80 protein-coding genes and 1 other RNA gene are annotated in these 107,060 nt (G+C 40.6%); 33 read left to right on the top strand and 48 right to left on the bottom strand.

The features are described 5' to 3' along the window. Nucleotides 1-100 precede the first annotated feature (100 nt). From B4N43_RS17730 to B4N43_RS17700, 7 genes are all read right to left on the bottom strand, one after another. Nucleotides 101-676: a non-canonical purine NTP diphosphatase gene (locus B4N43_RS17730; protein ID WP_286735796.1), complete on the bottom strand. Its 576-nt coding sequence runs from the start codon at nt 674-676 to the stop codon at nt 101-103. A 316-nt stretch (nt 677-992) separates the two neighbouring features. Next, nucleotides 993-1,655: a hypothetical protein gene (locus B4N43_RS17725; RefSeq protein ID WP_286735795.1), complete on the bottom strand. Its 663-nt coding sequence runs from the start codon at nt 1,653-1,655 to the stop codon at nt 993-995. A 91-nt stretch (nt 1,656-1,746) separates the two neighbouring features. Continuing rightward, entirely contained in the window at nt 1,747-2,727 is a 981-nt protein-coding gene (locus B4N43_RS17720; protein WP_046674101.1) for a deoxyhypusine synthase family protein, read from the bottom strand. A gap of 141 nt (nt 2,728-2,868) precedes the next feature. Then, complete coding sequence (locus B4N43_RS17715; RefSeq protein ID WP_286735794.1) at nt 2,869-5,091, bottom strand: outer membrane beta-barrel protein; 2,223 nt, start codon at nt 5,089-5,091, stop codon at nt 2,869-2,871. A gap of 21 nt (nt 5,092-5,112) precedes the next feature. Continuing rightward, nucleotides 5,113-6,588 carry a M56/M15 family metallopeptidase gene (locus B4N43_RS17710; protein WP_286735793.1) on the bottom strand — a complete coding sequence of 492 codons (1,476 nt, stop codon included), beginning with the start codon at nt 6,586-6,588 and terminating at the stop codon, nt 5,113-5,115. Next, complete coding sequence (locus tag B4N43_RS17705) at nt 6,581-6,952, bottom strand: BlaI/MecI/CopY family transcriptional regulator (RefSeq protein ID WP_286735792.1); 372 nt, start codon at nt 6,950-6,952, stop codon at nt 6,581-6,583. The genes B4N43_RS17710 and B4N43_RS17705 overlap by 8 nt, the downstream gene beginning before the upstream one ends. Nucleotides 6,953-7,206: 254 nt before the next feature. Continuing rightward, nucleotides 7,207-8,304: a mandelate racemase/muconate lactonizing enzyme family protein gene (locus B4N43_RS17700; RefSeq protein WP_286735791.1), complete on the bottom strand. Its 1,098-nt coding sequence runs from the start codon at nt 8,302-8,304 to the stop codon at nt 7,207-7,209. A gap of 307 nt (nt 8,305-8,611) precedes the next feature. Between B4N43_RS17700 and gltB the strand changes: the two genes are divergently transcribed. Both gltB and B4N43_RS17690 read left to right on the top strand, forming a co-directional pair. After that, nucleotides 8,612-13,126 carry a glutamate synthase large subunit gene (gltB, locus tag B4N43_RS17695; RefSeq protein WP_120333508.1) on the top strand — a complete coding sequence of 1,505 codons (4,515 nt, stop codon included), beginning with the start codon at nt 8,612-8,614 and terminating at the stop codon, nt 13,124-13,126. 15 nt (nt 13,127-13,141) lie between these two features. Beyond that, nucleotides 13,142-14,602, top strand: coding sequence for a glutamate synthase subunit beta (locus B4N43_RS17690; protein WP_201666302.1), 1,461 nt, complete (start codon nt 13,142-13,144; stop codon nt 14,600-14,602). Between the two features lie 153 nt (nt 14,603-14,755). Here B4N43_RS17690 and B4N43_RS17685 read toward each other — a convergent pair whose 3' ends face one another. Then, nucleotides 14,756-16,045: an esterase-like activity of phytase family protein gene (locus B4N43_RS17685; protein WP_286735790.1), complete on the bottom strand. Its 1,290-nt coding sequence runs from the start codon at nt 16,043-16,045 to the stop codon at nt 14,756-14,758. Nucleotides 16,046-16,385: 340 nt separating this feature from the next. On the opposite strand from B4N43_RS17685, the gene B4N43_RS17680 reads away from it, so the two are divergent. After that, complete coding sequence (locus B4N43_RS17680; RefSeq protein WP_286735789.1) at nt 16,386-19,427, top strand: VIT domain-containing protein; 3,042 nt, start codon at nt 16,386-16,388, stop codon at nt 19,425-19,427. A 45-nt stretch (nt 19,428-19,472) separates the two neighbouring features. On the opposite strand, the gene B4N43_RS17675 is transcribed toward B4N43_RS17680, so the two are convergent. From B4N43_RS17675 to tgt, 3 genes are all read right to left on the bottom strand, one after another. Beyond that, a complete protein-coding gene (locus B4N43_RS17675; RefSeq protein ID WP_286735788.1) occupies nt 19,473-20,384 on the bottom strand; it encodes a DMT family transporter in 912 nt (303 codons plus the stop codon). A gap of 97 nt (nt 20,385-20,481) precedes the next feature. After that, nucleotides 20,482-21,558, bottom strand: a complete 1,077-nt coding sequence (locus B4N43_RS17670; RefSeq protein ID WP_088163445.1) for an LptF/LptG family permease — start codon at nt 21,556-21,558, stop codon at nt 20,482-20,484. Nucleotides 21,559-21,584: 26 nt separating this feature from the next. Beyond that, the gene (tgt, locus tag B4N43_RS17665) at nt 21,585-22,715 is read right to left on the bottom strand and encodes a tRNA guanosine(34) transglycosylase Tgt (protein WP_075991063.1); all 1,131 of its coding nucleotides are present in this window, start codon (nt 22,713-22,715) and stop codon (nt 21,585-21,587) included. A gap of 275 nt (nt 22,716-22,990) precedes the next feature. Between tgt and B4N43_RS17660 the strand changes: the two genes are divergently transcribed. Both B4N43_RS17660 and rsmG read left to right on the top strand, forming a co-directional pair. Beyond that, nucleotides 22,991-24,133, top strand: a complete 1,143-nt coding sequence (locus B4N43_RS17660; protein ID WP_088160249.1) for a glycosyltransferase — start codon at nt 22,991-22,993, stop codon at nt 24,131-24,133. Nucleotides 24,134-24,155: 22 nt separating this feature from the next. Continuing rightward, nucleotides 24,156-24,791, top strand: a complete 636-nt coding sequence (gene rsmG / locus B4N43_RS17655) for a 16S rRNA (guanine(527)-N(7))-methyltransferase RsmG (RefSeq protein ID WP_088160248.1) — start codon at nt 24,156-24,158, stop codon at nt 24,789-24,791. Here rsmG and B4N43_RS17650 read toward each other — a convergent pair whose 3' ends face one another. From B4N43_RS17650 to B4N43_RS17640, 3 genes are all read right to left on the bottom strand, one after another. After that, nucleotides 24,792-25,382, bottom strand: a complete 591-nt coding sequence (locus B4N43_RS17650) for a hypothetical protein (protein ID WP_075991060.1) — start codon at nt 25,380-25,382, stop codon at nt 24,792-24,794. Between the two features lie 75 nt (nt 25,383-25,457). Then, the gene (locus tag B4N43_RS17645; RefSeq protein WP_075991059.1) at nt 25,458-25,691 is read right to left on the bottom strand and encodes a hypothetical protein; all 234 of its coding nucleotides are present in this window, start codon (nt 25,689-25,691) and stop codon (nt 25,458-25,460) included. Nucleotides 25,692-25,704: 13 nt separating this feature from the next. Continuing rightward, entirely contained in the window at nt 25,705-25,866 is a 162-nt protein-coding gene (locus B4N43_RS17640; RefSeq protein WP_157625892.1) for a hypothetical protein, read from the bottom strand. 87 nt (nt 25,867-25,953) lie between these two features. Here B4N43_RS17640 and dprA point away from each other — a divergent pair, with 87 nt between their 5' ends. The 5 genes from dprA to accD all read left to right on the top strand — a co-directional run bounded on the left by dprA (nt 25,954) and on the right by accD (nt 30,356). Continuing rightward, complete coding sequence (dprA, locus tag B4N43_RS17635) at nt 25,954-27,072, top strand: DNA-processing protein DprA (protein ID WP_286735787.1); 1,119 nt, start codon at nt 25,954-25,956, stop codon at nt 27,070-27,072. A gap of 87 nt (nt 27,073-27,159) precedes the next feature. Beyond that, complete coding sequence (locus tag B4N43_RS17630; RefSeq protein WP_286735786.1) at nt 27,160-28,665, top strand: MFS transporter; 1,506 nt, start codon at nt 27,160-27,162, stop codon at nt 28,663-28,665. After that, entirely contained in the window at nt 28,658-28,885 is a 228-nt protein-coding gene (locus tag B4N43_RS17625; RefSeq protein WP_075991056.1) for a DUF6814 family protein, read from the top strand. Before B4N43_RS17630 ends, B4N43_RS17625 begins: the two co-directional genes overlap by 8 nt. 306 nt (nt 28,886-29,191) lie before the next feature. Continuing rightward, nucleotides 29,192-29,289: signal recognition particle sRNA small type (ffs, locus tag B4N43_RS17620), an RNA gene on the top strand. Between the two features lie 224 nt (nt 29,290-29,513). After that, complete coding sequence (accD, locus tag B4N43_RS17615) at nt 29,514-30,356, top strand: acetyl-CoA carboxylase, carboxyltransferase subunit beta (RefSeq protein ID WP_088160245.1); 843 nt, start codon at nt 29,514-29,516, stop codon at nt 30,354-30,356. A gap of 166 nt (nt 30,357-30,522) precedes the next feature. Here the strand turns inward: accD and B4N43_RS17610 are convergent, their stop codons facing one another. Then, nucleotides 30,523-30,858 (bottom strand): hypothetical protein, encoded by a 336-nt coding sequence (locus B4N43_RS17610; RefSeq protein WP_088160244.1) that lies wholly within the window; start codon nt 30,856-30,858, stop codon nt 30,523-30,525. Between the two features lie 188 nt (nt 30,859-31,046). On the opposite strand from B4N43_RS17610, the gene B4N43_RS17605 reads away from it, so the two are divergent. The 3 genes from B4N43_RS17605 (at nt 31,047) to B4N43_RS17595 (ending at nt 32,272) form a co-directional block, all read left to right on the top strand. Then, entirely contained in the window at nt 31,047-31,382 is a 336-nt protein-coding gene (locus B4N43_RS17605; protein ID WP_046674120.1) for a MerR family transcriptional regulator, read from the top strand. 193 nt (nt 31,383-31,575) lie between these two features. Beyond that, nucleotides 31,576-31,950 carry a DUF488 domain-containing protein gene (locus B4N43_RS17600; RefSeq protein ID WP_286735785.1) on the top strand — a complete coding sequence of 125 codons (375 nt, stop codon included), beginning with the start codon at nt 31,576-31,578 and terminating at the stop codon, nt 31,948-31,950. 13 nt (nt 31,951-31,963) lie between these two features. Further along, nucleotides 31,964-32,272, top strand: a complete 309-nt coding sequence (locus tag B4N43_RS17595; protein WP_088160242.1) for an AraC family ligand binding domain-containing protein — start codon at nt 31,964-31,966, stop codon at nt 32,270-32,272. A 17-nt stretch (nt 32,273-32,289) separates the two neighbouring features. On the opposite strand, the gene B4N43_RS17590 is transcribed toward B4N43_RS17595, so the two are convergent. Continuing rightward, entirely contained in the window at nt 32,290-32,784 is a 495-nt protein-coding gene (locus B4N43_RS17590) for a metallophosphoesterase family protein (RefSeq protein ID WP_286735784.1), read from the bottom strand. Nucleotides 32,785-32,787: 3 nt separating this feature from the next. Next, nucleotides 32,788-33,495 carry a tRNA1(Val) (adenine(37)-N6)-methyltransferase gene (locus tag B4N43_RS17585; protein WP_088160240.1) on the bottom strand — a complete coding sequence of 236 codons (708 nt, stop codon included), beginning with the start codon at nt 33,493-33,495 and terminating at the stop codon, nt 32,788-32,790. A gap of 97 nt (nt 33,496-33,592) precedes the next feature. Here B4N43_RS17585 and B4N43_RS17580 point away from each other — a divergent pair, with 97 nt between their 5' ends. Further along, nucleotides 33,593-34,750 carry a hypothetical protein gene (locus B4N43_RS17580; protein WP_286735783.1) on the top strand — a complete coding sequence of 386 codons (1,158 nt, stop codon included), beginning with the start codon at nt 33,593-33,595 and terminating at the stop codon, nt 34,748-34,750. 201 nt (nt 34,751-34,951) lie between these two features. On the opposite strand, the gene mutS is transcribed toward B4N43_RS17580, so the two are convergent. Next, nucleotides 34,952-37,558 carry a DNA mismatch repair protein MutS gene (mutS, locus tag B4N43_RS17575; RefSeq protein WP_286735782.1) on the bottom strand — a complete coding sequence of 869 codons (2,607 nt, stop codon included), beginning with the start codon at nt 37,556-37,558 and terminating at the stop codon, nt 34,952-34,954. A gap of 137 nt (nt 37,559-37,695) precedes the next feature. On the opposite strand from mutS, the gene mtgA reads away from it, so the two are divergent. Then, nucleotides 37,696-38,460, top strand: coding sequence for a monofunctional biosynthetic peptidoglycan transglycosylase (gene mtgA / locus B4N43_RS17570; RefSeq protein ID WP_070560704.1), 765 nt, complete (start codon nt 37,696-37,698; stop codon nt 38,458-38,460). Nucleotides 38,461-38,574: 114 nt separating this feature from the next. On the opposite strand, the gene B4N43_RS17565 is transcribed toward mtgA, so the two are convergent. From B4N43_RS17565 to B4N43_RS17490, 16 genes are all read right to left on the bottom strand, one after another. Then, entirely contained in the window at nt 38,575-39,030 is a 456-nt protein-coding gene (locus tag B4N43_RS17565; RefSeq protein WP_286735781.1) for an ABC transporter ATPase, read from the bottom strand. 194 nt (nt 39,031-39,224) lie between these two features. After that, a complete protein-coding gene (locus B4N43_RS17560; protein ID WP_286735780.1) occupies nt 39,225-39,770 on the bottom strand; it encodes a DUF420 domain-containing protein in 546 nt (181 codons plus the stop codon). Between the two features lie 7 nt (nt 39,771-39,777). Then, a complete protein-coding gene (locus B4N43_RS17555; protein WP_088160235.1) occupies nt 39,778-40,506 on the bottom strand; it encodes an SCO family protein in 729 nt (242 codons plus the stop codon). Between the two features lie 9 nt (nt 40,507-40,515). Next, nucleotides 40,516-40,893, bottom strand: coding sequence for a cytochrome C oxidase subunit IV family protein (locus tag B4N43_RS17550; RefSeq protein WP_088160234.1), 378 nt, complete (start codon nt 40,891-40,893; stop codon nt 40,516-40,518). A gap of 26 nt (nt 40,894-40,919) precedes the next feature. Further along, entirely contained in the window at nt 40,920-41,654 is a 735-nt protein-coding gene (locus B4N43_RS17545; RefSeq protein ID WP_046674128.1) for a cytochrome c oxidase subunit 3, read from the bottom strand. Nucleotides 41,655-41,663: 9 nt separating this feature from the next. Continuing rightward, on the bottom strand, nt 41,664-42,245 hold the full coding sequence (locus tag B4N43_RS17540) for a cytochrome c oxidase subunit 3 (RefSeq protein WP_075991043.1): 582 nt from the start codon (nt 42,243-42,245) through the stop codon (nt 41,664-41,666). Next, nucleotides 42,245-43,150: a heme o synthase gene (cyoE, locus tag B4N43_RS17535; protein ID WP_070563553.1), complete on the bottom strand. Its 906-nt coding sequence runs from the start codon at nt 43,148-43,150 to the stop codon at nt 42,245-42,247. The genes B4N43_RS17540 and cyoE overlap by 1 nt, the downstream gene beginning before the upstream one ends. A 73-nt stretch (nt 43,151-43,223) precedes the next feature. Next, nucleotides 43,224-44,267 carry a COX15/CtaA family protein gene (locus tag B4N43_RS17530; protein WP_286735779.1) on the bottom strand — a complete coding sequence of 348 codons (1,044 nt, stop codon included), beginning with the start codon at nt 44,265-44,267 and terminating at the stop codon, nt 43,224-43,226. Between the two features lie 77 nt (nt 44,268-44,344). Continuing rightward, a complete protein-coding gene (locus tag B4N43_RS17525; RefSeq protein ID WP_172462307.1) occupies nt 44,345-46,216 on the bottom strand; it encodes a cytochrome c oxidase subunit I in 1,872 nt (623 codons plus the stop codon). Between the two features lie 28 nt (nt 46,217-46,244). Beyond that, nucleotides 46,245-47,582: a cytochrome c oxidase subunit II gene (locus B4N43_RS17520; RefSeq protein ID WP_286735778.1), complete on the bottom strand. Its 1,338-nt coding sequence runs from the start codon at nt 47,580-47,582 to the stop codon at nt 46,245-46,247. Between the two features lie 43 nt (nt 47,583-47,625). After that, complete coding sequence (locus B4N43_RS17515; RefSeq protein WP_145327840.1) at nt 47,626-48,861, bottom strand: quinol:cytochrome C oxidoreductase; 1,236 nt, start codon at nt 48,859-48,861, stop codon at nt 47,626-47,628. 19 nt (nt 48,862-48,880) lie between these two features. Continuing rightward, complete coding sequence (locus B4N43_RS17510) at nt 48,881-49,519, bottom strand: c-type cytochrome (protein ID WP_376747594.1); 639 nt, start codon at nt 49,517-49,519, stop codon at nt 48,881-48,883. Further along, entirely contained in the window at nt 49,503-50,039 is a 537-nt protein-coding gene (locus B4N43_RS17505; RefSeq protein WP_088160227.1) for a DUF3341 domain-containing protein, read from the bottom strand. Before B4N43_RS17505 ends, B4N43_RS17510 begins: the two co-directional genes overlap by 17 nt. Before the next feature lie 6 nt (nt 50,040-50,045). Next, nucleotides 50,046-51,530 (bottom strand): NrfD/PsrC family molybdoenzyme membrane anchor subunit, encoded by a 1,485-nt coding sequence (nrfD, locus tag B4N43_RS17500; protein ID WP_046674137.1) that lies wholly within the window; start codon nt 51,528-51,530, stop codon nt 50,046-50,048. A gap of 29 nt (nt 51,531-51,559) precedes the next feature. Beyond that, on the bottom strand, nt 51,560-54,574 hold the full coding sequence (locus tag B4N43_RS17495; RefSeq protein ID WP_286735776.1) for a TAT-variant-translocated molybdopterin oxidoreductase: 3,015 nt from the start codon (nt 54,572-54,574) through the stop codon (nt 51,560-51,562). A 37-nt stretch (nt 54,575-54,611) separates the two neighbouring features. Continuing rightward, on the bottom strand, nt 54,612-55,874 hold the full coding sequence (locus tag B4N43_RS17490; protein WP_070563536.1) for a cytochrome c3 family protein: 1,263 nt from the start codon (nt 55,872-55,874) through the stop codon (nt 54,612-54,614). A 499-nt stretch (nt 55,875-56,373) separates the two neighbouring features. Between B4N43_RS17490 and B4N43_RS17485 the strand changes: the two genes are divergently transcribed. Next, nucleotides 56,374-56,754 (top strand): methionine-R-sulfoxide reductase, encoded by a 381-nt coding sequence (locus B4N43_RS17485; protein WP_376749019.1) that lies wholly within the window; start codon nt 56,374-56,376, stop codon nt 56,752-56,754. On the opposite strand, the gene B4N43_RS17480 is transcribed toward B4N43_RS17485, so the two are convergent. Then, on the bottom strand, nt 56,744-57,754 hold the full coding sequence (locus B4N43_RS17480; RefSeq protein WP_075991038.1) for a LacI family DNA-binding transcriptional regulator: 1,011 nt from the start codon (nt 57,752-57,754) through the stop codon (nt 56,744-56,746). The two genes, B4N43_RS17485 and B4N43_RS17480, sit on opposite strands and share 11 nt — an antisense overlap. Before the next feature lie 147 nt (nt 57,755-57,901). Between B4N43_RS17480 and B4N43_RS17475 the strand changes: the two genes are divergently transcribed. Beyond that, nucleotides 57,902-60,184: a GH92 family glycosyl hydrolase gene (locus B4N43_RS17475; protein ID WP_120333529.1), complete on the top strand. Its 2,283-nt coding sequence runs from the start codon at nt 57,902-57,904 to the stop codon at nt 60,182-60,184. Nucleotides 60,185-60,261: 77 nt separating this feature from the next. Then, the gene (locus B4N43_RS17470) at nt 60,262-60,588 is read left to right on the top strand and encodes a DUF493 domain-containing protein (RefSeq protein WP_070563528.1); all 327 of its coding nucleotides are present in this window, start codon (nt 60,262-60,264) and stop codon (nt 60,586-60,588) included. Nucleotides 60,589-60,675: 87 nt separating this feature from the next. Here the strand turns inward: B4N43_RS17470 and B4N43_RS17465 are convergent, their stop codons facing one another. Together B4N43_RS17465 and pnp are read right to left on the bottom strand one after the other, a co-directional pair. Continuing rightward, on the bottom strand, nt 60,676-61,623 hold the full coding sequence (locus B4N43_RS17465) for a hypothetical protein (RefSeq protein WP_286735775.1): 948 nt from the start codon (nt 61,621-61,623) through the stop codon (nt 60,676-60,678). A gap of 84 nt (nt 61,624-61,707) precedes the next feature. Further along, nucleotides 61,708-63,894, bottom strand: coding sequence for a polyribonucleotide nucleotidyltransferase (pnp, locus tag B4N43_RS17460; protein ID WP_075991035.1), 2,187 nt, complete (start codon nt 63,892-63,894; stop codon nt 61,708-61,710). 170 nt (nt 63,895-64,064) lie between these two features. Here pnp and B4N43_RS17455 point away from each other — a divergent pair, with 170 nt between their 5' ends. After that, nucleotides 64,065-64,307 carry a hypothetical protein gene (locus tag B4N43_RS17455; RefSeq protein ID WP_286735774.1) on the top strand — a complete coding sequence of 81 codons (243 nt, stop codon included), beginning with the start codon at nt 64,065-64,067 and terminating at the stop codon, nt 64,305-64,307. Between the two features lie 211 nt (nt 64,308-64,518). Here the strand turns inward: B4N43_RS17455 and rpsO are convergent, their stop codons facing one another. Next, nucleotides 64,519-64,797, bottom strand: a complete 279-nt coding sequence (gene rpsO / locus B4N43_RS17450; protein WP_046674145.1) for a 30S ribosomal protein S15 — start codon at nt 64,795-64,797, stop codon at nt 64,519-64,521. A gap of 104 nt (nt 64,798-64,901) precedes the next feature. After that, entirely contained in the window at nt 64,902-66,113 is a 1,212-nt protein-coding gene (locus B4N43_RS17445; RefSeq protein ID WP_286735773.1) for an acyltransferase family protein, read from the bottom strand. A 228-nt stretch (nt 66,114-66,341) separates the two neighbouring features. Between B4N43_RS17445 and B4N43_RS17440 the strand changes: the two genes are divergently transcribed. The 9 genes from B4N43_RS17440 to B4N43_RS17400 all read left to right on the top strand — a co-directional run bounded on the left by B4N43_RS17440 (nt 66,342) and on the right by B4N43_RS17400 (nt 82,103). After that, nucleotides 66,342-67,508, top strand: coding sequence for an ROK family protein (locus B4N43_RS17440; RefSeq protein WP_286735772.1), 1,167 nt, complete (start codon nt 66,342-66,344; stop codon nt 67,506-67,508). 50 nt (nt 67,509-67,558) lie between these two features. Further along, on the top strand, nt 67,559-70,783 hold the full coding sequence (locus tag B4N43_RS17435; protein ID WP_075991032.1) for a SusC/RagA family TonB-linked outer membrane protein: 3,225 nt from the start codon (nt 67,559-67,561) through the stop codon (nt 70,781-70,783). 19 nt (nt 70,784-70,802) lie between these two features. Next, nucleotides 70,803-72,383 (top strand): SusD/RagB family nutrient-binding outer membrane lipoprotein, encoded by a 1,581-nt coding sequence (locus B4N43_RS17430; RefSeq protein WP_088160218.1) that lies wholly within the window; start codon nt 70,803-70,805, stop codon nt 72,381-72,383. Nucleotides 72,384-72,820: 437 nt separating this feature from the next. Continuing rightward, nucleotides 72,821-73,984 carry an ROK family protein gene (locus B4N43_RS17425; RefSeq protein ID WP_286735771.1) on the top strand — a complete coding sequence of 388 codons (1,164 nt, stop codon included), beginning with the start codon at nt 72,821-72,823 and terminating at the stop codon, nt 73,982-73,984. A gap of 23 nt (nt 73,985-74,007) precedes the next feature. Continuing rightward, nucleotides 74,008-77,334 carry a SusC/RagA family TonB-linked outer membrane protein gene (locus B4N43_RS17420; protein WP_286735770.1) on the top strand — a complete coding sequence of 1,109 codons (3,327 nt, stop codon included), beginning with the start codon at nt 74,008-74,010 and terminating at the stop codon, nt 77,332-77,334. A gap of 11 nt (nt 77,335-77,345) precedes the next feature. Further along, on the top strand, nt 77,346-78,929 hold the full coding sequence (locus B4N43_RS17415; RefSeq protein WP_075991029.1) for a SusD/RagB family nutrient-binding outer membrane lipoprotein: 1,584 nt from the start codon (nt 77,346-77,348) through the stop codon (nt 78,927-78,929). 74 nt (nt 78,930-79,003) lie between these two features. Further along, nucleotides 79,004-80,440, top strand: a complete 1,437-nt coding sequence (locus B4N43_RS17410) for an alpha-L-fucosidase (protein WP_286735769.1) — start codon at nt 79,004-79,006, stop codon at nt 80,438-80,440. A gap of 161 nt (nt 80,441-80,601) precedes the next feature. Beyond that, the gene (locus B4N43_RS17405) at nt 80,602-81,636 is read left to right on the top strand and encodes a sialidase family protein (RefSeq protein WP_286735768.1); all 1,035 of its coding nucleotides are present in this window, start codon (nt 80,602-80,604) and stop codon (nt 81,634-81,636) included. Between the two features lie 56 nt (nt 81,637-81,692). After that, the gene (locus B4N43_RS17400; protein WP_145328865.1) at nt 81,693-82,103 is read left to right on the top strand and encodes a hypothetical protein; all 411 of its coding nucleotides are present in this window, start codon (nt 81,693-81,695) and stop codon (nt 82,101-82,103) included. Here the strand turns inward: B4N43_RS17400 and B4N43_RS17395 are convergent, their stop codons facing one another. The 8 genes from B4N43_RS17395 to B4N43_RS17360 all read right to left on the bottom strand — a co-directional run bounded on the left by B4N43_RS17395 (nt 82,104) and on the right by B4N43_RS17360 (nt 94,833). Further along, the gene (locus tag B4N43_RS17395) at nt 82,104-84,467 is read right to left on the bottom strand and encodes a glycoside hydrolase family 3 N-terminal domain-containing protein (RefSeq protein ID WP_286735767.1); all 2,364 of its coding nucleotides are present in this window, start codon (nt 84,465-84,467) and stop codon (nt 82,104-82,106) included. A gap of 411 nt (nt 84,468-84,878) precedes the next feature. Next, on the bottom strand, nt 84,879-85,373 hold the full coding sequence (locus B4N43_RS17390; protein WP_145328867.1) for a hypothetical protein: 495 nt from the start codon (nt 85,371-85,373) through the stop codon (nt 84,879-84,881). A gap of 93 nt (nt 85,374-85,466) precedes the next feature. Further along, a complete protein-coding gene (locus tag B4N43_RS17385; RefSeq protein ID WP_286709395.1) occupies nt 85,467-86,315 on the bottom strand; it encodes a glycerophosphodiester phosphodiesterase family protein in 849 nt (282 codons plus the stop codon). Between the two features lie 157 nt (nt 86,316-86,472). After that, nucleotides 86,473-87,666, bottom strand: coding sequence for a purple acid phosphatase family protein (locus B4N43_RS17380; protein ID WP_286709394.1), 1,194 nt, complete (start codon nt 87,664-87,666; stop codon nt 86,473-86,475). A gap of 58 nt (nt 87,667-87,724) precedes the next feature. Further along, nucleotides 87,725-89,377, bottom strand: coding sequence for a SusD/RagB family nutrient-binding outer membrane lipoprotein (locus B4N43_RS17375; RefSeq protein WP_286735766.1), 1,653 nt, complete (start codon nt 89,375-89,377; stop codon nt 87,725-87,727). A 12-nt stretch (nt 89,378-89,389) separates the two neighbouring features. After that, nucleotides 89,390-93,043, bottom strand: a complete 3,654-nt coding sequence (locus tag B4N43_RS17370) for a SusC/RagA family TonB-linked outer membrane protein (protein ID WP_286735765.1) — start codon at nt 93,041-93,043, stop codon at nt 89,390-89,392. Nucleotides 93,044-93,159: 116 nt separating this feature from the next. Further along, a complete protein-coding gene (locus B4N43_RS17365) occupies nt 93,160-94,149 on the bottom strand; it encodes a FecR family protein (RefSeq protein WP_158638904.1) in 990 nt (329 codons plus the stop codon). 63 nt (nt 94,150-94,212) lie between these two features. Further along, nucleotides 94,213-94,833, bottom strand: a complete 621-nt coding sequence (locus B4N43_RS17360; protein ID WP_070563451.1) for an RNA polymerase sigma factor — start codon at nt 94,831-94,833, stop codon at nt 94,213-94,215. A 468-nt stretch (nt 94,834-95,301) separates the two neighbouring features. Here B4N43_RS17360 and B4N43_RS17355 point away from each other — a divergent pair, with 468 nt between their 5' ends. Beyond that, nucleotides 95,302-97,692 (top strand): TonB-dependent receptor, encoded by a 2,391-nt coding sequence (locus B4N43_RS17355; protein WP_286735764.1) that lies wholly within the window; start codon nt 95,302-95,304, stop codon nt 97,690-97,692. 143 nt (nt 97,693-97,835) lie between these two features. Here B4N43_RS17355 and B4N43_RS17350 read toward each other — a convergent pair whose 3' ends face one another. Then, on the bottom strand, nt 97,836-98,528 hold the full coding sequence (locus B4N43_RS17350; RefSeq protein WP_158638906.1) for an outer membrane beta-barrel protein: 693 nt from the start codon (nt 98,526-98,528) through the stop codon (nt 97,836-97,838). Between the two features lie 256 nt (nt 98,529-98,784). On the opposite strand from B4N43_RS17350, the gene B4N43_RS17345 reads away from it, so the two are divergent. The 4 genes from B4N43_RS17345 (at nt 98,785) to B4N43_RS17330 (ending at nt 107,043) form a co-directional block, all read left to right on the top strand. Next, nucleotides 98,785-101,985: a SusC/RagA family TonB-linked outer membrane protein gene (locus B4N43_RS17345; RefSeq protein WP_286735763.1), complete on the top strand. Its 3,201-nt coding sequence runs from the start codon at nt 98,785-98,787 to the stop codon at nt 101,983-101,985. A 121-nt stretch (nt 101,986-102,106) separates the two neighbouring features. Then, on the top strand, nt 102,107-103,810 hold the full coding sequence (locus B4N43_RS17340; protein ID WP_075991017.1) for a RagB/SusD family nutrient uptake outer membrane protein: 1,704 nt from the start codon (nt 102,107-102,109) through the stop codon (nt 103,808-103,810). A 2-nt stretch (nt 103,811-103,812) separates the two neighbouring features. Further along, entirely contained in the window at nt 103,813-105,741 is a 1,929-nt protein-coding gene (locus B4N43_RS17335; protein ID WP_286735762.1) for a heparinase II/III domain-containing protein, read from the top strand. 45 nt (nt 105,742-105,786) lie between these two features. Then, nucleotides 105,787-107,043, top strand: coding sequence for a glycoside hydrolase family 88 protein (locus B4N43_RS17330; protein WP_088160206.1), 1,257 nt, complete (start codon nt 105,787-105,789; stop codon nt 107,041-107,043). The last annotated feature ends 17 nt before the right edge of the window (nt 107,044-107,060 follow it).

Raw genomic sequence — 107,060 nt, 5'->3', positions numbered from 1 at the left:
TTTGCGCTTCCTTTTTTTATTCAAGGCTTCAACCAATCAGATTACGATCCCCTCCTGGTAAATTGGAAGCTCCTACTTCTAATCTAACTGAAATATTCACCTATTTTGTTTTTAGGTATTCAGCAAGTTTACCGACAGCAATCGCGCGATGGCTTATGCTGTTTTTTTCTGCAGCTGTCATTTCGGCAAACGTTCTATCATAGCCATTCGGAATAAAAATGGGATCATAACCAAAACCATCAATACCCTTACGCTCTTCAATAATTCTCCCTTCGATACTTCCTTCAAAAAAATGCTGCTGCTCATTCAAATATAAGGAAATAACTGTTTTGAATCTCGCTGTACGATTGGGGTTATCGCCTAAATTTTTCAGGACAAGATCAATATTCTTTTCCATATCCCTCGATCCGGAATAACGTGCTGAATAAACTCCCGGTTCGCCATTTAATGCGTCTATCTCCAATCCCGAATCATCACCAAAGCAATAAAGGCCATATTTATTAACCAAATAATCTGTTTTCTGCTGTGCATTTTCCTCAAATGTTATACCTGTTTCTGGAATATCATCCTGACAGTCAATATCATTTAAGCTCTTAATGATAAAAGCACTACCCACGATCGCTTGGACTTCCTCTAATTTATGGGCATTATTGGTTGCAAATACAAGTTCTAGCATCTTCTTCAAATTTAGTTTTTGTTTGTTCTTTCGCTTTATCGACCGTGCTCCTCACTTTGCAGTGGGCTACGATTTTTCCATGAAGTTACACCTCCAAAAATAAGCATTACGATATATATATTCTGTAATAAAACTTATAATAATTGGCAACTATTAACCCAATAAAAATAATGAAAAAGTTTAATTTAGCAGTTCTTCTACTGCTGACCTTAGTGATGGTGTCGCATGCGGTTCAATTAAATAATAGATGGGGTTTAAGAGCTCACATTCCCTCTTAAATCCCAATTTTATTCATAACAAGTTTCTGATAAAAAAATCAAGAAACAATAAAGGTCTTAAATTCGTTCCAGAACAGCTTCTTTTTATTCACATCGACAAACATCTCTTCAAAACTGAACGTATTAAAAACCGTTGCAATACGGCCTTTCATATAGGAATTATGTTCAATAAATGGAAGTTTCAACGATGCAGGTTCCACACCCAACAATATAATCTTAGTCGGTTGGAAAAACTGCATAATGCGCTTAAAATCATTCGGGTTATGGGAATTTGCCAAATTGAGAACCGCAACGGTCTCTTTGGTCAATTTCAAGGCACCAATTGTTTTTTCAAAAGCGTCCAATGCAGCTGGAGAAAAGTAGGGATATTGCTCGTAGCGTAAAATAAAAAGTACTCCCTGATCTTTATTTCCTTGATATATAAATTCACCACCCAATACCTCCAGATGATTAACAGTATCGCCGTCCCTGCCGGACGCCATAGCTACAGCGGCTTTCTCTGCACCTAAACCCACCGCCACATACGAGGTATCCTTCATTTCCGATGATGCTTGTACAATAGCTGCTTGCGCATGAGCACTATTCTTCTCCTGTAAAGGATGTGTAGACAGATCGGCTTGAAAATCAAAACCATTTCCAAAGATTGTTTCATCCATTAAGGTCTGAAGTGCAACGGGATTATCTGTTGTAAGATTGCTCATCGGGAAAAGAAATATTAGACAGTAAAGATAACGAAGAAAAAGGGAAAAGAAAAAGGAGCGAAGAATCGCTCCTTTCTGTATGTCAAAAAGATTAATGACCTAAGATATACGAGAAGATTAATGGCGCAACGATCGTCGCATCAGATTCTACGATAAATTTAGGTGTATCAATATCTAATTTGCCCCAAGTGATTTTCTCGTTTGGAACAGCACCAGAGTAAGAACCATACGAAGTTGTTGAATCTGAAATTTGACAGAAATAAGCCCAGAAAGGTACTTCTTCCCATTCAAGATCTTGATACATCATCGGAACTACACAGATTGGGAAGTCACCAGAAATACCACCTGCGATTTGGAAAAATCCAACACCTTTACCTGCTGAGTTGTTACGGTACCACTCTGTCAAGTAAATCATGTACTCAATACCAGATTTAACAGTACTCGCTTTCAATTTACCTTTGATCACATTGGAAGCGAAGATATTACCTGTCGTTGAATCTTCCCATCCTGGACATACAATTGGTAAATTTTTCTCAGCAGCAGCAACAATCCAAGAATCTTTTGGGTCGATTTCATAATATTGCTCCAACACACCAGAGTTAACAACTTGATAAAGAAACTCATGTGGTAAGTAACGCTCACCTTTAGCCTCAGCAGCATGCCAAACATCTTCAAGATGTTTCTGTAAACGACGGAAAGCTTCCTCTTCCGGAATACAAGTATCTGTAACACGATTATAGTGATTATCCAATAGCTCTCTTTCTTGCTCAGCTGTCAAATCTCTATAATTCGGGATTCTTTTGTAGTGTGAGTGCGCCACAAGGTTCATCACATCCTCTTCCAAATTAGCACCAGTACAAGAAATAAAGTGTACTTTATCTTGACGGATCATTTCTGCCAAAGAAACACCCAATTCAGCGGTAGACATTGCACCTCCCAAAGAGATCAACATTTTTCCACCATCCAATAGATGTTCCTCGTAACCTTTTGCAGCATCTACTAATGCAGCTGCGTTAAAGTGACGGTAATTATGCTCAATAAATTGAGAAATAGGTCCTTTTTGAGTACTCATGATATTTTCTAACTTTTATAAAATAATAAGTATCGCAAAGGTACTGAATATAATCTATTTTCGTCCCAACAGAGATTCAAAACGCGTATAGACCACATTTTTTTTAACAAATGTAAAAAGAATGGTATTCCTCGTCTGCGATTATAAACGTGACGCTTCTCCTTCGATCGAAGTCTGTTTGATCTTTTGCTTTTTATAAAGGCCAAATGTATAGTTAAAATTTAGTCCAATAATTCTTGAATCGACCACTGTTTTAGAATAAATGTTGAATCCCTGTCCCAAAATCTCTCGTTTCAAAACACGGCTATGAAACAGATCCCGTACCGTCAGCGTAAGACTTAACGCATTCGAAAATTGCTTATTGACCGCCAGATGCATTTCATATAAAGGTTTTATAATCGTCTGGGCATAAAGCACATTAGTCCGGTATGAGTTTGTCCAATTTACTGTCATTTGATAAGGTAAATTTAACTGCATCATAAAATTACTCTGAAAGGACCAAAGTCCCCGATGGATCAGAAGATCATTCAGCTCCGTGGGTATATTTTTATAATGTACATACTGAATCTGACCAAAACCATAGATTGTCAAATTTTTAACAATGTCCTTTCCCATATTCATCGAGATAGCAGCACTCTTAACACCGGCAATATTCTGATAGGTTTGCGTATAATTTTGCGCACTAACCTGATGGACCATGGAGATATAATTCCGATGATTGATCAAAGAAAGCCCTATATTCCATTTTTGACCATGAACATATTTAAGATCCATATTATCTGACAATTGAGGGGAAAGCTGCGCATTACCCTGATAACTTGTGCTTGGATCGAAAAAGAAAATGGAAGGGTTTAGATCTTGATAATTGGGCCGTGATATTCTTCGCCCATACGCGACCTGTACCGCTTGACCTTTATCTTTATCTATTCGATAAATACCAAACAAGGTTGGGAATAGATTGAACATTTGCGTCCTTCCATTCGCATTTCGATCTATGTAGTCAATTTTCGTCTGAAATTGTGCGTATTCAGCACGTACACCTAATTTAATCTCCCATTGTGCAAGTTTTAGTTGAAAATCCGTATAAATCGCTTCCAGGTATTCCGTTTGTTTAAAAGTATTCTCTAGGCTATCATCGTCGGCCAGTACATACTCCTTTTCCCCTTTTTGATAATGTCCATACGATTGACGTTGGGACCGATTCGCCTGAAAGCCTGCTTCCATAGAAAAGGGCCCGCTAAGTTTCCGTTGAAAATCACCCTTGATACCAAAAAGATCAACATAGAACGGGTTATTTGAACGCAAAAATTGCTGCTGCTCTTGCTGTTCGGAAAAAAAAGGTACTGTCCTTGTTTTCAAGTCTTGTTTCCTAATACTGCTGTATCGCAAATAATCAAAATCGAGCTGCAGCGCTTTATCCTTATTTTCCCCAGCAAAATCATAGTGAAGATTTATACTATTTCTATGCAGCGGATTTCTCAGGTTACTAGTTGAAGCAGTGGATTGCTTCAATGTTCCATCGACTGAAAAATCATTTTGATAGACACCTATCTCTTCATAATTATTACGAAGATAATTCCAGTTCAGTTCAACAGACGACTGCTTGTCGATCCGATAATTAATGCCCAAACGACCATTTAATTCCTGTGTGTTATTCGTTTCCTTATTCAGCTGTCCGATCACATAATGAACATTTTCACTATACGCAAGTTCACGCTTACGGTCAACATCAAAATAATTTGAAGAGCGCGCAACGGAAAAACTGGAGTTTAAGGACCATCTCTTCATTCCATACTGCAGGCTCACGCCATTATTATACTTCCAAAGCCTACCCTTTGATGCACCTAAATAAACATTCCCTTTTAGACCTTTCAGTACATCCTTTTTTAAACGAATATCAATTACCCCACCAGCGCCCTCCGCACTCCATTTCGCAGGTGGTATAGTCATGAGATCAATGCTCTCTAAAGAGCTTGCCGGTATAGATTTTAAATAGCCGACCAAGGAAGTTCCGGTTAGATAGGTCTGCTTGCCATTGATGGTAATCAATACGCCCGTTTTTCCCTGTAACGACAAGTTCCCTAATTCGTCTACCTCTATACTCGGAATGGCATTTAAAACAGCGAAAGTATTTCCATTCAATAAAACGGGATTGCTGCCTGGTCGAATACGGACACGATCCAAAAGCTGCTGTTCGAGAGGCCTTGATCCCACTACAAGCACTGTATCTATCCGTTTTGAATCGTATCCATTATTTCGCAGCATCGTACTGTCAGTTAATTGTTGTTTAGTTTTGGGAACTATTTGCGCCAATAACAGACATGGCAATGCCATGGATAACCATAAAAGTATCCTAAACTTCATGATATAAACGAAAATTAGTGCTTAGTATTCGAAACTTTGATCTATAGCGTGGGCTAGTTTATTGACAAAGTCAGGTTTCACATTTTTATCAATGGCATTGATGTTATCCAGCTCAAGAAGAAGTGCCGGTATTTTAGCACCACGTAAAATCGCTAGTTTTGTATTTATCGCCGGAGCACTTGCTGCCAGTCCATTCTGTTGCAACCTTTGTCCCAAACTAAATGCAAATTTGCGGTTAAGCTCTTCTAGCATCGTATGATTAACCCCCGACTGATATAATATTCGAATTGGAAGAGATTGTTTGTCCTTTACATTGTCGAAATGGATCGATAGCAATAAATCCCCTTCAAAGTTCGATCGGTCTCTGAGTAATTTATATTCATCAGCAGCCCTTGACAACACTACTTTGTACCCCTTGCGCTCCAGCTCCTGTTTCAAAAGTAAACAGGTTTCCCAGGTCAATGATTTTTCTTCCAATCCGAAAGATGAAATCCCCCCCCTGTCTTTCCCACCGTGTCCGGGGTCAAGGATGATCGTTTTAGACGGATTCTTTTTCCCATTTAAAGATGCGGAAAACCAAACGCTCTTCGGTGGATTAATAAAAGAGTAAAATAGCAGTAAAAGGCCTAATAAAGGAACGGTCAGCACGTATTGCCATCTTTTCTTTTTAGAGGAAGGTTTTGCCATCATGGCCTGAACCCGTTCAACCAGCTCATGCCTATTGTTAAATAAACTGCTCTGCAATCCAGCAGGACAGGGCTGTTGTGTTAAAGTCAGTAGAAAACGGGCATAGCGGGTGTTACCATATCGATTGGCCAATACCTCGTCAACCTGATATTCATGCACCAAATACAACTGTCTACGCATCCAATAAACAAATGGATTTAGCCAAAAAAGGCAACGAAAAATTTCTATAAACAATTTATCCCGGCGATGTTTAAAAACAATATGCTGGCTCTCATGTTCAAAAATCAATTTTCCATCTGGCGTATCAAGCTGATCTTCTTCCATAACAATTACATGCTGAACTGAACAATTTGCATAATGTCCAAAGGGAGCAACCATCGTAAATCCTTCAAATTTATACTGACTCAGCTGTCCAATACGACGGCCTAAGCGGATATAGCGTAACGCAAATCGGCATAACAAAACAAAAGATACAAGCAGATAACCATAAGCAATGCCATATCCAATCGAAAAGGAATGCCAGAAAGAATCGACCATTTCTGTTTCAGATACGAGATCACCCGAAGCTCCTATCGAACGAGCAACTGTGTTCGATTGTTCAAAAGCGAGCACTGGACTTGTCGGCGAAAGAAATAGTTCGCCCAAACGTACAGTTCCAAATGGCAGAAGCAGACTCAACAAACATAAACCCAGGATAAAATAACGGTTCCATTGAAAAAATGAAAGCTGTCTGAATACCAGAAAATAAAGAACTGCTCCCATTACGAGACTGCAGTTAACTTCAGATAAATAATAAAGTAAGCTATTCATGATCTTCGTGTTTTTTGATGAGTTGTTCTATTTTCTGAATATCCTCTGCCGAAAGCTTCTTTTCTTTTACCATAAAAGACAGTAAGTTCTCAACCGAATCATCAAAATAATGATCGAGCACTCTTGAGAATGATAACTTTCGGTATTGCATCTTCGAAATCAAAGGATAATATTGATAAGTCTTTCCGAAGGCTCTATAACCTACATACTCTTTCTTTTCCAATATTCTTACAATCGAGGAGATTGTATTATAGGGTATGGAACCACTTGGATCCAGATACTCAATAATATCTTTGACAAAGACCTCTTTGAGCTTCCAGATCACCTGCATGACTTCCTCTTCTTTTTTTGTTAATTCTTCCATAATTTGACACGTTGTTTATACTAACATAAAGCTATAACTTATTTTTCAGTTTTACAACTGAAAAATAAGTTATAAAACTGAAAAACAAGTTCACAGAAGATATTCAATCAAAAAAAAGAAATTAAAACCTACTTTTTCAACAACTTAGAGAAAAACAAATAGGCCGCTACCAAAAAGATAACGATAATAATCAGGACAATAATCTCTTGTGTCCCTATTCCCCAGTTCATACTATTCATAATTTTTTTTCCAATTTAAATGATCCATTTCTCGCATTGATCTAAAAAAGTTTGGTCTATATCTGCCCCGATTCCAATTTGGTCTGAGATATGTATTTTGTATCCGTCATATTGAATACCACCGATAACAGGATCCTCCAGATGGCCAACCATACAAGTGTCTAGATCAAAAAACTTGACATTTGGGGCAGCATACGCGAAATGCACCTTAGCAGCCAAAGCTAAGCGAGATTCCAGCATTCCTCCGATCATACAAGTAATGCCGTATTCCGCGGCAATATGATTAATTTTTAAGGCCTCTTGAATACCTCCTGATTTCGAAAATTTAATATTGATATAATCGCAAGCATCAGCTTTGCAGAGACGCTCTGCGTCATGGTGAGAATAAACAGATTCATCCGCCATCACGGGAACAATAGTTTCTGTGCGCAATTGCGGTAAATATTCGTCATCCCAGGTACGCATTGGTTGCTCACAAAATTGTATCTTAAAAGGTTCTAGCCCCTGCAAAGCTTCTATTGCCCCCGCATAAGACCAGCCTTGATTTGCATCCACGCGAATAGGCATTTCGAATCCAACAGCCTTACGTATTTCACGAATGCGTGCAATATCCGTTTTTGGCTCCTTCCCCAGTTTAACTTTCAACATGACCGCACCTTCGTCCTGTAAACGCTTTGCCTTCAGCGCCATCTCTTCCGGAGACGCAATTCCTAAAGTGATATCTGTCGTAATTTCTCGTTTCGTTCCCTTTAGAAACTGATAAAGCGGCAGACCAGCATGTTTGGCGGCCAAATCATACAAGGCCATATCAAAAGCCGATTTGATCGTTTTGTTACCGGCAATATACAAATCCAATTCCGCCAAACGCTCTTCTATGGCCAAAGGATCGCGCCCCTTCCAGATCTTTGCAAAATCTCTAGCCAGAACTAAGCAAGTATCTTGTGTTTCTCCAACGATCATCGGAAAGGCAGAACATTCGCCCACACCATATATATTGGCATCGGTATATATACGTATAAAAGTATTTTGCGCATAGTCCATTGTCCCTGTCGCAATGACAAAAGGTTCCATAGGAATGCTTAGTCGATAAATTTCAATTTCAGTTATTTTCATCTCATTCTCTTTAGTTAAGCCATGTCGATACAGCATAAAAGGATATGCAATACTTTGCCTAATTTATATATATTCTCGCAATCTTGGGATGCTTTTTCTATATCCTACAAAAAAATATTGCCAAATGATGCATTATTCAGCTACGCATCAAACTGTATTAATAGCAACGAACATTAAATACAATATCAGCAACAAAACACATTAAAAGAAATGATAAAATCAAATTAAACACATTTTCATTAGAATATTTACAATATTTACGTTTTTTATTCCTATATTAGCAATGTATAATATTTGAAAAGGAAAGATGATTCAACAAAGACCGAAAACGGAGGGCCTCTACGACCCTAATTTTGAGCATGACGCCTGTGGGGTAGGCTTTGTCGCCCATATCAAAGGGAATAAATCACACGCACAAGTAAAAGATGCATTAACCATGCTGGAAAATATGGAGCACCGCGGTGCTTGTGGCTGTGACCCAGAAAGCGGTGACGGAGCAGGTATCATGATCCAGCTTCCCCATGAATTTTTATGGGAAGAATGTATCAACTTGGGTATACAATTGGAAGAGCCAGGTTATTATGGCACAGGTATGGTCTTTCTTCCTAAAGAAGAAGACATGAACAAAATATGTCGGGATTTGATTGAGGAAGCGGCAGCAGAAAGGGGTATGAAATTCCTTGGCTACCGTCCAGTACCAGTCAATCGTGAAGGTATTGGACCAACAGCGCTCAGTGCAGAACCTGAAATTGTCCAATTTTTTGTCAGCAGACCGGACGGCGTTTCAAACACTGAAGAATTTGAACGCAAACTTTTTGTACTACGTCGCCTGATCATTCAAAAAGTTAAACAACAACAAGAATATCCTCTCCCTCTTTACTTTGCATCGCTTTCTTGCAAAACAATTATTTACAAAGGTCAATTAACAACATACCAGGTCGGAACTTATTATCTTGACTTACGCGATCCTCGTGTGGTATCTGCTTTTGGCTTAGTTCACTCGCGCTTTTCCACCAATACCTTCCCTTCATGGTCGCTCGCTCAGCCATTCCGTATGCTGGCACACAATGGCGAGATCAATACGTTGACAGGTAACCTGAATTGGTTTTATGCAGGTATGCGCGCTTTATCATCACCCTATTTTACGGAAGAAGAGATGGAAATCTTACTTCCAATCGTTGACCGTGGTCAGTCCGATTCGGCCTGCCTCGACAATGTAGCGGAACTTCTTTTACACAGCGGTCGTAGCCTCACCCATGTCATGTTGATGTTGGTCCCTGAAGCTTGGGATGGCAATACACAAATGGACCCTTTAAAACGTGCTTTCTACGAATACCATGCGACGTTGATGGAGCCTTGGGATGGTCCTGCAGCCCTCTGCTTCACCGATGGTAAGCATATTGGCGCTACACTAGACCGCAACGGTTTACGTCCACTACGTTATGCCGTAACCTCAGACGACCGCGTCGTTGTTGCTTCTGAAGCGGGAGCACTTCCGATCGAGGAGTCTACCATCATCAAAAAAGGCCGTCAACAAGCAGGCAAGATTTTTCTTGTCGACATGGAACAGGGCCGTATCCTCACCGATAACGAAGTAAAAGATCAGCTGATCAACCAGCAGCCCTACAGCGATTGGTTGGACAATTACAAAATCAAACTGGAAGAACTGGAAGAGCCTCGTGTAACCTACACCTATCTTTCCAAAGATTCCGTTTTCAAATATCAAAAGACATTTGGTTTCTCCCGCGAGGATCTAGAAACCATCCTGACCCCAATGGCATTGACAGGGTACGAACCGACAGGCTCAATGGGGTCCGATGTTCCGCTGGCCATCCTTTCCGATCAACCACAGCATATTTCAAGTTATTTTAAGCAATTTTTTGCCCAAGTAACCAACCCGCCAATCGATCCGATTCGCGAACGCTTGGTCATGAGTTTAGCAACATTCATCGGTAATGCAGGCAATATCCTGATCGAAGACAAGAAATTCTGTCACTGTGTGACTTTGCCGCATCCGATCCTGACCTCCAAAGAACTGGAGAAATTGCGTTCGATCGATACAGGATTGTTCCAAGCAAAAACCATTCAGTCTTATTTCCGCTCAGATGGTAAACCTGGATCATTGGAAGCAGGTCTGGAACGCTTGTGTCGCTATGCGGATGATGCCGTACGTGATGGTTTTGAAGTCTTAATTCTGTCAGATCGTGCGATCGATTCCAAACATGCAGCAATACCATCGTTACTTGCTGTTTCAGCAGTCCATCACCACTTGATCAAAACAGGTAACCGTGGCGCTGTAGGTCTCGTGGTCGAAGCCGGTGATGCTTGGGAAGTCCACCACTTTGCCTGCCTATTAGCTTTCGGTGCCACTGCGATCAACCCGTATATGGCATTGGCGAGCATCCGTACGATGAAGGAACAAAATACCTTAGATACAGAGCTCACTTGGCCAGAATTATCCAAAAACTACGTCAAGGCCGTCAATAATGGTTTGTTGAAAATTTTCTCCAAAATGGGGATCTCCACATTGCAATCCTACCACGGAGCGCAGATTTTCGAGGTACTCGGCATCGACAAATCTGTCGTTGATAAATTTTTCTGCGGAGCAGTCTCACGTATCGGTGGCATGACATTAGATGATCTTGCCAAAGAAGCCCTCTCAAAACACTGGCGTGGATTTGAAAAAAGCCGTACACCGCAAAATCTATTGCCAGAAGGCGGTATTTACCAATGGAAACGCCGCGGTGAAGGCCACCTTTGGAATCCCGACACGATTCACCTATTGCAACAGGCCTGTCGCACAGGAGACTACGCAACCTATAAAAAATATGCACAGAAAATCAACGAGCAGAAGGAACATATGTTTACCCTTCGTGGATTGTTGGACTTTGCAAAACATCGCAATTCTATTCCGTTGGAGCAAGTAGAACCTGCTAGTGAAATTCTAAAACGTTTCGCAACCGGAGCGATGTCTTTTGGATCAATTTCCCACGAAGCGCATAGTACCCTTGCCATCGCCATGAACCGCATCGGTGCAAAATCGAACACTGGTGAAGGTGGAGAAGATGAATTGCGTTATCAACCGCTTCCAAATGGAGATTCTATGCGCTCGGCAATTAAACAGGTTGCCTCGGCTCGTTTTGGTGTCACGTCCAATTATCTGACACAAGCGGACGAACTACAGATCAAAATGGCCCAAGGTGCCAAACCGGGAGAAGGAGGTCAATTACCGGGCCCCAAAGTGGATGCCTGGATTGCAAAAACCAGACACTCTACACCGGGTGTCGGTCTGATTTCACCACCACCGCACCACGATATTTACTCCATCGAAGATTTAGCCCAGCTGATCTTTGACCTAAAGAATGCTAACCGTCAAGCAAGAATCAACGTAAAATTGGTCTCTAAAGCAGGTGTTGGTACCATTGCTGCAGGAGTTGCGAAGGCCCATGCCGACGTCATTCTTATTGCAGGTTTTGATGGTGGTACAGGTGCATCTCCAATCAGTTCAATCAAACATGCTGGACTACCTTGGGAATTAGGCCTTGCAGAAGCGCATCAGACACTTGTTAAAAACAAATTGCGCAGTCGTGTCGTGTTACAAGCGGACGGCCAAGTAAAAACAGGTCGCGACATCATCATCGCTACACTATTGGGCGCTGAGGAATGGGGCGTATCTACAGCAGCATTGGTTGCCGGCGGCTGTATCATGATGCGTAAATGCCACCTGAATACATGTCCTGTAGGTGTTGCAACCCAAGATCCGGAACTGCGTAAATTATTCTCTGGAAAACCAGAAGATATTGTCAACTTATTTACCTTCCTCGCGGAGGAAGTCCGGGAAACTATGGCTTATCTAGGCTTCCGTACCATCAACGAAATGGTGGGAAGAGCTCAATTCTTGAAAAAACGCGAGAATATAAACCATTGGAAAGCTAAGAAAATTGATTTCACAGACATTCTACATGTAGAACGCAACGAGCCTGGACAATCGTTATACAATACCGAAGAGCAGGATCACGGCATGGCTATGATTTTGGATTGGGGCCTTCTAAAACAGTCAAAATTGGCTTTAGACAGCAAAACTCCTGTATTTGGCACATTCAAGGTCAAAAATACAGACCGTACCATCGGAACAATGTTATCCAATGAAATTTCAAAACTCTATGGTTCAGAAGGTCTACCTGACAATACCATCAATTTCAAATTTGAAGGTTCGGCCGGACAAAGTTTCGGTGCATTTTCAACAAAGGGTCTTTCATTTGAATTACAAGGTGAAGCCAATGATTATGTTGGAAAAGGACTATCAGGAGCGCAGTTAGCAATCTATCCAGTTGCAGAAAGTGCTCTTGTACCGGAAGATAATATCATTATCGGCAACGTTGCACTATTTGGAGCAACATCCGGACATCTATTCGTCAACGGACAGGCCGGTGAACGTTTTGCAGTACGTAACTCAGGCGCAACAGCTGTAGTTGAAGGTGTTGGTGACCATGGCTGTGAGTACATGACTGGGGGCCGTGCGCTGATCTTAGGGGCAACGGGTCGTAACTTTGCTGCCGGAATGAGCGGTGGTATCGCATGGATCTACGACATTAACGAGGATTTCCGCGAAAACTGCAATCAGGAAATGGTCGATCTGGACCCATTGGAAAGTGAAGACGAAACCGCAATTATCGCCTTACTGAAACGTCATATCTTACTCACCAATAGCCGTAGAGCAGATTTCATTCTACAAAATTGGTCAAGAGAAAAAAATAAATTCATTAAGGTATTCCCTAGAGAATACAAAAATGTCATTCGTCAAAAATTAGTTGAAGCATAATATAGGAAGCACATCATGGGAAAAATTACAGGTTTTAAAGAATTTGAGCGCGTGCTTCCGACAAAAGAAGCTGTGGAAGGTCGCGTACAGCACTTTAAGGAATTCAATAAAGGGTATTCGGAGAACGAGCTCAATAAGCAGGCCGCGCGCTGCATGGACTGCGGCATTCCATTTTGTCATTCAGGTTGTCCACTGGGCAATGTCATCCCTGAGTTTAACGATGCCGTATACGATGGAAAATGGGAAGAGGCTTATCAAATTTTGTCCTCCACCAATAACTTCCCTGAATTTACAGGTAGAATATGTCCGGCACCATGCGAATCAGCCTGTGTACTTGGCATACATAGTACTCCGATCACTATTGAGGAGATCGAAAAACATATTATTGAGATTGCTTTTAAAAAGGGTTATGTCAAAGCACATAAAAGCTATTTAAAAACAGGCAAACGCGTCGCTGTCGTGGGCTCTGGTCCAGCAGGACTAGCGGCTGCCGCTCAGCTCAATAAGGCTGGGCACGATGTTATCGTCTTCGAACGTGATGACCAGGTTGGAGGTTTACTCCGCTACGGTATTCCGGATTTTAAATTAGAAAAATCGGTGATCGATCGCCGTGTCAATCTCATGAAAGAATCGGGAATAGAATTCAAGGTTAACACAGAAGTTGGCAAAGATATCAGCTTTTATGAATTAAAAGCTTATGATGCAGTTATATTAGCCACTGGCTCAACCGTTCCTTGGCACATGCAATTACCGGGACATGAAGCTAAAGGCATACATTTTGCCATGGACTTTTTGACCCAACAGAATAAAGAAGTAAGTGGAATTGCTGTCGAACAAGACCGCATCTTGGCAACAGACAAACATGTTGTTGTCATCGGTGACGGCGATACCGGATCGGACTGTATTGGTACATCCAATCGTCATCGTGCAAAAAGTATTACACAGATTGCCCGCAAACCTACACCATCTAAACATCGCCTAAAAAACAATCCTTGGCCGATGGACAAGCTCACATTCGGAACCTCCTCTTCCCAAGAAGAAGGTTGTGAAAGACTTTGGGCTACAGAAACGCAAGAGTTTGTTAAAGATGAAGATGGCCATATCAAAGCTATAAAAATCAAAGAAGTTCAATACGAAGTTGATGAATTTGGAAAAAGAACCCGCTTAGGAGAATCCGAGATCCGTGAAATACCGGCAGACCTCGTATTATTGGCTATTGGTTATCAACATACTGAACATACGCTCTTAGAACAGTTAGGTGTTCGTGTAGATGAAAAAGGAAATATCCTTGCAAATGACAAAGACTACCAAACGACTATTGATAATATCTTCACTGCCGGAGACTGCCGTAAAGGCCAATCGCTTGTTGTTTGGGCCATCTCCGAAGGACGCGAATGTGCGAGAAAAGTCGATGAATACTTAATGGGGTATTCAGAGCTTGAAAGCAAAGACTTCTTGGCGACAATAAATGCATAAAAGTAGGCCGCGCTCAACAGGGAGGTCATACTAGTGATACGCCAAGCCACCGTTTAATCTTTAACAATAAGGAGAAAAGCTTGGACCGTATAAAATCATAAAAAAGGTCCGTTGAGAATTCAACGGACCTTTTTTATGATCAGTAATTAGTGCCTATTTCAATGGGTCCTTAAGCTTAACAAAATAAATACTGTTTTTGTCTACAGTCTTTATGTAAGGCAATATTTTCGACTCATAGAAGCCTTTTCCAGTCACCCCAAAATCATCATCATTACATACCGCGATCATGAAAGGATTAATGACAGCCAAGCCCTCTGCTTTATCATGCGGATACAATTCCTTGATGTCAGTCATTAAATCAGCAACCAATGTCTTATTGACTGGTTTAATATTATACTTTGCCAATGTAGCTGCGTCTTTGAGTTCCTCGACAGTTTTACCGTCAAATAATTTCCCAGTTGCGGTATTATTCGCATCCGAGATATCTGTTGCGCCAGAAAGATCTATTTTATAAATTTTCTTAAATACAGTAGAGCGAGTTGCTTCTGTCGCATATTCCCCATCACGTTCCAAGACAATAAATGTTGAATTGCTCACGGCAGCAATTTCACTTACAGCCTGCAAATCGGTACGCTCCATCATATAGACATATTGTTTCGTGGCGCCGCTCGCAATATCCAGCGTAACAATACGGATTGCCAACGAATTTTTAATCGCATCTTTAGATGGATTATACAGTGGAAATTGCATGATTCCGACCAGTGTTTTACCGTCTGGTGTAAGCGTCAATCCCTCCATTCCGCGATTAGGACGACGTTTGGCAAATACCAAAGGCAACTTTTTACCCGTAGACCAAGGGTTAATCCGTTCGATTTCTTTCCCCGAAGCGTCAAAATGAACGATATGTGGTCCGTATTCGTCACTGACCCACCAAGAACCATCCGCCGCTCTCGCTAGCCCCTCTGAATCGATTCCATCCTCACTTTTCCCTAGATCTTTACCATCAACCCCCAATGCTTTTTCTCCAGAACCACCCTTCCCTTCAGGATTTGGCAGACCATTCAATTTCACACCAGCTTTATTTTTCAATTCGATAACAGATTCCAATGTTAGCGTATTTTCCTTTAATCTGAATTTACCAATCTGTGGTGCAAATGCCGGAGTAGCAAATACTTTACTATCGCTTTCTGTCCCATCAATATTTGGTCCCCTATCAGTTAAAAGATAAAATATAGATTTATCAGTAGGATCTTGGACCATCGAAGACCCATAGCCTCCATTATACACTTTTACACCATTAATATCACTTAATACTTTTGGGTCTGTTGCTATTGCCTTTTGCGGATAGGTCAGTTCTGTCGGGTCAGTAATCTGCGACACATCATCTTTACTACATGAAGCACACAATAGGGCCATCCCCAGTACACTGTATATTTTTTTCATCTGTACAAATTTTTCAAATAATGTTTACTACTATTCAGGTTCATTCCAATAGCCAAATTCTATTCCTGTTGCCTTGCATATCTGATAAATCAGTAGGGTTAGTCTAAACAATCTATACTTGGCTGGCTGTCCGAATACTGATGCAAACATAATTGCCAGATATTAGCCAATCATTAACATAAGTTTAAATAAACTGCATCTATCGTAAAAAACACCCTATAAAAATTAAATACCCTCGGTTATGGAATTTTGAATTTTCCTGCATCACTAGAAAAATAACAACTAATTGTGCCGCGAACCATCGATGTATTCACGGACCTCACCTACTAAACATAGAAAGATGAAAAAGATTATAGTTGCCCTTTTCATAATTTTGGTATTTTCCAATGTGGATACGAAATCTCAGATCAAAACTACACGCGAAATACCCAGCTTAAGAATTAAAAATGACGATGGCCAGCAAAACAAGGTGATGTTGGCAGACCTAAAAGTAGATGTAGTCATCTTCGGAAATATAGCCAAAACGACGATGACAATGGTCTTCGACAATAAGACCAATCGCGATCTCGAGGGCGAACTGACATTTCCTATGCCGGAGGGCGTCTCCGTGAGCGGCTACGCCTTAGATATCAACGGCAAATTACGCCAGGCAGTTCCAGTCGATAAAAATAAAGGTACCGAAGTATTTGAAAGTATAGAAACACGCCGGGTCGATCCGGGTCTATTGGAAAAAGTCGAAGGAAATAATTTCCGAACTCGGATTTACCCATTACCAGCGAATGGGAAGCGCACCGTTCAGATCAGCTATTCGGAAAATTTGACAACAGCATCCGATCAGGCTCGTTACTACCATCTACCCTTAAACTATACATCCCCCATTGAAAACTTCACCTTGGATATCCATGTCTTTCAAGACACACATAAGCCAAATTTCACAGAGAAACCAGATGGTTCGTTGGCATTCTCACAACATAACAGCAATTACACAGCTTCTTTACATAAACAACAGTTTAAATCCCAGCGAAATTTAGTCATTCAACTGCCGACAGACAACAAGAAAACATCAGGTCTATTTCAGGCAAATAATGACAATACCTTTTATTTTCTTGCCAATGCAAGCGTCAACTCCATAAAACCTGCTCAAAAGAAATGGGGGCACAGCATTGGAATTATATGGGACCGTTCGCTCAGCAGTAAAAATAGAGATATAGAAAAGGAACTCGCGCTATTAGATCTCTTTTTTAAAGAAAACCCCAATATGACTGTTGATCTGGGCTTATTGGACATTCGCTTTGTAAAAGGGCATACGTTTCAGGTAAGTCAAGGTAATTGGAATGATCTCAAAAACTACATCAAAGGAATTAATTACGATGGCGGTACAGATTATAGCCAAATAAAGGCCGGTGTAATAAAGGCCAGCAATTACCTGCTGTTTAGCGACGGCCTTTCTACATTTGGTCAAAGTAAAATGAGCCTTGACAATCCAGTCTATTGCATTACTTCATCCAGTGGGTCGGACTATGGTGTCCTAAAACAAATTGCCCAAAAACATATTGGAAAGATGATCAATTTAGTCAATACCTCAATAACTGAAGCTTATCATAATCTAAATACGATAAACCTTATCTATCTGGGGATAAAAGAAAAAAATGATTTTGAGGAAGTTTATCCTCAAAAAGGTACCCCAATACAAGCCAATTTTTCTATCGCAGGCTTAGGGAAACACTCAGGAATGAAGCAGCTCACAGTACTTGTAGGAGATGGGCAACAAGCACCACAAGAGATTAGTATAGCGCTGCAACCTGACCATGGAGAAATTGACCTACAACAGATCTGGGCACAAAAGAAAATTGAAGCGCTGGATATTCAATACGAAGACAATCGTGAAGAAATTGAAACCCTTGGTAAACAGTTCGGTATTGTTACCCGAAATACCAGCTTAATTGTACTGGAAACTGTAGAAGATTACATACGTTATGCAATAACTCCACCTGCCGAATTGCTTTCCGAATTTAATCGGCTCATAAAAGAAGAACGTATCGCAAAGGAAGAACGTGTAGCAGACTTGTTGGATCAGGCTCAAGACATTACCAAACAGCTTCAGTCCTGGTGGAATACCGATTTTCAGCAAAAAAAGAAATATCCAAAGCGTAAAAGATTAGTTCGCATTCCAGAACCTGCTGTTGCTGAAGAGATGGCTACCGGTGTTGCTCCTGTTACCCCCATTCCGTCGCGTCCCTCAGCTAGTCCTGCAGCTCCCACGCTAGCCTTAGAATCGCGTTCATCTGACGGAACCTCAGCGAAAAGCATCTCGGCAACTGGCAATTCAAGCACTGCCCATACAGCAACCAGCGAACTGGCGAAGGCGGCCGCATCTGAGGACGTTCTTCAGGAATTCGCTGTTGTTCAATCCTTAGAAGGACGTGTAGCTGGCCTACAAACGCCAAGCGGCATTAACAACATACGTGGAAAAATCAGCATCCCCGAAATTAAAGAAGACCAAGCCTATTTACAGGACCTTATTCAATCCAAAGATCCTTACAAAAGCTATCTCCAACTTCGGGATCAGTATATGGGAACGCCAACTTTTTATTTTGATGTCGCAAACTTCTTTTTCAAAAGAGGGGATCGAGACAAAGCGTTACTCATTTTAAGTGCACTCGCAGACTTACAAATTGAAAATGCAGATCTCTATAAAACCATCTCTTATAAGTTACGGGAATGGGGCGATTACGATAATGCACTATTCATTACAGCTAAGGTATTAAAATGGCGTCCAATGGATCCACAAAGCCACCGCGATTATGCCCTTGTCTTACAAGACAAAGGTATGTTCAAGGAAGCACTAGAACAATTATATGGGATTTTGACCCAGAGCTACTCCCCGGAAGCCGCCGACCGCGATGACGGTATTGAAGAAACATTGGTTATGGAAATCAATAATCTCATTAAAGCAAACAAAGCTGCAAGCTCCACAGTTACCGTGAACAAAAAATTGATTGCGGATCTGCCCGTTGACATTCGTGTTGTCATCAATTGGAATTCACAAAACACCGATATAGACCTTTGGGTAACTGATCCAAATCAAGAAAAATGCTTTTATAGTAATCCAGCCACAGCGATTGGGGGTCGACTCAGCAATGACTTTACTGGCGGCTATGGCCCTGAACAATTTCTATTGAAAAAAGCACTAAAAGGAAAATATAAAATTGAAGTTGATTTCTTTAACGATGGTTCCCTGACGCTAGCAGGTCCAGCGGCTGTCATGGCTGAAATTTATACCTACTATAGCAGTGGAAAGCAAGAACGAAAAATCGTTACGATCTACCTTGACCGCAATAAGGAGCGCAATATTGGGATTGGCGAATTTTCATTCCAGTAGATTACCAGAGACAGTGAAGTCAATAAATTGACTTCACTGTCTCAATTAATGCAATTTACGAATAACCAGATCCTTTTGTCTATTCTCTAATTTGGTTTTTACATAAGGGTAAGTAAATACTGCTCCTAAAACGATACAGGCTCCAAGATAAAACCCGCCGCTCATGGTCTCCTTTTGCCCAAATATCAACATCGCTAACAGAATACCATAAACAGGCTCCAGATTGGTTGTCAGCGCAACAGTAAAAGCAGATAATTCCTTCATAACAGCAACGCCCATAACATAAGCCACCGCCGTACAAACCACACCTAACAACAGCAGATAAATTAAATCTTGCTGCCCCAGTCTCATTTCAGCATTGAAATCTCCTGTAAACAACATCAATATGCTGATCCAGAAGCATGCCCCCATCATCTCATAGAACGTAATCAGGGTTGGGCTCGATTTTTTAACCATACGCGCATTAGCGATAGAAAATATACTCGCGCAAAACGCACAACCAAGCCCCGCCAATAGACCAACGAGGTAATGTGTTTCAAAAGAAAAGATCGTATAAATACCGATGATAATTACCAAACCAACTACAATATCCAACAGTGCAATGCGCTTTTTATTCACAATAGGCTCCAATATTGCCGTAAATAAAGTCACCGACGATAGCGTAACCAATGTCACCGATACGGTAGATACTTTGATCGAATAAAAAAATAATACCCAATGCAGTCCAACAACGGCCCCCACCATAAAAAATTGGAGAAACTGTTTCCGCGAAACTACAATCGATTGTTTGGTTACCAAGAAATAGATCAACAGCGCGATAGACGCTATTGAAACACGATACCACACCAAATGAAGGGCAGATACGGAAATCAGACTACCCAAAATTCCGGTAAATCCCCAAATAAGTATTGTTAAATGCAGAATTAGAATATTCCGATTTAATTGAATTTTAGTCATATTCTCTAGAATACATTTGTATAGAAATGATGAGCAATACCTATTATTTCCCTTTATAAGGCAGGCTCACTGAAGTTATTGAAAACTGAACAAAAATTTATTTTGGCGCTTTTATCGCCAGGTATAGTGCTACCAAAAAGAAGGTAACATTCGGAATTAATACGGCTATCAACGGTGGCAGTCCCCCTTTCAAAGAAAACATAGTTGCAAACTGTATAAAGACGATATACGTAAAACTTAACGCGATACCAATACCAAGGCTCAATCCTATCCCCCCACGCACTTTCTTGGAGGACAGTGCCACACCCATCAAGGTCAGTACAAAAGCTGAAAATGGATACACATAACGCTTGTATTTCTCAAGTAATAAGTCGTTCATAACTCCGGTTCCCCGGATCTCCTCCTTATGGATACGAATATTTAATTCGCGTGTATCCATGGCGGTAAACATGTTATCACGTACCTCAAAATCCGAAGGTTTCATATCCAAAGTCGTGTCTTTAACGGCTCCTTTGTCCATGCGTTCATGCAGTCCATTGATAATACGATTGGTATATCCTTCGATCTTCCATTTTGTTGCCACCGAGTCCCAAGTAATACGGTCAGCCATCATTTTTTCCTTGAGGGTATCCCCTTTGAAAATTTCAAGTACAAAGCCGTATCCTGTTTTGGTTGTATTATCAAAATTGTCTATATAAACATAGCTATTTTTGTCCAATTGCATGTGAGTAGAAACCCTCGAGTTATCCTTGGGTGGCTTTACGTAGATATTTTCAAAATCAACCTTCATTTTATTCGTATTCGGAATAATAAAAATGTTGAATACCAAAGAAATGGCAAATATCAGGGTTGCAGCGATCATGTAAGGACGAAGCAAACGGTTAAAGCTATACCCGGCACTTAGAATTGGGACAATTTCAGTTTGGTCCGCCATCTTGGAGGTAAAGAAAATAACCGCAATAAAGTTGATCAGCGGACAAAGAAAATTTAAGTAAAAGGGAATAAACCCCGCATAATACTCAAAAATAATCTTATCGAGGGGTGCATGATATTTTAAAAAATCATCCAATCGTTCGGACACGTCAAAAACCACCATGACAACAGTAAATATCGCCATAGTGAATAAAAAAGTACTTAGATACTTTTTGATAATGTAACGATCGATTAACGACAGCATTTTTTTACTTGAGCTATTTAGTTCTACAAACGTTGATCCAATATTTTCACCATTTTGTTTTTCCAATCGTAGAAAGTTCCATCAATGATTCGCTCCCTAGCCTGATTAACCAACCAAAGGTAAAAATGTAAATTATGTAAAGAAGCAATTTGTGCCCCAAGAATTTCTTGTGATTTAATCAAATGCCTTAGATAGGCTTTCGAATAAAATTGATCTGCATGCAGATCACTCTCCGCTTCTATTGGTGAAAAATCATCTTTCCACTTTTCATTTTTGATATTGATAATACCATTTTGTGTGAAAAGCATACCATTTCTAGCATTACGGGTTGGCATAACGCAATCGAACATATCCACCCCTAAGGCAATATTTTCAAGAATATTTACCGGTGTTCCTACGCCCATAAGATAACGTGGTTTGTCATGCGGTAAGATATCACAGACAACTTCGGTCATAGCATACATTTCTTCCGCAGGTTCGCCTACCGATAATCCACCGATCGCATTTCCTTCACGGTTAAACGAAGCAATAGTCTCTGCGGATTTAATTCTTAAATCTTTGTAAACAGATCCTTGAACAATTGGAAACAAAGTCTGATCATACCCATAAAGCGGATCAGTGCTATCAAAACGATCCACACAGCGTTTCAGCCAACGATGGGTCATATCCAAAGAACGACGTGCATACCCATAATCACATGGATAAGGCGTACACTCATCAAATGCCATAATGATGTCTGCACCGATAATACGCTGCGTATCCATTACATTTTCTGGTGTAAATAGATGTTTTGATCCATCGATATGGGAACGAAAGGTAACCCCTTCTTCTTTGATCTTACGTACTTCGGTCAACGAATACACTTGATAACCACCAGAATCTGTTAAAATAGGTCGATCCCAACCATTGAATTTATGCAATCCGCCGGCTTTATTCAACACATTCAGCCCCGGACGTAAATAGAGGTGGTACGTATTACCCAGAATAATCTGCGCTTCAATATCGTTCTTCAATTCATGTTGATGAATTGCTTTCACTGTACCTGCCGTACCAACAGGCATAAAAATAGGCGTTTGAATGGGACCGTGTGCAGTTTCGACAACACCTGCACGTGCTTTTGACAACTTATCTTGTGCTTGTAGCGTAAATTTCATTAATATTTTTCCTCTGAGACTATTTCTATTTTAAAGAATGATTTGCCATGGAAATGGCGATATCGGCATTTGGAGTAAAAAATTAAAAACTCATTTTCAACTAGTTGCAACTTAAAAAGTCATTATAGCTTTCCTAATTTCCACCCAAGCTCGGATTCATCCCTAGAATACGTTGCAAAAATACTATAAAAAGATTTGCAAACAGGATGTTTCAAAAATAAATTATCATTTTTCCCCTATAAAAAAGTTGCGGAAAGCACTTATCTTTGTGAGCTATGCTTGACCTTCACGTATTTTTGGCCAATCTTCCATATATTGCTTTCGGAGTATTGGGTCTTTTCCTATTGATACAATTGTACTACATCTTATTTGTATATAGCAAATTGAGTCGTTATCAAATTGAACCTGTACAAGAAGGAACCGAATTCCCACCGCTATCCGTTATTATTTGTGCACACAATGAACAGGATAATATTCCTGAATTCCTTCCGAGTATACTGAATCAAGACTATCCCAATTTTGAAGTAATTGTTGTCAATGATTTCTCAACAGACAATACGCCTTGGATATTGCATGATTTCGAAGCAAAATATCCCCATTTAAAGATTGTGGATATCAAAGAGCATATTCGCTTGAAACATGGTAAAAAGTTTGCTGTCAGTATGGGTATCAAAGCATCAAAGCACCAGACACTGGTGTTTACCGATGCGGATTGTGCGCCACAATCCGATCAATGGCTCAAAGAAATTGCCGCAGCTTTCAGACCGGAAACAGAAATTGTACTAGGCTATTCTCCTTATTTTAAGAAAAAAAGCTTGCTAAATCTATTGATTCGATTTGAAACTAGCCATACTGCCATGAGTTATTTCTCCTATGCACTAAAGGGTGATGCCTATATGGGAGTAGGGCGTAACATGGCTTACAAAAAAGACCTTTTCTTTCGTAACAAAGGATTTGCAGCACATATGCATATTAAATCCGGCGATGATGATCTTTTTGTTAACCAAAATGCAAATCCGACCAATGTTAACATTGCACTGGCAGCCGAATCCATTGTTTATTCGGAACCCAAAGCGACTTGGAGGAGCTATTACAAGCAAAAAGCAAGACACTCAGGCGCCTCTACCATTTACAAAAAGCGACATCAGCGCATGCTGGGCACTCAGCTGGTATCGGCAGTCTTTTTTTACGTAGCACTTATCGCAACAGCGATTGCCTTTCCAATGTACTGGTATGTTCCCGTTACAGCCTACCTTCTAAGGCTGATTGCCCAATGGATAATATTTGCCAACATCTATAAAAAACTAGAAGTAAAGGAACTGATTTGGTGGCTGCCTTTGGTAGACTTCATCTACTATTTCTATATTTGCATCAATGGCATCTTCAGCAGAAAAAAGAAAAAAATAAGCTGGAAATAATTCACTTTTAAAATACGAAGCTTTGAATCCAACAGTTGATATCATCTATAACTATTTTCCAAAATTAACGGATATTCAAAAAGAACAGTTTGCAAAACTTGCCGACCTCTATACATTTTGGAATAGCCAAATCAATGTTATTTCGCGTAAAGACATTGATAGCCTCTACCTGCACCATGTGTTACACTCGCTAGGTATCGCTAAATTTGTCCAAGAGCTCACGCCAGGAACACAAATTTTGGATGTGGGAACCGGAGGAGGCTTTCCAGGTATCCCAATGGCCATTATGTTTCCTGAAGTCAAATTCCATTTGGTCGATTCTATCGGCAAAAAAATTAAGGTCGTACGTGAAGTTGCAGCTGGACTCGGTCTCCAGAATGTTGAAGCAGATCATATTCGCGCAGAACAACTCGACGACAAATATGATTTTGTCATATCACGTGCGGTGACAAGACTTGGAGAATTTACGCCTTGGATACAGAATAAATTCGCAAGAAAAGATAAAAACGGGATCCCTAATGGAATTCTTTACTTAAAAGGCGGAGATCTCACCGAAGAGATCAAAGAATCTAAGCTCAAAGCAGAATTACACCCACTTTCAGATTACTTTAAAGAAGATTTCTTTGATACAAAATATCTGGTATACGTACCTATGTAATTAAAGTTTGGCATTACCCATAGGAAACTGAAGTCTCCTATGGATAATGTCTACAGAATCGAGGTAGTTCGTTAAACACTTATGGATGTAAGCGATCTTCTCATAGCGATCATTCTCACGAAGCCATTTTAAGGAAGGCTCATAGTATATCCTAAATTTGCGCAACGAATCTCCCGATAGCTTGCTGTATTCCTGTGTCAGCGGATACCATTCCTCGCGAATCAGATCCTGTTGGTATTCTTTTTCAAACTGACGTTGAAGTTTTCTCGAATTTCGTCCCTTTCGACTGAATTTATTGTAAAGCTTGTTCAGATTGACAGCAATTCCGCCCTGATGAGGCAAGGTCACCATATTTTTCGTATCACCCCAGAAAAAGATCGACTTATACTCCTCCTTTTTTTCTTCCCATTTATCCGCTGCTGATTTACGTTTGATCGAAACAGTATCCAAACGCAAAGTATCTTTTTGACTTCCTTTTTTTCCAATGGTATCCTGACAATAAAATTCCGCTGGATGAGCAAAAACTCCCGGCCGATAAAATGAAAAGTAGACACAGAAAAACAATAAAGATAGAAATCCGATACGTACCATATTTATAATTGACAAACCAAAATAACCAACTATAAATAAAATTAAAAAGTATTTAACTATCTTTAACTTAAGAGACTAAAGACCCAATTCCTTTTTAATTTCTACGCCAATTAGATTGATTTCTTCATCCATACCGAACATAGGAAGGTCCGTTTCTGGATTAAGTTTCAACCAGTTTGTATCATTATCTTTAATAATCTTTACGTATTCCACACCATCCTTAAAAATAACATACGTATCTTCTTCCTCAGGGAAAACAGAATAAACTACATCCCCCAATTCTATATCAAAAGGTTCTTTCATTTCCATAGTTAAAATATCATTAATCGCTCAAAGTTACCAATTCCTCTTCTTTCTTTCCATAATTGACCAATATTTCATCCCAAGAGATCTCAAATAAGCTCGGGAAAATTGCATTCATTCTAGAGCAATCCACAAATTTTCCAGCAGGCACGTGATCTCCTCCGATTAAGAACTTCGTCATTCCACTAAAAATACAACAAGCCTGAGCAATTCTAACAAAAAGTACAACAGCTCGTTATATTTTTCATATATTTAGATAAACCCAATTATGAAACTAATTTATCGCATAGCTTTGACGAAAATCAAGGGGATTGGCCCTAGAACAGCGCGTCACATCATTGACCAAGGTCACGATTTAGCGGACATATTTGCTTACTCAAAAAAAGATTTGATGCAAATTCTTGGGATACGTGAGCCAATCGCCGAAGCAATATACAATAAAAGCTATATGCCCGCCTGTGAAAAAGAACTCGCTTTTATCGAAAAACATCAGATACAAGCGCTATGGCTGGAAGACCAAAATTACCCCGATAGGCTACGACAATGTGAAGACGCTCCGCTTGTTGTCTATTATAAAGGGAACCAACCACTCAACAGTGCAAAAGTTATTAGTATCGTCGGCACTAGACATGCGACCTATTATGGCCAGAAAATATGCGAAGATTTGCTAGAAGCCATGAATTGTACCAAAGACACCCTAATCGTTAGTGGTCTTGCTTATGGTATTGACGCATTAGCACATCGCAACGCACTAAAAAATAATATTCCAACCGTTGCTGTATTAGGGCATGGTCTCGATCGAATTTACCCCGCATCCCATCGCGAACTTGCCACAAAAATGCTAGACCAAGGCGGTTTATTGACAGAATTTACATCCAACACATTACCTGAGCGCAGTAATTTTCCTATGCGCAATCGCATCATAGCCGGTATGGCAGATGTCACCATTGTCGTAGAAGCTGCAATTAAAGGAGGCGCATTAATTACCGCTGAAATTGCCAACAGCTACAATCGCGATGTATGCGCCTTTCCAGGAGCCGTTTATGAAAAAAGTTCTGAAGGCACCAACTACCTCATCAAAACCAACCGTGCTCATATGATTAGAGGTCTTCAGGATCTCGAATACCTCATGAATTGGGAAATCAGCACAAAAGCCGTTGACCAACAGTTTAGCCTTCCTTTGACACTGACAAAAGACCAACAACTCCTTTTTACACTTATTCAGCAAAAAGGACAATTAGAAATAGACCAGATGATTGACCTCACAAAATGGCCACAAAGTAAATTAGCCTTAATCCTATTGGAACTTGAAATGCAGTCACTCATTCACGCCTTACCCGGAAAACGGTATAAAACTGCCGGACACACGGAAATTCAAAAAAATTAGCTCATTTCCTATCATGCAGCAGTACTAAAATGCCGCTTGGATCGCAATAAAAATTCAGAATCATACTCAACCAAAAATCAAGAATTAATGAACGAAAACAATACAAAAAGTATTTGGAAAGTCATCGGAGCTTCCTCCATGGGAACACTTATCGAATGGTATGACTTTTTCATTTTTGGCAGCCTATCCATTGTAATTTCCACCAAATTCTTTCCAGCAGAAAATCCAACAGCGGCTTTTCTTTCAACCCTAGCCACATTTGCCGCAGGGTTTGTTGTCCGACCATTTGGCGCCCTATTTTTTGGGCGACTAGGTGATATTATCGGTCGAAAATATACGTTTATGGTTACTTTAATGCTCATGGGCGGAGCAACATTTCTCATAGGTTGTATCCCCAGCTATGAGAGTATTGGGTTTTGGGCACCACTGCTCGTGTTGATCCTTCGTCTCTTGCAAGGTCTTGCCCTAGGCGGGGAATATGGAGGTGCAGCAACTTACGTCGCTGAACATGCCCCATTGGGCCAGCGGGGCTATTGGACATCATGGATACAAACAACAGCTACTTTTGGCCTTTTCATATCACTCGTCGTCATCCTCCTTACTAAAGGCTTTCTCAGTGAATCACAATTTGATTCTTGGGGATGGCGGGTTCCTTTCCTCCTATCTTTAGTCATGGTATATGTTTCCTATCTTATTCGTAAGAAGATGAAGGAGTCACCCGAATTTAGCAAGGCCAAAGCGGAAGGAAAAACAAGTACAAATCCGCTAAAAGAAAGCTTTGGCAACCGCTACAACCTCAAATTTGTGCTGCTCGCACTTTTTGGTGCAGCCATGGGACAGGGCGTTGTTTGGTACACCGGACAGTTTTACTCGATGAGTTTCATGAAAACGGTCATGCACCTTCAATCTGACCAGGCCGATACCATCCTCGGCATCGCATTACTCTTGGGAACTCCATTTTTTGTCGTATTTGGGTGGCTTAGTGACAAAATTGGACGAAAATGGATTATGCTCGGTGGCATGTTACTTGCCGTATTGACTTATCGCCCGATTTACGAATCCATGTACCAGCTTTCCAATGTAGAACAGAAAGTCAAGGTGAACGAAACAACGGAGGTCCCCCGTGGACCGCAATCAACGGAAACTATTTCGATCACCAAGACTCAATATGAGGACCAGACAGAAGTTACTAGAGCCAGCATGATACATCAGTCAGGAAAACTCAAGGGACAGCCAATGACCAAAACCACAGTCCATCTTGCAGGCAAGAACTATATGCTGCTCGTCCTGCTGATCTTTATACAAGTGATTTATATTACAATGGTGTACGGGCCCATCGCGGCATTTCTTGTTGAACTATTCCCTGTAAAGATCCGGTATACATCCATGTCCTTACCCTATCATGTTGGAAATGGAATATTCGGCGGCCTCCTTCCTGCGGTATCGACATACTTAACGACAAATGCTGAAGCATCCAATACCCCGCAATTCTATCTTGCAGGTTTGTGGTACCCTATTATCATTGCCATTGTATGTTTTATCATTGGCAGTATTTATATCAACAACAAATCAACTCCCGCAACACATGAATAATCTCAAAAAATTCCTCGGCATACTTTGGATCGTTTTAGCATTGTTTACTGCTTATTTCTCCATTTTTGAACTGGCCCTGCCAAAGATTTCAACGGGACATCAGGAAGATCTCGTTTTCGGAATCATTATCCTGTGCATCTTAACTCCCATAATCTCCATTGGACTCGGCTTATTTGGCTATTATTCCCTATTGGGCGAATACAATCAAGAAAAAATGTAGTCCAAAAAATGAGATCGACTTTGAATAAGGGAAATTAGACTATATAAGCCTATTCAAAGTCGATCTCATATACGCCAGATTATACTACTTCCGACGTTTCCAAAAGAACAATTACAGCCAGTGGACTTCGCCAAGCCCTAATTTTACGCCATTGTTAGCGGATTTACACAGATACCAGCTATTTTCCACCATAAAATAAAGCTAAGAGCAGCTACTAAATACAATTTATTGCAATGATAATCAGCAGCATAAGATAAAATAGCATTTTTTCTTTCCTAAAACTGTTTTTTTTTCTACTTTTGTGGCGGGTAAGTCTTCTACGACCAGCTCCCATTGACTCCCCCAGGTTGGGAACAAAGCAAGGGTATTTGGTTGAGCGGTGCGATAGGAGTAGCTTACCCTTTTTTTATGCCCATTTTTTTTTGACTAATCCTCCGGTCCAAAATTCAATTCTAACCTAATAATCAGCGAAATACCTTATATATCCCAATTGTTACCCGCATTTCCCCTATTTATAGAAGCCCTGTTACACAAGGAGTTTTAATCGCTTGGCATGTACATTCAACACAATTATAATTGTATATAAAAGCAAATTTATATAAGTTTGTAATCGAATAAGAACTATCGTATGAGTTGGTTTAAAAGAGAAAAAGCTGGTATTAGCACAGCTACCGCTAATAAAAAAGAAGCACCTGATGGTATGTGGAACAAATGTCCCACATGTAAAAAACCATTGTTGCATCTTGAACAAGTAGAAAACGACTATGTTTGTCAATATTGTGGGCACCACTTAAGAATTGGCTCCAAAGAATATTTTTCAATTTTATTTGACAATAACGAATTTACAGAACTATTTCCTAATCTAAATTCTGGTGATCCATTAGAATTTTTCGATTCAAAGCCATACCCTGAACGTTTAAAGGAAAGTCAAGCCAAAACAGGCCTGAAAGATGCTTTACGTTCTGGCCATGGAAAAATGAATGGTCAAGACATCGTTATTGCTTGTATGGACTTTAGTTTCATCGGCGGATCAATGGGATCTGTCGTTGGTGAAAAAATCGCGCGTTCGATAGATTACTGTATTGAGCATAAAATTCCATTTATGCTAATCTCCAAATCAGGAGGTGCACGTATGATGGAAGCCGCATTTTCATTGATGCAAATGGCTAAAACTTCGGCTAAATTAGCGTTATTGGCAAAGGCAGGACTTCCTTACGTTTGTTTATTGACTGACCCTACGACAGGAGGAGTTACAGCATCTTACGCGATGTTAGGTGATGTAAATATCGCAGAACCGGGAGCATTAATCGGATTTGCAGGACCACGTGTCATTAAAGAAACAATCAAAAAGGATCTTCCAAAAGGATTCCAGACTTCAGAATTTGTTCTTGAGCATGGATTTTTGGATTTCATTGTCGACCGTAGACAGTTAAAAAACAAAGTAGCTACTTATCTTAAATTAGTGGGATAATCATCCTCAAAATAAAAAAGAAAGCGGTGCCAAGAATATTCTTGGCACCGCTTTCTTTTTTGAAAGTGTCTATTTTATCGGCTAGAAAGCATCTTCAATTCAGCTCATAATTGTTGTGCCTATGACCTTATGAGGCTTTTATGGCAGGGTTGAATAGGCCATCTTTTTAAAGATATCGCCAAAAAGCCCATATTTTTCTTTTGGACAAATAATCTGTTTCGCCCTCCCTGTCATACGCTTCCCGCTCAAAAGAAATACGCCGGTAGGCTTTATCAAAATCTCTAAATTGAATAAAATGAACGACAAATTCTATGAGATACCATACATAGAAAAAGAGAATACCTAATTCAAGCGCCTGTCGCAAATGTATACGCTCATGACGAATCAAGTCGTCCTGCTGTTTAAAAAAGGTATTTTTCAGAAAGATAAAAGGATAAATAGTAATTGCATTGGCTTTTCCAAAAGAGAAGAAATTCGTCCAAAATTTGCTAACTATAATCATATATGATGTTTAGACCGTTTTCAAACTAGTCAAACTTAGAAAAATTTCCCTTTATACACAATTATTATTGGCTTCTCATAAATTGTACCATATCCCTCTCGGTCAGTCCCTAATCAGATAAGAGATCGCAAAAATTTCTTTTTGAATTGGAATTTTTATTAAGTTTGCTATAGATTAATCGTGAAGATATGCCGTACAAAGAGCGTGAAATAAATAAATTGTATTATACAATGGGAGAAGTTACAGAAATGTTTGATGTAAATGCGTCCCAAATACGTTTTTATGAGCGTGAATTTGACATTCTACAACCTAAGAAAAATAAAAAAGGCAATCGCTTATTTACGCAAGAAGATATTGCCAATTTAAAGATCATCTTCAATTTGGTTAAAGATAAAGGTTATACCCTACAGGGTGCACGTGATTACCTGCGTGACAACAAATCTGAGGCAAAAGAAAATCAACGTGTTGTAGATTCATTGGAGCGCTTGAAGAACTTTCTTCTTGAAGTTCGTGATTCACTATAGTACCTGAGAAACTTCTTTTAAAACTCCCGCAATAGGAAACTTTCCATCGTTTTCACCAACTTCTTCCCGTCTATCCGAGAGGGAAATTCTTTCGATTTATAGAAGAAATAAGATAACGAGCTGACACATTTTACAGCTGAAAATCATATATTTATTTTACATCAGTAATAGTGTTATTTTATAATATATAGCCATGAAAATTGTGCTAAAAAGAATATATGATGCAGCTTCCCCTAGTGATGGGTATCGTGTACTCATCGATAGACTTTGGCCTCGTGGAATAACAAAGGAAAAGGCTCATTTGTCTGAATGGAATAAGAATCTTGCCCCTTCAAAAGAACTTCGGATCTGGTATCACCACAATCCAGCTTTGTGGGATGACTTCTCGGAAAAATATCGAACAAAACTAAAGCATAACAACTATTGCAAGGAATTTCTTGACCACAACAAGCAACAAGAAATCATTACGTTATTATATGCCGCCCATGACACCTTGCATACCCACGCCCTGATCTTACAGACCTATTTACAGGACCTTTATCAACAATATATCAGCAACAACAGATAATAGTACAACGACCATGCAGACAGCATCTATTTTTCAAAACGTCACATTTCAGGACAAAAAACCCAAAATGGACCTCCTGCTAGAAACAAATGGCAGCAAAGAATATCGCTTGGCTTTTGCAGAAGGGCAATATCTAAAGGAGCATACAACAGCTGCATCAATTATTGTGGAAATTGTCGAAGGCAATATTGATTTTGGCGTTAACGGAAGCAAAATCAGTCTAACGAAAGGCATGTTAGTGACATTAGAGCCGAATGTACCGCACGATCTCTTTGCCATTACCCAAAGTATCGTCCGGCTGTCTATTCATAAAAAAGACTAAAGAAGAATCTAGGTGACTTAACGGTCTTTGAGTTCAATAACCTCCAGGTTCTCAATTTTATCTTTATTGATCTCAAACCGCATTAATGTCCTTACTTTGTGCCAGCCCTGCTTACCTGCCGCCCCAGGGTTGAGATGGAGACAATAGATCTTGGGGTCGAAGATAACCTTTAAGATATGTGAATGTCCAGTAATAAATAATTTAGGTGGATTTTTCATCAATTCCCCTTTTATGCGTGCAGCATATTTCCCCGGATAACCACCAATATGTGTCATAAATACGTCCACTTCCTCACACCTAAACCTCAAATCTTCTGGAAATTGTAAACGAATTTCCTGACCATCAATGTTTCCGTATACTCCGCGCAGTGGCTTAAAAGCGGCTAACCGATCCGCAACATCAGGATCACCAAAATCGCCCACATGCCATATCTCGTCGCAGGCTGCAAAATGAGTAAATACAGCTTCATCTAAAAAAGAATGTGTATCCGAGAGTAATCCGATCTTTGTCATCACTTAAAAAGCTAAAAAATAAGGTGCCAAGGCATTTCGATAAGCTTCTGAATAAATACCCTTGGCGGCATAAATAACAAACGTACGTTGAGCGAGCAGTTCGACGCGTAAGCGTTCAAATGTAACGATTTTCCGAATGGCCGATTCCCCTTCAAAGGAGCTTATTTGTACTTCACTGGAACAGTATAATCCCCTTTCCGCCGAAATTTTAGTCAACGTTTCCGCTAATGCCGTTGGAACGATCAACACTAATTTTCCCCGATCCGATAAACGTAAAGCGGCGAAATCCAGCAGTTCAGCAAAAAAATCCAGATCGGTATGTCGCGCCAGCTTCTTGCGTTCATCCGGGTTATGTAAGGAATCTGTATAAAAGGGTGGATTTGATACGATCAGATCGTAATGCCCTTGTACATCCATTTGTTGAAAGGAGGAAGCATGCAGCACTAAACGTTCCTGGAAAATGGAATTACGGAAGTTTCTGTCAGCCATCGCAGCAGCCAAAGGGTCAATTTCGACAGCCTCTACCCTACTGTCTACGAGCCGTTGAGCCAACATCAATGCAATGACTCCCGTACCTGTACCTACGTCCAGTATCCGGTCCACAGGTTCTACTTCCAGCAAGGAAGCCAGCAGTACACCATCTGTGTTAATTTTCATTGCACAGTCAGACTGATCAACCTCAAACTGTTTAAACCGAAATATCGACGCCATACATCAAAGATAAAACTTTTAGAACCTTTGGTACAAACAAACCAGTGTATCCTGCAATTTATTTGCTAATTTAGTCAGCAACAAATCTATATAAGCCATGAATATCCGTCAGCTTGCTTTTATGATATTGATCATCATCGGTGTGCTTCCTACAAAACTATTGCATGCACAAGAGAATTGTGACCGGCATACAACTGAAATACTTCCCTTATTGACAAAAACATTGAACAACAATGACTTTGACAAAATTGATCCTTTACTCAATAGTATACAAGCTAGCTGTGGTACCAACGAGTTTGTACAGCGTTTACGTATTCTTATATACATCATTGAAAAAAAGAATACCACAACAGAGATCAAAAATTATATAGACAATCAATTCGATAAAAATTTTCTACAAAGACTGGATGCGGCAGACCAGGACGATTTTTCAACACAATACGAACAGCATAAGGAAAAATACAATTTCGTGCCATTAAGGCATCCCCTGGACGGCCTGATAAAAGTAAGAGCCAAAGCCCTGCTTGCTTCCGATAGTTATACGTTAACCGATCAGGAAAAAACTATTTTAGAGCTTTTTTCAGATACTGAAGTTGCCAATGCCGTACAAGACCAACAAGCTAACGAACAAGATAATCAACAGCGGTTTCCAGTCCCCAAAGTGTACAGAGATAGACAGAAAGCCAAACTGGGCTATGTTCCTTCAATCGGCGTAGTCACCCCACTTGGCGGAGCCAACAAAATTTTCGGAACCAACATAAACTTTGGATTTATGCTGATGAGCTCGCTGGAAAGAAAATTTATATTCGAAGGTGGCTTCAAGGTGCGCATCAACTCAAACGACCGCAATATTGATTACAATTACGAGGGCTCCAATGTTTCGGTCAATTCTTCAGCGACCGCATTTATGGGCGGTGCTGTAGGTTACAAAGTTTTTGACAACGACAAATTTATACTGATTCCAAAAGGTATTCTTGGCATAGATATTACAGATACAGGCATTACAGAAAGTGCTTATTCTTCTGGTTATTATGATCCGGATGGTTATTATTATGATGGCGGATACACCGATCGTATGGTAACCATCAATAATGTGCACTTAGGACTTGGTCTCGCATCCCTATTTCGCATGAAAAACCAAAAGTACATTGGTTTCGAACTCGGCTATCATTACACGCCTTATGATGCAAGCAGCAAGGTTTTGATTCCGATACAGGCAAATTACGGAAGCTTGGAGCTATTCTTCAGGTTTTAAGCAAATAGCCTTCAAAAACCTGATGACTTCGCAGACACCAACAGTAATGAAAGCGAGCTGAAGGTTCTTTCTGGCCAATAAGACCAGACACTTTCAGAAAAAAAATACGCCAGATGATGTCTATCTTACAAAACATCATCTGGCGTATGTAAATCGAAAAAAATTCCGCTTGAGATCAATTGCCCAAGCCCAAGGGAAGATTTAATTCTTCAAAAGGCGTTGTATCTCATCCAATTTCATTAATGCTTCAACCGGAGTAAGCGAATTAACATCCAGGTTATTCAGCATATCCCTGATCTTATTCAAGACAGGATCATCAATAGAAAACATCTGCAATTGGTAGGCCTGTTTCTGGATTTTGCGCATGCTATCTTTAATCTGCTCACCACCTGTGCGCTCCTGCTCCAGCCTTTTCAAAATTTGATTGGCCCGATTAAGCAACTTTTGCGGCATTCCAGCGAGCTTTGCCACATGGATTCCGAAACTATGCTCTGAGCCTCCTGGAACAAGTTTACGCAAGAAAATAACTTTGTTATTAACCTCCTTCACCGTTACATTATAGTTTTTTATACGATCCAACGAAGTAGTCAGCTCGTTTAATTCATGGTAATGCGTGGCAAACAAGGTTTTTGCCTTAGCAGCAGGATGATTATGTAAAAACTCGGCAATAGCCCAGGCAATAGAAATACCGTCATAAGTACTTGTACCACGACCGATTTCATCCAAAAGAATAAGACTGCGGTCCGATAGATTATTCATGATGCTCGCGGTTTCATTCATCTCCACCATAAACGTAGATTCACCCGAAGAAAGATTGTCCGAAGCACCTACACGGGTGAAAATTTTGTCAACCAGGCCAATCTTAGCCTCTTTTGCTGGCACAAAACAACCAATTTGCGCCATTAACACGATCAATCCAGTCTGACGGAGCAATGCAGATTTACCCGCCATGTTAGGGCCCGTAATAATAATAATCTGCTGTGTTTTCGGATCTAAAAAAGTATCATTGGTAATATAATCCTCACCTATCGGCAGGTTTCTTTCAATGACAGGGTGTCTTCCACCTTTAATATCCAAAATCTTGCTCTCGCTGACTTCGGGTTTTACATAATAGTTTTTCTCCGCTACAACAGCAAAGTTAAGCAGTACATCCAACTTGGCTATGAGCTGGGCGTTGAGTTGAATAGGTTTGATGTATTCAGCAATGGCAACCAATAGCTCAGCATATAATCTATTCTCAAGCGCTTGTATCTTCTCCTCAGCACCGAGAATCTGTTCTTCATATTCTTTAAGTTCCTCCGTAATGTAACGTTCAGCATTCACCAGTGTCTGTTTACGGATCCACGTCGTCGGAACCTTATCTTTGTGTGTATTAGTGACCTCCAGATAATAACCGAAAACATTATTGAACGCTATTTTTAAAGAAGGAATCCCTGTGAGTTCCGCTTCCCTTTTTTGGATCTCAAGCAGATAATCCTTGCCACCAAAAGCGATCTTGCGCAATCGATCCAATTCAGGGTCCACCCCTTCCGCGATTACACTCCCCTTATTGATTGCGGCAGGAGGCTCCGCCTGAACCTGTTGCTCGATTTTTTCACGTATAACTGCACAAGCATCTAACTGATCTGAGATTGTCCGAAGAGCATCAGCATCTTTACGATCCGTAAGTTCCTTCAATTTCTCAATAGCATATAATGCGCGCTTCAATTGCACAATTTCCCGCGGATTCGCTTTTTGCAGTCCGATCTTGGAAATTAAACGTTCCAGATCTCCCACCTGCTTGATCTGACCAATCAGCTCATCCCGCAAATCACGGTTAGTGAAAAAGAAATCGACCACATTCAATCGCTCCTGAATACTCTTTTTGTCTTTGAGCGGCATCACGATCCAGCGCTTGAGCAGACGCGCTCCCATTGGACTGGATGTATGATCCAATACATCGGATAGCGTTACTGCATTTTCATTCAACGATCCGATTAATTCCAAATTGCGAATCGTAAAACGATCCAGCCACATAAAACGGTCCTCTTCAATACGGGAAAGCGTAGAAATGTGTTGCAGATTACGATGCTCGGTTTCATTGAGGTAATGCAATGCTACACCAGCAGCAACAACTCCTGCAGTCATGCGGTCCACACCAAATCCTTTCATCGAGGAGACTTCAAAATGCTTCAATAGCGTTTCAGTGGCATAATCACCCGTATAAGGCCACTCGTCAAGAAAATAGGTGTAATATTGTGATCCAAACTGCTCTGTAAACTCCTTGCTCTGTTTTTTTGAAAGAATAATTTCTCTCGGTTTAAAACCTTGAAGCAATTTATCTATATAGGCCACACTACCTTGAGCAACCAGAAATTCACCTGTTGAAATATCTAAGAAAGAAATACCGATCCGCTCCTTTTCGATAAAAATTGATGCTAAATAATTATTCGATTTCTGTTGAACAATATTGTCACTGTAGGAGACTCCAGGTGTCACTAGCTCGGTCACACCGCGCTTAACAATTGTTTTTGTCGTCTTCGGATCCTCCAGCTGATCACAGATCGCCACCCGTTGGCCAGCACGCACCAGTTTCGGAAGATAGGTTTCCAATGAATGATGGGGAAAACCAGCCAATGCAGTTTCCGATTCCGAGCCATTGCCACGCTTTGTCAAAACGATGCCCAAAATCTGGGCAGCTTTGATCGCATCCTCACCAAATGTCTCGTAAAAATCGCCAACACGGAACAACAACAACGCTCCAGGATACTTAATCTTGATCGCATTGTACTGTTGCATCAATGGGGTCACTTTCTTTTCTTTTGCCAACTTTTAAAATCAATTTTTATGAAGCGTAAAAATAGGATAATATCGTCGCTTTGGCAAACGATACACTCAACTTCTCGACAAAATCATTTCCATTAAACAAGAATATAAGCTAAGTTTGTATCCGAAAAAAATTAGTCATGGCCATCAAAAGATCTGGTAAACAAAATACGTCCAGCAAACAACAAAATACCTTCAAAAAAAAATCCTTCAACCCATTGAAGTCCATAAAATCTCCTATCCTGCGCATTGTGACACGGGTAGTACTCTATTTTATTGGCATTTCACTCTTTTGGGTCATTAGCCTGCGGTTTATTAATCCTCCCATCACTTGGTTGATGATTCAACGTGGGTTTGAGCTAAAAGAACAGGGCAAGGGATTTAAACTGGAAAAAAACTGGCTGGATTACGATGAACTTTCGGACAACCTAAAGTTAGCGGCCATTGCCGGAGAAGACGCTCACTTTATGACACACTGGGGATTCGACATGCAAGGAATTCAGAATGCCATTAAAAAAAATGCACAGGGAAAGAAATTACGCGGCGGAAGTACAATCAGTCAGCAGGTAGCCAAAAATGTCTTTTTATGGCCAGGGCGCTCCTGGTTAAGGAAAGGCTTCGAGACCTACTTTACCATTCTTATCGAAACATTCTGGAGCAAGAAACGCATCCTCGAAGTTTACCTTAATGTGATTGAAATGGGACAGGGAGTTTATGGTGCGGATGCGGCAGCTTCTTATTATTTTAGCAAAACAGGCAGCAATCTTTCCAAAAAACAGGCCGCATTGATTATAGCCATATTGCCAAACCCAAGAGAATGGGATGCGCGTAACCCTTCTGCTTATGTCAATAGACGTGCAAATGCGATAGCAAAATATATGCATCATTATACTATTCCTGAATAAGCGAAACCATCGCTGTTCGGCGGATCGATCAGAAGAGAAGCAATACAGATCTATAGATCAAAAAGAAAGGCCATATGTAACTATGGCCTTTCTTATATAAAATGGTTTTACAACCTATCTAAAAAGTCGTTTATGCCAGCTTTGATGGAAGGGTATTACCCAAGCGTCTTCCATTTGATGCTCATGGGTAATGGTATTATCAAATACTAAGGTATTATCGTTGATGGTACCGTCTGCCAATAACTTCTCAAATCCGTCACGGTTGACCACGCCTATTCCCTGATCCCCTTTATATGCAAATTGCATTCGATCAAATAGTTGAATACCATACTTCGATTCAACTCCTTTTAAAAATCGAACCGAACTATCAATAGAACAACCTGATGCAGCCGCCACTTCCTCGTCCACCTTAAGGATGATAAAAAGATTATCCCGCAATTCTGCGGATGCAGAAAGTGGTTTTCCATGCACTTTCCATTGTTCGGCAAAAGCTTTCAGGTCAGTAACAATCTCCTGTCCCTCTGTCGCCGTTAACAGGCGATCGGCCTGATAAATCCAGATACGCTTCATATGCGAATGATTTTTACAGATCCATCAAGCCGATATGAATTGGCTGATTAATCCGATACTGTTTATACTCCCGGATACAAGGAATATAGTCTCCATCGCATCCGATTTCATTTAAATATTAAACCAGATTAAACAACTCGAATCCGGCGTGCCATTGTATTTCATCACAATACCTTGACCCTCAACTCTTACCACTAACCAATATAATACGGAGAGATCATCAAATAAACGATCACCCCGGTAACAGCTACATAAAGCCACATGGGATAAGTAATACGGGCAAGCTTTTTATGACGCTCATAAGAACCCGATATGCCTCTAACAAATGTAAAGAGTACAAAGGGGATGATGATAATGGAAAGCAAAATATGCGTGATCAGGATAAAGAAATAGATCGGTCTTAGAATTCCCTCGCCGCCATATTTCGTTTCGATTGAAGTCATGTGATAAGCGACATACATCGCCAGAAAAGCTAAGGAACAAGCAATACACCATTTGACCAAACGCTCGTGTAAAGCCTTATTACCCTTTTTTATCGCAGCCACAGCCCAAAATAGTAATACAGCCGTAATCCCATTGATAGCCGCGTAGATAGGAGGCAAAAATGTTAGCGGTTTTACATCATAACCCAGCTTTTGTAAATTCACCGTAAAAAGGATAGCAACCACTATCGGTATCACAATCGATAGCAACCAAATCCATTTACTATACTTTTTTTCCTTGTTAAGACTCTCTTCCATGATATAATTACCTCTTTTGTTCTATTGTAGCTGGATGGTTTCGGACTTCCTCGACCAATAATAATTTGATTTCATCCTCAAGGCGGTCAACATCCGTTTTGACATTAATGTCATAAATACCTCTTATCCGTCCTTTTGTATCAAGTAAAAGATAATTAGACCCAATAATAAATGGTTTGCTGCCCTCCTTATTGACAAGCGCATCTTGTAATAAACTTTCCTGGGCAAATTTAAAGATATCAACAGAAGGATCTGTCACAAAAAACCAAGATTTGGTCCATGGTTTGTAAACTTTTGCGTATTTAGCTAACACTTCTGGTGTATCGTATGCCGTATCAACCGTAATTGAATACAAACGGACCTTCTTATTCTGAATAAATCGATTAGCGATTTGATCCAAACGCTTAATCATCGTCCGCGATAATGAAGCATCTCTAGAGTACATCAGATGGACGACAGAAAGTGTTGTATCATTATCCAATAGATGCACTTTCTTGCCATCGAAATTCACAAAATCAACCGGGGGTACAGTATGATAGATAGTATCGGGAATATCACGTCCCCATTTACGATGGGTAGTTCCCGGAACCTCTTTCTTTCCAAAAATTGGCAAAGAGGCGTAGCTATTAGAACCGCTTTTATTTAGTACAAAATATAAAAATCCTGGCAATAAAAGAATTACTGCCAGGATCAATATAGTTTTAATACCTTTCTTTTGTCCAGTATTATTATCCATTCACTTTATCTATTTATTTGGAAACAATTGATGTTCTTGAAAAGCAGATGCTAAATACCCTCCTTCAACAAGCATCAAAACAATAAAATAAATAATAAAAATAAACACAATTGCAACGGTAACAATGAAACTCGACTTCTCGAATTTCAAGTGCATAAAGAATGCAACGATATAATAAGCTTTAACTAAAGTAAGCACGATATAAATAGTATTTACTAACGCACCTTTAGCTAAAATTTGCCAATGGTGCACGAAGCCCAATGCAATTAAAAACTCTAGACAAGTAAGGGCTAAAAGTACACCAAATACTCTCCAGATGGCCTTCTTATCCATCCCACCTTCGTGAGCGTGCTCGCCATGAGCGATATTATCTTGATATTGTGACATAGCTATCTAAATTTATTATTTCGGAATTAGATTAAGTAGAAGAACGTAAATACGAATACCCACACTAAATCCACAAAGTGCCAATATAAACCTACTTTCTCGATCATAAGATAAGAACCACGGTTTTCGAATGTATTATTTAATGTCATACATAGAATGATGATATTCAAAATAATACCCACAGTAACGTGGAAACCGTGAAAACCAGTAATTGTAAAGAACAAGTTAGCAAATTGCAAGGCCGAAGTATAAGAAATGTCATGTGTGAAATATGGCATTAATGCTGTTTTGATGGCATCACCTTCTAAACCTGTTGCTGGATTTTTACCAAACCAGAAACCCATGTGGTGTAAGTGAGTCCACTCGATAGCCTGACAACCTACGAAACAGATACCTCCCAAAATAGTCCAAAGCATCCATTTAACAACTTCATTCTTTTGGTTACGGTGACCAGCTTCCACGGCCAAAACCATAGTTACAGATGACATAATCAAAATAAAGGTCATTAAACCGACAAATACCAACGGTTGACCATGCTCTGCAATTCCTGGGATAGATTGGAAGATCTTATCAGGATCAGGCCATGTTGGATGAGAAAAGCGTTGTGCGCCGTAATAAACCAAAAATGCAGAAAATGTGAAGGCATCCCCTACCAAGAAAAACCACATCATGATTTTTCCATACTCTAAGTTCCAAGGTGATTTCCCACCATTCCATGGACCAGTTTTTACCTTATCCAATTGCGATACTGTTGTACTCATTGTTTACTATTATTGATTCAAAAGTAAGAAAACATATATATAAATCCATAAAAGATCGAGAAAATGCCAAAAAATACTGGCAAGATCCATGCGGAAAAGATTGCCGTCTTTAGGAAGTTTGTTAATTCCTATAATCGCGCCAATCAAAACGATCAACCCCGCAATAATATGCGCCAAGTGCATCCAGATAAAAACGTAAATAAAAGATTGCGATGCATTGTTATTCACAAAATAAACACCCCTATCGATCAATACATTCCAAGCATGAACTTGCAAGGCAAAAAATACAACTCCCAAAATAAAAGTTGCTATCAAAAACAACCGCTGTTTGGAAGACTCGCCATTTTTAGCCGCTTTATGTGCTAAAAACATCGTTAGACTACTAACCACAATCACCAAGGTACTATATAAAAGTGCATTTGGCAATAGGGTCTTAATCCCTTTGTCCACGCCGCTCGCTGTATATACAATGAAACCACTGGATAACGCCGCAAACATCATGAACATACCCAACATACCCAACCATAGGTTGAACTTTTGGGCTTTTCTCTGTACTAACTTCTCGTCAGTTTGTGCTTGTATATCTAACATTATTTCAACGGAATAAAGTTAAGCAATAATACGAGTTGTGTCACAGGTAAATAAATAAATGAGGTAAACATCACTTTCTTCGCTGAAGGAATATCACAATTCTTAAACAGCAAATAACCGTAATAACCAAACATTATTCCACCGACCACGGATACAATCGTAAACCAAATTCCACCAAAGCCAAAATGATAAGGTATAAAACCTGCAGGTATCATAAACAAACCTGAAATGAATACCATAAACGCAGATATCTTATCACGTTTTGTCGTCGGCAATAAGCGAAAGCCCGCTAATTTATAGTCATCATCCACAACCCAGGCAATTGCCCAGAAATGCGGAAACTGCCATAAAAACTGAATAGCAAACAACACAAAGGGAATAATAATAATTGCCGCTTCGTTATGTCCACTATAGTAGGCTAAATCGTCTTGCGAAAAGGCTGCATAATATCCAATTAATGGCGGAAATGCACCCGGAAACGCGCCGACAAACACTGCTATTGGTGATTTTCTTTTTAATGGTGTATAGATAAATGCGTAAAGAAGGATACAGAAAACCGACAGCAGACCAGCGACAAAATTTAAACGAACAAGCACCAAGGTTCCTAAGATGCCCATAAAGACACTCAATACCAAAGCTTGTCCTGTTGTCATGCGGCCTGATGGCAACGGTCTGTCCTCCGTACGTTTCATCAGTTTATCCAAATCCTTTTCAATGATCTCATTAAAACCGTTGGCAGAACCTGTCACCAGAAAACCACCTATAGTCAACAATAACCAATTGAACCAGAATATATCACCCTGTTGTTTTGATCCTATCAGAAAAGCAATTGACGCAGAAAATACGACCGTCAACGTAAGTCTCAACTTAACAAGCTTTTTGAAATCTGAAATAAATTCTTTCATAACTAAAAGAGACCTCCTACTATCAGTGTAATTATACACGTACTTTTAAACATAAACATCCCGAATTCCAAGATTAGTGCCTTTGCTTGTTTAACAATAACAACAGGTAGAACTGTGCCCCAAATAGAAGCGTCGCTACCACCAAATGCGTTGTCTGTGCAAATGCAGGTATTGCAAATCGAGCTAAGATAATTCCTGATAGCATTTGGATACCCACTAGAATCAATGCGATTAAAGCAAATTTATATTGCTTAGAACTCGTATTAAAACTCGTGCGGACCAAAAAGAATAATACAATAACTAAAATCAAAGAACAATATGCCAACCAGCGATGTAACTCAAACTGTTGGCCAATAGTTGTTATAAAATCAGTCCGGGCTATCGTTGAACCGGTTAATAAATCAACCTCCTCACGAACTCCCGTTCCGACAATTACCTGTGTTAGCATCAATAAAATTGAAGCAATAGCAAGTCCTTTTAATATACCCAAAGAACGATTGACCAGTAAGGTCTTGTTTCGCAAAGTAACTGCTTTGAAATATGTATAAATACTAATACAAACAATTACAATGGCTAAGAGCATATGTACCGTAATAATCCAGGGCATCAGATTTGTCGATACAACGATCGATCCCAGCCAAGCCTGAAGTACGACAACAAAAAGATTAATCACTGACCAAACAACGATCGAGCTTTTTGATTTTAAATAGGTGAAAGAATAAATAGCTGTAAATAACAAACAGAATCCGGAAACAACGCCTACCAACCGATTGATATATTCCGTCCAAGTTTTCGCAACATTAAACTCTTCATGCTGCAAAATATTCTTATCGGTACGGAGCTTGTAAGCCATTTCCTTATCGCCGAAAAATTCTACAATTTTCGCGAAACGTTCGTTCTTCTTTGCTCTTCCTTCAATATAATGCTGTTCATATCCTTGAGGTAATTGAGAGATATCTGTTGGAGGAATAATACGGTTAAAACATCTTGGCCAATCTGGGCATCCCATTCCTGACCCTGTACTCCGAACAACTCCTCCAGCAATAATGACCAAAAACAACACAATGATCGTTATAAAATTGGTCTTTATAAATCGCTTCTCAGCTGCTGGAAACATAATACTACCCCTACCTCTTAAAATACAAACTTCTATAAAATAGAGTAGGAATCCCTACTCTATTTTATAAGATTTTATTAGTCTTTTCTACCATTTTGAGCATTCCATTCTGCCTGGATACGCTCAGCTTCCTCGTCTCCTTCGAAATCATGAGGCAAATTAGAGCTCATTGTTTCAGAGAAAGGAACACTTTGAGGAATAAAATCCTCACCGTGACCTGGCTTACTGTAATCGTAAGGCCAACGGTGTACAGTTGGAATTTCACCTGGCCAGTTACCATGGATATGCTCTACCGGAGTAGTCCATTCCAATGTGTTTGACTGCCAAGGGTTTTGTGGTGCTTTTTTACCGAAGAAAATCGATGTAAAGAAGTTCCACAAGAAAGCTACCTGACCTAAAGCAGCGATGATTGCAGCCCAAGTCACCAATTTGTTTACAGAAACCCATTTCGCCATGAAAGCAAATTCTGTAAATGCATAGTAACGGCGAGGCACACCATCGATACCCATAAAGTGCATTGGGAAGAATACCATGTAAGCACCAATGAAAGTCAACCAGAAGTGTAAATAACCCAATTTTGTGTTCATCATACGACCGAACATCTTAGGATACCAGTGGTAAACACCACAAAGCATACCGAAGATTGACGCCGATCCCATTACCAAGTGGAAGTGGGCAACAACAAAATACGTATCGTGTAAGTTGATATCTAACGCTGCATTACCTAGGAACAATCCTGTCAAACCACCAGAGATAAAGAACGATACCAAACCGATAGCAAACATCATCGCCGGAGTGAAACGGATATTACCTTTCCACAACGTTGCAAGATAGTTAAACGCTTTTACAGCAGAAGGAACCGCGATAATCAATGTTGTAATCATAAATACACCACCCAAGAACGGATTCATACCTGTTACAAACATGTGGTGACCCCATACGATAAACGATAAAACGGTGATACCGATCAACGAATAAACCATCGCATGGTAACCAAAGATTGGTTTACGTGAGTTGGTTGCAATAACCTCAGAAGTTAAACCTAAAGCAGGCATAACAACGATATATACCTCAGGGTGACCTAAGAACCAGAACAAGTGTTGGAACAAAATTGGTGAACCACCTTCGTTCGGCAAAATTTGTCCTTGAACAACAAGATCCGACAAATAGAATGACGTACCAGCAGCACGGTCAAAAATCAGAAGAACAACCGCCGAAACCAATACTGGGAATGACAACATACCCACGATAGCAGTTAAGAAGAACGCCCAGATTGTCAAAGGCATTTTCCATAAGTCCATTCCCTTTGTACGCATGTTCAAAATTGTACTTACATAGTTAATACCACCGATCAACTGTGAAGCTACAAATAGAACCATACTCACCAACCACAAAGTCATACCAGTTGCAGATCCTGCGATTGCAGTAGGAACAGCCGATAGTGGCGGGTAGATTGTCCAACCAGCAGAAGCAGGTCCACTTTCTACGAAGAACGATGCAACCATAATCACTGATGCTACAAAGAACAACCAGTAAGATAACATGTTCATAAAAGGAGATGCCATATCGCGTGCTCCGATTTGATATGGAATCAATAAGTTACTAAAAGTACCTGATAGACCAGCCGTTAACACGAAGAATACCATAACGGTACCGTGAATGGTTACCAAGGAAAGGAAAAACTCCGGTTTTATACGACCGCCTTCAGCCCATTTACCCAAGAATACTTCTAATATAGGGAACTCTTTATCCGGCCATGCTAATTGGATACGGAATAATACTGATAAAAGCATCGCAAAAACTGCCATGATGATACCAGTGATCAAGAATTGCTTAGCAATCATCTTGTGGTCACCCGAGAAGATATACTTTCTGATGAACGACTCCTCGTGATGATGGCCGTGCGAATCGTGATGTTCAGCGCTATGCGATATTACTGTACTTGACATATTCGATTTTATATTCAAAAATTCTTAATTAGTTCAAAGATGCTGTAACTTGTACGCTATCCTTTTTCACGTTAGCTGTTTTACCGCTGAACTCTTTTTGCAAATCCTCAGTAAAATATTTGTTTTGTTTAGCTAACCACTCTTTATATTTCTCTTCAGTTACGACAACCACTTTCTTCGCCATGTTAAAGTGACCTTGACCACAGATCTTGTTACACAACATCACATAGTCATAGTTATAATCACCCAAACGATCACGCATCTCTTCTGTTGTAACAGTAGGTGTGAACTGGAAGTAATTGGTCATTCCTGGTACCGCATTGATCTGAACACGGAAATCAGGAATATAGAAAGAGTGAATAATATCTTTTGAAACGATATGGAAACGAACTGGTTTATTTACAGGCAACCAAATTTCAGATCCTTGAATATCATCCCAAGAATTTTTATCATTAAAGTCAATACCGTACGGGTTCGTTGGCGTCGTCATTTTATAATTACGTTTACCAATAATACCGTCTGAACCAGCATAACGGACATTCCATTGGAACTGTTCGCCCAACACTTCAATTTGTAAAGCTGATTTTTGAAGATCCTCAGGAATATTTGTGATTGATCTCCATGTAAAGAAACCGAACAATACCAAAACTGTCAAAACAACAGCGGGAACAATTGTCCACAATTTCTCAATTGCATTGTTATGAGGATAATAATAAGCTTGACGTTTTGCACGCATGCGGTACAAGAATGTAAATGTCATCAACAAGATGTGTGTGATAACCAATACAAATGTTGTAATTGCAGTCGTAATGATAAACATTGTATCAATACGCTCACCGTGCTCAGTTACTGCAGATCTCCAATAAGCGGCTCCCCAGTGTACATATGACCAATATACACCGTACAGGAATACAACCAAGAAAATGAATAACAATGCCGATTGAAACGTGTTATTCGCAAACGGATTGTATTTACCGTTCATCTTTCTTGTCAATTCATAGATCGAAAGTACTTTACCGATAACGGCAACAACTGTACATATAACCAAGAATAACAAGACATAATATGTGAAGTTTTTATAAACCTGAGGGTCTACTTGCTTCACTTCTTCAACAGCAGGAGCAGCAGCACTAGCTTCTGTAGAAGAACTAGCAGATGCAACAGCAGCAGTACCTGCTGCCGCTGTTGTATCTTTTGCAACCGAATCCGTTGCTGCAGGGGCAGCTACTGCTGTAGTCGCCGCTTTAGCAGAATCAGATGCTACTGTATCTTGTTGACTTGCTAGGATAGGAGTCGCAAAAAGCAATCCTAGTGCAAGCACAAAACCCGAGATGGATTTGAATCTATTATTTAATTTAAAGCTCATTTCTTTTATAACGTTTTTACGTAACCTTCCTTTAAAAGTGAAACTATATCTGGTGATGCAAACTCTCATCCAAGAAAGGATGATTTTTAGGCACCAATGCTTGTTTACTCAATTTACTCATCACTAAGAAGATGAACAAACCTAAGAAACCAAGTGCAGTTCCGATTTCAATGATACCAAATCCTCTATGTTCAGCAACAGTACCAGGCATGATCATGATATAATAATCTAGCCAGTGACCAGCCAATAATAGAATCGCTACGAACAACATCACGTTTTGTTTACGTTTAGCATCGCGATCCACTAATAGTAACAATGGTGCCACAAAGTTAATGATAATACTCAACCAAAACCAAGGTTTGTATTCAGGTTCCCAACGTTTGTAGAAATAAACTGTTTCCTCTGGGATGTTTGAATACCAAATCAACATGAATTGTGCAAACCAAACGTAAGTCCAGAAGATAGAGAAACCGAACATCAATTTACCCAAATCGTGTAAATGATTTTCGTTTACCCAGTTCATATAACCAGCTTTCTTCAATACAACAACGATGATCGTGATACACGAAATACCGCTTACCCACATTGCTGCAAAGTTATACCAACCGAACATTGTCGAAAACCAGTGTGCCTCTAAAGACATTACTGTATCGAAAGACCAGATAGGTGTAGTAAAACCGAAGATAACCAAGAAGATTGCCGACAATTTGAATGACTTTTTATAAGAAGTCAATCCACCTTCTAAATCTTCTTTATAAGAAAGTTTCGCAAAAATAACGGCAAAAATGCTATATGTACCCATAAACACGACCTGACGGATCAAGAAGAATGGAACATTTAAATAAGCAGATTTACCTGCGATAATAGGGTCAAAATTTGTACTATGCGGATCAGTGATACCATCTGCATTCCAGTGGTGATATAAGTTATGTGTGGTTAAACCTAAACCTACAATAACTAATAAAACTAATGATGCAATTGGTAAAACACTCGCCATAGCCTGAGGTATACGTACCAAACCTGCAGACCATGCAGATTGTGTTACATATTGCAAGGCAACAAAGAATGTTCCAGCTGCGCATACACATGTAAAGTAATAACCCATCAATAACAAGTTGGCATAAGTACGCTCTACAGTAACGTGATCGCCCGAAAGCAACCCGAAAGCTACAGCAGCTACGCCTAGTACAACAGCGATAATACTGTACAATTTAGCCTTGCCAGCAAACTCGTATCGCTCGTTGAAATTATAATCGTGATGATGACTGTGAGTTCCCATTTATATATCTGATGTTAGATTATTTCTTTTGTAATTCGTGAACATACATAACAACTTTCCATCTCTCCTCTGGAGACAATTGAGATGCATGTGATCCCATGGAGTTGTGTCCGTAATAAATTGTATGGTAAATTTTACCATCAGTCAAGTCAGCCATCAAACCACCCCGTGAAGAGCTCGCTGCATCTGTTCTTTGATAAGATGGTGGCGGAGGAAAGTTCTCTAATTGACGAGTACCTCTTGAATCAGTCACGCTACGATCTTTCGTGATAGGACCATCACCTTTACCTTCTACTCCATGACATATAGAGCAGTAAGTGGTGAACAAAGCTTTACCTTTTTCAAGATTTTCGGCATTTACGACCAAAGGACTTTTTGCTTCTCTTCCTGCACGTTCATAATCCTCTAATGTATTGGCATACTCAAAACGAGTGAAACCAATTGGATCCGTACCTTTAGGAGGTGCTTGTGCTGTTTTTCCATCAGCAAAATTCGCATTAGGTTGATCCGGATTGAAAGCAAGCGGATCGTACATGTTACGAGAAAACTCTAAACCTGTACTACGAGTTGTTTTGTCACCACAAGAAGAAACAAGTGCTGTCAATGCCACAGCTGCGCATAGCGTTCCAAGTAAATTCTTCTTATTCATAGCTAACATATTTTCTATCATTGTACTTAACTTCAACAGCTCCAGCTTCTTTCAATAAGCTATCGATCAAAGCGTGATCTGTATTTTCATTGGCATCTACTGCAAGGATGAAACGATCATCTGTTGCTCTCAAGTCCATTACACGAGGTGCACGTCCCGGAAATAAGTGGTTACGGAAGAAAAACGTGGCAACCATACCCAAGGCACACAATAAGATCGTAACCTCAAATGTAACTGGAACAAAGTTTGGCATACCAAAAGATGGTTTACCACCGATATTCATCGGCCAATCATAGGCCATTGTATAATACAACAAACTAAAACCCAATGTCGTTCCTAATGCTCCAAAGCAAAATGCTGCGATAGGCAAGCGAGAAGGTTTCACACCCAGCTTTGCTTCGATGCCGTGAATAGGCATCGGAGTAAAGCAGTCGTAAATACTTATATTGTTTGCTTGCAATTTGTCGATCCCATGCATCATTTCATCGGGATCCGCAAAACTACCTAATATATATTTTGTATTGCTCATTGCTGATTATTTTCTAACTGATAATTCTTTAATCTCTTCTTCTGTCACTGAATCATATTTCTCTAATGACTCTTGGAAGTACTTAACTTGTTCCTCAGGGAATGCGCCTTCTTGAGCCAATTTAGTTTTATGTTGTAATGAAGATGATTTCAACAACAATTTCACTTCGGCGATAGCGATACCTGGTAAGAAACGTAAGAACAACAAGAATAATGTAAAGAATAATCCGATTGAACCTACAAAGATACCTACGTCTGTCCAAGTTGGGTAGAACATTGCCCAAGATGAAGGCAAGTAATCACGGTGCAATGAAGTCACGATAATTACAAAACGCTCAAACCACATACCGATGTTTACAACAATCGATAAGATCCATGAGATTGGAATACTTGTACGGATTTTTTTGAACCAGAATAACTGTGGAGAAATTACGTTACACGTCATCATTGACCAGTAAGCCCAAGCGTATGGACCCAACATACGGTTCTCGAAAGCATACATTTCGTATTCTGAACGAGAGTACATTGCGATAAACAACTCAGTCAAATAAGCCACACCTACGATAGAACCTGTCGTCATGATAATGATATTCATCGACTCAATGTGGAACATCGTGATGTAGTTCTCAAAGTTCATTACTTTACGTAAGATCAACAATAAAGTCTGTACCATCGCGAAACCAGAGAAGATCGCACCCGCCACGAAATATGGAGGGAAGATCGTTGTATGCCATCCAGGGATAACCGAAGTTGCAAAGTCCATGGATACGATCGTGTGTACAGAAAGTACCAGCGGAGTAGAAATACCTGCCAAGATCAATGACACGATTTCAAAACGTTGCCAAGTCTTAACTGAACCATTCCATCCGAATGATAATACAGAATAGATTTTTTGTTTTAATCCAGTAGCACGGTCACGAATTGTCGCGATATCCGGCAACAAACCACAGTACCAGAATACCAAGGATACTGTAAAGTAAGTCGAGATCGCAAACGCATCCCATACCAAAGGAGAGTTGAAGTTTACCCAAAGTGATCCAAATTGATTTGGAAGTGGGAAAATCCAATAAGCCAACCAAGGACGACCCATGTGAGCTACAACGTATGTAGCCGCACAGATTACCGCAAAGATCGTCATCGCCTCTGCAGAACGGTTGATTGAATTACGCCAGTTCTGGCGGAAGATTAATAATACAGCTGAAATCAACGTACCCGCGTGACCGATACCTACCCACCATACGAAGTCGGTGATATCCCAAGCCCAGCCTACAGTTTTATTCAGACCCCAAGCGCCGATACCTGTCCAAAAGGTATAACTAACGCTAACTACCCATAATAAAGCACCTAATACAGCAACGGTAAAACCAATCCACCATGCTTTATTCGGTTTATTTTCAACCGGTAGTAAGATATCATCCGTAATTTTTGCATACGTAATGTCCTTACCGGTCATTAATGGTTCTCTTAATATTGATTCGTTATGCGATGACATAGTATTTTTATTTCAAATATTGTACAAGATTACGCCTCAAAAGTGTTTCTAACTTTTGTCATATAACCGATACCCGGTTGAACATTGATTTCCTCAAGTACGTAATAAACACGCTCGTTGCGTAATGCTTTAGATACTTCTGATTCTGGATCATTTGCATCACCAAAGATAATTGCATTTGCAGAACATGCTTGTTGACAAGCCATTTGGATATCGCCATCTTTAACTTTGCGATTTTGAATCTTAGCTTGTAATTTACCTGCTTGAATACGTTGGATACACATTGAACATTTCTCCATTACCCCACGTGAACGAGTAACAACATCTGGATTCAATACCAATTGTGTGAACTCATTGTTCAAGTAGTTGTCAAAACGTGAATCATTCCAGTATGCAAACCAGTTGAAACGACGAACTTTGAAAGGACAGTTGTTCGCACAGTAACGTGTACCAAAACAACGGTTATATGCCATATGGTTCAAACCTTCTGAAGAGTGTACTGTTGCCAATACTGGACAAACCGTTTCACAAGGTGCGTGACCACAGTGTTGACACAACATCGGTTGGTGAACAACAGTGATATCTTCGAAATCTAAATCAGCCGAAGCTCTTGCAATTTCTTTCTCTTTTGTAAGATCTTGATCTTTTCCTTCGATTGTATAGTAACGGTCAATACGTAACCAGTGCATTTCACGACGACGACGAACCTCATCACGACCTACAACAGGAATATTATTTTCAACGTTACAAGCAACGATACAAGCACCACAACCTGTACATGCGTTCAAGTCGATCGCCATCACCCATTTGTGACCAGGTTGCTCATATTTGTTCCACAAATCGTATGTTTTGTGATTATCTGTAAAGCGTCCTGCCTCAGAATTAGGATCTTTCAGATATTTCGCAAATGTCGTTTCACGAATAACGTTACGACCTTCGATCGTGTGGTGCGTTTGTGTTTGTGCCAATTGGTAAGTACCAGACGCTTTCGCTACAGTTGCTTTAGCAACACCTTGTACTGTACCATTGATGATAGATGCAAAAGGGAATGCGTTTTTACCAACTTCATTACCTGCTTTACCAACTTTTGTACGGCCGTAACCTACAGCAACTGAAACTGTTCCTTGTGCTTGACCTGGTTGTTGTACAACTGGCAATTCCAATTCAACACCATTTGCTTTTACAGTTACTTTACCATCTTCACCCAAACCTAATTTCTCAGCATCTTTCGGGTTAAGAGCAGCGTAGTTGTCCCAAGTTACTTTAGATACCGGGTCAGGCAACTCTTGTAAATAAGCGTTGTTCGCGTAGCGACCGTCACGAAGTGCAGAAGGCTCATAAAGTTTCAATTCAAACTCACCGGTAATCGCTTTGCTTGATGCCTCAATTGCCGAAGCCGCTGCTGCAGCATTTCCTGTAAATGCAGGAGCTGTTGCCGCTTTAGCACCTTTATATTCAAAACCAGTTTGCAATACAGCATCCCAGTTTTTCGTAGAACCTGCTAAGATTTGTGTAGACCACAAGTTCTTAACGAAGTTGTACATATCGGTATCATTTCCTGCCCAAGTCAACAAGCTTTGTTCAACTTGACGTGTTTTGAAAACAGGATTGATTGTTGGTTGAACGATAGAGAACAAACCTTCTTTTGGATTCGCATCACCCCAAGATTCCAAGAACGTACTTGCTGGAGCAATCGCTGTCAATTCAGAAGCTGTTTCATCCGCACGTTGCGAAAATGATAAGGTGAAAGGAACTTGTTTCAACGCTGCTTTTACATCATCTGCTTTGAAGTAGTCATACACCGGGTTGCTATTCAAGAAGAACGCAACACCAACTTGACCTGATTTCGCTGCTGCTAAGAAAGCTTGGAACGAAGAATCCGAACCTTGGTATTGTTTAGAATAGTTATCCAAATCGATGATTGTACCGTAAGCACCTAATGCAACGTTGATTGCATTAACCAATACCTGTACATTGACATCGTTAGATCCAGCAACAACAACTGCTGCGCCTTTGCTGTTCACCAATTCTTTCGCTGCTAGAGCGACACCTTTTTGTGCTTTTTTGTTTGCAGTAGCACCAGCCAAAGACTGACCAGTGATTGCATTATATAAAGCAACCAATGTAGCACCTTCTTCCGAAGGTTTGATTGCGATACGTGCATCCGCATTTGTACCCGTCATGGAAAGACCAGACTCAAATTGCACGTGACGTGACATTTTGCCGTTTTTCAACGATTTATAATCACGGTTTTTAGCATATTGTTGTGTCTGCTCCTCACCTGCTAACCAAGTTCCTAAGAAATCAGCTGCAACGGAAACAATCACATTTGCCTTTTCAAAATTGTATGAAGGGACAACAGCTTTACCAAATGAAGCTTTATTCGCCTCGATAATACCGCTGTAAGAAACAGCATCGTATTGTACATGGTTAACTGTTGGGAATTTCGTTGCGAAAGCAGCGATGGCCGCCAACGTTGAAGGGCTGTTTACGGTGTTAGAAACGATCGTAATTTGTTTACCAGAAGATGCTGCTGCATTTAAAGCTTTAACAACTTCCCCATCCAATTTAGACCACTCAACATCTTGACCTTTCAATTGCGCCTGTTTCAATTTGGACTCATCATATAAATCCAATACAGAAGCAGCAGTCGTTGAATCCAAACCTTGGTTCAAACCAATTGCATTCGGGTTAGGCTCAACATTGATCGGACGACCTTCACGAGTTTTAACCAAGATGCTTTGACCGTTGAACGTCGAAGCATAATAGTTAGGGATACCTGGAGTTACCTCTTCAGGTTTAATCAAATAAGGAACTGCCTTATGCACAGGAGTACGGTTACAAGCCGCTAAAGAAACAGCACCCAAACCAAATCCTAATGCTTTCAAGAAGTCACGGCGAGGAGTTTTAGTACTCAAGCCAGCTTCGTTTAATACATCTTCTACAGGAATAGATTCGGCAAACTCACCCTTGCTTCCTTCAACGAAAGCAGGAGTTTGATTTAACTCTTCCAAACCTTTCCAATATTTTTTATTGCTATCCATTTAAGCTGTATATAAGATTGCGTATTTCAAATAATTATTAATAGTGACACTTACCACACTCAAGACCACCGATCATGGCTGCAGTCATTTTCTCACCTTTCTTAATTCTTTCGTGTGCTTTAATCAAATCTTCATAGTATTTGTTATCCGATTTGATATCTGTCTTTTTGTGACAATCAACACACCATTTCATCGTCAATGGAGAGTATTGGTATACTTCTTCCATATTTTGGATTGGACCGTGACAAGTTTGACACTCAACACCAGCTACCACAACGTGTTGTGAGTGGTTGAAGTAAGCAAAGTCAGGTAAGTTGTGAATACGAACCCATTGAATTGGTTTCGGATTGTTACCGTAAGTACGCGTATCAGGATTCCAATCCAATGCACGATAGATTTTAGCAATTTCCGGAGAAATCTCACCATCATAATGCTCTGAAGCAGTGATTGTATTGTGACAGTTCATACATACGTTGGCCGATGGAATAGACGCATTTTTAGATTTAAATGCTCCACCGTGACAGTATTGACACTCAATTTTGTTAACACCAGCGTGGATTTGGTGCGAGAACTTAATTGGCTGAACCGGCTGATAGCCTTGGTGAACACCAACGTTCCACATTGTTTTCCAACCGCCTACAGCTAATAATGCAACTAACATCAAGACTGTAAAGCCAACCAACTTCTTGTTTTTAACGAATGCTTTCGCAAACTTCACAAAACGTTGGCTATCTTCTGGCTCTTGTTGCGCAGCAATAGCTTCTTGGTTTTTAGCAATTACATTTTCTAAGGTACGGATCACACGATTCAACACCACGATAACGACAACAGCCAAAACAACAACTGCGATCAAGCCCAAAATCATGAACATAGACGCGTTATCATCTTTAGCTCCAGCGCCACCAGCAGCAGCCTCTTTCGGTTTCTCCTTAGAAGCATCGGTGATATACGCTAATACCGACTTGATCTGATCGTCAGATAAATCAGTAAAAGAAGTCATCACAAGCTTGTTGTTCTCTTCGAAGATTTTAACTGCATCAGCATCGCCAGACGCAATTAAAGCCTGAGAGTTCTTGATCCACTTGATTAACCAAGCTTCGTCTTTCGTCTCTGGAATCCCCTTTAAAGCAGGACCAACCACTTTTCTGTCAATGGCGTGACAGGATGTACACTTAGATTTGAAGATTTTTTCACCTTCCTTGACATCTTGCGCATGCAACGTCGTAACGGCAAATAATAGCATCAAACTCGTTGACACCACCCTCGCAAGGCTTCCCAAAACGGATGAGATAGTTCTCATATTTAGCACTTTATACTATTTATTTGTGAATGTAAAAAATTAACTCCCATGGTTAAAGGAGCCACTACCCCCCTAACAATGCCACAAAAGTATGATTTATTAACAAATCGCTGACAATTTTGTGACCTTTAATATCAATTTATAATCATTCTAAACAAATGCGTTTAAACGAGGATAAAACAACATTAAACTATTAAAGCGGTCCCATCGCTACAACTTTTCATTTGGATAGCTACTCAAATATAAGACAATTCCATGACAATTTAAAATACTCAAAATAGCGGATCGCAGAAGACACAAAAAGTTTTTTTTCATCCTAATTTCCGTACCTTTATAAGACGAATGGAGAACTTTATCAAGACGAATGGAGATCTGGTCAGGGTCAAGTCCCAAGCTAACAATAAAAAAATCTGGATGATGTCTTTATATAGGAGGAATAGTTCATCCCTGTTGGGTAGTTCCTAGTAAAGCCAGCTTCAAGACTAAACACACGACAATCATGGAAACTAACAAAGAATACAACCCCTTAAGTAAAGAAGAGGAATACATTATTATACATAAGGGAACTGAACGGCCTTTTACCGGTGAACTTTTAGACAATAAGCTCAAAGGAACTTATATCTGCCGCCGTTGTGACAGCCCACTATACCGTTCGGAGTCAAAATTTGAATCAGGCTGTGGCTGGCCAAGTTTTGATGATGAAATTCCCGGGGCAATTACAAGGATCACCGATGCCGATGGTCGCCGCACTGAAATCCTGTGTAGTAGATGTGGCGCGCATTTGGGCCATGTATTCCTCGGAGAAGGCTTTACGACAAAAAACACGCGTCACTGCGTTAATTCTATTTCAATGAAATTTGTGGCCGATACTACGAAGTAACTTTCACTTTAGTCGACTCACGAACTTTCAGTTCACAAGGCAACACCATTCTACGTGTTGCTTTTATTTTACCCTGAAGACGAAGCAACAAAATATTGATCAGATTCTCAGCAATATCCTTGATCGGCTGCGAAACAACCGTAATAGCAGGTTCGACCAGCTTAAAAACCGTATGGTCGTCAAAAGCAATCACCGCCGGCATCGTAAAATTAAATTTTTTGGAAGCCTTCAAACCCGAAATCGCCAGATAGTTTGTGGAGAACAAAACAGCATCCAGCCTATTTTCACAGATAAACTCCCGCAATAGTTCCATTGCTTCTTCATCCGAAGCATCCATCTGAATCTTTTGAATAAAACTTTGTTGCTTATTATTATCCATAGCCTTCATATAGCCATCTGAACGCTCTTTCATTTGAGTCTGATCCGAATAGAGCGATACAAATCCGATACGTCTATAACCCTGTTGACACAAATGGTTACTGGCATCAAAGGCTCCCTGAAAATTGTCCGCACCTACATAGTCTGTTTCAAGACCCGGAAAATAACGGTCGAAGAGCACAACCGGAATATTATTTTGCTGCAACTGCTTTACTGTATCTTCCAAACCATCGGAAGGTGTAATAATAAAACCATCTACCTGCCGATCGTAAAACATCTGGATTAACTCCTTCGCCTTTTCTACATCATTGTTGGTGCTACAATAAATAATACGGTAGCCCTGCTCATAGACCTTACTTTCGATCAGACGTGCTATATTCCCAAAAAAAGGATTGGAAATATCTTCGATAATCAAACCTAGAATCTTCGTCTTCCCTGTGCGGAGACTTTTTGCCAATTCGTTGGGCTTATAGCCAACCTTTTTGACATAGTCCAGAACCCGCTTAGTCAAAGCCTCACTAATACGCTTTTCTTTTGCCTTATCATTCAAAATAAAGGACACAGTAGTTACAGAAATCCCCAACGCCTTTGCGATATCACTGATCAGAATACGTTTCTTCATGTAGTAGTAGTAGGTTTGTTAAGTTTTTTATTACGAAGCTTACTAAAGTAAAAAATTTAACGACAATTTACTAAAATAATAATAAAATTGCGCTAAAAGGTTTTATTTACTAATTTTAAGCAGTTTTCAAATACCCGAACAAAACCTATGACAGGAAATAAACTACTCAAAACAGTGTTGGGCACAATAATTTTGCCATTTTGCGCGCAAGCCCAGCAAAATCTTACACAATATGTCAACCCCTTTATTGGGTCAGCGGATCATGGTCACGTCTTTGTTGGTGCAAATGTACCTTTAGGTGCTGTACAATTGGGACCTACCCAAATTCCACAAATTTGGGACAAGTTCAACGGATGGGACTGGTGCAGTGGATACAATTACAAAAGCCAGGAAATTTTGGGTTTTACCCATACCCACCTGAGCGGAACAGGTATCGGTGACCTCAACGACCTCATGATCGTTCCAGCCAACGGAAAATTACAATTAACGCCAGCGGAATTCAATAAAATGAATACAGGTTATGGCTCTTCCTTCAAAAAGGAAAATGAGGTTGCCAAACCCGGATTCTATAGCGCTTATTTAGATGACTATCAGGTACAGGCCAATTTGACGGCAACCGAACGTGTAGGTTATCATCAATATCGCTATGAAAAAACAGACAATGCACATATTTTGGTCGACTTAGGTTACCATATCAATTGGGATAAACCGACAGACACCTACATCAAACAGGTTAACGACTCCACCTTTGTTGGTTATCGCTTTTCAACAGGATGGGCAACTGACCAAAAATTGTATTTTGCGATCAGAACTTCTCAGCCGATACAAAAAGTAAGATTTTTCGACGGTAAAGAAGAAAAATTAGGCCAAACAACATTTAAAGGACAGGCAATCAAAGCGGCTTTATTCTTTGATGCTGTTAAAAACAAAACCATCGAACTTAAAGTCGGTATTTCTCCAGTAAGCTCGACCAATGCCCTGAACAATATCAATGCAGAAATTCCAAACTGGAATTTTGAAAAAGTTAAGCAAGAAGCGGATCAACGTTGGAACAAAACCTTAAATAAGATTCAATTTGAAGCCGACAAAGATACGAAGACAATCTTCTATACGGCATTATACCATACCTACTTCGCTCCTACCATCTTTAACGATGCAAATGGCGATTATTTAGGAACTGACAAACAAGTATACGAGAAACAGGATTTTGTCAACCATACGGTATTTTCGCTTTGGGACACTTACCGCGGACTTCACCCGTTGATGACCATCCTAGAAGACCGTAAAATCAACCAGGACTTTATCAAAACCATGTTGGCTATCTATCAACAGCAAGGTAAATTGCCAATGTGGCACTTACAAGGTAATGAAACCAACACCATGGTGGGTCTACCTGCGATTCCAGTGATTGCAGACGCTTTCTTAAAAGGAATTATTGACGAGAAAGATTATCCGTTGGTTTGGGAAGCTGTAAAGACAACAGCCATGGGCAACGATCACGGCCTGAAATATGCACGTGAACTGACTTACATTCCGATCGACAGCATGCCGAATGAATCTGTAGCATGGGCATTGGAATATGCGATTGCTGACTTTGGTGCTTATAAAATTGCCGAAAAATTAGGCAAAACAGAAGACGCGGCCTATTTCAAAAAACGCTACAAACTATACGAGCAGTATTTTGACAAAGAAGTAGGTCATTTCGTCGGTAAAAAAGCCAATGGCGAGTTCCGCAGACCTTTCGACCCATTGATGGCCAAACACCGCGAGAATGATTATTGCGAAGGAAATGCATGGCAATATACCTGGTTAGTACCTCAAGATGTCAAAGGTCTGATCAATCTTTTCGGTGGTGAAGATAAATTTTTGAAAAAACTGGATTATTTTACGACCATGTCATCGGATCTTGGTGGTGAAGCTTCTCCAGATATTTCAGGACTAATCGGCCAATATGCGCAAGGTAACGAACCAAATCACCATATCCCTTATTTATATGCTTACGCAGGACAACCTTGGAAAGGTGCAGCCTTAGTCCGTAAAGCGATGACAGAGTTTTACACAAACAGTCCAGCTGGTCTATGTGGCAATGATGACGTCGGACAAATGAGCGCATGGTATGTGTTCTCAGCAATGGGCTTCTATCCACTGAATGCAATGAGTGGTGTTTATGTCTTCGGATCCCCGATGATGCAACATGCGAACATCAATTTACCAAATGGCAAAACGTTAGCTATCGATGTTAAAAATCAAGGTAAAGCAAATCAATACATTAAATCGATCAAATTGAATGGTAAACCTTATGCTAAGTCGTTCATTACACATGCACAGCTTTTAGAAGGTGGACAGATGGAAATCGAGATGAGTGCTACGCCAAACAAAAACTTTGGTAAAAACAAAGCCGATTGGCCTTCAAGCATTGACAATAATTAACTGAAATATTGTCAGTAAAACATTACTGGATTAATATTTGTTAATACCTTAATAACATATTTAAGGAGAAACAAAACATGGCAGATTACAAAAACATCAATATACAAGATATCCCTGACGGAGGTGATAATCCAAAAGACTTCTATGAAACTTTTAAAGAGCGCTTAGAAGATTTAGAAACATTCCCAAAGGACTATACGTATAAATTTATCTTACCAAAAGATCAGGACCACTTCAATCAGATCCAAAGCGTATTTGATGACACAGGTGCTCAGTTTGATTTTAAGGATTCCAAAACAGGTAAGTATACTTCAATTACGGTAAACTTGAACGTAAAAGACGCCGATCAGGTAATCTACTTCTACAAAGAAGTGGCGAAGATAAAAGGTGTTATCATGTTATAGGTGTTATCATGTTATAAAAGAATAAATCAGGCTGTCGAATTGACAGCCTGGTTTGTTTTCTGATCTACATATTAGCTTAACTCCTCCCTATTTCAGCATAACGACATCAAGCCAATAATCGCCGCTAAATCTTTTACTACCATGGTGTAGCTTGAATAGATTAACAGCAGCCTCCTCATTTAAAAAATCCAAAATGCGTTTGACGTCCCGTCGGGCAGCAAACAGTTTCCAGCTATTTTTCCGATCATAAAAAAAAGACATTTGTCCATCCACGCTATTCCAAGCCCTACCCAGCGCATATAACTTCGTTTCACTAAACAGTATATTAAAATAGTCTTTATATACCGCGCAATCGAGCGTAATCTCTTTATTTTTATTAGCCATCCAGTCAAATCGATACGAACAATACATTGGATTCCCATAGTAAATACCAGGTTTATGGGGAATCTTGGCCTCCTCAAAAAATTCCTTGAGCAATTTCACTACTTCTGGCTCGCCATCGTATGCTAAGGGCACAGCACTAAGCTCACGATCCATATATAAGGTAAAAGAAGACAAATTGAGGCCCCAGCGTCCTTGATGATCCAATAAAAACTTGGACAAACGCTCGACAAGCGGTGACATCCCACCTCTGAATGAGCCTTGCACGGAAAGTGCTTCAAATGGTCTCGCCTCGTTATATTTATAAGGGCTTTCATACACATCCATCACAAAGCGATTATATTCCCGATCAAAATTAATGTAAAGCTCGTCTGTCATTGAATCTCTGATAGCTTTATCCTTTAAGATTAACCTATTAAGAGGCCAAAATAAATCCTGTTTATAGGACCACAAAATGGCACGATCCAGTTTATAAAACTCATAACGCCCCTTGGCCAAGATCATATTATTTTTAGTTGCATAATGCTGTACAGTGGCAGATAGCTCCTGGAATTTATCCCCATAAGACCGCTGACCATACACGGTCACATACATGAGGACAAACACCAAAATCTGACCAGGTTTAAACAGAAACAAACGAAGTATACTTTTCATAGGATAAAGATGCAGGTAAGCCTTATTTTCCATAAAAAAAGCCCGCTTAAAGCGAGCTTTTCATATCATTTGAAAGGAATAAACCTATTCTTGTCCAGCACCAGCTACAGGAGCTTCACCGGCAGGTTTATCCTGCTTTGGTTTGTCTTCTTTCGGAGGACGAGGCAATAAGGCTTTACGCGAAAGCTTCATTTTACCTTGTTTGTCGATATCCAACAATTTAACCGTTACTTTATCACCTTCTTTGAAGATACCGTCCATTGTTTCAAGACGTTTCCAGTCGATTTCAGAGATGTGCAATAAACCATCTTTACCAGGCATGATTTCAACGAAAGCACCGAATGGCATAATTGATTTCACTTTACCTTCGTAAGTTTCACCAATCTCTGGTTTAGAAGCGATTGCTTTAATACGACCTACTGCATCATCGATAGCGGCTTTATTATCTGCGAATACTTGAACAACACCCTTGTTATCAACTTCTTCGATCGAAATTGTAGCACCGGTCTCACGTTGCATCTCTTGGATAATTTTACCACCTGGTCCGATTACAGCGCCAATAAATTCTTTATCGATCAACAATTGAACGATACGAGGTGCATGTGGTTTGTAATCTTCACGTGGAGCAGAAATTGTTTTCTTCATTTCACCTAAGATGTGTAAACGCGCTTCTTTTGCTTGATCCAAAGCTTGCGTCAACACTTCCCATTTCAAACCATTGATTTTTAAGTCCATTTGACAAGCAACGATACCTTTTTCTGTACCAGTTACTTTAAAGTCCATATCACCTAAATGATCTTCATCACCTAAGATATCCGATAAGATCGCATACTTACCTGTTTTCTCATCAGAAATCAATCCCATGGCAATACCTGAAACTGGCGCTTTCAATTTCACACCGGCATCCAAAAGTGCTAATGTACCAGCACATACCGTAGCCATTGAAGAAGATCCATTTGATTCCAGGATATCAGAAACAACACGGATCGTATATGGATTTTCACTGTCTGCAGGAAGTACCTGTTTCAATGAACGCATAGCCAAGTTACCGTGACCAACTTCACGACGGCCAGGACCTCTATTAGGTCTTACCTCACCTGTAGAGAATGCAGGGAAGTTGTAGTGAAGAATAAATTTGTTATAACCGTTGATAAAAGCACCATCGATCATTTGCTCATCGTCTTTAGCACCTAAAGTAACCGATGTCAATGATTGTGTTTCACCACGTGTAAATACAGCCGAACCGTGTGCAGCAGGCAAGTAATCCACTTCAGACCAGATCGGACGTACAGTACGTACATCACGGCCATCTAAACGCATACCTTCATCCAAAACCAGGTTACGGACAGCATCATACTGAACATCGTGGAAATATTTTTTAAATAAGAATGCGGTATCATCATCCAATTCCTCTGGCATTGTTGCTCTGTACTCTTCCGCGATTTTTGCGAAGTTCTCAGAACGGTCATGTTTCGCAGAAGCAGATTTTGCAATAGCATAAACCTTATCGTAAGTAGCTGCAAAAATAGCATCTCTCAATTCAAGGTTTTCAGGCTCATGGTTATACTCACGCTTCACAGTTTTACCAACTAAGTTAGCCAGCTCTACTTGAGCAGCAACTTGTTTTTTGATAGCTTCATGAGCAAAAGCAATTGCTTCTACCATTTCAGCTTCAGAAATCTCTTTCGCTTCACCTTCAACCATACCGATATCCTGTGCAGAACCAGCAACAATAAACTCTAAAGTTGCATTTTCAAGCTCAGACAATTTTGGGTTGATGACCAACTGACCGTCAATTTTCGCAACACGAACTTCAGAAATTGGTCCATTGAAAGGAATATCAGAAACAGCAATAGCTGCAGAAGCAGCCAAGCCCGCTAAAGCATCAGGCATAATATCTTTATCTGCAGAGATCAAGCTGATTGCAACTTGTGTATCTGCGTGATAATTTTCAGGGAACAAAGGACGTAATGCACGATCTACCAAACGTGAGATCAATACCTCATAATCTGACAATCTAGCCTCACGACGTAAGAAACCACCTGGAATACGGCCAGTTGCCGCATATTTTTCTTGATAATCTACAGAAAGGGGTAAAAAATCAACGCCAGATTTCGCTTCTTTAGCTGAAACAACTGTTGCAAGCAACATCGTATCACCTTGTTTTAATACTACAGCCCCATCAGCCTGTTTTGCCAATTTACCTGTAGACAATTCGATCTGGGTGCCATTACCCATATCGATGGTCGTTTTAATTTCGTTGTAATTCATTTAATCTTGTTTGCGACATGCTTTTCATCTTGTTGGCAGCATGCCAATATTTTAAATACATTAGATTTCAGCACAAAGGTAAATTAAAATATTAAGATTAGTGCAATTAACAGCAGGCTAAATCATCAAACCATCGGAATACGGCAGCAACCGCCTTAATCTGTCAAGCAATGAATCAATTGAAGTCTTCTCAAGTTCTCTTATTTCTCGAAAAAGGCTTCCAAAGGCTTATCAATTATAACGAGGAATCTAGCCTGTCGCGTAGTATAAAACAATATAAGACAAGTATAAAACATGGCTATCATTTTCTGAGATTCCTCGGTGCTTCTTCGGTACTTGTTCGGAGCTTGTTCGGTACTTCTTCGGTTGGAAGCGAAGAAATAGCGAGCAAGCTCCGAGGAAAAAGCGATTAAATAAAGACTAAATAGTGAAACTGAAGTAAGGGATAAATAGGCCAATGTCGTCCGCTAACCTAAGAAAGTCCTGAACAACTACAAAAGGCCATGACGAACAGAAAACGACCATGCTGACGCGAAAAATACAATAACAATTCGGGCACGATAAACACAATAAAAAAAGCCATCCAAAAATTGGATGGCTTTCTTAACACCTTTGTATTAAAGCTTATTTGATAATATCACGTAAACCTAGACCTTTAATGATCGCACGATAACGGTTGATATCTTTTTTGTAAAGATAAGCTAATAATGAACGACGTTTACCTACTAACATTTGTAGGGCACGTTGTGTACCGAAATCTTTTCTGTTTTTTTTCAAGTGCTCAGTTAAGTGAGCAATTCTCTTAGTGAATAAAGCAACTTGACCTTCAGTAGATCCTGTGTTTGTAGCTGATCCAGCAAATTCTGCGAAGATATCAGCTTTGTACTCTTTACTTAAATACATTTCCTGAATAATATTAAAGCGTTAAAAATTTTATTAATTGGCTGCAAAGATAGCAAAAATCTTCGGTTGCCAAAATAATTTAATAAGCAAAGGTTCAGCTACTACTAAACCTTTACGTAGATTTTCTTCTTGTCCAACCAATAGCAGATTACCCACATCAACGTTAAGAAACATAGCGAATAAACAAAAGAACCAACTTCTGGTATCCCAGGCACTTTCGCGCAAATATATTTATAAAACCAGGCAAAAGCGTCGAGGTATTTTTGTGTACCATCCTCTTTTACGCCATCAGGAATACGGAACAATCCCAAAAAGCGTGGTAGAATACCGCTCAGTACAAAGATGAATAACGGATTTTTACCAAAAACATCAAAAAACTGTGTCAATTTATTTTTGACACCCTGCACTTCAATAAACCAGATCATACCACCGAGTGTCATGGTTGCCAAACCTGTTGTATAGAGCACATAGGAACTCGTCCATATTTTTTTATTGATCGGAAAACCCAAGGCCCATATCCAAGCCAATACGACCAAAATAAATCCGGTCACAAACATTCCCGCCAGCAATTTAAAATGAGGCTCACTTGAGGCCGGCACTTTCGTCCACAGCCAATCCACCTGACCTTGCTTTTTAATAAATACACCAACTAAATAGCCAAAGACAACCTGAACAATTGTCGGCAAGGTACTCATCAGCCCTTCAGGATCAAATGGCACCCCCTCCCCTTTGTAAACATGCGGTAAACCTAGGATTGCTATATCATACTTTGTACCGAACCAGCCCTCCAAGCTATAGGGATCTGCTCCTCCGGCTATTGCACAGATTGCCCAATATAACAACAGTATGATTGCCGAGATCCAGATAATCGTTTTTTCTTTAAAATAATAAGCTAAAATCGAAGCAAAACAATAAGCAACTGCGATGCGTTGGAGTACACCGAAAATCCGGATTCCCCGGCTCGGATCCGTTCCGTCCACCCATTGTTTAAAAACCAGCTCCGCACCATCCCATTTCACAAAAGGCCACCAATTGATGAAAAGTCCAATCGCAAAAATCAAGATCGTCCGTTTAATTACTTTTTGCCAAAATACTGCAGGTCCAGCCTCCTGTAAACGAGGTATAACAAAAGACATGGCATTACCTACTGCGAAAAGAAAAAAAGGAAAAACCAGGTCTGTAGGTGAACATCCATGCCATTCTGCATGTTTTAGCGGTGCAAACATATGAGCCCATGTACCCGGATTATTAACCATAATCATCAGTGCCACAGTAGCTCCACGAAATACATCCAAGGAGTAATAGCGTTGTTTCATAATCAGATTGTATAATTAAAAGGTAAATATAACGTATTTACCCTTCATTTTTATGCGCAATCCACAATTTAATGGCATAAACAGGAAGGTATATTGTTACAGAAAAAATAAAAAAAACAAAGCGTAACGGTAACTTTTTAAAGTTTTTTAAAAAGTATTTTGATCTTATATACGATTTAACATATCTTTAACAAAAGTTTAATCAACTTTTAGAAACCACACAAACTGATGGAAAAAGAAATACTGAAAAACCTTTATTTTGATTCTGCGCTTTCTATTGCAGAGTTGGTCAAAAAACTCGCCAAGAGTACACCTTCCATCACAAAAATAATCAATCGTTTACTCGAAGAAAAGATAATTGTTGAATGTGGTTTTGCAGAATCCACTGGTGGAAGACGTCCTTTACAGTTCGCCATTAATCCAGCGCTGAATTTTTATATTTTAACGATTTCAGCCGATCAGCATTTCTCTACATTTACCATTACCGATCTCAATCAGCAAAAAGTCATCGAACACCGCGATATTCCTTTAGAATTAAAGGCTAGCAATTCTTCTGATTTACTATTGGGTGAAATTGAATCGATTTTAGAATTATCGGGAATCAATAGCAATAAAATAATTGGCATTGGTCTTAGCATGCCGGGATTTGTAAACTCCGAGCTGGGTGTCAATGAATCTTATCCCCATAATCATCCGCTATATCGCATAAAAGATAGCATAGAAGCAAAATATCAGCTATCTACTGTCATAGAAAACGACTCCAGATGTATCGCTATAGCAGAGAAAGAGTTTGGGGCGGCTAAGGGTATTGATCATTCGCTGATTATCAACCTAAATTGGGGAGTAGGATTGGGTATTATTATTAATGGCTCCGTTTTTAAAGGAGAGTCTGGTTTTGCGGGAGAATTTAGCCATATCCCACTTTCGGATGACAACACCTTATGTTCTTGCGGAAAAAGAGGGTGCCTTGAAGTGGAAGCGTCGTTGGATGCTGCCATTCGAAGCACGGAAGCTGATATCCAAAATAACGAATATTCAATTTACAGCACCTTCGTAAAAAGCAATCTCAACAAAATAGATGCTTTAATTGAAGCGTCGAATGTAGGCGATCAAATCGCGATCAATAATTTAGGAAAAATAGGTTACATGCTAGGTAAAGGCATATCAACACTTATCCATATTCTTAATCCAAAACAAATTATTGTCAGCGGAAGAGGTGCAGAATTAGGAAGGATTCTGAATCCGCAAATACAAATTGCCATCAATGAATTTTGTATCCCCGAGATTGCAAAAACAACGAATATCCGGATGTCAGCTTTAAACAAACACGCACAAATCAAAGGCACTGCAGCAATTGTAGTCGAAAACCATATCAATAAAATTTTAATTCAATAAATAACCACACTAATCATTTACTTATTGTAATTCATACTAATCATTAAAAAATGAGTCTATTTTACAAAAAAGCAACAGGTATAGCATTGTGCACGCTATTTAGCGCCACCTCGCTTTACGCACAACAAACCATTACTGGTACAGTAACAGACGCGAAAGGTCCTGTTTCAGGAGCGACAGTTTCTGTTAAGGGTACTGCCAAAGGAACGCAAACAAATGCAAGCGGAACCTTTACGATTCAAGCCGCTCCGGGAGAAGTATTACGTGTTTCTATTGTCGGTTACCACACGCAAGAAATTACGGTTACTTCCGCTAAATCGATTAAAGTCTCCTTAACTGAGGACGCTTCAGCTTTAGATGAAGTTGTTGTAACTGCGATGGGTATCAAGCGCGAATCTAAGGCGCTAGGATATGCAGTTAGCAATATCAAAGCAGAAGAAATTACCAAAGCGGGTAACACCAACTTTGGATCAGCACTATACGGTAAAGCCCCAGGTGTGAAAATTACCACTGCTCCGGGTGGTTCTGCCAGTGCGGTTAACGTTCAAATCCGTGGTATCAATTCATTAAACTATCAACGCCAGCCCCTCTATGTTGTCGATGGTATCATCATCCGTAACGATCAACAAGGTGGTGCGACTGGTGCAAACAATAATAATTATTGGGACGATCAACGTATTAGAGGTAATGGTATGCTGGACATCAACCCAGCTGATATCGACAATATTTCCATCTTAAAAGGTGCCGCAGCCAGTGCATTGTACGGCTCGGACGCTGCAAGTGGGGTAATTGTTATTACAACAAAGAAAGGCACAAAAGGTAGAGGTCTAGGAATTGACTTCAACTATAATGGATCAATCGAAAGAGCAGCCTTTTTACCGAAGTTCCAAAATATTTATGGACCTGGCTACGATGCCGCGACAAACATCGCTAACGGCGCATCTGCCGAAGGTTGGTTTACAGATGCTAATTCTCCATCAGGAAGAAGACCATACTATAGATCCTACGGAAGTTTTGGTCCAAAATTCACTGGCGAAGATGTTATGTGGTGGGACGGACAGGTACGTCAATACAAAGCACGTGAAAACAACTACTACGACGTATTTGACAAAGGCTACAATTCCAATATTAACGTCGGTATCTCAAACCAAACGGAGAAAATTAACTACCGTTTGAGTGCGACCAGAATGGACTATAAAAGTACAAGCCCTGGTAGTAAACAGAACAGAAATACCTTCAATCTCAATAGCACGCTAAAACTTAGCGACAAATTATCAACCGATATCGTCGCTAACTTTATCAATACCAACACCCATAACAGAACCTATCTGTTGGGTCAGGTACTTGGAAGTTTTGACGGATTTTTCAGCAGAACAGAAGATATGTCTGCAATGAAAAATGCGTATCAAACCACTGATGGCTACAAATATTCCAAATTTGGAACAGGACGTCCTGAAGATTTCAAATACACGATGCGGGCTTCCAACCTCTTAGATTATTTTTGGAATCAATACAAAAACAGTTATGATGAGACCGAAAATAGGATTTTGACAAGTGCCACATTAAACTGGGATGTTGTAAATCACTTGAAACTCCGCGGAAGAATCGGTAATGACTTAACTTCTGCAACGAGCATCAACAAGCAATACAACGAATACGCAACAGCTTACAATTCAACTACCAGCAGTTCCGGAGGCTTTGCTACTTCAAAAGGAGTCTATTCAATTCTGTATGGTGATGTAATGGCAACCTATAGCAACAAAATCAATGCGGATTTTGACTATTCAGCGAGCGTGGGCTTCCAATCGAGATCAGAACGTTATGATGATCAATCTTCAAGTACAGCAGGTGGTCTTGTTACCGAAAACTGGTTTAGCTTAAGCAACAGTTACGCGCAGGCAACAACTTCAAATAGCAGAAAGGAAATGCTAAAATATGCCTACTTCGGTTCCTTGAATATTGGCTATAAAGGATTTGCTTACTTAGACGGTACTTATCGTTCTGAATACTCTTCTACACTACCTTCATCGAACAATAATTATCGCTATGGCTCCGTTAGCGGTAGCTTTATTTTCAGCGATGCTTTCGATATCAAGTCGGATAAGTTCTCCTACGGTAAACTTCGTGCTTCCTACGGTATTGTTGGTAATGATGCCGCAATCTACGAAGCAAATATCGCTTATAACCAGAATCCATTATTGACAATCAATGGCGCTGTTCCATCATTGACCTACAGAAACAATTATGGAAATCTCAATCTACGTCCTGAGCGTAAATATGAGGTTGAGGTAGGTATGGAATTGAAGTTTCTAAAAAATAGATTAGGATTAGATGTTAGTTACTATAACAATTATATCGATGATCAGATCTTAGGACTTACAACACCAGCCTCTACAGGGGCAACTTCCCAAATTTTGAATATCGGAAAAATTGCCAATAACGGTTTGGAGCTTTCCATCAACGGTACGCCAATTCAAAATGAAAACTTTACCTGGAATTCTAGACTGAACTATTCATTTAATAAGTCGACTGTTAAAACCCTAGCACCAGGTGTTGAAGAATTGGTATTCTACTCTGCCGATGAAAACTCTTTGAAGATTACCGCAAAAGAGGGTGAGAAATTAGGAAATATTTACGTTTATGACATTGCAAAAGATCAAAACGGCAATAACTTGATTTCGGACGATGGACTTTATGTAATCGACAAAACCAAGTACAAATATGCTGGCAACATTATGCCAAAAGCGATCGGGGGCTGGACCAATACATTTACCTATAAAAACTTTATGTTAGACTTTACTGCTGATTATCGTTTTGGAGGTAAAATGGTATCCGAAAACCTCAAATACGGCATGAGTGCGGGTCTATATGAAAACACCTTACCATACCGCGAAAATGGGGTGACTTTGCAAGGGGTTAACGCCAATACAGGAAAAGCAAACGATGTGCATTTGAGTGCTGCAGAGTACTACATGAACACTTTCGGATGGGGTGCAGATTCTTGGACTGAAAAAGGTGCTGTATACGACAACAACTTTATCAAATTAAGAGAATTGTCTGTTGGTTACCGTATTCCGGACAGCTTCACCAAAAGACTTAAAATTAACAATTTAAAGGTTTCTTTGTTGGGCAGGAATCTATTCTACTTCTACCGCACATTGAAAAATCTTGATCCTGAAGCTCCAGTAGGAAACAAATGGTGGGCACAAGGTGTAGACGTTGGTTCATCTGCTGCTACCCGAAGTTTCGGTTTTTCATTGAATGCTAATTTTTAATTTTTTACCCACGAGAATCATGAAAAAAACTTTTCTTTCTATATTAACTTTGGTTTCGGCCCTATCGACGATGGTCGGCTGTAAATCACAACTTGACGACAAGTTTCAAAACCCAGATGCATCGACAAAAGCAAATATTCCGGCGTTCTTTGCCGAAATGCTAAATAATGATCGTGTAAGACCAGCTTATTACCACTACCGTACATTTATCCTGTCCAATCAGGCAGTATATACGCAGACAGCGTCTTTTTATCCGTCAAATACCATGTATCAGCCGAACGATAGCTACTCTTATGCATATTGGACGGATTTTTATGCCCCTGGTGTACTAGGTATTACAAGAAGCATGGAAAAAGCATATGCTGAACTTCCTGAAGCGGAGAAAGCAAGTAAAGAGATCTTTATCCAGACTGGCAAAATTGTTTTGTTTGACGAAGCATCTAAACTTGTTGACAACTTTGGAGATATCCCTTTCAGTGAAGCCGGTAGTCTACCAACAACAAGTACGATTATTAAGCCAAAGTTTGATGCGCAAAAAGAATTATACAATCAGTTCATCAGCGAATTGAAAAATATCAACACGTACTTATCAACAGCAACTACCAATCCTGATTTTTCAAAATACGATATCTTAAATAGCGGTAATGTTGCAAAATGGCGTAGGTATGCCAATTCACTTCGCCTGCGTCTATTGATGCGTATTTCTTTTGTTGATGAGGCAAAAGCAAGAACTGAAGTACTCGAAATGCTGAATAACCCCACACAATATCCATTGGCAGATGGTGGCGCAACGGCAAACTACAACCCTAGAAATGAAGACATCTTATTGCAGCCTCTAACCAACTATACAGGAACGTTGAGACAGGCCTTGATTGAAGGTCCCAATCAATTCGCAACAGATCATATGTTGAACAAAGTAATGTTGCCAGCGAAAGATCCACGTATCCCTGTACTTTATGACAAATTTGGAAAAACAGTAAACGGTAAGTTCGTTCAGAACAAAGAGTATAGAGCAATGCCAATTACCTTTACTTCGGCGGATATGGAGAAGAATTATCAAGACTACGCTGTGTTGGATTCGGCAACTATCTTCGACAACAATGCTTTGCCAGGAATTGTCATTACTGCTTCTGAAACCAATTTCAATAAAGCTGAAGCGCTATTAAGATGGGGAGCAAGTAATGCGGCTAAAGATGCTTATGATGTCGCTGTTAAACAATCCGTTTCTTTCTATTATTATTTAAATAATTTAAATACTTCAGGACTGAAAACAGAGAAAAAACCTACAGATGACGTCATCAATGACTTTGTAGACAAGTCGACTATCAGCTTCTCAACAACTCAAGCAAAGAACCTAGAATTAATATGGACTCAAAAATGGCTACATTATGGTTTCTTACAGGCACAACAAGCTTGGGCTGAATTGAGACGTACAGGATATCCAGTATTGACATACCCTGTGGCTGGATTGGCTAATTACGCAAATCCTCCTAAACGTTTACTGTATCCTACCCAAGAGATTTCAAATAATAGTGCTAATTACGATGCTGTTAAAGCAAACGATACAAGAACAACTAAAATCTTCTGGGACGTCAAATAGCTGATCGTTTCTTAGATTGTTTACAAAAGGGCAAGTTAGCCTATATTTAAAAAGAGCTCGGTTTTATACCGAGCTTTTTTTATATGCTAGTTTAAAATGCCCTTAGAGATGATAAAACCAAAATCCGCCATAAATCTCACTTAAATTATCGCGATTTCGTTACAATCGAAATTAAGCATTCCTTCTCCGGATAAAAAAAGAGCCTTCTTTTGATTAAAAACACATCATCTTTAAATTCTTTTTAAAAATTTTAAAAAGAATTTTGAACTTAACACAAAGTGTTCTTATCTTTAATATACAATGCTTATTAGAAGTCAAACATATTGATCTCCTTTAAGCAAGTAACTATGAAAGACCAAGCCGACAAGAAATGTTGTTGTCGGCCATTATTAAACTTAGATAAACCAATATTTATATTAATACAATTGAACTAAATTATGGGCGGCGAAATTTTGAGAATTTTGTATTATAGACCGATGCAACCGATTGCAGATATAGCAAACTCTTTATCGAAAAGCATCCCCTCTGTCACTAAACAGATCAATGATCTCTTGACAAGAAATGTCATTGTCGAGAAAGGCTACGCTGCTTCCACAGGTGGCAGAAAAGCCATACAATACATGCTTAATGAAAATTTACAGCAAAGTATTATTAGCGTATCGATCGATCAATTCTATACGTCCATATCCTCTTCAAATCTTAAGGCTCAAACCATCTCGTCTCAGAACAATATTCCGATAGATCTCAGAGATAAAAATGCGACGGATTCCATTCTTGAAGCTTTAGACAGTTTCATCATTTCAAATCAAATTGATATTAACCAAGTCATCGGTATTGGAATAAGCATGCCGGGATTTGTAGATTCAGAAACGGGCCTCAATGAATCATATAATGAAGATTCACCCTTATATAACATTCGAAAACTATTTGAGCAAAAATTTAAGGTTCCGGCCATTATTGACAATGATTCACGTTGCATTGCCTTAGCTGAACGAAAGTTTGGTGAAGCTAAAGATTCATCTCATTCACTCGTTATCAATCTAAATTGGGGAGTAGGCTTGGGAATACTTATCAATGACGATATCTTCAAAGGAACCTCGGGTTATGCCGGTGAATTTAGCCATATTCCTCTTTCGGATACGCTGACATTATGTTCATGCGGCAAAAGAGGATGTCTTGAAGTCGAAGCTTCCATTAGCGCAGCCATTCGAAATACAGAGCGAGATATAAAAAACGGAGAATATTCTATTTATGATAAACTAGCGAATGAACATATCAATAAAATTGACGCATTAATTGAAGCTGTCCAAATCGGAGATCAAGTAGCGATCAACAATATCGGGAAAGTAGGCTACTTGCTTGGCAAGGGAATCTCAACATTAATACACATTCTAAATCCTGATAAAATAATCATCAGTGGCCGTGGTGCAGAAATCGGGGATATTCTGGCACCTCATATCCAAGTCGCGGTTAATGAATATAGCATTCCGAAGATTTCAAGAAAAACAACTTTAGCCATTTCCACTTTGCACAAAAGAGCGCAACAACTCGGCACAACAGCATTAGTCATAGAAAAATACATCACAAACATTATTAACTAACGTTTTACACAAATACCTAAAACATGAGTCTATTTTACAAAAAAACTGCAGGATTGGCGTTATGTACACTTTTCAGTGCTACATCGCTTTATGCGCAGCAAAGCATTTCTGGAATAGTTTCAGATGCTAATGGACCAGTCTCTGGCGCAACAGTTTCCGTTAAGGGAACAACTAGGGGTACACAAACAGGGGCCAATGGGTCTTTTACAATTCAAGCTTCCCAAGGTGAAGTCTTACGTGTATCCATTGTCGGATACAAGTCCCAAGAAATAGTCGTTGGTTCCTCAAAGACGATTAACATCAAATTAACAGAAGATGCTTCCAACCTGGATGAGGTTGTTGTTACTGCTATGGGTATTAAACGTGCTCCAAAGGAACTTGGTTATGCCATGAGCACGGTCGACTCTAAAGAGTTAACAAAAACCGGTTCACCGAACTTTGCAGGGGCATTGTATGGTAAAGCCCCTGGAGTTCGCATCTCAGCAGCACCCGGAGGAGCAACATCGGGTATTAACATCAATATCCGCGGTACTAACTCAATCACAGGGAACTCACAGCCATTGGTTATTATCGATGGGGTGCCAATGAGACAATCAAGCTTTAACAATTCGGATTATTGGGGTGATCAACGTGCCCGCGGAAATGGTTTAGAAGATCTCAACCCGGAAGATATTGAGAACATCAGCATTCTAAAAGGTGCTTCTGCCGCAGCTTTGTATGGGTCAGAAGCAATGAACGGGGTGGTATTGGTAACGACAAAATCAGGGAAAGGTGGAAAGGGTTTTTCTATAGATTTTAATGCCACCTACACGCATGATAAAATTGCTTATCTACCAAGATTTCAAGATGTCAGAGGCCCTGGTTATACAAAAGCCTATCAGAATGATGGACAGGCTGATGATATGTTTTTCTATTATGATAATAGCCGAGCTATCAACGGCGTAACGCGTGGCGTACTTCCGGCTACTGTAAACTTTGGACCTAAATTTGACGGTAAAGACATTATTTCTTGGGACGGTGTTGTACGTCCATATTCAGCTCAAAATTCGTACAACAAACTATTCAACAACCCAAATAATACTTCATTCAATTTAGCCCTTGGTCATACTACTGAAAATTCAAATACAAGATTCTCGGTCACACGTCAGGATAATCAGATGACCGCGCTTGAATCTTCAAACAAGAAGAATATTGCCAATTTAAATTCCTCGTTCAAACTTTGGGATAAACTAACAACAGACGTGGTCGTTAATTATGTGAACCAACATACACATAATAGACCATTCCTTACGGATCGTTTAATCAATAACTTCACCGGGATGATTTCAACATTTGACAATCCGGAGTGGTATCTAAACAAATATAAAACAAGCTTAGGTTATAAATATGTTACAGGCACAGACCAAAGCTTAACACCATCAGAAAATTTAATCTATAATGGCTATAAAACAGACGTATTGGATTTTATCTGGAACTCAAAAGCAAGACAATATGATGAATATTCCAATCGCGTTTTAGGATCAGTAACAAATACTTGGCAAGTAACAAGTGATTTCTCTTTAAGAGCACGTTTCTCGGCAGATATGACCTCACTGCGCACCGAAGATAAACAACCTAATGAAAAACCACTAGCTTATGAAAATACAGGGTATTTTGGTCTAGGCCAACAAAATGCCAATATTTACTATGCAGATTTTTTGGCTTCATATAGCAAACAGATCAATCAAGACATCAAAGTTGGTGCTATGCTCGGTTATACCGCAACCAAAAGTCAGGATACCTATGTACAACGGGAAACTGCGGGTGGACTAAGCGTAAGAAATTGGTATGATATCAACGCTTCGGTAAATACTATTGGTGGAAATTCAAAATACAATTACCGCAGAAATCAATTGAGAGATGCGCTGTTTGGAACCTTAAACTTTAACTATAAAAATTACTGGTTTCTTGAAGGAACATTGAGAAGAGAAATTATCTCAACAATGCACCCAGACGACAATGTTACTTACTATCCTTCTGTAAACTCAAGTTTGATATTATCCGAAGCATTCCATTTACCTGAAATATTCAGTTACGCTAAATTAAGAGGATCATTTGGTATCGTGGGTAACTATCCTAGGATCTATCAAAGCCCACTAAGTTATACGCAGAACACCATGGGAGTACAGACTCAAGGAGGTCAAGCTGTAATTTACACAAATGTGCCAACGAGTGCCTTTGGAAATGAGAAAATTAAATCGGAACGAAAAAAAGAATATGAATTTGGTTTGGAAACACGATTATTAAATAATCGTTTGGGCTTCGACATCACGTACTATAATGGCTTGATCCAGGACCAAATTCTAGACTATACCCTGCCAATTTCTATGGGATCGAGTTCAATCGTTGCAAATGTGGGAACTTTACGCAACAAAGGATGGGAATTTGCAATCACAGGTACTCCAATACAGCATGAGAATTTTAAATGGAATACAGTATTAAACTTCTCAATGAATAAAAATATCGTAGAAGAGTTGCCAGGTGGCGTTTCTGAACTTTTGCATAAAGATTATGATGGTGCAGCGGCACAATTAGTATCAAAAGTAGGCCAACCTATGGGCGATATCATGGTACATCCAGTAGCAACTGATGCAAATGGCAATAAAATTGTCCAAGATAACGGCTTATACCAAGTGGATGCCAATTCTTGGATCAAAGCAGGAAATGCAATGCCTAAAGCTGTCGGTGGTTTAACAAATACATTCACGTATAAAAATTTCACCTTGGATGCCTTACTTGATTTTCGCTGGGGTGGCCATGTTATGCCTACCGGTATAAACTGGATGATCAGTAGAGGTCTCTTAGAGGAAAGTTTAAACAACATGGATACAGAACATGGCGGGCTTAGCTACTATATCGCCAATGGAAAAGGGATCGCAACAACTGGAAGTACAGGTCCAAATGGAGAGACTGTTTATCATGATGGGATGCTGATGTCTGGAGTTAAAGCTGACGGATCGCAAAACGACAATATTATTTCACAGGCCGTTTATTACAACAACACATACAATTGGGGCGGACCACAATATTCTAACTCACGTTACGAACTATATGTACAAAAGAATAATTATATCAAGATGCGCGAGCTTTCAATAGCTTATCGTCTTCCAAAATCAGTTGCACAGAAATTAAGAGCTAAAAACCTTCAAATCTCTGCATTTGGACGTAATTTATTCTTTATCTACAGAAGTATAAAGGATCTAGATCCTGAACAAATGACTGGTGGGTCAAATTGGGTTGATCAAGTTTCCAATGCAGGAACAAGTCCGGCAACAAGAACATATGGTTTAATGCTACGTGCTAGCTTCTAATTATTAAAGACATGAAAAAATATATATTATATATGGGGCTGTGCGCAGCCACATTAGCTTTCACAAATTCTTGCAGTAAGAGTTCATTTGATGAAAACTACCGTGACCCAGGAAAAGTAACCGAGACGACCGTTGAAAAACAGTTTGCAGGTATGATTTACAGTTACAGACAATTAATTGTCCCTGAATATAGAAATTTATTTGTTACCCTTAGACCAACCATATTTAGATATTTACATATCACAGGCTGGATTAATGAGACAAACCAGTTATTGCCAGGAGCCGCTGCTATCGAGGACCGTTGGTCAAGATTTTACGAGGGACTTGCACAATATAGAGAGCTAGAAACAATCTACAACAAATCAGATGAAATAGCTAAGAAAGAAAGTAGAATCTACTATCTAACTGCTAAAGTTCTATTTTACGATGAAACACAGCAAACGGTCGATCTACATGGGGCCATTCCATGGTCTAAAGCAGGTATGCTGAGTACGAACAATAGTGATTATCAAAATTCGTATCCGGCCTATGACCAACCAGAAGACATCTATGCGGCCATCATGACTGACTTAAAAAGTATAAGCGCTGAATTGAATTCAATTACATTAAGTAGTGCTACCGCCAACAAATTCAAGACGCAAGATATAATCAATAATGGTGATATCGCAATGTGGAAAAAATATTGTAACTCACTTAGGCTAAGAATACTAACACGAGTTTCAGCGAGCTCAAAATTTGCCACACAAGCAAATCAGGAAATTGCAGAAATTGTTAATAATCAAACTACTAATCCACTGATTTTAACGAACGCTGAAAACGCCCAACTGGATATTTATAACCTGGACGATAACAGTATCCAAACTAAAAATATCAAAGATGCCTTCGAAGCTAGTGGTTGGTATGCAAACTTAGCTAGTAAGCGGATGATCGACAACATGCTTGAAAAAGTAGATCCAAGATTACCTTTTATGTTTGAGCCTGGAGCAAAAGCTGCTGGCAAATACATAGGTTTAGATCAAAGCAAAGTAAGTGCAGATCAGAATGCCTTGGCAATAGGTGGAACTTTAGCCATCTATAATCGATCTACATACTCAAGAAATCAATATTTCCCAGGTATATTATTTTCAGCGACAGAAACAAATTTACTGTTGGCGGAATACTACAATAAAGCAGGAAATGCATCGTCCGCGAAAACAGCATTTGAAAACAGTATTAAGGAATCTATTGATTTATATCGCATTATTAGAAGCAGATCCAACGACAATACAGTTGTTGCGCCCGCTGCTCCAACTACTGAAGCGATCAATACCTATATCAATAATGTTAACTGGGCAGGCGCATCTAATAAACTTGAACTAATTGCAACGCAAAAATGGATACATTTTAATGTTTTGCAAACTGTACAAGCTTGGTCTGAGCAACGTCGTTTGGATCTGCCTAAGTTTGATTTTGTTGTTCAAAACGCTGACATTCAAAAGACAGTACCAGTAAAATTTAACTTACCTCCTTCAGAAAGCGTGTATAATTCAGCAAATTATAATGCTGTAAAAGCGCAAGACAACGTCAACACCAAACTTTTCTGGGACGTTAATTAAGGTATACACTACATCTATCTACAAGAAGGCCACCTAAGGTGGCCTTCTTTTTATCATTTTCATTATCTTTATCCATGCAAAAATTAAAAACCATTATATCCACTGCGCTGATCGCTTCAAGCGCAACACTAGCGTTTGGCCAGGCACATAACGTATCTAATGGCTATCAAAAACCGACAGATCCCTTAGTGATTGAAAATCTCGAACAATGGCAAGATATGAAGTTTGGTCTTTTCATGCACTGGGGTACCTATAGTCAATGGGGAATCGTTGAAAGCTGGAGTATCTGTCCTGAAGATGAAGGCTGGACCCAACGCAAACCCGAACATGGTAAAACTTATTTTGAATACCTCAAGAACTACGAAAATCTACAGACCACCTTTAATCCTACGGATTTCAATCCACAAAAATGGGCCGATGCCGCAAAAGCTGCCGGCATGAAATATGTCGTCTTTACAACAAAACATCACGATGGATTTGCCATGTTCGATACCAGAGAATCGGATTATAAAATTACATCCTCCAAAACGCCATTTTCCACAAACCCAAAGGCAAATGTGACCAAAGAAATCTTCAATACCTTCCGCAATGACGGTTTTAAAATTGGGGCTTATTTCTCCAAACCGGACTGGCACTCCGATTACTACTGGTGGTCATACTTTCCGCCAAAAGACAGAAATGTAAATTATGACCCTAAAAAATATCCGGATCGTTGGCAAAAATTCAAAGACTTTACCTACAATCAAATCAACGAGCTGACCTCAGCATATGGCAAAGTCGACATTCTTTGGTTGGATGGTGGTCAGGTGCGCCCCTTAGAAACCGTTGACAAATCTGTTGACTGGCAACAGACAATCAAAATGGATCAGAATATTGACATGGACCGCATTGGGGGCATGGCAAGGAAAAATCAACCCGGCATTATCGTTGTCGACCGTACAGTACCTGGAAACTGGGAAAATTATGTCACACCTGAACAAGCGATTCCTGAACATCCCTTGGATATTCCATGGGAAAGTTGTATCACCATGGGAAATTCGTTCAGCTATGTGCCCAACGACCAATACAAACCGACCAAAAAGATTGTTGAAACATTGGTAAAAATTATTTCCCGCGGTGGAAACTACCTATTGAACATAGCCCCTGGCCCAACAGGAGATTATGACCAGGCAGCATACGATCGCTTGAACGAACTGGCAGCCTGGATGAAAATCAATCAAACTGCAGTGTTTGCAACACGTACGATTGCTCCATATCACCAAGGTGACTATTACTACACTAGAAGCAAAGACAGTAAAGTGGTCAATGTATTCCATCTTTCTGAAGGTGATACTTACCAGCAGCCAAATGAATACGTCTTTCAAGTACCTGATAATTTTAGCGTAAAGAAAATCGCTATTTTGGGTCATAAAGGTAAATTAGACTGGTCTCAACGTGGTAATCAAATTACCTTGAGAAGCCCTAGTACACGATTTAGTTATGCGACTGCAATTCAATTGCAAAGCAAATAATATAAAATTCCGTTGGATATCATCCAACGGAATTTTATCATTTAACAAGGTCATTGTTTACCGATCACCGCCTGAACATCTCAATATTCCCAAAGCCTCTGCTCAGGAATAAGAAAATAAGTCATCAACAAACTATGGGGTTTTTAGAACCTTAAATTCCAATGAAAAAAATCAACCTATTTCCACTATTTATCCTTCTTTTTCTATCCTCGTGTGCAACGTATAAACCTCAGATCCTGGTATCAGAGCAAATTTTTAAAACAGGCCAGGTTCCATTCCAACAATGCCATGCTTCCACGATTCAAGTCATCGGAAAAGACAGTTTATTGGCAGCCTGGTTTGGTGGTACACATGAATCTAACCCCGATGTTGTCATATGGAGTTCACTGTATAGCCATGGACAATGGCAGCGTCCTGTACAGATTGCAGACGGTATCCTTGGTGACAACCGCTTTCCAACATGGAATCCTGTCTTCTATCAATACCCGCACAGTGACACCCTATCTTTGTATTATAAAATAGGGCCCAATCCCAGAGAATGGAAAGGCTATGTCAAACATTCACTGGATAAAGGAACGACCTGGTCTGCAGCGCAGCAGTTGCCTGAAGGTATTTTGGGGCCCATCAAGAATAAACCGCTCACCTTGACAAACGGACTGCTTCTCTCCCCTTCCAGCACGGAGTCCAAGGAAGAAATCTGGAAAGCACACCTGGAAATCAGCCGCGATCATGGCCGCTCCTGGTCCGTCAGCGCAATACGCCCCGATACCAGTATCCAGGTTATTCAGCCAAGTGTGATCCAACATACAGATGGACGCATTCAGGTGCTCTGTCGAAGTAAAGAAAATAAGGTGATGGCCGCATTCTCAGCAGATCAAGGCCTTACCTGGGGCCCCTGGCAAGCCACAAACCTGCTCAATCCCAATTCTGCCACAGACGCCATCCGTTTAAATAATGGTTTATTTATGATCGTCTTCAATCCGGCCATCGCTGGCAACGACTGGTGGGAAGGACGCACAAAACTCCATGTCGCCATATCAAAGGATGGCTTACAGTGGAAAGATGTTCTAACCCTTGAAGATGGGGTAAAGAACGATGAATATTCTTATCCGACAATTATTCAGGATACAAACGGTCTTATCCACATCACCTATACCTGGAATAGGAAAAGTATCAAGCATATTGTGCTCAAATAAGAATGATAGTTGTAACAAAAATGGCAGTAACTTCGTTGTATGCTAAAAACCAAGTTATGAGATCAATATCAAAATTATTAACATTATTAGCATATATTGTATCCGTAGGTTGCTCAAAGGAAACTGCTAATCACAACCTCTATCTCGAGGGAACCTATTCAGGAAAATTTATAGTCAGCTATAAAAATCAGGACCAAACTTTCACTGGAGACGTAACTGTACGGTTTAAAGCGGACAGTTTCTTTTGTACAGCAAACAAAAATAGATTTCCTGCAGGTGGCTCAGGAACATATGAGATTAATGGCGACCAAATTATTTTCAAAGATAAAAATGTATGGACCGCCGACTTCGATTGGGCTTTAATATTGAACCACAATTACACCTATTTAGTGAATGGAAACGATCTAACTTTAACAAAAGCTCCCCATCAACATAATAGCTATATCTATAAATTAACGAAGGATTAATTAATAATCCTTCGTTAATTCCAATTCTCCCTTCAACCGGATATCATCGGAAGATGCGCCGACCAAAAGTTTAAACCTGCCTTTTTCCGTCTTCCATTCGTTACCTGCATTCCAAAGTTTGAGGTCCTCCTTGGTCAATTGAAAAGAATAACGTTCTTTCTTTCCTGCGGCAATGTTTTTACGCTCAAACCGCTTCAACTGCATAACAGGTGTCACCACCGAACTTACTTCATCCACAACATACAACTGAGCGACTTCATCGCCCGCCAATTTGCCCTGGTTTACCACGTCGAACGACACTGTACATACAAAATCATTGCCATTCTCCTTCAGCGAGACCTGTAAATTGGAGTAATCAAAACTACTGTAGCTCAACCCATAACCAAAAGCATACAATGGTTTGGCCGACATTTCCACATAATCGTGATGTTTAGGTTTTGTATGGTTGTAATGTACAGGAAGCTGGCCGACCGAACGAGGTACCGAAATCGGTAATCTTCCAGCCGGATTATAGTCACCGAACAATACATCGGCAATAGCCAGGCCTCCCTCCTGTCCCGGATACCAGGCATTCACGATCGCAGGCACATGTTCAGCTGCCCAATTTAAGTTCAATGGTCTCCCCATAATCGTAACAAGTACAACCGGTTTTCCGGTCGCCTGTATCGCTTTCAGCAACTTGATCTGATCGCCCATCATATCCAAAGAAACGCGATCAAATCCTTCTCCGCTCTCCATATCACTTATCGTATTAGGATCCACATTGGCTGCTCCAGTTGCTTGATACGACGTTTTAAAATCACGTGCACTCGAACCACCCAGGACTAAAACCACCGCATCGGCCTGCTTTGCAGCTGCGACGGCGGCAGCGATATCGGAATTGCTTGTATCACGGATTGCACAACCTTTCACATAATCAACCTTGGTACTGTTACCAACTGCCGCCCGTATTCCGGTCAAGAGGGTCTGAACTTTCCCCTCAGCTTGTGGAGCAGTATAATCGCCCAGCTGATTATAGGCGTTGTCGGCATTCGGTCCTATAACGGCTATTCGTTTCAACGATTTACTTAAGGGTAAGATATGCTGATCGTTTTTAAGCAAAACAATCGACTCGCGGGCCACCTGTCTTGCTACCGTTTTATTTTGTGCCGTAGCGACTTTTTGCGCTACCAACTTTTCATCCACATAGGGATGATCAAAAAGCCCCAAATTGAACTTCATTCGCAGTACACGGGCTACTGCTGTATCAAGAACAGCAGATTCAACGAGCCCCTGTTGGACAGCCTTAAGCAGATTTGAACCGTAACCAGTCCCGCTTAGATCGACATCCAATCCGGCATGTATACTTTGTGAAGCCGCTTCTTCTGCAGTCGCTGCTGTTGCATGCCCTCCATTGAGCCCTGATATACTCAGTAGATCCGATACAACAAACCCCGTAAATCCCCAGTCTTTACGTAGAATGTCTTTTAGCAACCAGGGGTTGGCAGAACAAGGAATACCATCAATGCTATTATATGCTGTCATTACCGACCCAGCTCCCGATTTTACAGCACGCTCAAAAGGCGGCAGAAAATACTGTCTCAGGCTTCGTTCTCCAACCGATACGGACTCACCATTGTGACCGCCATCTGGAGCGGCATAGGCTACAAAATGCTTTAAAGTTCCTATTATTTTATCGCGCTCACCTAGCTTCTCACCCTGAAAACCACGGATCATTGCAGTTCCCATCTGACCGATCAGATAGGGATCCTCCCCATAGGTCTCTTCAGTGCGCGACCAACGTGGATCTCGTGCCAAATCTAATACAGGACCATAGCCGTTTTTACCACCCACAGCATAAGTCTCCATGGCGATTGTTGATGCCATATCCTGAATCAACTGTGGGTTCCATGTACTCGCCTGTCCGATCGCGGTAGGGAACACTGTTGCACCAATCGCCATATGTCCATGTGGCGCCTCCTCAGACAACAACAATGGAATCCCTAGTCGAGTACTATCCACCATATAACGTTGGATCGCATTTGTAGCGCGCGCAGCTTCCACAGGGCTCAGGCCATTCAGTAAGGTTTTCTGTGTCCAAGGATCTGCACGTAAGGTTGCCCATAACAATCCGATATGCTGTTCTTTTACTGCCTTTCGCAATTTATTGCTGATTGTAACCTGCTTTCCGTTTTTGCTATACATTTCCCAGCCCAGCAATTTGCTCAATTGCCCGACTTTCTCTTCCACAGTCATTCTTCCCAATAGATCACTTACCCGTTTTTCAATTGGTAATGTACTATTCTTATAGGGCAATTGCTGGGCTTGAAGTTGTGGGCAGAGCAATGTCGTCATTGCTGCCATAAGTAATATACGGACTTTCATAAGTGGATTATTATTTATCTAGTTTTCTTCATTAATCGGATCCGGTTTTATTATTTCACATTATCTATGCAACCGGTTTCCAAACCACTAAATTAACGATTTAGCCTAAATAATCAAGTTAAATTTTGATTCCTAATTCTTTTAATAATCATAGGGCGGCAGCATTGGTTTGAACAGCGTTCATCTAAACAACCTAACACAGGGTTTACTTTATGTATTGAAGTAGAGGAGAGCAAATGGCAAATATCCACGAAATTCATTCTAGCACGTTGGGCAACAACAAAACAGTTAGACAAAGAAAAAACTAATGTGAAAGATTCAATTGCAATTTCATCAAAACAGAATTGAACAAAAAAATAAAGACAGCAAGCCGTCTTTATTTTGAATGTTAAAGGAAATATACTACTTATCTTATTTTGTTGCAGCCGTTCGCTTACCTTGAAAATAGTATTCAATTGGAGCTGCGTATGCTAGAGGATTATTATTGCGCGAAATTAATATGAGCTGATCACCATCAAGCTGTACCTCATAACTTTGGTATGGGCTACTGTCGGCAAACTTGATACTTTTCTTCTCTTTATCATAGGCAAATGCGCGATGCTGTCCTTCAGCAAAAATCAAACTTTCAAATGTCAACTTATCATCCCCACATAGTTCTTTACCACGATTGACAGTGAACTTATTCGCTGATTCAGCAAATGTAAATGTATACACATTATCCTTTTCACAATCTTTCGGTTTGTGCTTCAATTGCTCGTTTGTCGTCCCTTTCGCAGACACGATGGGGCTCCATTCAAAACTTTCCAGCTGTTTTTGAACATCCATAGGTACAGTCATTTCATTTTCCTTACTACAGCTCGTCAGTAAAAAGAGGATTGCAAAACTCCCTGTAAATAATTTATTCATTACGGTTTCCATTAGTTATATCTTGAGAACGATCGTTCTAACAATATCGCTACAATAAAATCAAGCATTTTTAACTAAACAGATAAAAATAGACTAAGATCCGGAAAGCACTTCGCGCCACAAATTAGGATGATCTGTTTGAATAAGACGTACAAAAGGATATTTCTCCAAAAAAGATCGATAAGCTTTCTTTCCCTCCTGTTCTGCTTTGTCGTCATATTCCCCCAAACTATTCATCCAAAAATAAATGCCCTGTTGGCGCAATGCATTAAGTTTTCCGGTATCAGTAAATGATTCATCAAGATGGACAATTGAGGTTAATTTCATCTTTAGTATGACCTCTAGATCTTTCATGCTGCGTGCCCTCGGAAAAAGTGTGATCGCTGGATTGAGTTTGTAAATCTTGAGCATGTCTTTATAATCATAGAGAAAAAATAGTACCTGGTCTTCCATCCCCTCCTGTTCAACAAGCGCATAGGTTTTCTTAATAAACTCTTTGCGATCTTCTTTAAAATCGAGATCAACAAGGATTTTTCCCTTTGCAACGCGCAAAGCTTCCGATAGCGTTGGTATAACATGATCCGAGCCTTCACCATTAGCCTTTTTGCGTAAGTGAAGCTGTTGAAGCTCGGCATAGGTTTGTTTGGCGACCTCTCCTTGCCCGGTTGTCGTCCGATTGACTGTTTTATCGTGCATCAGTACAAGTACACCATCTTTGGTGGCCCGCACATCGACCTCTACCACGGAAGCTCCCTGCCGAATGGCCTCTTCGATAGCAGCAATTGAGTTTTCAGGTTGCTCCAGATGAGCTCCCCGGTGTGCAACAATGTGTAAACTTTTTTGCTCTAACTTTTTTATTAAATCGATCGACTGAGCATATAAGTGGGTTGTAGAACTTACTATTATACCCAACAGAATAGTAGAAAATAAAATCTTTTTCATTGCTGTATAGTTATTTTTTTGCAATCTCTTTTTGTTATACCTTAAAAACCGGCGATCTCGCTGCAGTTACATCTCAATCGCGTCATGGAGTGAATCCCGCAATTATATTGACGGAAAGTAATCCGGTTTGAATGGATTACCTTCCGTCTATGACGTTCTACTTTTTCGATAACTCGAATGAATCAAACAACTGCCCATTCAGCTTGTAGCTCGAAAAATACAGTTTATTTTCGGTCAGCTTGATCACCTGATACAATTGCGTCTGTGACGTTGCAACTTCCATCCAGCGTTCAGAATCAGATTCATACATCTTAGGCCCCGCTACAGACAGGAGATAGACAGGTCGCTTTTTACCCAGCCCGCCACGAGCGTAGGTATGATCGTGGCCCTGAAGGACCAAATCGACACCATATTTCTCGAAAATAGGTTTGAAACGTTCTCTCAAGATGGTATTGTCACGATTTTTTGCCGTAGAGTATACGGGATGGTGCATGACAACAATATTCCATTTTTTTGGTGATGAAGACAACACTTTCTCCAACCACTTTTCCTGTATCGCTGCTGCAGTAGAGTCGAGCATAATCAATTGAGAATTTAGGGAAATCATACGTAGATCCTGATAATCGAGGTAGTAAACAGCATCTTGCATACCCTCAGGGCCATTCCTTGGCAAGTTGAATTGTGCTTTCCAATGCGGGTCAAGTACAAGCTTCCCAAGCGAGTCGCGACGGTACTCGTGATTACCCGGTGTTGGAACAGCAGGGATCATCTGATGAATAAATCCTGCGGCCTCATGCCATTCTGCCCACTCCTCGTCTGCATTCGAACGATTGATCAGATCGCCCGCGTGAACAATAAAGCGTGCATTCGCTTCCTGCTGGAAAGCACGCCGAATGGCACGTGCCCAGCGTGAACGTAAGTCGTTCTGTGCATCACCCAAATAGATAAATGAAAACGCGCCTGAACGCTCCGCAGTCCTAAATTGGTTCCAGGCACTCCAATTGCTGCCATCTCCAACGCGATAGGCATAAACTGTACCGGGTTTCAGGTCACGGAAGGTTACCTGTCCATAAGCATCCTCTTGCTGTCCTCGCTCGAGCGGTAGCGCTGTTCCATTTATTGTGATCGCGTTTTTTTCAAGTTCTGGATTGCTCTGTTCTTCAGCAATCTGACCAATTATTTTGGTCCTATCCGCATTGATCCGCCAAGAAACAGACTGCGTACTGCTGGGCTCATCGGACCAGGTCAACGTAATACGATCAGGTTGTTTGTCTTTATTATCCGTCTGGCTTTTCCCTTCCAATAAAGTGCAGCACAGTACTACAGCAAGAAGAATATGTTTGATTTTCATTGTGATATTGATTTTATAAGCGATTTGAGAACTCTATTTAATAACTTTTAATTACTAATTACCAGGGCTTGTTTGTTCCTTGCAATAACCAAGGTTTTGACCAGGCACTATTTTCATTGTCTGCCTGTGAATACGCTGTCTTTTCAATACGTTTCAAGGCCTCCTCGGCATTTTTTTGATTCACACTCATTTCGGTTTGCATATAAGGTACACGAACAGGAAGCTGTGTACGAATGGCTGCGGGGCCGGCCTTTAAAGCGGGGTACCCTGTGCGACGATAATCAAACCAGGACTGTGCGGCAGTTGACCAACTGGCGATCCATTTTTGTTCAATGATCTGCACTTGCGTATTTTCAAACGCCACACCTTTCTGACGGATATAGTTGGAATAGTCTGCGCCCTTTCCCCAGCTTGCCAACGATTCCTGTATAGCACGCTCATAATAGGTCTTGGCTGACTCAGGCAGCCCCCATCCTTTCCAGGCTGCTTCAGCCAAAATAAAACTAACTTCGGCAGCAGAAAGCAAGCGTGCTTTTAACAAACTTCCCTTCGCCGAACGATAGCTATCATTCAGGTAAGAAACATGCGGATTGATCGAGGTTTGCCCCGGTGTTGGATTGAGGTTGTAGGCCGAAGGGTTTTTAGATACACTTGGCGGCAGTCCAACATACTCCTTATCGGTATCCACCGGAACGCCTTTGACGACATCTGGCGATACAATCCGAACACCATTAACGATCTTATCTGTACCTGCGGGCTCGTTACTGCGGATCTCAATGGGTATGTCTACCTTTCTTGCCCAAACCGCCAAACGAGGGTCGCCAAGTTCCTGTAGCCGGTCGACCAGTGTTGCACACATTTTCATTCGTCTAAAATTACTTCCACTGGCATCATACACCGTATTTGACGGCCAGGAGTCATTTGCATTATTTCCAACAAAATCCATCAATACATCATCAGTAGTACTCGTAATAATTGGAAATTTATCGGGATTGGCAACAATACTTTCAATCCCCTGTTTGGCAAAGTCAGCAGACTTTGCTGAAATGCGCATATAATACCGTAATGCCAAAGAATTGGCAAAACGACGCCATTTGGAAGCCTTTCCGCCAAAGTAAACATCCGCATTCGCCAGCACCTCATAAGAACCATCGGGGCGGGATAGAAGTTCATTGGCTTGTTTCAACTCGTCGATAATTCCCTTATAGATTATTTCCTGACTATCGTATTTCGGAAAATTATATACAGCATCTCCCAGTTCCGCTTTTAAGGCATCGGTATAAGGAGCGTCTCCCCAGAGATCAGTCACCAATCCGAATAAGTAAGCGCGCATCACCAGCGAAACTCCCTTATGGAAATCTAGCCCCAATTTCTCCGCACGTTTACGCATAAGCTCATTGTCACGTAGAAAACCATAATAGGCATCCCAGCTCAGAATCCCTCCTGTCCATTCGTAGTCATTATGTGAATTGAACCATGCATCAAATTGGGTGTGCTGCATAACTCCGCCAAGATCTGAGAAACTCAATTCGTTGTATTTTTTCGCTGTTCCTGTCAATATCGTCGGCAATAACAGATTGGGGTTGGCATCTTCCTCACTTACACCGTTCGGATTGATATTAAGTTCGGTCAGATCTTTACAAGCTGAAATATTCCATACCATCCCAAGGCCTACTGCAGCCATGATGAATCTCTTCAACTGATTTTTCATTTATGTCGTATATTAAAATGTCACATTTACTTTAAATCCAATAGGCATTGACCAAGGGGTAACGTTGTAGCGCTCAATCCCCTGTTTAAATCCAACGCCAGTTTCTGGCTGGAAGGCCATTTCCGGATCTATACCTACTTTCGCTTTGGTCCATAAGATCAGGTTACGGGTATAGACTCCCACACTGCCATTCTCTATTCCGAGACGTTTCAGCCATTTTCCTGATAAATCGTAGCTAAAGGACAGTTCCCGAAGCTTGATAAAAGAAGCATCAAATGTCGCTGCATTCATAAAATCCCAAGGGTAATTGTCTGAATAAGCGATATATTTTGTTCCTTCACCACCAAGATTCTCTGTATAACCTGTGATATTACCTTTATCATCATATTGTGCGATAACACCTGGATTAAACACCCCAAAATTGCCAACAAGACCACCCACACTGATCGGATAACCACCATACTCTTCGCCTGGTCCTCCAACAATGGGATACCTATTGCCTTGCACGCGAACAAGATTGTTATCGACCAAATAATTGCGTAGCGTTTCGCCTGTCATCCCATTGGGGTTGATCATCTGATCAAGAAAACGCTGCGTGGTTAGGTTCGATTCGAAATAGCGATAGGTCTGCGACATAAATTTCCCTCCAAAACGCATATCTGCGGCAATATTCATTGTCCATTTTTTATAGCGAAGACTTGACTGTAGGCCCATCGTGAAATCGGGATTAAAATTTCCGATTTTGTTGCGACTATTATTGATCCGTACAGCCTGCCAAGAACCATTTTTATTGAGAATAGGAAAACCATAATACGGCGACGATTGATCCTCCACGGTCACTAACTTGGAATCGTACAGATCCCCGATCTCTTCCCCGACATAGGTACGTGCCCCACCCCGACCGTCGGTCCAAAAGGTATAGAACTCTACACCATCAGAAAGCTCATCGATACGGGTACGATTGCGATGCCAGTTGACACCAACGTCCCAGGACCAATTTTCCTTGGCAATAGGTCGCCCGGAAACAGCAAGTTCAATACCGCGGCTGCTTAACAGTCCGGCGTTGATATTTTTCGAATTGAAACCACTTGATCCGGGAAGTGTTGTTGAAATAATTTGGTTTTTGTTCTCCAGCTTATAATAGGTTCCTTCAAACTTCAGTCGATTATTCCACATGCCCAGATCCAGACCAAATTCGTAAGATGTGGCAATTTCGGGCTTCAGATTAGGAACCAAGAGTGATCCCGAACGTGTTAGCCGCAATACATCACCCCAGCTACCGGGATTACTCAGTACATTGGAGAGATTATAGGGATAAGTATCATTTCCCACGCGTGCAATACCCGCTCTCAGTTTTGCCAAATTGATCGTTTTAGGCAGAGAAAACACCTGGTTAGCCAACACACTTAGGGATGCCGAAGGATAGAAATAGGATCGATTGTTCACAGGTAAGGTGCTGGACCAGTCATTGCGCCCAGTCACATCTAAATAAACCATATCCCGGTAGCTTAGATTGATCAGTCCGTAAACACTGTTTATGGCTCTTTCAGAAATTGTACTGTAGAAATCCAAATTTAATGGACTGATATTGGCCAATGTATAGAGTCCCGGCGTGATTAGTCCAGCGCCATTCTTTGAGGTATTTTGCACGGATTTACCACGATTATACCGTAAATTCCCACCCAATGATCCTGTGATCTGAAAGTCACTCATCTTCTTTGTATATGCCGTCAGAAAGTCGATATTCTGTTCCATATTCATCAGATTAACAATCCCATAAGCACCTCTGGGTTCGTTCGTATAACTGTAAGGGATTTTTGTTTCCCTATTTTCCCAATAAATATCCGTTGCGTACCGTATCATGGCCGTCCAATCTTTTTTGATGGTCCAATCTAACCGTAGGTTTCCAAAGACGCGGTCTCTTGTAAAAGCATTATTCACTCCATAAGCAAGGAAATACGGGTTATTGTGGTTGCCAATAGACTGTGAACGCTGTTGGATCTGCTCCTGCCCTGGCAACCAATAATCCTGCAAGTCCAGAATATTGATGTGAGGTGCAACTTCATAGGCCGCTTGCATCGGATTGGTTCCCCGATTTCCTGCAGGTCTATTGTTGGAGTTATTTCTGCTGGCATCTAGCGAGAGCCCCAATGTCAAACTATTGCGAAGGCGCATGGTCGAATTGATATTCAAGGTGTTTCTGAACAGATCCGAATTGGGGATAATACCCTTATTGGCCATATTGGAATACGAGAAACGATAGTCCAATTTTTCGCTTCTGTTGCTCAGGGAAATCCCATTGGTACTTGTGACCCCAGTCTGGACAAAGTTTTTAATGTTATTTGGGTACGCTTTTAGTTCCGTAGGAATGGGCTTACCGTTCTCGTCAAGTGGACTATTCCATTGAACAGCTTTATACCCCTTATCCAGTGCAGGGCCTACCATAACACTAGACTCCTCCTCAATAACTAAATTGCCAGGCAAGTCGCCTGGTCGCCATGGCAAGGTACCGCTTGCAAATTTGTTATGCAATTCAATAAATTTATACGGGATATCAAATACTGTGTTACTAGTCACAGCAATGGTCATCTTCTCCGCATTCTTACCACTTTTGGTTGTGATCAGCACTACACCATTACCTGCACGTGAGCCGTAAAGCGCAGCTGCACTTGGCCCCTTCAAGATGGAAATATTTTCAATATCTTCGGGATTGATATTGGCAATTGCATTACCATAATCCACTTTGTTGTCGTCACCGATCTGACCAACATTATTTAAACTATTCATCAAGGGCACTCCATCTACGACAAATAGCGGCTGGTTGTCTGTACTTAGCGATGATGCCCCCCGAATCACCATATTCACGCTGGAACCGGTGGGTCCTGTAGAACTAATCGAAACCCCGGGTACTCTACCTGCCATACCAACCAGAAAGTTATCATTATTGACCCGATTGATATCCTCGCCCTTAATTTTACCGACAGCATAACCAAGGGAACGATCCTGTCGTTTGATGCCCAATGCAGTCACGACCACTTCATCCAATTCGTTGTCATCTTCGTTTAAGACCACCTGACGTATACCTGCTGTGTTGGCATCGAGCTTGAGATCGTTCAACTCTTTTTTTTCATAGCCAACATGGCTTATCAGTACATCATATACTCCGGCAGCTAATCGAATAGTCACTTCACCTTTGGCATTTGACAAGGCGCTCTGTCCAGTCAGTGGAATATGTACAGAAGCTCCCCCAATAGGCTGTTTTGTACGATCGACAAGCTGCAATTTCAAATCATAAGACTCTTGTTTACCCGTATTTTTTACAAGGACAATACCCCCTGACACTCTTTTTGACTTAATGTTGGTCCCGTTCAGGATATAGGCAAGGACTTCCTCGAAGCTCGCATTCTGGAATTTTTTTTCGGCAATTAAAATCCGATCTAATTGGAGCATACTCCGATCGTAGCCGATCGCTTGACCTGTTTGTTTTGACAACTGCAGTACCGCCTGCGCGGCGTTACCACTAGACAAATGAATATTGATATTATCCCAGTAAGTGCGATTGATCTTTTCCAATCCCTCAGCATGGCTATTGGTTACAGCACAAGAGACCATAGCGCAGATGGCAAGCTTTGTCGCAAGGCCGGTAAGCTTAATTATTTTATACATATATTTGTATGAATGTTTTAAACATGAATATTCAGGTGCTCACTGGTCGATTTAGCGGTTTGCCAGATGAGCACTTTTCTTGGGCAGATAAATTATGCTGTTCTACCCCCTACAGCTTATTTGTATAAGATTATTTCATTTTTCTCCCTCCTAAATTTGATTTGATGAATATTGCAAACGATATTCAGCACCTGGTCTAATGACTGTACATGTGGTATCATAAGCGAATAATTGAATGGATCTGTATTCAGATTTTCGGTAAGCAACACAACACCGAAGCGGTTATAGATTATTTCTTTCAGTTCCTTGAAGCTGATGTTATTCAATTGCATACCACCTTGTGTCCAAAGGCTGATGTAAGCTGGATCGCTATCGAAAGTTTTAAAATCATTTTTAACTACGCTATACCGGACGGCCTTACCTGCTGTAAGGATATGGTTTGCTCCATTTTTTGCATTTAGAACACTCACCCGCCCAGTTTTAACTTCGACCGTCACATGTTTAGTAGACATCGAATTGTTGACGTTGAATGATGTTCCTAGGACTGCAACAGAAACGCTGCCTGTTTCTATCTCAAATGGGTGTAAAGTATCCCGTCTGACCCGAAAGAATGCTTCCCCTCGATCTAAAAAGAATTTTCTATTTGATGCAAAATTCTTACGATCGTAGCGGATACGTGTATTTCCGTTTAAAAAAATAGATGTGCCATCAGGTAACTGAATTTCTTTCAATTCGCCCGCATTCGTAACCGTTTCCGTCAGTAATGCGACCGCTTCTGTCCGCTTCCGAGAAAGCGACATCGGGTTGTGCTGTAAAAATAGCAGACTGATGCCTCCTAGGACCAAAATAGCCGCTGCTGCTGAAAGCCAAGAGAATTTTCTGACCGGTATGTTGGCCACCTTCTTTGCCCTCGCAGGTGCTTCAGCTATTCCTACACGAATAAATAATTCTTGTTTGATTTTTTCCCGATGATTTGCATCGCTAAAGGGATTAATATCATCGTTTGAAATAGACTCGTACCAGTCGTCAACATGACCTTTTTCCTCCTCAGTCAATTTTCCTCCGAGATAATCTGTTATGATAAGTTTAAAGCGTTCTAAATTCACCTGCATTAATTTTTATACTAATACAGATCAAAACGGGCAAAGTACTTTAATTAAATATGTTCTTTATATTAAATAATCATAAAGGAGATAGCTTCCTGCGAGCAATAAAAATACAGAATCGTGGTCCGCAAACCTTCTTGTCAATTCGTACCGCATAATCTTTTTGGCCTCTGACAGGTAGTTCTTAACGGTCTGTTCAGCCAGATTGAGTTCCTTGGCAATTTGTGTTATTGAATAATTGTCAGAACGCATTAAGTAGACTGCTTTCATCAATCTAGGTAATTTGTCTATCGAATCATCCACAATAGCCTCCAGCGCCTTATACCTGGCAAAGGCCTGGCTATCCAAATTGGAAAAAGCGTCCATACGTTCCATTGATTTCTCCAAGACCTGTTTTCGTACACGCTCCGAGGCGTAGTAATTCAGTATTTTGTTTTTGAGGGCTTTGTGGAAATAGAATTTTATATCGGAGTATTCAGTACTCACGAGCGATCGTTTTTCCCAGATATGGATAAATACTTCCTGCACAAGATCCTTAGCCTGATCCTCTTCCCGAAGATGACGAAAAGCGACGGTGTATAGATCCTCCCAATACCGCTCAAAGAAATGGGCAAAGGCAATGGGGTCACCTTCTTTAAAACGCAACACATAGTGGCTATCTACATTGGCTTCGGTAGTTTTCACCTAACAAAGATAGGTTCGTCAGATTATCAAAATGTTAATTTTTCGGGAAGCTTTTATTTGAATACGCTCTATTATTTGAATGAACTGCGCTACTCAAATGAACTGCGCCATTTGAATACACTCCGCTTAGTCTTTGTAAAAACCATCCCAGGAATTGTTAATAAACATGTTAACTTTCTAGTATAGAGCAGATCTTTTGTTAAAAACGTAGCGGACGTCCTATTTTTTTACAATTAGGCATTTAGGACAAAAACAGTTCAGCTAAAATGTTAACAACAATGTTAATTAACTTGTAATCAGCAACCTTTATGTTAATAACTACTTATCAGTAAAACCTATAAAATTTCATGTAATGACATGTGAATTTAAGTTGAATCATACATATTCGCGGCGTGAAAAACAAAAAATTAGGTAAAAGCTAAGGGTAAATTGAAAGTCGGCTGTCATAAAGATAAAAACTAATCTTTTATGAAACTATCGCCAATCTTACTTATTGGATTATCGCTTCAAGCAGGGTTTACATTCGCCCAGCAACCAGCAGCGCCAAAGCAAAAAAATCAGGTTGTGACCGAAACTGTCAAAGGAACCGTGATAGATAAAAATACCAGATTACCACTTACAGGTGCCACAATTGTCATTTCATCCAGTGATGGAACAAAGTCTGTAAGTACAGACGCACAGGGCATATTTCGGCTGCAGCAAGTTCCAGTTGGGCGTCAACAGCTTCAAGTTCGCATGGCCGGATATAAACCAGAAGAATTTACGGAATTACTTATCACCAGTGGACGGGAGAATATGGTCAATGTGGAAATGGAGCCGCAAATAAATGCATTAACTGAAGCTGTCGTCTATGCCAATGCCGGAAAACAACCGCTCAACCAGATGGCAATGACGAGTGGGCGCTCTTTTTCGCCGGAAGAGACCAACCGCTATGCTGGCGCCTTTTTTGATCCCGCCCGTATGGCACAGAGTTTTCCAGGTGTTGCTGCCGGCGGCGATGACAATGAAATTATTGTTCGCGGAAATTCCCCCAAAAGCTTGCAGTGGCGGCTTGAAGGTATCGAAATTGTAAATCCCAATCATTTTGGAGCCGAAGGCACTGCAGGTGGCGGAATCAGTATGCTCAATACCATGGTATTGGGAAAATCTGATTTCTATACCGGTGGACTTGCCGCGGAATACAGCAATGCAACAGCGGGTGTTTTTGATCTTAGGTTCCGTAAAGGTAATACCGACAAACGCGAATACACATTCAACGTCGGAGTACTGGGCGTAGGAGCAACGTTAGAAGGGCCTTTCAAAAAAGGAAGTGACGCTTCCTATTTGATTAGTTACCGCTATTCTTCATTGAGTCTACTGGAAAAAGTAGGTGTAAAAGTTTCAGACACTGGCGTCCCAAAATATCAGGACCTTTCTTTTAATTTTGTATTTCCCACAAAAAAAGCCGGAACCTTTTCCTTTTTCGGTATAGGCGGCTTGGGGAAACTTCAACAAACTGCCGAGCGTAATTACGAAAAATGGGAAGAACGAACAGACGCCCAGGATCTAAATTTAAAATTCAACGCGGGGAGTGCTGGACTAAAACATCAATATATTGCAAATGACAGATTATATTTCACCAATATTGTTTCCATGTCCCTTAGCCGTAATTCCAATAGCACCGATACATTAACACGGGACTATATTTCCAGCCTCTATCACAAGGACAAATTTACGAATACAGCTCTTCGCTATGCGGGTACGCTAAACTATCGCGCCAACAGTAAAAACACGATTAGAGCGGGCTTAAATGCAAGTTTATTACACTATGACCTCTATGCGCTGTCCTACGACACCGAGCTAGCGGCATTAAGAGAGCGGATTAATGAGACTGGGAATACAAGTACTTATGATGCTTTTGCACAGTTAAAAACAGTTTTGAACGACAAACTAACGCTAAATACAGGAGTACATGCAAATTACTTCGCCTTGAGCAAGAGCTGGTCTATCGAGCCAAGGCTTGGCCTAAACTGGCGTGTAGCCGCAGATCAAACGATATCTTTTGGGACTGGTCTATATAACCGACTGGAGCCCTTGGTCTACTATTTTGCCAAAAGTAGCGATCAAACAAGCCTAGAGCCAAACAAGCCTCTTTCGCCAACGAAATCCGCTCAGGCTGTTATTGGCTATGAAAAGAACCTAAGCAGAACACTCCGGTTTAAGACAGAAATCTATTATCAGCATCTTTATGATGTCCCAGTATCTACAGATTCCGACATCAACTTCTCCTTACTCAATGTATCGGATATTGCAGCCATTGGTACATCAAACTACCGTCAGCTTATCAATAAAGGAACCGGCAAAAATTACGGCATTGAGCTGACGCTTGAGAAGTCGTTAAGTAAGGGGTATTACTTCATGGCAACGACCTCCTTCTTTGATTCAAAGTTCAAAGCACGCAATGGCAAAGAATACAATACCACGTTCAATACACGTTACGTAGGAAATATACTGATGGGGAAAGAATGGACTGTGGGAAAGAGTAAAAATAATCTGTTTGGTCTCAATGGCAAATTAATTTATGCCGGTGGAAGAAAGTACTCTCCTGTTCTGGAAGAAGAATCGCTTCGTTTAGACGAAGAAGTTATTGACCAAGATCGCATCAATACCCTGACTGCCGATCCCTACGTACGTGTTGATTTCTCATCGAGCTATCGGGTTAACCGCAAAAAAGTAAGCCATCTGTTTATTTTGGATATTCAGAATCTCCTTAATAGAGAAAACACTGTGGGTATGCACTACAATTTCAGCAAACGTATCATTGAACCTCAAAAATGGACTGGTATTATTCCGACTATTAACTACCGGATTGAATTCTAATACCCAATAGTAGCAAGTACAACGGAAAGATTTATTTCCAATCGTTTGTCTCCAGACACTAGGCGCTGAAGACAAACGATTGGATTGATGAGACGAGCTCATGCTTCCAACAACACGCTTATTTATTCACTGTTTTTAAGTTACTAAAACCGATAGCCAACTGAAATACCCAAGGAGCGATTACGTATAGCATTCCCGGATTTATAATCCCCCCATTTGGATTCTAAATTGGCAATTCCTTTCTGAAATTCTATACCGACAAGATAATGTTCCCTAAAAAGATAGTTTACTTTTGCACGAGCGCCATAATCAAAAGGTCTCCCAAGTGTATAATCCCCATACTCACCTTCACTCGAATCATTTTTGAACTTGATATCTCCCTTGTTATCAATTGCAATATCGTCCAGGTAAACAGATTCTGAAGTTTTCCATTTCCCGCCCAATCCATAACCGATATAAGGGCCTATACCGACCTCCAACTTACCTGTACCGATCGTAGCATTAAAGACAACATCGATAGGCATTTCGATATAAGACGTATTCGCTTTAAAATCTTTACCCCAGCCTATAAAACTTCCATCTTTTCGTTTAAAGCCCCGTTTAGCAAACACAAATGCCGGTTCTAAAGAGAAATTATCGCTGAGGCGTAATGTGGGACCGAGTCCCAAATACAGGCCTCCGACCGCGGCCGTGCTGGCCTTATCGCCCGCTTTATTTTTAGCATCCACATTTGAAAAGGCGACTCCGGCTTTTACATTCCATTTTGTCTGTGCATAGCCTGCATATGCTCCAAGTGACAGACATAACAATAACGCGGTTTTTTTGATATTCATCATACGAAAAGAAATAGGTTTACATAATTTCCTTATTAAACGACAATCGCTTACAGACGCTACACTGACCTTTGAATTATTGATCCAAATACTCCCAGCAGGGATACCTTTCTAAACAGATATTAACCAAAAATCTTTCGATTTTTAGGCAGGCTGTTACGAAAACGATTGCGAGAAAACGTCCTTATTGTTCTCTATCAATACTGTAAATTCACTTCACAGAAAATTCATTTTTCAGACCAATTAAATCTAAAAGCCTATGATCAAGATCAAGAACACATCCGTTTCGACGAATCGTTGGATGTATCCGGCAATACCATTATCCTGCTTGTTGGTCGTATCTAGCCTGACAACACAAGCGACTCCATTTGCACCTGTTAAGACAAACAGCAAGCTTTCACTGGCCATGCAGCAGACAACCATTCGGGGTAAGGTTTTAGACAAAGATGGCAAAGGCATCGCCAATGTCACCGTTCAGATTAAAGGAACGAATCTAGCAACATCGACCAATGCAAGTGGTTCATTCGAAATCAAAAGTCAACAGAACGACGCAACATTGGTTTTCACGAGCATCGGTTATAAGAGTATCGAAACGAAGGCACAAGCTGGCAGCCCGCTTACGATCACCTTGGAGAATGAGTCCAAGGGACTCGACGAGGTTGTTGTTGTCGGTTTTGGTACACAGAAAAAAGAAAATGTAACCGGTTCGGTCTCTTCCATCCAGATGTCCGAGGTTGTGGAAAGTAGACCTGTAACCTCCTTGTCAGCTGGTCTAGCTGGACAGGCGCCGGGATTATATGTTAATCAGGGCTCAGGCAGACCGGGCAGTGATGGGGGAACACTACGTGTTCGCGGACAGGGAACACTCAATAATGCCAATCCACTTGTCGTGATCGACGGTGTTATTGGCGACATGAACTTGATCAACCCACAAGATGTCGAAAGCATATCGGTTTTAAAAGATGCTGCTTCAGCGTCAATTTATGGTTCAAGAGCCGCAAATGGTGTTATCCTCATTACAACGAAAAAGGGTAAATCGGAGCAATTTAAAGTTATTTACAACAATTATTTCTCGAGTCAAAAACCATCCAATACCATTGGAATGGTTTCCAACTATGCCAACTATATGGAGCTGATCAATGAAGGCTATCGCAATGGCGATCCAAATGCTAAGCCCATATTTTCGCAGGAAAAAATTGACCTTTGGCGCCAGGACGCAGGACAGGATCCATTGAAATATCCCAATACGGACTGGGTTTCGGACCTTTTCCAGAACAAAATCAGCCAAAACCACAACCTTTCCTTTACCGGAGGTAGTGACAAAATCAAGTTCTTTGGTTCCTACGGCCTCCTCAATAACCCTGGAATCATCGAACAAGCAACCTATAAACGTCATACCGGACGTATCAATCTAGAAGCTGATGTAAAACCTTGGTTAACGTTGGGAGCCAATATCAATGGTGTCGTTTCCAAAACAGATATAGGCACCAATATCATCGATGATGTATTTACTTTTGCCGCAGCAAGTACTCCGGGGATGGTCCTGCGTGCTCTAGATGGAAGATTTGGTTCGCCAAACAATCCGGAAGATGACCCACAGTCTAACAACGTGCTACACCGCCTTTATGCGCAGAGAGGCAACATCAACAAAAACCGTTTCGTGTCGCGCTTCTACGGAAAACTGAAACCCGTCGAGGGACTTTCCATCGAAGGATCGTACACCTATACCTATGACGATGATTTCGTCTACTCTCAACCCGTGTTCAATGACCGGTGGAACTTTTTGACAAATACAATTGCCTCAGCGGGTACAGGCCGTTCGTCGGTAACTAACGAATCGATCAAATCCTACCGCTATTACATGGATGGAATTGCCAAATATAAAAACAAGCTCTTTGAGAAACTGAACTATGAAGTCATGGTGGGTGCCAGCCAGGAGTATTTTAAAGATGGTTGGTTTGCGGCATCCAAACTCGACCTTGTAGATCCATCCCTGACCGTTCTGAATGCGGCGACTATGGATGCCTCAGCTTCTGGCAATATCACCGATTGGGCTATGCGTTCGTTTTTTGGCCGGATCAACCTATCCTGGGATGACAAATATTTGTTGGAAGCCAATCTACGGACAGACGGTTCATCTCGTTTTATGAGCGGAAAAAGCAGATGGGGAACATTTCCATCCGCTTCCTTTGGCTGGAAAGTTTCCTCAGAAGACTTTTATGACATCAAATGGATGCCTAACCTGAAATTCCGTGCATCATATGGTGCCTTAGGTAACAATGGAACCTCCGATGAGTCTTTCCGCAAAAACGCCAACATCAACAATTATGAATATCAAGCGCTTTATAATCCAACAAACTATGTGTTAAACAACCAGCTCTATGTAGGTTTTGCGCAGACCGTATTGAGTAATGCGCTTCTGACTTGGGAAAACACTTATATCCTGAATGCTGGTTTAGATTTTGACCTTTTCAATTACAAACTAGGGGGCTCGATCGACGTTTTCAACAAAGTAACCGACAACATCTTAATCAACCTGCCTGCTCCGCTTGTCGTTGGAAATGCGACAATACCACGCACCAATGCGGCCAAAGTACGTAATAATGGTGTCGAGCTGAATTTGACTTACCGCGATAAAATTGGCGATAATTTTAAATTCAACATTGGTGGCAACTTTACCTTTATTGACAATAAAGTGGTCAAATTTAAAGGCAATGACAAGTCTATCAGTGGTTCCAATTTACTTCAGGAAGGTTATGCCATTAATACCCAATATATCCTGTTGACCGACCGCATATTACAGACAGATGCTGATATGCAGCTCGTGCAACAGATGATCGATAATGCGCCAATCGATCCAAACACCAATCAAAAAGTCAATCCATTCGCATCCTATGGTACACCTAAAAAAGGGGATCTCTTGTATAAAGACACCAATGGCGACGGCGTCATCAACGACAATGACCGGGTTCCGGTAGGTCATGGTACGGCGCCACGGATGACCTATGGTTTTAACATGGGATTCGATTATAAAGGATTTGATTTCTCGGTCTTCTTGCAAGGTAATGCAGGCAACAAAGTCGTGTGGACGGATGGTTATTACACACCCACTGTTCGCTGGGGCTATCAAATCAATCAGGAAATTGCTGATGGCCGATGGACTGAAGGTGCAACAGATGCAAAATTCCCGCGATTGTTGCCTTATACCGATACAAGAAACACCAAAAACAGTGATTTCTGGTTACAGAACAAGGCATTTATCCGCGTAAAAAATATCCAGCTGGGCTATACAATCCCGAACGATATCACTAAGCGGATACAGGTGCAAAACCTACGCGTATTTGCATCGCTGGAAAATTTTTGGACCATTACCAAATATAAAGGTTTCGATCCGGAGATCAGCGGTACCAACTATCCAACAATGAAACAGGCTGTTTTTGGCGTTAGCTTATCTTTCTAATAAGAAAGAAATGTAACTGGAGGTATCCCCTTCCTGTATTAAATAAATTATGGACAAAAGTTGAGGAGGTGGTTTAACACCTTTGAATATAACACATATCATGAATAATTAATTAAACCTCATGAAAAAAATTTCACTACTCATAGCCGGATGCATTGCTTTATCATCTTGTTATAAGCTTGATACCAACCCCTACAGTCAGGTAAGTGCTAGCACATTCTGGCAGAATGAAGACCAAGCCCTAGCTGGCGTACTGGGCTGTTATAATGATTTAAAGAAAGAAGCCACCTTTGGTTTGCAATTTTCTTACGATGGTCTTACCGATATTGGTCTAGGCTATGATCCCCCGGGTCTGGGCGAAGTGATCAGCGGTACTTTTACGGACCGTTCGTCAATTATTGTGGATAGATGGCAAGCGGGCTACGATCTTATCCAACGTTGTAATCATGCAATCGCGCATATCCAGCCTATGACCATAGACAAGGCCAAACAGGAGGGCTTTATTGCGGAAGCGAAGTTCTTACGTGCGCTGATGTACTTCCAGCTCACCAATCTATATGGCGCCTTGCCGATATACGATGAAACTGTCGACTTGAACAAAGATTTCGCTGATCTTAAAAATAGTCGCTCTTCTGTAGAAGATGTCAATAAGTTTATCCTCAATGACCTGAACTATGCAATTGAGAAATTGCCGGTAAGCTATGATGCAAAGTATTATGGAAGAATCACTAAAGGTGCAGCGTATGCTTTGAGAGGGAAAGTAGCCCTTTACAATAAAGATTGGGCTGGAGCAATCCGGGATTTTGAAGAGATTGTTTACAACAAGACCAACACGTATGGCTATAGTTTAAACACAAGCTACTCGGCCTTATTCACCATGGATGGTGATCAATCGCCGGAGATGATTTTTGCCATTCAGAATATGGGTGGTACGGGTTTCCCTTATGGTATGCCCATGGCCTTCTATATGGGAACGCGTTCAACCTTTGGTAGCGACTGGAACAACTGTATGCCGAGCACACGCCTTGCAGACCGTTACGAAAACCGCGATGGAAGCCCCTTTAACTGGAATGATTATTTCCCCAACTATGCAACGGATAATGCGGTCAAAAAACAGGCGATGGAGTCTACGCAATCTGGAGGCACGCTTACCAAAGTACCAGATACAGCAAAACTGCGTCAGATCTATGCCAATCGCGATCCTCGGATGACTCAAACCTTGATCGTACCATATTCGCATTACTTAGGATGGAATGCAAACAAAGAAAGAGATATGCAGCTGATATTGGCAACCGGTGTAAACGAAAACTTTGGTCAGATCCGCAACAATCGGGGTTGGTACACCTATCTATGGCGGAAATTTGTTCCTGAAGGGAACCTAAAAGGTGCCATTACCGATCGTGCACATACACCGATCAATTTCCCTATCATACGCTTGGGCGATGTACTTTTGATGCTTTCCGAAGCGTACAACGAGTCCAATCAATTGGATAAAGCGATTACTGAGCTTAACAAAGTACGTACACGCTCTAAAATGCCAGCACTAAATAGTGGCAGCTCATTTTTGGTTGTCGGTAGCAAAGCAGATATGAGCAAACGTATCCAGCACGAAAGGGCCGTAGAACTAGCAGGTGAAGGATGGCGTTATTTTGATCTTAAGCGCTGGAACCTCTTAGAAAGCGTCTCCAAAGACTACATCGAAAAAAGTATTACTGGAGACAATCTCGTCACCCGGGGTTACCAAAGCCGTCATAAGCTTTGGCCAATACCAGGGCAAGAGATTGAAATGAACCCGGCATTACTACCACAAAATCAAGATTGGTAATTATGAGAATTTACTTAATCCTACTATTTTTCCTTAGCAGTTTTTCTTTCCAAAGACTGCTAGGGAAAGATCTGAACCTGCTAACAGGAGCATTTAAACAAGAGAACCTGAAAGCCAGCCTAGGCAATGACAAATCTTGGGTTCCCTACCCGGCTTATTCCGACCGTTTAGCCTGGGATAAGCTGATGGCTCCCTTTAAAGAGCGTATTATAAAAAAGGGAAACGAGGCCCTTAGCTACCAGTGGCAGGTCGTCAAAGCAACCGACTACCTTGAATATGAGCGTTCAGGCAACCGCAGCATAATGGAAAAGCCAATGAACGAAAATTGTACTGCGCTGACCAACCTACTGTTGGCGGAGCTTGCAGAAGGACAGGGGCGCTTTGTTGACCAAATCCTAAACGGCAGTTGGCAATTGACGGAAATGGCAACATGGTCTCTCTCGGCACACCTTGGGGCCTTTCAGTCCAGTAAGCGATCATTGCCGCAAGAGCGCACACAAGTAGTCGATCTGATGGCCGGTGATGTAGGCTCTCTCCTCTCCTGGGTTCATTATTTCTTCCGCGATACGTTCAATACAATAAACCCCGAAATCAGTACCCGTCTAAAACAACAGATCCAACAACGCATTATACAGCCCTATCTGGATCGTAACGACATGTGGTGGCAGGCATTTGAACTCAAGGAAGGACAGTTGGTCAATAACTGGAATCCATGGTGTAACTTTAATGTTCTTACGGCCTTGCTTTTGGTTGAGGACAATCCCGATATACAACTGGCGGGAATTTATAAGACAATGTCTTCTGTGGATCGCTTTATCAATTATGTCAAAACAGACGGTGCCTGCGAAGAGGGACCCTCCTATTGGGGCCATGCTGCGGGCAAACTGTACGATTATTTAAAAATACTTTCGCTTGCCACCAAGGGCAAGATCAATATTTTTGATAAACCTGTAATTCGCGATATGGGTGAGTACATCGCACAATCCTATATTGGCGGAGATAAATGGGTAGTTAATTTTGCCGATGCTTCGGCAAAAGGTGGCGGCGATCCACTATTGATCTACCGTTATGGACAGGATGTCAATAGTAGCGAGATGATGCAATTTGCCCGATATATGGAAAATACCGGCGACAAAACTGCAAATTTCAAACCTTCAAGGGATATTTTTCGTGCCTTCGAGGACCTGAGATGCTATCCACAACTAGAGCGTGTTACCGCTTCACTCCCTCAAAATAATGCCAAGTGGTATCCCGAAACACAATTTATATATCTAAAAAAGGGTCCGTTTTTCTTTGCCGCCAAAGGTGGTTTCAATAATGAAAGTCACAACCATAACGATGTCGGGAGTTTTATCTTATACGAGGATCAACAACCACTGTTCATTGACGCCGGTGTCGGCACCTATACCAAAAAGACCTTTAGCGATGACAGATACAGTATCTGGACAATGCAGAGTGCTTACCATAATGTTCCGATGATCAATGGAGCAGACCAATCTTTTGGAAAGGAATATAAAGCTGAAAATGTAGCATTTCTGCCTACACAAAATAGATTCCAACTTGATATTGGAAAAGCATATCCGAAGTCGGCGAATGTTGAACACTGGAATAGAAGTTACACCCTCGTACAAAATGGGCTGGACATTCAGGATGAGTTTAAAATCACAGGTCCTAAGCAGGCCAATATCATCCATTTTCTGGTTGCTCAGGAACCAAAAATTGGCAAAGGGGAAATCCTCCTCAATAATGGGCACGCAACCCTACACTTTGATGCTGGACAGTTCACGGCGAGCTACGATGTCATTCCTCAAGATGACCCACGTTTGAGTCAGGTATGGGGTAAGGAACTCTATCGCATCAAACTCACCGCTAAAAGCATCAAATCCGCTGGAAAATATACCTTTACGATTCGCCAAGAGGCTATAAAATAAAAAGAATCGAGATTATTATGTAACTTACTAAGAATATAAGCCGTTATGAAAAAAAGAAAACCTGGTCTAAAAGCACTTTTTGTGATCACATCCAGTCTGATTGCACTGAGTTTTACAGATCAAAAACCAAGCTTTATTGACACAAGTTTTAGAGCTGCAGAAAAACAATATCAATTTTTAGAACAAGCAGCAGAAAAGCAGCACAAATTTCCACGCACATTGAGTCCTGCAGGAAAACTGGTAGGGACAGACGAATGGGATTGGACCGGCGGTTTCTTTCCAGGGTCACTATGGTATATCTACAACCATACCCATAATAAAGAGACCGAAGCTGCGGCGATCAAATGGACAGAGGCGCTTGAAAAAGCCAAAGACCTTGATCAACATCATGATATTGGTTTTGTGATGTATTGTTCCTATGGCAATGCCATTAAATACCTTAAAGATCCCAAAAAGGTTGCCGCTTACAAGGATATCCTCATCCACTCGGCCAATACTGCGCTTAAACGTTATAATCCGCAGGTGGGCGTCATCAAATCATGGAACGAGAAGAAGTCTTGGGACGGCAAGACCCTATGGAAATATCCAGTCATTATCGACAACATGATGAACCTGGAAATGCTGTGTTATGTGTCCGACTTGACTGGAGATACCAAATATAAGGATGTGGCCATCAGTCATGCCACCCAAACCATGAAAAACCATTTTCGTAAAGACCACAGTACTTACCATGTTGTCGATTACGATGGTAATGGCCATGCTATCCACCAACAAACAAACCAAGGCTATGCCGACAATTCAACCTGGGCACGCGGTCAAGCATGGGCTATTTATGGATTTACCATGATGTACCGGGAGACCAAAAAACCAGAATTTCTTAAAACGGCAAAAGCGGCGGCAAAGTTTTACATGACCCATCCGAATCTTCCAAAAGATAAAATTCCGTATTGGGATTTTAATGCCGGAAAGCCGGGTTATAAATCGGATGCTGATTTTTCTTCCTTGAAATTAAATTTTGTGCCGCGCGATGCCTCAGCTGCAGCCATTGTTGCGTCTGCACTGATTGAACTCTCAACATTGACCACTGGCACCGAAAGCAAATCCTATTTGACATTTGCTCAGGAAAGCCTGCAAACACTATCAGGAGCCACCTATTTTGCTAAATATGCAAGCAATGGCGGTTTCTTATTGCAGCATAGTGTCGGTAGCTTACCCCATCATTCGGAAATCGATGTTCCGCTGACCTATGCAGATTATTATTATCTGGAAGGTTTGACACGGTTGGAGCAGCTCAAAAAATAAAAATACAAAGGGGAGAT

It is taken from the genome of Sphingobacterium sp. UBA1897, assembly GCF_002337775.1.
In the GTDB taxonomy this organism is placed as follows: domain Bacteria; phylum Bacteroidota; class Bacteroidia; order Sphingobacteriales; family Sphingobacteriaceae; genus Sphingobacterium; species Sphingobacterium siyangense.
This window is presented reverse-complemented; position numbering and strand designations above follow the sequence as displayed.

Excerpts from the sequence above, each read along its gene's own strand:
- B4N43_RS17730 (WP_286735796.1), bottom strand. The coding sequence starts at position 676 with ATGCTAGAACTTGTATTTGCAACCAATAATGCCCATAAATTAGAGGAA.
- B4N43_RS17725 (WP_286735795.1), bottom strand. The coding sequence starts at position 1,655 with ATGAGCAATCTTACAACAGATAATCCCGTTGCACTTCAGACCTTAATG.
- B4N43_RS17720 (WP_046674101.1), bottom strand. The coding sequence starts at position 2,727 with ATGAGTACTCAAAAAGGACCTATTTCTCAATTTATTGAGCATAATTAC.
- B4N43_RS17715 (WP_286735794.1), bottom strand. The coding sequence starts at position 5,091 with ATGAAGTTTAGGATACTTTTATGGTTATCCATGGCATTGCCATGTCTG.
- B4N43_RS17710 (WP_286735793.1), bottom strand. The coding sequence starts at position 6,588 with ATGAATAGCTTACTTTATTATTTATCTGAAGTTAACTGCAGTCTCGTA.
- B4N43_RS17705 (WP_286735792.1), bottom strand. The coding sequence starts at position 6,952 with ATGGAAGAATTAACAAAAAAAGAAGAGGAAGTCATGCAGGTGATCTGG.
- B4N43_RS17700 (WP_286735791.1), bottom strand. The coding sequence starts at position 8,304 with ATGAAAATAACTGAAATTGAAATTTATCGACTAAGCATTCCTATGGAA.
- gltB (WP_120333508.1), top strand. The coding sequence starts at position 8,612 with ATGATTCAACAAAGACCGAAAACGGAGGGCCTCTACGACCCTAATTTT.
- B4N43_RS17690 (WP_201666302.1), top strand. The coding sequence starts at position 13,142 with ATGGGAAAAATTACAGGTTTTAAAGAATTTGAGCGCGTGCTTCCGACA.
- B4N43_RS17685 (WP_286735790.1), bottom strand. The coding sequence starts at position 16,045 with ATGAAAAAAATATACAGTGTACTGGGGATGGCCCTATTGTGTGCTTCA.
- B4N43_RS17680 (WP_286735789.1), top strand. The coding sequence starts at position 16,386 with ATGAAAAAGATTATAGTTGCCCTTTTCATAATTTTGGTATTTTCCAAT.
- B4N43_RS17675 (WP_286735788.1), bottom strand. The coding sequence starts at position 20,384 with ATGACTAAAATTCAATTAAATCGGAATATTCTAATTCTGCATTTAACA.
- tgt (WP_075991063.1), bottom strand. The coding sequence starts at position 22,715 with ATGAAATTTACGCTACAAGCACAAGATAAGTTGTCAAAAGCACGTGCA.
- B4N43_RS17660 (WP_088160249.1), top strand. The coding sequence starts at position 22,991 with ATGCTTGACCTTCACGTATTTTTGGCCAATCTTCCATATATTGCTTTC.
- B4N43_RS17650 (WP_075991060.1), bottom strand. The coding sequence starts at position 25,382 with ATGGTACGTATCGGATTTCTATCTTTATTGTTTTTCTGTGTCTACTTT.
- B4N43_RS17645 (WP_075991059.1), bottom strand. The coding sequence starts at position 25,691 with ATGGAAATGAAAGAACCTTTTGATATAGAATTGGGGGATGTAGTTTAT.
- B4N43_RS17640 (WP_157625892.1), bottom strand. The coding sequence starts at position 25,866 with ATGACGAAGTTCTTAATCGGAGGAGATCACGTGCCTGCTGGAAAATTT.
- dprA (WP_286735787.1), top strand. The coding sequence starts at position 25,954 with ATGAAACTAATTTATCGCATAGCTTTGACGAAAATCAAGGGGATTGGC.
- B4N43_RS17630 (WP_286735786.1), top strand. The coding sequence starts at position 27,160 with ATGAACGAAAACAATACAAAAAGTATTTGGAAAGTCATCGGAGCTTCC.
- B4N43_RS17625 (WP_075991056.1), top strand. The coding sequence starts at position 28,658 with ATGAATAATCTCAAAAAATTCCTCGGCATACTTTGGATCGTTTTAGCA.
- accD (WP_088160245.1), top strand. The coding sequence starts at position 29,514 with ATGAGTTGGTTTAAAAGAGAAAAAGCTGGTATTAGCACAGCTACCGCT.
- B4N43_RS17610 (WP_088160244.1), bottom strand. The coding sequence starts at position 30,858 with ATGATTATAGTTAGCAAATTTTGGACGAATTTCTTCTCTTTTGGAAAA.
- B4N43_RS17605 (WP_046674120.1), top strand. The coding sequence starts at position 31,047 with ATGCCGTACAAAGAGCGTGAAATAAATAAATTGTATTATACAATGGGA.
- B4N43_RS17600 (WP_286735785.1), top strand. The coding sequence starts at position 31,576 with ATGAAAATTGTGCTAAAAAGAATATATGATGCAGCTTCCCCTAGTGAT.
- B4N43_RS17595 (WP_088160242.1), top strand. The coding sequence starts at position 31,964 with ATGCAGACAGCATCTATTTTTCAAAACGTCACATTTCAGGACAAAAAA.
- B4N43_RS17590 (WP_286735784.1), bottom strand. The coding sequence starts at position 32,784 with ATGACAAAGATCGGATTACTCTCGGATACACATTCTTTTTTAGATGAA.
- B4N43_RS17585 (WP_088160240.1), bottom strand. The coding sequence starts at position 33,495 with ATGGCGTCGATATTTCGGTTTAAACAGTTTGAGGTTGATCAGTCTGAC.
- B4N43_RS17580 (WP_286735783.1), top strand. The coding sequence starts at position 33,593 with ATGAATATCCGTCAGCTTGCTTTTATGATATTGATCATCATCGGTGTG.
- mtgA (WP_070560704.1), top strand. The coding sequence starts at position 37,696 with ATGGCCATCAAAAGATCTGGTAAACAAAATACGTCCAGCAAACAACAA.
- B4N43_RS17565 (WP_286735781.1), bottom strand. The coding sequence starts at position 39,030 with ATGAAGCGTATCTGGATTTATCAGGCCGATCGCCTGTTAACGGCGACA.
- B4N43_RS17560 (WP_286735780.1), bottom strand. The coding sequence starts at position 39,770 with ATGGAAGAGAGTCTTAACAAGGAAAAAAAGTATAGTAAATGGATTTGG.
- B4N43_RS17555 (WP_088160235.1), bottom strand. The coding sequence starts at position 40,506 with ATGGATAATAATACTGGACAAAAGAAAGGTATTAAAACTATATTGATC.
- B4N43_RS17550 (WP_088160234.1), bottom strand. The coding sequence starts at position 40,893 with ATGTCACAATATCAAGATAATATCGCTCATGGCGAGCACGCTCACGAA.
- B4N43_RS17545 (WP_046674128.1), bottom strand. The coding sequence starts at position 41,654 with ATGAGTACAACAGTATCGCAATTGGATAAGGTAAAAACTGGTCCATGG.
- B4N43_RS17540 (WP_075991043.1), bottom strand. The coding sequence starts at position 42,245 with ATGTTAGATATACAAGCACAAACTGACGAGAAGTTAGTACAGAGAAAA.
- cyoE (WP_070563553.1), bottom strand. The coding sequence starts at position 43,150 with ATGAAAGAATTTATTTCAGATTTCAAAAAGCTTGTTAAGTTGAGACTT.
- B4N43_RS17530 (WP_286735779.1), bottom strand. The coding sequence starts at position 44,267 with ATGTTTCCAGCAGCTGAGAAGCGATTTATAAAGACCAATTTTATAACG.
- B4N43_RS17525 (WP_172462307.1), bottom strand. The coding sequence starts at position 46,216 with ATGTCAAGTACAGTAATATCGCATAGCGCTGAACATCACGATTCGCAC.
- B4N43_RS17520 (WP_286735778.1), bottom strand. The coding sequence starts at position 47,582 with ATGAGCTTTAAATTAAATAATAGATTCAAATCCATCTCGGGTTTTGTG.
- B4N43_RS17515 (WP_145327840.1), bottom strand. The coding sequence starts at position 48,861 with ATGGGAACTCACAGTCATCATCACGATTATAATTTCAACGAGCGATAC.
- B4N43_RS17510 (WP_376747594.1), bottom strand. The coding sequence starts at position 49,519 with ATGTTAGCTATGAATAAGAAGAATTTACTTGGAACGCTATGCGCAGCT.
- B4N43_RS17505 (WP_088160227.1), bottom strand. The coding sequence starts at position 50,039 with ATGAGCAATACAAAATATATATTAGGTAGTTTTGCGGATCCCGATGAA.
- nrfD (WP_046674137.1), bottom strand. The coding sequence starts at position 51,530 with ATGTCATCGCATAACGAATCAATATTAAGAGAACCATTAATGACCGGT.
- B4N43_RS17495 (WP_286735776.1), bottom strand. The coding sequence starts at position 54,574 with ATGGATAGCAATAAAAAATATTGGAAAGGTTTGGAAGAGTTAAATCAA.
- B4N43_RS17490 (WP_070563536.1), bottom strand. The coding sequence starts at position 55,874 with ATGAGAACTATCTCATCCGTTTTGGGAAGCCTTGCGAGGGTGGTGTCA.
- B4N43_RS17485 (WP_376749019.1), top strand. The coding sequence starts at position 56,374 with ATGGAAACTAACAAAGAATACAACCCCTTAAGTAAAGAAGAGGAATAC.
- B4N43_RS17480 (WP_075991038.1), bottom strand. The coding sequence starts at position 57,754 with ATGAAGAAACGTATTCTGATCAGTGATATCGCAAAGGCGTTGGGGATT.
- B4N43_RS17475 (WP_120333529.1), top strand. The coding sequence starts at position 57,902 with ATGACAGGAAATAAACTACTCAAAACAGTGTTGGGCACAATAATTTTG.
- B4N43_RS17470 (WP_070563528.1), top strand. The coding sequence starts at position 60,262 with ATGGCAGATTACAAAAACATCAATATACAAGATATCCCTGACGGAGGT.
- B4N43_RS17465 (WP_286735775.1), bottom strand. The coding sequence starts at position 61,623 with ATGAAAAGTATACTTCGTTTGTTTCTGTTTAAACCTGGTCAGATTTTG.
- pnp (WP_075991035.1), bottom strand. The coding sequence starts at position 63,894 with ATGAATTACAACGAAATTAAAACGACCATCGATATGGGTAATGGCACC.
- B4N43_RS17455 (WP_286735774.1), top strand. The coding sequence starts at position 64,065 with ATGAATCAATTGAAGTCTTCTCAAGTTCTCTTATTTCTCGAAAAAGGC.
- rpsO (WP_046674145.1), bottom strand. The coding sequence starts at position 64,797 with ATGTATTTAAGTAAAGAGTACAAAGCTGATATCTTCGCAGAATTTGCT.
- B4N43_RS17445 (WP_286735773.1), bottom strand. The coding sequence starts at position 66,113 with ATGAAACAACGCTATTACTCCTTGGATGTATTTCGTGGAGCTACTGTG.
- B4N43_RS17440 (WP_286735772.1), top strand. The coding sequence starts at position 66,342 with ATGGAAAAAGAAATACTGAAAAACCTTTATTTTGATTCTGCGCTTTCT.
- B4N43_RS17435 (WP_075991032.1), top strand. The coding sequence starts at position 67,559 with ATGAGTCTATTTTACAAAAAAGCAACAGGTATAGCATTGTGCACGCTA.
- B4N43_RS17430 (WP_088160218.1), top strand. The coding sequence starts at position 70,803 with ATGAAAAAAACTTTTCTTTCTATATTAACTTTGGTTTCGGCCCTATCG.
- B4N43_RS17425 (WP_286735771.1), top strand. The coding sequence starts at position 72,821 with ATGGGCGGCGAAATTTTGAGAATTTTGTATTATAGACCGATGCAACCG.
- B4N43_RS17420 (WP_286735770.1), top strand. The coding sequence starts at position 74,008 with ATGAGTCTATTTTACAAAAAAACTGCAGGATTGGCGTTATGTACACTT.
- B4N43_RS17415 (WP_075991029.1), top strand. The coding sequence starts at position 77,346 with ATGAAAAAATATATATTATATATGGGGCTGTGCGCAGCCACATTAGCT.
- B4N43_RS17410 (WP_286735769.1), top strand. The coding sequence starts at position 79,004 with ATGCAAAAATTAAAAACCATTATATCCACTGCGCTGATCGCTTCAAGC.
- B4N43_RS17405 (WP_286735768.1), top strand. The coding sequence starts at position 80,602 with ATGAAAAAAATCAACCTATTTCCACTATTTATCCTTCTTTTTCTATCC.
- B4N43_RS17400 (WP_145328865.1), top strand. The coding sequence starts at position 81,693 with ATGAGATCAATATCAAAATTATTAACATTATTAGCATATATTGTATCC.
- B4N43_RS17395 (WP_286735767.1), bottom strand. The coding sequence starts at position 84,467 with ATGAAAGTCCGTATATTACTTATGGCAGCAATGACGACATTGCTCTGC.
- B4N43_RS17390 (WP_145328867.1), bottom strand. The coding sequence starts at position 85,373 with ATGAATAAATTATTTACAGGGAGTTTTGCAATCCTCTTTTTACTGACG.
- B4N43_RS17385 (WP_286709395.1), bottom strand. The coding sequence starts at position 86,315 with ATGAAAAAGATTTTATTTTCTACTATTCTGTTGGGTATAATAGTAAGT.
- B4N43_RS17380 (WP_286709394.1), bottom strand. The coding sequence starts at position 87,666 with ATGAAAATCAAACATATTCTTCTTGCTGTAGTACTGTGCTGCACTTTA.
- B4N43_RS17375 (WP_286735766.1), bottom strand. The coding sequence starts at position 89,377 with ATGAAAAATCAGTTGAAGAGATTCATCATGGCTGCAGTAGGCCTTGGG.
- B4N43_RS17370 (WP_286735765.1), bottom strand. The coding sequence starts at position 93,043 with ATGTATAAAATAATTAAGCTTACCGGCCTTGCGACAAAGCTTGCCATC.
- B4N43_RS17355 (WP_286735764.1), top strand. The coding sequence starts at position 95,302 with ATGAAACTATCGCCAATCTTACTTATTGGATTATCGCTTCAAGCAGGG.
- B4N43_RS17350 (WP_158638906.1), bottom strand. The coding sequence starts at position 98,528 with ATGATGAATATCAAAAAAACCGCGTTATTGTTATGTCTGTCACTTGGA.
- B4N43_RS17345 (WP_286735763.1), top strand. The coding sequence starts at position 98,785 with ATGATCAAGATCAAGAACACATCCGTTTCGACGAATCGTTGGATGTAT.
- B4N43_RS17340 (WP_075991017.1), top strand. The coding sequence starts at position 102,107 with ATGAAAAAAATTTCACTACTCATAGCCGGATGCATTGCTTTATCATCT.
- B4N43_RS17335 (WP_286735762.1), top strand. The coding sequence starts at position 103,813 with ATGAGAATTTACTTAATCCTACTATTTTTCCTTAGCAGTTTTTCTTTC.
- B4N43_RS17330 (WP_088160206.1), top strand. The coding sequence starts at position 105,787 with ATGAAAAAAAGAAAACCTGGTCTAAAAGCACTTTTTGTGATCACATCC.